Below are 115,343 nucleotides of genomic sequence, written 5' to 3'. Positions count from 1 at the left end.
AGATAAATTCCAATAAGTAGAATATAGAAATAGAGACTAGTAATAATGCATATGAATGTTGCGTTGTTGCTAGTTTTTTTACTTTCCAAGAGAGTATAAGAATTTTTATTAGCTAAGCCTAGTAATATGAAAGGGTCAGAGTAGCTATTTAGGCTGAACATTAAAAAAGAAACTGCATTGGACTGCCAGATTTTCTTCATATGCATTAGGAAAAGCACATGCACAAAAAAATCATTAAATTAGGTAGCCTTAGTGAATCTTCTACTTTTAAGAAAAATATAGAACTCTTAATTTGATATAAGGTGAATCCTTGAAATAAAACAGGATAAGCATTACTACAAACGATTACACGACTGTAAGGTAAATTAACAAACAAAATAATGAATAAATGAGATATTTTACAATATAGGGAGTTGGATATATAATTCCACTAAAGATTAATTGTGTTGCCTATAAGTTGGAGTATTTAAAGAGGCCCTCCCATGATAGGCATTTTTATAGATTAATAAGCTTTTTGAAAGCAATATTAGAAGGTTACTAATATTAACAAGAAAGTAAAGATTATTAGGGGGATATACGGTGGAGTATGTATTAGAGGCTGAAAATATATGCAAGTCTATAGGCAGTGGAGAGGAAAGAATAGATATTTTAAAAAATATAAATCTCTATATTAAAGAAAATGAGTATGTAGCTATAATGGGGCCTAGCGGAAGTGGTAAGAGTACTTTGCTTAGCATTATTTCTTGTATAGACAAACAGAGTTCAGGTAAGGTACGTATAAATGGGGTTAATATAAGAACTCTTAGCAGAAATGAATTAACTGAATTTAGAAATGAAAATATAGGGATAGTTTTTCAAGCTTTTAATCTAATCCCGGTGTTAAATGCTGAAGAAAACATAGAAACGCCACTATTCTTTTCCAAAAAGAAGATTGATGTGAAAGCAAAAGTTGATGAATTAATAGCTGTTGTTGGGTTAGAACACAGGAGAAAATCATTTCCTAAGCAGTTATCAGGTGGGGAGCAGCAGAGAATAGCTATAGCAAGAGCCTTGGCTGGAGAACCTAAAATACTATTTGCAGATGAGCCAACTGGTGCTTTGGATAGTAAGAGTAGTGGGCTAGTTTTAGATATATTTGATGAGTTTAGAAAAAAATATAATATGGCTATAGTAGTTATAACTCATGATATTAAGGTAGCTAAAAGAGCAGATAGAATAGTACATATTATAGACGGACAAATATATGAAGGAGAGCTGCTAGAATGATAACTGCAAAAATGCTTTTTAGGACATATAACTTAAAGACCTGGAGACAAAATAAGTTTCAGATTTTCTTAAGCATCTTTGCTATAGCTATTGCTGTAGCTATATTGATCTCTCTTAGGAGTATAATTTCATTTAATGGACAATACACCATTTCTAATTCTAGAAGTCTTAATGATGGTGATATAAATATAACTCTATCTAGTAATACAATAAGCGCAGATCAGTATAAACTTCTAGATAAAATGAAAGCTGAAGGCAAGCTATATTATGCTACTACCTATAAAATGCAGAACAACTTTATTCATAATGATATGAGTAGTGAGGTTGATGTGAAAATAATAGATCCTGATTATTATTCAGTTGACGAAAGAATTGGAAGATATAAAGATAAGCTTGCAAGTAAAAGTATATTAATCAACAAGACCCTTGCGGATAAGTTTAGTTTGAAAAGGGGAGATAGTATAGCTATTACACTTAAAAACTTTTCTCAAGAGGATTGTGAGTTTAAGATAGGTGATATTATTGATACCACAAATATGATGGATGAGAATGTATTTGGACTTATGATATTTAATAAAACTGATATTCCAGTTTATAAAGGATTTGATGTGAAGAAAATAGCCACCAATGTAAATATCAGCGTTAATAAGGATTATAGCATATCGGATATTGAAGGTGATCTGAAGAAAAGCTTTAAAGCTGGAGATAAGTTTTCAACCTCTGAGCAGCTTATAAAATCAACTAAAGATCTTAGAGATAGAGAAGAAAAAGCCCTAGGACTAATTGAGATGGTTGTAACCTTAATAACTGGAGCTGGAATAGGAGTTACTATATGTATTCTTACACTTAAAAGGAAAAAAGATTACGTTCTACTAGCTATCTATGGAATGAATGATAAACTGCTTAAAGATGTAATACTTTATGAAACTTTTATTATAGCCGCAATAGGCAATGTTATTGGAATAGCATTAAGTATTATGATAACTGGAGTTATTGAAAGAAGTATTTTTAGGGAGCTTGGAGTGGTTTCAATAGTATCCAGTTTGCTGCTAGCTGTTTTTGTTACCTTTATATTTACTATGCTTCAGACTTTGACTTTTACTATAATTCCTATATATATAAGCAAAAGAATTAACCTGAATTCTATCCTGCGCCAGGAAACAGAAAGACTTAAGTTAGATGAAAACCTTGCTACGCTTGGGCTAATTATGCTGATTATGCTTGTAATTAGTATATCTATTTATATAGGCTCTTTAGATCTGGGAGGAATGTATACTATTGGTTTGTTGATAGTAACAGCTATTTTTTACACCATATCTTTTGGAATAATAGGTACAATAAAAAAGCTTAAACTTACAAAAAACAAAACCTTCGTTTTAGCCTTTAGGAGTATAGAGAGACAAAATATTAAGTTTTCGGCCTGTGTTACAGCTTTGATTTTGACCTTGGTATTGTGTGGAACCATTATTAATTTATCTTACTACATCATACCTAAAGCCACTACACAATTCACTGAGGATAATGGGTATAATTTAACCTTGAATACAAGTATTGATGAAAGTAACATAGCTTATACTGAAGAAACGCTAAATAAAGAAAAAGAAGTTGTAGGATATGCAAAGGAAATTGTTACAAATGCTAAACTAGTAGACCGCAATGGCAAGCATTTGCAGGATATTGTTGAGAATAGCAGACGTTATCCAGAAGTAAAAGCAGCCCTTTTAGAAAACTACAATAATACCAAGCTCAATGCTATTGATGTAAGTAAAAACCTAATAAAGCACAAGCCTCTTATAGGACGATGGCTTGATAATAAAGATAAGAATAATAACTATATAGTTCTAGGAAATAATTTTTCCAGCGAAAAATTTATGGTAGGCGATAAAATAAGTATTGATATTCAAGGTAAAAAGCTTGATTTCACTATAATTGGAATAATGGATAAAAGCCAGTTTGGAGACGACTGGGCGACTTACGTAGACATAGCTTCCATAAAAGGTGTCACTTTAAATGAAACTAATAGTAAACTTAATTATTTAATAAAATGTAATAGTAATGATGAAAAAAACTTAAATTATTCTTTGTCCAAGAAACTAAAGGGTGTGGTGATTATAAGTGAAAAAGATAAATATAATAGTTTAACTGCTCTTTTGAAGCAGATGACTTACGCATTTATATGTATAAGCTGCATAAGTATATTTTCAGCTTTTTGCCTTGTAGCTAACATTTTAATCATGGTAAATTTCGATAGGATAAAGGAGTTTTTGATGCTTAATATATTAGGTGCAAAGATTAGAGATATAAAGAAAATAAGTATTATAGAGAGCTTGATAACCGGTGGTTTAGCAGGAGTAATAGGAATTTTATCAGCTGAAGCTTTGAATTTTATAATAACAAGGTATGTATTTGATAGTAGATATTCACCTAGTTACAAAATAGATTTAGCTATGTTTGGTGTGGCTATATTAGTGGTGTTGGCCTCATCCTTAAGCGTAATAAGCAGTATGGAGCTTGAAAAACATAGTTCTTTATTGAGAGTTGATTGAGGATGATAGCATATCTATATAGCTATTCCTACGTAGATGTTTGATTTCATTAACATTTATAATGTTAAGCTCGCTATGGAGAACATGATTTTAATAATCTGTGAAATTTATTTGTAATAATGGAAATATATTGTATGATAGTTGTAATATATTTATTGAGATATCTTTAATATAAAAGAAGTATTTATTTTGTATTAAGTTATGTATAGTATCTATATAAATATGTAAAACAAGCATTAGACTTGAATAAAATGTGTTTTTAATAAGTTTTATAACTACGTTAATAAAGAATATATTCGTAAAATTTAGGAGGAAGTATGACGAGCATTATTATACTGATTGTACTATTATTCTATGTATATATATTGATAAGAGAAATAAGAGTATTTAATAATAGGGTATTAAATAGAGCTCTTATAAGAGAGTATTGGTTTGAGTATAGAAGTGATAGAGTAGGTGATATAGTTTGGGGGATAATTGCTGGATTTTTAGTTTTTATAAAGTTTGCACTGAGGGTTTTAAAAAGTAAAACTTCATATCAAGATACAAGTACTACATTTGGATTATTTGAAAGCTTTTTTGTGCCTCAATCTTTTTATTCTTTTCAGTTTGTAGTGGCCTCAATTATGATGATTTCATTTTTATTTATGGAAGTTAAGGCCAAGCTAAGAACTAATGTGATAGGAAAAGAGGGGATACTGGCAGAGGATGGAGCCTTTGTTGAATGGCATAATATTATAGACATTAAGGAATCAGACTCTTCAAAATCTGCTTTAGATAAGATTATAGAAGTTGAGACCTATGGAATAAAGAAAAAGATAATAAAGCTTGTAGTACCAAGTACTCAATTAAAGTCTACTATTGAAACTATGAGAGCGGCTTTGGCTGAGTCTAAATAAGAAAAAGGTGGTATTTTTAAATATTTATAGGTATATACAAATATGTAACTATGAGTTGTTAGAGCTACATTCTAATCTATATAAATAATTTGAAGCTAAGATCTTGGGCTTTAGTAGCAGAATAACTTACAACACATATACTGAAATATACATTTAAGCTGTCCGCCTATAAGATATGTCAATTTTATAGATAACCTCTAGCTTTTATTACTACTTATATATCTTTAATCTAGTAAGGTTGCATATCTATTCTACAAATATCATTAACAATTTTTAAGTATGTGCCGCTTCAGTCCGAAAATATAAATTTTATTATGAAGTGGCCATCTACAGAAGCTTATGTGGATATCAAAAGGTTTTAGAAAGATAATTTTATTGACTTATTAGAATATTTTGATATATAATTACTATAATTTTATAGATTCGTATGAAGATAGCGGGATTAAAACCGTTATTGGACGAACCTCTGGAGAGACTCAAAGGAGCACCGAAGGGGAAAGCTACAAAGATGTAGTGAAACTCTCAGGTAAAAGGACAGGGGATTTTGATAATATATTTGTTTAGCTATATTTTAAGCTTATTAAGCTTTATTTTGGTTACATGAATATCAAAAGCCGTATTTCCAGAGACTAAGTTTAAACCTAGTCTCTTTTTTCATATTTTTAAGTATTTTTAAAAGAAATAAATTTAAGGGGGCATGTATGTGTTTTATAAAAGTACAAGAGGGAATGAAAATCTAGTAACTGCTTCGGAGGCTATAATTAGGGGAATAGCTGAAGATGGAGGGCTATTTGTACCAGAACTTTTTCCAAAGATAGATAAGACCTTTGATGAACTTAAAAATCTAAATTATAAGGAACTAGCTTTTTATGTATTGAGTAAGTATTTTGATGATTTTTCAGCTGAAGAGCTTAAGGCTTGCATAGAAGGTGCTTACGATGAAAAGTTTGAGGATCCGGCTATAGCGCCATTAAAGTATTCTGCAGGAGCATACTTTTTAGAGCTTTTTCATGGGAAGACCTTAGCGTTTAAAGATATGGCACTTAGTATACTTCCTTACTTGGTAAAGATTGCAGCAAAAAGACTTGATATCAATAAAGAGATAGTCATACTTACAGCTACTTCTGGTGATACCGGCAAAGCAGCTTTAGAAGGCTTTGCAAAGGTTAAAGGAACTAAGATAGTGGTATTTTACCCTAAGGAAGGGGTAAGTGAGATTCAAAAAAGACAGATGATTACACAAGAGGGAGAGAACACCTTTGTAGTAGGTATTGAGGGGAACTTTGATGATGCGCAAAACGGAGTAAAGACTATATTTGGGGATTCGGATTTCAATAAGCTTTTAGATGAGAATGGATATATGTTATCATCTGCTAATTCTATAAACATAGGAAGGCTTATACCTCAAATAGTTTATTATGTTTATGCTTATGTGACTTTACTGAAGGATGAAAAAGTTAAAGCTGGAGAGAAGATAAATGTTGTAGTACCTACTGGTAATTTTGGTAACATATTAGCGGCCTTCTATGCTAAAAATATGGGACTTCCTATAGATAAACTTATATGTGCATCTAACGAGAATAAGGTTCTTACTGATTTCATAAATACAGGAGTTTACGATAAAAATAGAGATTTTGTAATAACCAATTCTCCTTCCATGGATATATTGATATCTAGTAATCTAGAGAGATTTTTATATGAAATAAGCGGGAAAAACTCAGATTTTATAAATGAGTTAATGGAGCAGTTAAGAACTGAGGGAAGGTATGAAATAAACTCAGAGATGAAAGAAAGATTAGAGGAGCTATATGGAGGCTTTGCTACTGAAGAAGAAACCATTGAAGCTATTAAAGAAGTATATGCTTCTTCAAAATATGTTTTAGATACCCATACTGCGGTTGCGTATAACGTATTTAGGAAATATGTAAGCACCACAAAGGATGATGCAGTGACTGTGATAGCTTCAACAGCTAGCCCTTTTAAGTTCCCAAGAAGTGTGAATGAAGCGCTTAGCTTTGAAGATAGCAAGGCTTCAGATTTTGAAATGGTAGAAAAGCTTTCTAAAGAGTTTAATATAAGAATTCCAAAAGGAATTGACAATCTAGAAAGTAAACCAATAATTCATACAACTACTTGTGATAAAGAAAACATGAAAAATGTAATAGAAGAATTTTTGAAATTGTAGGTGATTAGATGGTAGAAGTTAAGGTGCCTGCTACAAGTGCAAATATAGGACCTGGTTTTGATTGCCTTGGGTTAGCAGTAAAAAAGTATAATAGATTTGTTGTGGAAGAAATAGAAGAAGGCCTTGTCTTTGAAGGTTGTGAAGAAGAGTTTAAGAATGAAGAAAATCTTATATATGTTTCTATGAAGAAGTGCTTTGATAAATTAAACTACACTCCTACAGGTTTAAGCATAAAGATTGAGGGCGATATCCCTGTATCTAGAGGCCTTGGAAGTAGTGCTGCCTGCGTAGTTGGAGGAATACTAGCTGCTAATGGATTAACCGGGGGTACTCTCAGTGAAGAGGAAGTACTAAATCTTGCTGCAGAGATGGAAGGACATCCTGACAATATTACTCCTGCACTATATGGGGGAATAACTGTTTCAGTTACAGAAGAGGATAGAACTATATATAACAAGATAAATATAAAAGAAGATTTTAAGCTTTGTGCCTTAATACCAGATTTTAAACTCTCTACTGATAGGGCTAGGGCTGTATTGCCTAAAACTATAGATTATAAGCAAGGTGTTTATAATATAGGAAGAGTAGCGCTTATGATATCGGCTTTGTCTAGTGGAAATTTGGAATTATTAAAGATTGCATGTAAGGATAAGCTACATGAAGATTATAGAGCGCAACTAATAGAGAACTTTTATGATATAAAAGATAAATGCAGTGAATTTAATGCTCTATCCGTGTTTTTAAGTGGTGCAGGTCCCGCTATAATGGTTATGCTTAGAAAAGATGATACGAGTTTTTCTAATAATATAAAAAAATATTTAGATACTTTAAGAAATAGATGGGAAGTATTAGAGTTAGATATTGATAATGAAGGATCTCAGGTTACAATTTTATAAATTAAGCAATATTCTTTAGTATAATAGTCTCTCGGAATTATGAGTGATTATTATAGTCCTATCGGGGTAGCGTACATTAAAAAGTGAATATTATCCAAAGATTTACAGAGAATGTGGAATATTAATAAAAATGCGCATAACTAATAGACATAGCTGCCGCTATGTTTTAAAATAATTATGTATTGATTAAGCGGCTTGCAAAATCAATTTTTTGAGATCTGACTCAAAAGGCAGATCCCAGGCATTGAGATGTTGTAGCATCAAGATGTTATAGAGGCGGCAGTACCACATCTTAGTAGAGCGGTGTCTGCCGCTTTCTAATAGAAAGTCTATTTTTGTCGTTTATTAGAACGTTCTACGGAAGTTCTTGAATTATATTCTACTTTCCATTCTTTACTATACCTTGGTGGGATGTTTATCAATCTTGGATTATCTTTCATTGCCAGATGCACCGTTCTCCCGTATTTGGAATCAGAACAAGGGTGTTCGCAGGAACATCCATACTTTCTACTTGTTAGAGGACAATGGAATTTGATACGGTGTTTCTTTTTTCAACACCATCACGATTCATCTTACGGCCTGCTCTGCAGACGGGAATACCATCTTTACCAATGATAAAATCATCTTTATATTTAACTTTGATGCCACGTTTCTCATTCAAGTCAATAAACGGAGTTATTCCTTCTTGCTTGAAGTATTCATAAAATGGCATGGCATCATGAGCAGAGTCGAGAATAATTTTGTCTATTTTAAAGTCATGAAGTAAACTTTTCATGCGAAAAAACGCATGGAGAAATCCATGGGAGTCATGCCTTGAGGCTGGCCCAAACAAAGGGAATACTGGAAGATCACTATCAGAATCAGATGCAACAAACATGTAGAGATCATATCCATGATAAAAACAGTCTCTTGATGAATCCCAGCCGATGTCACAGTCAGGCTGAGAAAAGAATCTATCGCAAGTACAGTCAGTAATACCTTTGGAAATACAATCACATACACGGTGTTTTCGTTCTCTTGCAGAGGTAGCGACTGGTGTGCCATCACCTGCAAGAGCTAAGTTCTCTGTATTGATCAGTCCCTTTGTATAGAAAGATTAAGAAACTCATTTTATATAAATTAAAAAGGGAACTATAAGGTTGTTCATCACTTAAAAAAGATACTCCTTGTAATTCTTTTAATAGTTGTTCTACTGTTGTCTTTTCAACTGGATCAGCTTTTAAACCTTTCTTTTAGGTTTTTTTACAGAAGTTTTTAAAGGTTGTAACTGAGATGAAAGATTGTTATTATCAGAATCCCATAAGCGGCTAAAGAAGTCATAAAAAGTACCAACACCGAGTGTCGCCTACTTCAAATCCGCTCAATATAGCATAAAGAGGGTTGATCTTAAGTTGTGCAACCCAATCAGTTACTGAAGTAACTTTAAAATCAATAGATAAAAGATATGATCTATGCATACAAGAAGGATTTCTCGGCTTCGGACCGAAAATGGAATATTTATTTTTCAGATGTATTTCAGTATATGAGAGGTCTAGGTTCCAGAAACGATCAATGATATCCCAGGTAGAACGCGCGATAGCATCCGGATTAGGATAATATTTACGAAGCATTTCAACAACAAATTTTTGATAGGCGGAATGGCCGCCAGAGTAAACAGGTAACATTAAAAATCTCCTCCAATCGAAAAATATACCTTATATTTAAGGGGCGCGTAGCGCCGCATTTTTCGATATTTTTGTCAAGTGCTTTTAACAAAAAAGTGGGGGATTTCAATAAAAAAGGAATCTTTAAGCCAGATAAATCAAGGCTTAAAGATTCCGAGAGATTATTATATAAATAGGGGGAAAGTAATGAGATGAGTGATGTAGTTGTAGCTAAGTTTGGAGGAAGCTCGCTTGCTGATAGTGAGCAATTTCAAAAGGTTAGAAATATAGTTTTTGGAAATGATAAGAGAAGATATGTGGTGCCTTCAGCACCTGGGAAAAGATTTAAGAAGGATTATAAGATAACAGATCTATTGTATCTTTGCTATGAGCATGCAAAAAATGAGATATCCTTTGAAGATGTATTTAAGCATATAGAGGAAAGATATAAGACTTTAGCTTTAGAGCTTAACGTTGATGTAGATATACAAAGTCACTTAGAAGAAATAAAGCTTAAGATAGAGGAGGGCGCTTCTGCAGACTATACAGCAAGTAGAGGTGAATATTTAAATGGTCTTATATTAGCAGCTTTTTTAAACTATGAATTTGTAGATGCTGCTGAGGTAATAAAATTTAAACACTTTGGAACTTTAGACATGGCAGCAACAGAAATAGCCGTAAGAGAGAGGCTTAAAAATATAGATAAGGCTGTTATACCAGGATTTTATGGAGCTATTGATGGTAAGATAAAGACTTTTTCTAGAGGTGGTTCTGACATTACAGGAGCTATTATTGCCAGATGCACAAACGCTGAGTTGTATGAAAACTGGACTGATGTTTCAGGATTCTTGATGGCAGATCCTAATATTGTTGCAAATCCAAAGTCTATTGAAAATGTAACTTATAAAGAACTTAGAGAGTTGTCCTATATGGGGGCAAAAGTACTTCATGAGGAGAGTATTTTCCCTGTGAGAGATGTGGGAATCCCTATAAATATAAGAAATACAAACAGACCTGAAGATAAAGGAACCTTTATAGTAGATGAACAGAGAGTTCAAGCTTATGGGGATACCATAACTGGTATAGCTGGAAAGAAGGACTTTGTTGTAATTGCCATACAAAAAATGCTTATGAATCTTGAACAAGGCTTTTGCAGAAAGCTTTTAACAATACTTGAAAGCAACGGAGTTTCTTTTGAGAACATGCCTGCAGGAATAGACTCTGTTTCTTTAGTTATAGAAGAGTGCCAGGTAGGAGATAAGCTTGAAATAATATTAGAAGAGATTAAGAGACAATGCAATCCAGATACTATAGACGTTCATCCTAACATGGCTCTTATAGCTACTGTTGGTAAAGGCATGAATAGAACTAAAGGAGTTGCTACTAAGATATTTAAGAGTCTTTCCGAAGCTGAGGTCAATGTAAGAATGATTAACCAAGGGTCTAGTGAAATAAATGTAATAATAGGTGTTGAAAATGAAGATTTTGAAAATGCGTATAGGGCTATATACAGCGCTTTTGTAAAATAGAATATATAAAAAGGGGCGAAAAATAGATATGGAGAAAGTGAGAATAGCATTATTAGGCTTAGGTAATGTAGGTAAAGGTGTTTGGAAGATATTGAACACTAATAAAGAAGCGATTATGAAGAGGGCTGGTTATGATATAGAAATCGCAAAGATATTGGTAAGAGATAAAAATAAGTATAGAGATATAGAGGTGCCTCAAGAAGTTGTAACTACAAATGCTGAGGATATTTTTAATGATGATAGCATTAAGATAATTGTAGAGGTTATGGGGGGGTTAGAACCTGCGAAAGACTATATATTAAGAGCTATAAAGAATAAAAAGCATGTAGTTACAGCTAATAAGCTATTAATTGCCACTGATGGTAAGGAAATTTTTGAAGCAGCAGAGAAAAATGAAGTTATAGTAAACTTTGAAGCAAGTGTGGCTGGTGGAATACCAGTAATTCATGGTATAAACGAGAGCTTGACTGCCAATAAGATTGAAGAAGTAATTGGAATAATAAATGGTACTACAAATTATATCCTAACTAAGATGACTTTAGAAGGAATGGATTTCGAAGATGCACTTAAAGAGGCTCAAGAAAAAGGATATGCAGAAGCTGATCCCACTTCAGATGTAGAAAGTTATGATGCTGCATATAAGCTAGCTATCTTGACAACACTAGCCTTTGAGACAAATGTAGATGTAAATAATATCTATAGAGAAGGGATAACAAGGATAACTTCAAAAGATATAGAGTATGCTAAGGAATTAGGATATGTAATTAAACTCCTTGCTATAGTTAAAGAAGTTGATGACAAACTAGAGCTTAGAGTTCATCCAACAATGATTCCATCTATTCACCCATTAGCCAATGTCAATGACTCCTTTAACGCTATATTCATAAAGGGTAACGCAGTTGGAGATCTTATGCTTTATGGTAGAGGTGCCGGTGAGTTACCAACAGGTAGTGCAGTGGTAGGAGATATAATATCTGTATTAAGAAATGACGGAGAAAGAGCTAGCGTAGTTACTAGTAGATATGCAGATAAAGAAATAACTCCAATGGACAATGTAAGTGCAAAATATTATTTAAGAATAACCGTAAAGGATATGCCAGGAGTTTTGGGAGAGATAGCTACTATCTTTGGAGAAGAGCAGGTTAGTATAGCTTCCTTTATACAAAAGGCTAGAAGAGAGGATAAAGGGCTTGTATCTATAGTTATTGTTACTCACGATACTTTAGAAGGAAGAATAAATAAGTCTTTAGAAAAGATAAATGACTTAGAGATAATTAAAAAAGTAGAGAATGTCATAAGAATAGAAAAGCTTGGGTTGAAGTAATTATTTCAATAAAGCCTCTTAGTATATTAGAGTATTTACTAAGGGGCTTTATTGCTGTATAGTAATGTATTTTATTATTAAACATAGTATATTCTTTTAAAATGTCATATGAGATGTAAAGCAATTAAAAAATATAATGGGAAGGTACTAATTTTCAGAAAGAAAAATAACAAAAAGAATATTAGATTGTAAAAGTTATGGTTGTAGAAAATAATAAATTTTGATAAAAAAATTATATATATTGACAAAAAATATTTAATATGGAATATTAATTAAAAGGATAAAAGTTTAAATGTATAATAACAGTTAAGTACTTACAATATAAGGTAAGGACCTTATGGAAAGTACTTTTTGATAATTTAATTTTGCATGGATACTCATCTTGATATAAAGATAAAATAGTGTAACTCTTAGATTATAAATAAAGAAAATAATCCATATATACTTGGAGATAAAACAAATGCAAAAATTATAAAATAAACTTTAGGAGAGATAAATGTGAACCTTTATGAAAGGCTCAAGATTAGTAGAAGTATAGTAATTAGTATATTAATGTTAACATCTATTATGGCTTTAGTATATCCAATTTTAAAAAAGAGCCAAAAGGAAACCTTACAATATAAAACTGAAAAATTTTTTAATGACATAATAAATGAACAATATGATGAGGCTTTTAAATTTGTGGATTACAAGGAAAATAGCAAGCAAGACTTAGTTGAAGCTAAGGAAAATAAGAAGATAAAATGGATTAGTAGATTGAGAAGGCAGAGGGCTAATGGAGTAAGGATAGAGGCTTGCACTAAGGTTAAAATAGATAATACAGAGTATCCAGTAGGGACTGTTAGATTGATTGTAAATAAAAAAGGAATATTAGAAGAATATATAATTGGCGTAACTTATGTAAGGATTAACGATGGTTATAAGATAAGAAATATAAGTAAAATAGATGATAGCATACAAGAGGAAATTTGTGGAAGAATAGTAGAAACTTATTAGAATTTAAAGCACCTCTGGTTTCTGATAGGATAGTTTATAAATGTGAATTTTAGTATGAGATGATACATCCATATATAAAAAATCAATTCGGGGGAAAATTACGTGAATATTCAAATATACGGAGTGAAAAAGTGTTTTGATACAAAGAAAGCAGAAAGATACTTTAAGGAAAGAAAGATAAAATTTCAATTCATAGACTTAAATGTGGTTGGATTAGGAAAACGAGAACTGGAAAGTGTTAAAAACTCTGTTGGACTTAATAACTTAATAAATAAGGATTCTAAAGAGTATGAGAAATCAAACCTTCAGCATATAATAAATAATAGCGTTAAAGAAGAAATCCTATTAAAGAACCCTAGTCTATATCGGACCCCAATAGTGAGAAATGGTAAGCAGGCTACGGTAGGATATGAACCAAAGGTATGGGATACCTGGGAGTAGATTTATAGTTTATCATTAAATTTTAGATTAACGATTAGAGAAATATATTATGGAGTTAGAATGAAATATAAATATATATTATTAGGTTAAATAGTAATCATATAAGAGAGTTTTGGATGTAAACTTAAGACTATAAGAAGGCATATTAAATTGGTTTTGGGTAATAATAGTGTAAGTAGTAATAATTATATAAAATTAATAATGTTAAAATTGCAAGGACTTACATTTGTATTATAAACTTTAGGTATATCGCTATATAAAGTTCATAGTTAAATACCACTAAAGAAGCGGGTGAGTAATTTGGATAAGGTAGAAAGAAAGGTTGGATTAGGAACCTTTTCTCCATTAATATTGATATTATCTATAATCCTATCTTTTAGTTTTGGTAACAATATTGTAATAGGTGACCTTATATTAGATTCCATAGGCCTAAAGGCTTGGTCAGATGGACATACTGGAATACACTACACCCTGTTCTATACTTTATTAATGGTTGTATTAGCTTATTATGTTGGTGACAAGTACGAGGAACATTTATGGGCTAGAGCTGGAAAGAATTCTTCTATATTTATACTTGCTCTCTTGACACTAGTAATAATACTTGGATTAGTTTATTAATAATTACTGTAGTACAAAATTATACCTTAATAATTAATAACTTGTGTCACTATTTGAATTATTAACCGTACTATAATTGAAGTGCTTTTTGTGTGGTGATTAAATTTGAAAAATGGAAGATTCAAAGCTATTATTATTTTAATGTTGATTGTAATTTCATGCAATTTACTAGGATGTAATTCAAAAGAAAAAGAAATGGATTTTATTAAGATTAAGAATATTACTATGGATAAAATAGATAAAGTAGAATTGTCTTATACTGGTGTAAGTACTAGAGTTTTATCTAAGGATGAGGTACAAGCTTTGGTTAAAATTATTAATACTTCAGGAGATGAAGTGCAGCAGTACGATGGTCCTAATCCTAAAGGGGTTACGGATACACTAGACGTGTATTTAAAGTCTAAAAACTGTTTTAGCATGTGCCCTTGTAGAGATGGATATATATTATTCTCTGGTGAAAAAAGCTATATGATTTCGCAACCTCAGTATAACGATTTTATAAAGAATATGCTTAATAGTAAAGGTAAGGTTTAACAGTAATACAAACCTTACCTTTTTTGCTATCTAGGAAAGTATATAATTTTTTAATATCTAAATCTAGCAATATCGAGGGGTTAGAGATACTATTTAGAATAAATAGTAAAAAAATAAATCATATTCGCCTGCTAGATTTTGCTCATATACATTCAGAAAGGCAGATGTGCAAAAAAGGTTACTGAAGAAAATCGCTTCAGTAACCTTTTTTATTGGCATACGGATATTTATGTCATTGTTGGGTATCTTAATTACAGAGAATTTCCTAGGAGGGATACTTTGCAATGTTAAGGTACATAAGAAAAAACATAAATACCATATTAATAATATCTCTACTTGTGGGAGCTTCATTGTTGAATGTTTCGCAATATAATGATGTTTTAACAGGAGTATATCTATTAGTCGTTGAAATGGGAATTGTATTTTGCCTTGGTATATTGAAAGCGTCGATAAATATTAAATCAGTATTAATTATATCAATAATAAACTTAGCGTTTATTAATTTTAATATAAGATCTAATGCGTACTTGTTAAATGTACTATTTTTATCATGCGTTGCTTGGTATGTATTGACAAGGCTATTAATCAAAAATAAATATATTTTTTTGATTTTGTATGTGATTGGAGTATCAGGAATATTTCTATTAGATAAGGCATGGATAGATTTAGATCTATTTGTAGTATTGTTTTATCCAATTTATCTAGTTGGCTATATGTCTAGAGAAAGCTCTACCTATGGCAATTTAAAACAAGATTTATTAATAGGGATTAGTATCCCCATAAATGCTTTTATATTAGATAAAATTTCAAGATTAGAAGATGTTTTTAGTAGCGGTAAAGGAGTTTTAGTACTTAACATCTTAACTAATGATGTCAAGACATCATTAGTAGCGCTTTTTGTATATATTTATTCAGCAATTGTAGCTATGTCTGTTGGGTATTTATTATACAGGTTATTAGGCGTGATTGTAAAAAGAGGTAAGCAAGCCAGTTCATTACACAGTAGAACTTTTAGGAAGAATGTTGTCTTAAATCTAAATACTACATTAATATTAATAACACTTATAGCTTATTCTGGAGATTGTATATTAAAGAATCAATTAATCTATGATATTGCAAAGTTTTTTGATATGAGACAATTAATAAATATGCTAGTTCTAATTGTTATAAATATGTTGTTAATCTCTTTAATAGGAGCAAATCTTGGAAGATTATTGTTTTATTTCTTTTCATGTGCATTTTTAATAGCTAATTTTATTAAATTGAAGTATTTTGATGAGCCATTTTATCCCTGGGATATATATTTGATTAAAGATGCTTATATGATTGGAGCTAGGTACATTGATTATAGGATTATGATATTTATGGCTATTGCTATAGTACTCTCTTTACTTATAATTATTAAGTTTAGAAAGAAAATCATGTTACTCTTTATGCCTAAGCCTGATTTTGTTATGATTATGCTCTCTGTTATTGTGACAGGATGTAGTATTTATTATTTAAGCTACACCAAGAGTTTAGTTGATTTAGGACTAGGTAAGTCCTGGTATATTGGAAAGCAGGATACCTTACAAAATGGGATTTTTTTAGAAAATTATTTTTTGATGAGCGACTATAAAAATTACTTAGCAGATAAGCCTGAGGAATACTCCAAGGAAAAGATAGATAATATAGTTAATAAGCTTAATAACCACAAGGAAGTAGAGGTTCTATCAGATATTGATACAAAGCCAAATGTTGTACTTATAATGAGCGAAAGTTTTTGGGATCCTACAAGGCTTAATGGAGTTAAGTTTGATAAAGATATAATGGGAAATATAAGAGCCAATGAAAAAGGAAATATATTATCTCCAGTATTTGGGGGAGGTACTGCGAATGTTGAGTTTGAGGCTTTAACTGGGCTGTCGAATTACTTTACAAGTCCAGGTGTGATGCCATACAATGTGTATCTTAGGAGAACCACTCCTAGTATAGCCACAGTTTTTGATAGAAATGATTATGAAACTATAGCAATTCATCCTAATGATGGAACCTTTTATAATAGAGATAAGGTATATAAATATTTCGGGTTTAAAAAATTTATAGACATAGAGGGGTTTGATAAAAATAATGACTGCAAAGGTACTAATGTTTCTGACGATAAATTAGTGGATAAGATATTAAAACAGCTTAATGATGGAGATAGACCTAAGTTTATCTTTGCGGTAACTATGCAAAATCACGACCCTTATTATAAGGAATACGATAAGCTAGAGGTAAACACATATTCAGATAAATTAAATGAAACTGAACTTTCTGTTATAAGTAATTATGCATCTGGTATATATGATGCAGACCAAGCTTTTGGAAGATTAATTAGTAGCTTAAAGGAATGTGGAAGACCAACACTAGTATATTATTTTGGAGATCATCTTCCAAGGTTAGGTAGTCCTGCTGGTAATTATGATGTGTACAATGCACTAAATTATTTTAAAGATAAGGAGAGAATAGAAGCGGATATTAATTCTTATACAACTCCTTTAGCAGCTTGGTCTAACTATAAATCTATATCTAATATAGAACCAATAATATCTCCAGCTCAGTTATCATTACATATACTAAAAGAATCCAAGGTTTCATATCCCGTTTATTTTAATATATTAGATGAAGTAAGAAAAACTCATCCTTATTTACAAAATCATATAAACAGTAGAAATATTCAAAATGAAGAGGCTGTAAAAGATTATAAATTAATACAATATGATCTACTGTTTGGTGATCAATATCTTAGTAAGAATTAAGTTATTGTTAAAGTTAAGTGCTAAAATTAATAGTAAAAAAAGTATATTTTTTTGTTGACAAATTTTTAAGTTCAGCATATTATTATAGTATAACCTAGAAAGTTGATAGGAAAGATAGGAATAGCGCTATGATAAGAAATAGTAGCATAAGCATAGCTATCAGAGATAAATCTCCATTGGCTGAAAGAGATTTTTAGTAAAACTTATGTGAATGCATCTTTGAGCACTGCCTCGAATTATAGTAGACGGCAGCAGGTACGCCTGTTACAGCGTTAGGGTATAGGATTATAAGTGTACCTAAATTATGAGATAACCTTATTTTCTTTTGAATAATTAGGGTTAATTAGAGTGGAATCGCGGAATATAACTTCTGCCTCTATATATTAGAGGTAGGAGTTTTTTATTTTATCTTAATATTAGAACCATTCTATTATTCTGAATTTCCTATGATAGGTATACTTTACGAAAACTTAATTTATGTACGTTCGATAATACGGGCTTCTGAGAATTATGGGGCATATATAAATTAATAGTTGAAGTTGGATACCTATAGAGTAATTCTATTATTGAATAATATTACAATTTTAATTGTCTAAATAATACTTTTATTTTGAAAGGAGAGAATATTATGAATTCTAATCAGTATTTTGATAGTATAGCAAATAAGTGGAATACTATGAGAAGTGAGTATTTTAAAGATGAGGTAAGAGATAGAATAGTATCTAAATTTGATATAAAAGGTAAGGTAGTGGCTGATTTAGGATGTGGAACTGGATTCGTATCTTTGGGCCTTGCGGAAAAATCAGCTATGGTGTTTTCTTTAGATAGATCTTACAACATGCTAAGAGAACTTAAGGGTTCTGCGAATAGTAAAGGACTAAAAAATATATATCCTATAAAGTCATCTCTTGATGATTTAGCTTTGTTTGATGATTCTATAGACGGTGTATTTATTAATATGGCTTTGCATCATATTGTTGATGCTGAAAAAGCGATTAAAGAAATGTACAGAGTATTAAAGCTAAACGGAACGGTTTTAATATCAGATGTATATCAACATGATGGTGAGTGGGCAAAGGAAGAAATGTTTGATGAATGGCTTGGTTTCTCAGAAGAGCAGATAAAACAGTGGTTAAGCAATGCTGGATTTACAGATATAAGTGTCATAGACACTGGATTACGATGTGAGGGATATTCAAGTAAAGGTGAATTTACTAATCCAGGAATATTTATGGCTACAGCAGTAAAAAGATAAATTTAAATATGAATCACTTCATTAAGGATTTTAGTGCTTATAGAATTTTATGAGGTGATTCATAAAAGATTATTTTAACGTATAGAACTTTATAGTTCAGAAGTAATTGTATATATAAATAGAATTGTAACAGATATAAACTTAAATATTAGGAGGAAAAGCATATGAATTTTGAATCATTACTTATACACGGAGGAATAGATGGAGATGAAAGAACAGGAGCGGTTAATGTACCTATATTTCAGACTTCCACATATAAGCAGCCAGGTTTTGGGGTAAATAAAGGATATGAATATTCGAGAACAGGAAATCCTACAAGAGAAGCGGTAGAAAAGTTAATTGCTGAACTAGAAAGAGGTTATGCAGGATATGCTTTTGCTTCAGGAATGGCAGCAATAACCGCAGTGGTATCTCTATTTAAGTCAGGAGATAAACTATTGATATCAAATAACCTTTATGGCGGTACCTTCAGAGTATTAGATAAGGTGTTTAAGAATTTTGATATATCCTATGGCATAGTTAATACTACAGATCTTGAAGAAGTTAGGGCGAGTATAGATGATAAAGTTAAGGCTATATTCATAGAGACACCCACTAATCCTCTTATGGATATTACTGATATACAAGCTGTTTCAAAAATAGCTAAGGAAAAGTCTATATTAACAGTTGTAGACAATACTTTTATGACACCTTATCTTCAAAGACCAATTGAGTTAGGAGCAGATATAGTAGTTCATAGTGCAACTAAATATTTAGGTGGTCATAGTGATCTAGTAGCGGGACTTGTTGTAGTAAATAATTCTGAGCTAAGTGAAAGACTTCACTTCATTCAGAATTCTACAGGCGGCGTTTTAGCTCCTTTTGATTCATTCTTATTAATAAGAGGAATAAAAACTTTAGCTGTGAGAATGGATAGACATAATAAAAATGCTGATGTTATAGCTAGATATTTAAATGGTAGAGAAGAAATAGAGAAGGTGTACTATCCAGGACTTGAAAGCCATTCTGGACATGATACTCATAAAAGGCAAGCAAGTGGCTTTGGAGGAGTAATATCCTTTGTCCTTAAAGATAGCTATGATTATAAGAAGTTTGTAGAATCTTTAGAGGTAGTAACTTTTGGAGAAAGCCTTGGTGGAGTAGAATCCCTAGTTTGCCACCCAGCATCTATGACACATGGATCTATACCTTATGAGATAAGACAAAATGTTGGAATAGTTGATAATCTAATTAGACTTTCAATAGGAATAGAAAGCGAAGAGGATCTAATTAAAGATATACAAAATGCATTAGATAAATCAAGAATATAGCAGTAGTAATTCTAGGCTATATTAAGATTGAGTATTGAAATTAATTAAGTAGTTAGTCATCTTATGCTTTAATGAGCTTATTAAGACTTATTGATGAAATTGAGAAGGTGAGAGGTATGAAATATATAGATGATATTAGGGAGTTAATAGGGAATACTCCTATTATTAAATTGAATCACTTTAACTTAAAGAAGGATGTTAATATATTTGCTAAGCTAGAATATTGGAATCCTGGTGGAAGTGTAAAAGATAGAATTGGCGAATATATGATAAAAGCTGCTGAAGATGAAGGAACACTGAAGGAAGGATATACTATAATAGAAGCAACAGCTGGCAATACTGGCTTAGGGGTTGCGCTAGCAGCAATAAACAGAGGATATAATATAATATTCGTAGTTCCAACAAAGTTTTCAGAAGAAAAACAAATGCTTATGAGGGCATTAGGTGCTAAGGTTATAAATACGCCTAGAGAGCTAGGGATGCTTGGGGCTGTAGCTAAGGCCGAGGACCTTTTGGCTACTATAGAGGATTCTATAAGTTTAAAGCAGTTTGAAAATATATATAATCCATTAGCTCATTATGAAACAACAGGGCCAGAGATATATGAGGCCTTAGAGGGCAATATAGATTATTTTGTTGCAGGAGCTGGTAGCGGGGGCACTTATACTGGTATAGCAAAATATCTTAAAGAGCAAGATAGTAGGATAAAAGGCATTTTAGCTGATCCTGAGGGCTCAACAATGGGAGGCGGCACAGCAGGATGTTATAATATAGAGGGGATAGGCAATGATTTCATCCCGAAAACTATGGATATGGATTTAGTAGATGATATAATAAAGGTTAATGATGAAGAAGCTTTTAGGTTAGTTAGAGAGCTTGCTCATAAAGAGGGAATAATAGTTGGTAGCTCGTCAGGAGCAGCATTGTCAGCGGCACTTAAGCTTGCAGAAAAGGTAGACAAGGGCAATATAGTCACTGTTTTCCCAGATAGAGGAGATAGGTATTTAAGTAAAGGAATATATGTATAGTTATTCCTTGTGTAAAAAGTAGTTGTTTTAAAAATATAAGTTTTGGTATTAAGTGATACAGATATATAATAATTTAGAGTTAGATAGAATAATGAAGTTTTAGAATTGCAGGGATTAGCTTATCTCTGCAATTTTGTAATTTCTAGGTTAACATTTTTTACCTTTATGTAAACATAATAAGAATTAAAGATGTATAATATATAGATACACGATAAAATTGATCTATAAAATGGAGTGATACTTTGAAATCTAATACAAATAGTTTGATTACAACAAAAAATATGCTAAGAGCTATCAGTATTATATATTCTTTATGGATATTTATATCGCCATACAAAAGTCCTTATTTTATGGTTTGGAATCTTTTTCTAGCATGGATCCCATTAGAGATTATTGATTTAATAATAAGAATCAATAATTCTTTTAAAGCAAAGAATGTATTTGTGATAAACTATATTCTATGGATATTATGGATTCTATTTTATCCTAATTCACCATATATGGTTACAGATTTTATTCATATTATAGGCAATAAGTATGTTTTAAGTAGGCCTATTCACCCCAATTATGCTATTACAAATAGAATAATGTTCAATGATAACTTTAAAATTTGGCTTGATTTTGTTAATATCGCTATTGGTGTATGGTTAGGATATATTGTAGGATTTATTGCGTTAAACAAGGCTCATAAAACTTTCTTTCGTAAGCTTGGTTTTGCTAAGTCTTGGCTTATTGTATTTCTTATTAATATAATAAGTGGGTACGCTATATATCTAGGACGCTTTATACGATGGAATAGTTGGGATATCATAACTAAGCCTAAAAATATATTCATAATATTATTAAATAATATAAATAGGAAAAGCTTTTATTTTACGATACTTTTTGGTGGATTTATGTTTATTCTATATTTAATACACTATGCCATTACTATTAATAATAAGCTTGTAGAGGGAGAAGATTAATTTGAAATTTGAAGATTTGTACTATATTGCTGATAAGCTTAATGCAAATGACATAAGATGGGTTATAGGATCGTCTGTATTGCTTTATTTTCATGGAATTGTAGATAAACCTAACGATATAGATATAATAATTGATGAAAAAGATATAGTTAGGGCAAAGAAGATTTTTGACGAAATAGGGATAGAAGAAAATAAAGAGAATATGGAGCCGTTTTTAACAGAGTATTTTTATACATATATAGTAAAAAATACATACGTAGATGTAATGTGCAATTTTGCATTAAGACATGATTATGGTATATATAGGTTTATACTTGATGAAGAGGCTATAGTAGAAAACAAAAAAGTAAATGATTCGGTACTTCCGCTAAGCTCTTTGGAGGACTGGTATGTACTATATCAGCTAATGCCTGGAAGAGAGAGTAAGATTAAGATGATAGAAGATTACTTGAAGGAAAATGGTGTTGAGAGTTTTGGGTTATTACAAAGGGCATTGAAGCAAGAGTTACCTGTAAAAGTAGTTGAAAGTATCAAATTGATTTATGATGTTAAAGAATAACATTATTATTTATTAGTCTTATTTCATGTTAAACTAGATTCATTAAACATTAGCAAAAACTCCACTGAATAAGTCTCATTCAGTGGAGTTTTTGCTATCTTTAAGAACAGAGGCCAGTATTAAAGAGTGAATTTGCTGGTTAAGATAGTTAGTTTTTGAGCTAGTTCAGCTTGAGAGGTAGCAGTTCGACTTACTTCCTCTATAGCTGAAGCTGTTTCTGATATACTTTCTATAATTTCTTGAGAAGAAGCATTTGTTTGTTGAGACATTGCACTTATATTCTCGATTTCTGTATTAATTTTGTTGACAATCCCTTTTATAGATGAAGAAGATTGGTGGAATTTTTTTGAGATATCAGCTACCAGTTTAGCGTCATCACCGTATTGATAACCTATATTTATCATTTCTTCATTGTTAGGTGTAACTGTATCTTCGATATATTTGAGTATATTGTTAGCGTTACTAGATAGATTCTTAAATGCTGACTCTATCTGATCTGTTATTTTAGTTATATTTTTAACTGCAGCCATAGAACTATCTGCTAGTTTTATTATTTCTCCAGCAACTACCGCAAAACCTCTTCCGGCTTCACCAGCTCTTGCTGATTCTATCATTGCATTAAGTGCTAGAAGGTTTGTCTGATCGGCTATTTGTGTTATAGTTGTTGCCATTACTTTAATTTCTGAAACTACTTTTCCTTGCTCTATGGAGCTTAAGACAGCTTCTTGATTAGAGTGGTACAAGTCTTTAGAATTATTTACTAGCTCAGTAGAATTAGCTTTAAGTTTTGATGCTCTCGCTTCTATATCCTTTGCAGAGTTATAACTATCATCTGCATTGGAGCCTAAATCTGTCACCTGTGAAGTTATCTTATCAGTAGAGTAATTTACTTCTTCTATACTTGAAGTTAGCTCCTGAACACCGCTTCCTATGTGCTGTATGCTTTCATTAATAGTGTCTACCTTTGAGGTTACTTCCTCTATGGTTGCAGATAGTTCTTCGCTTGAGGAACTTAAATTAACAGCACTATTATTTATTTCTGATATAACCTGTCTTAGTGATGAAACAGTTTCATTTAATGAATTTTCTATTACTCCGAATTCATCCATGTTTTTTACCTTCACTGTGGTTGATAAATCCCCATTTTTTAACCTTTCAGTAAAGCTTATTATAGACTTTAGTTTCTTTGATATATAAGATCTTAAGTAAGCTGAACAAATAGCAGCTAAAGTTAAAGATATTCCTAATATTATGTAAGTTGTGGTTAAGGATGAATTGTATGTACTCTTAGAATCTTCATAAGCCTGTCTAGCTTCGTTTTGATTAAATAATACTATACTTTTAATAGTGTTATCTACTGAATCTCTCTTTAATGTAACATTAGTTATTAGTTCTTTAGCTTTTGAATAGTCTCCAAGTTTCACAGCATCTAAGACTTCATCTCTAGCTTTTATATAATCATCTAACATCATTTTTAAATCTTTTAATAAAGATTTTTCTTTGCTTGAAGTTACTGACGTTTCATATTGTTGCATTATGCTGCTATTTTCCATGTTTATGGAATTGATTTCGTCATTATATCTAGTTAGATTGTAACTATTTCTTTGATCAGCTGCCAATAAGGTGTTAAGTTGAGATTCTTGAACGTTCTCTCTCAGAGTTCTTACATCTTCTATAGCTTTCATATTTACTGAATAGATGTGTTTTAAGTTATCATTAACTGACCTTAAGTTAAATATTTCACTTAATCCTATTACAAGTAATAATGAAAGAAGTACTAAAAAGATGAAAGAAATCTTGGTAGTAAGTTTGATGGAATTATTGTTCCTTTTCATACAGTAGCCCCCTTTTTAGTAAAAAAACGAATGTTATAATGAATATTTTAACATAATTATAGAAACTTTTAAATGAAATATATGGTATATATTAGGGTAATACGTTTACATTTGACAATAATTTATCTGAATAATTAAAAAAAAGAAATTGCATAATTTGTTTACAAAAAATCAAATCAATTTAGTTCAATTGAAGAAACACATGTGTACTCCAGTGGAGGACAAATAATAAAATGTGTATTTTTATGATAGAATAATAAAAATTAGCTTAAATATCAAACAATGTGTTAATGATTTTGGATTAATATTGGCAATATAATAAATATATACAAAGATGTATAGTATGTAAACAAAAATGAAGTTTTGAATAAAAACGCAAGACTAATTTTCAATTGACAGAAAATAAAGTGCTGATATAAAATAAACACCAAGATATAGAGTTTAAGTGAAGCAATAAGCAATAATTCGTAAATTTATGAGGGGGATTAAAAAATGAAAAGGAAATTAGCTGTTCTAATAAGTGCAGTATTGGCAGTGGGAACTTTCCTTACAAGCTGCCAGGTTGAAAAAGTATCAGATTCAAAGGAAAGTAGTAGCGATACAATAAAGATTGGGGTTTTTGAACCTCTTACCGGTGCGAATGCAGGTGGAGGAGAATTAGAAGTTGAAGGAATAAAACTTGCAAACAAGCTTTATCCTGAAGTCAACGGCAAAAAGATTGAACTAGTAGTAGTTGATAATAAATCAGATAAGGTAGAAGCGTCAAATGCTGCTTCAAGGCTTGTGGAGAAAGAAAAAGTAACGGCTATTATAGGAAGTTGGGGAAGTTCATTATCAATGGCCGCTGGAGATATAATAAAAAATGCTAAAATACCTACAGTTGCAACATCAGCAACGAATCCGCTGGTTACTAAGGGAAATGAGTATTACTTTAGAGTTTGTTTTATAGATCCTTTCCAAGGAACAGTAATGGCTAATTATGCTTATTCAAAGCTTAATGCTAAGAAGGTGGCAATTGTACAAGAAGTTTCTAACGATTATGCAGTTGGACTTGCAAAGTATTTTACTGACTCGTTTACAAAACTGACTGGTGATAGTAAGGCTGTATTATCCACATCGAATTATAATACTGGTGATCAAGATTTCACTGCTCAGCTAACAAATATAAAGACACAAAATCCAGATGTGATTTTTGCTCCTGGCAACTTTACTGAATCAGCTCTTTTAATAAAACAAGCTAGAGACCTAGGGATAAAGTGTCCAATAGTTGGAGGCGATACTTGGGAAACTCCGGACTTTTTAAAAATAGGTGGCAGTGCAGTTGAAGGATCAGTATTCTCTACTTTCTTTGCTACGGAAAAACCTATAACTAAAGAGTCGGAGAAGTTTTTAGATGCATATAAGAAGGAGTATAACGGAAAAGAACCGGCAGCTGTATCTGCACTTGCATATGATGCATATCTGCTATTAGTGGATGGTCTTAAGAGAACAGGATCAACCGACTCTGTTAAGTTAAGAGATGAGCTTACAAAGACTAAAGACTTTCAAGGTGCAGCTGGGGTTGTTAACTTTGATGAAGATAGAAATGCGGTAAAATCAGCAGTGATTAAGCAGGTTAAAGACGGTAAGTTCTCCTATCTAGATATAGTAGAACCAGCAAAGTAACAGAGGGGGGATTAGCTTTAAGCTGATTCTCCGTATTTTCAAGAACAGTAATCTACAATGAACAGAATAATCTACTAAAGATAGGAATTATTCAAATAGTAGATATTATGCAGGGGGAAGAAGAAAGATGAAGAAAAAAATTGCGATTATCATAAGTGCAGTGCTGACAGCGGGAGTAGTTCTTTCAGGTTGTCAGGTTGAGAAGGTATCCGATTCAAGTGCAAGCAGCAATAGCGATACTATAAAAATTGGTGTTTTTGAACCACTTACTGGAGCTAATGCCGGTGGTGGAGAATTAGAAGTGGAAGGAATAAAACTTGCAAATAAGCTTTATCCAGAAGTGAATGGAAAAAAGATTGAACTAGTAGTAGTTGATAATAAATCCGATAAAGTAGAAGCATCTAATGCTGCTTCAAGGCTTGTAGAAAAAGAAAAGGTTACAGCTATAATAGGCAGTTATGGAAGCTCTCTCTCTATGGCAGCTGGAGACATAATAAAGAATGCAAAGATACCAACAGTTGCAACTTCAGCAACAAATCCGTTAGTTACTAAGGGAAATGATTATTATTTTAGAGTTTGCTTTATAGATCCTTTCCAAGGTACTGTAATGGCTAATTATGCTTACTCAAAGCTTAATGCTAAGAAGGTGGCAATTGTACAAGAAGTTTCTAATGACTATGCAGTTGGGCTTGCAAAGTATTTTAATGATTCATTCACAAAGCTTAGTGGTGATAGCAAAGCAATAGTTTCAACATCAAACTATAATACTGGAGATCAAGATTTTAGTGCTCAATTAACTAATATAAAGTCACAAAATCCAGATGTAATCTTTGCGCCTGGTAACTTTACAGAATCAGCTCTTTTAATTAAGCAAGCAAGAGATTTAGGTATAAAGGTCCCTATAATAGGTGGAGATACTTGGGAAACACCAGATTTCTTAAAGATAGGTGGTCAAGCTGTAGAAGGAGCAGTATTTTCAACTGCCTTTGCAACAGAAAAACCAGTTACAAAGGAATCAGAAAAATTCTTAGAAGAATATAAGAAAGAATATAGTGGAAAAGATGCTTCTGCAATGTCTGCTCTTGGTTATGATTCATATCTAATACTGGTAGATGCACTTAAGAGATCAGGCTCAAATGACTCTGTTAAGTTGAGAGATGAGCTTGCTAAGACTAAAGACTTCCAAGGGGCAACTGGTGTAATCAATTTTGATGAAGATAGAAATGCAATAAAAGCAGCAATTATAAAGACTGTTAAGGCTGGTAAGTTTACTTACCTAGATACGGTAGAACCAACAAAATAAAAATTTTGAGGACCAACTTTATGTAGGTTCTCAATACTTTAAGGAGATGAAATTAAGAATGGGGACATTTTTGCAGCATTTAGCAAATGGAATATCATTAGGTAGCTTATATGCATTGATAGCTATAGGATACACTATGGTTTATGGAATATTAAGACTTATAAATTTTGCCCACGGTGACATATTTATGATGGCTGCATACTTTACCTTTTATGGAATAGCAGTTTTTGCTATGCCATGGTATGCTTCGGTATTATTAGCCATACTACTTACTATTATTCTTGGGGTTGTTATAGAAAAGGTTGCTTATAAACCTATAAGAAATGCTCCAAAGATATCTATACTTATATCTGCCATAGGAGTTTCCTTCTTCTTAGAAAACCTAGGAACTGTTTTATTTGGTGGAGTTCCTAAGGCTTTCCCCCAGGTTCCACTATTTACTGATGTTATAAAGCTTGGATCGGTTTCAATACAAAGACTTACTATTATAATTCCAGTAGCAACCGTAATTATATTATTTTTATTATTATATATTGTAAACCACACAAAAGTTGGAATGGCCATGAGAGCTGTTTCTAAGGATTATGAAATATCATCATTAATGACTATAAATATAAATAGAATAATAACCTTAACTTTTGCAATTGGTTCTGGTTTAGCAGCTATCGGAAGTATAATGTGGGGTCTTAAGTTCCCAAATATAAATCCGCTTATGGGAGTTATGCCTGGACTTAAATGTTTTATAGCTGCTGTTATAGGAGGAATAGGAAATATAACTGGTGCAGTTGTAGGTGGCTTTGTGTTAGGGGTAGGGGAGATAATGTTAGTTGCAATTTTCCCTGGACTTACTGGCTATAGAGATGCTTTTGCTTTTGTGCTTTTAATAGTTATATTGCTATTTAAGCCAACAGGAATAATGGGTGAAAGGATTTCAGAGAAGGTGTAGATGATGAAAAAGAGAAATTTAATACTTACAGCAAGTTCATTTGTTCTACTTATACTATTTTTAGTATATGCGGATAAGAACTTTGATCCATATAAAACAAGAATTTTAAATCTATGTGCTATATATGCTATTTTGGCTTTAAGTATGAACTTGATTAATGGATTTACAGGACTGTTTTCTTTGGGACATGCGGGATTTATAGCTATAGGTGCATATACCACTGCATTATTAACCATGTCACCAGCTATGAAAGCTCAGAACTTTTTTATGCAGCCTATAGCTAAGCCTTTAGCAAACTTACAAATGCCTTTCCCAGTAGCACTTATAGTAGCAGGTTTGATTTCAGCTTTTATAGCATACCTTATAGGTGCTCCAGCCTTAAGATTAAAGGGAGATTACTTGGCTATAGCAACACTTGGGTTTGCAGAAATTATAAGAGTTATAATAAATAACACTCAGTCTATAACGAATGGTGCATTAGGCTTAAAGGGAATTCCTGTTACTACTAATATATGGTGGAGCTTTGGTATATTTATAATTACTGTAATATTAATGGTATCATTTATTAATAGTAGTTTTGGAAGAGCTCTTAAAGCAATAAGAGAAGATGAGATAGCTGCTGAAAGCATGGGAATAAATCTTTTTAGAAATAAAACTTTGGCTTTTACAATAGGGGCTTTCTTTGCAGGGGTAGGTGGAGGATTGCTTTCAAATTCGTTGGGAACAATAGATCCTTCAATGTTTAAGTTTATGCTTACCTTCAATATACTGTTGATAATAGTCTTAGGTGGAATGGGAAGTATAACCGGAACTATAATAGCATCTTTCATAATAACTATAGCTGGAGAAGCTTTAAGATTTCTGGATGAAACTATAACTATAGGAGGTTATAGAATAAAAGGTGTAGCTGGTACAAGAATGGTGGTGTTTTCAGCACTTTTAATGATTGCAGTACTGTTCTTTAGTAAGGGCCTAATGGGTAATAAAGAATTTTCCTGGAATGGTCTACTGGGGCTGTTTAGAAGCAAAAAAGGAGGAAGCCAAGATGAAGTTGCTTAGTGCTGACAAAATAACAATGAAATTTGGTGGACTTACTGCCGTTAAAGACTTTAGTTTAGAGCTAAATAAGGGAGAAATAGTTGCACTGATTGGGCCTAACGGGGCAGGAAAAACCACTGCCTTCAATATGATAACTGGGGTTTATACTCCTACTGAAGGAAAGATATTTTTGAACAAAGAAAAGATATCTGGTTTGAAGCCAGATGCCATAACTAAAAAAGGGATAGCTAGAACTTTTCAAAATATAAGGCTTTTTGGGGAGCTTTCTGTATTAGATAATGTTCTTATAGCTAATCATCTTCATTTAAAGTCGATGTTTTTAGAAGGGATGTTTAAGCTACCTAGATATAGAAGAGAAGAAAAGGAAATGATTGAAAAGTCATTAGAATTGCTTAAGAGAGTAGATCTTTACGACTTGAAAGACGAGAAGGCTAGTTCTTTACCCTATGGTAAGCAAAGAAGATTAGAGATAGCTAGAGGGCTAGCAACTAATCCTGAAATAATGCTTTTAGATGAACCAGCTGCAGGCATGAACCCTAAAGAGTCAGATGAGCTTACCAGCTTTATAAATGAGATAAGAAATGAATTTGGACTAACTATATTTATGATAGAGCATCATATGCCTTTAGTTATGGGCATATCAGATAGAATATATGTGCTGGATCACGGAGTTACAATAGCTCATGGAACACCTTATGAAATTCAAAACAATTCAAAGGTTATTGAGGCTTACTTGGGGGTGAAGGAAGATGCTTAAGATAGAAGATTTAGTAGTATCTTATGGGGCTATAGAGGCTCTAAAGGGTATATCTATAAATGTAGAGCAGGGCAAGATAGTTACTTTAGTTGGAGCTAACGGAGCTGGGAAAAGTACTACTTTGAGAGCTACAGTTGGTCTAACTAAGGTTAAATCAGGAAAGATAATTTATGATGGTGTTGATATAACTAATAAAAAGACAGAGGATATACCAAAGTTAGGACTTAATTTAGTTCCCGAAGGAAGAAGGGTTTTTCCTAATCTCACAGTTCTAGAAAACATTAAATTAGGAGCTTATTTTAGGAAGGACAAAAAGGAAATAGAAAAGGATATTAAATGGATCTATGAATTATTTCCAAGATTAGAGGAAAGAAAGTGGCAGCTTGCAGGTACCCTGTCAGGAGGGGAACAGCAGATGCTTGCACTTGGTCGAGCTTTAATGGCAAGACCAAAGCTTCTTATGATGGATGAACCATCTCTAGGGCTTGCACCTATAATAGTTAAAGATATCTTCAATATAATTCAAGAGATAAGAAGACAGGGCGTTACTATACTATTAATAGAACAAAATGCAAACCTTGCTTTAAAGGCAGCTGATTATGGCTATGTACTGGAAACTGGGAAGATAATAATGGAAGGTACAGGAGAAGAGCTTCTTAAAAATGAAGATATAAAAAATGCTTATTTAGGAGAAGCTGTAAAGAAAAAAGAAATAGCTAATTAAAATAAATGAAAAAAAATTACTAATGCATAGGCATTAGTAATTTTTTTCTTAGGGAAAAGATTAATGTTAAATTTCTTAGTCTAATTTCTGTATTGTGGATGTCTAATAATTTAATTATTAAGGGATTAATTAAATAATACGAGCTTTTTGTGGCAGTTATATGGCAAAATTATGTGATATTATGTTTCGAATCTAACTGGCATATTTTTATATATAATTATAAATAATCTTAGAATAAGTAGAAAAAAACATTCATAGAATATAAATCAGTGGTAATTTTTTTTACTGTTAATGAAAGTATAAACTTTTTTGCTAGCTAAACCTAGTAATATCAAGGTTTTGGAGTAGATATTTAGGGTAAACAGTAAAAAATATTATGTCGCCATTTAAAAATGTTTAAGATTTACAATTTATAAACGGTTTCATTTGAATGTATTATAAATTTGATTCTTTAACGTTTCATTTAAACTTCCAATGAAGGTGATAAAGCCTTTTTGTAGAATATAGTAAAATATGGAAAATAATTTGATATTGGGGGCATGATTTATGAGCAAGTTAGAAAATAATTCGGAGAACCTTATTGCTGAAGAGGTAGTAGAAACAAAAGAATTAGCCCAGAAGGAAAACGGAGCAAAAAAGAAAACAGTTAGAACTAGAAAAGCAAAAACAGAAGGAGTTAGTAAGAATATAGATCCCAATACTGAAGTTGCCAGTGATGATGATAAAGCTACTAAGAAAGTATCAAGAACTAAGAGGTCAACAAAAAAGAAAGAGGACAATTTAGAAGTTACTGCACAAAAATCAAAAGTTGACAATGAGAAGAAGGCTAAGAAAACTTCAAAAAGAACAGATAAGGCTAAAGCTACTGTTATAGAAAAAGAGGTCAAGCCTACTAGGAGCAGAGCTAAAACTAAGATTGCTGAGAGTGCAGTAGGATTAGTTGAAGATATACAAAATATGGACAAGGATAATGTTAGCCAAAAAGAGATAATAGAGCACAAGAATAAAGTAAATGACTTCATTTCAGACTTTAATATCTATCTATTTCATGAAGGAAGTCATTATGATAGTTATAAGTTTATGGGCGCTCATTTAGTTAAGGAAGATGGAGTTAATGGTGTAAGGTTTACTACCTGGGCACCTAATGCAGCTTCGGTAAGTGTTACTGGAGATTTTAGCTCGTGGCAAATCAAGAGTGAAAATGAACTAGAAAGAGTTAGTGATGCTGGTTTGTGGAGTGGATTTATTCCTAATATAGGTGAAGCTATTGTATATAAATATGCAGTAAAAAGTAAAGAAGCAGATAAGGCTATATTAAAGTCTGATCCTTATGCATTTAAGTCGGAACTTAGACCTAATACAGCCTCAATAGTTACAGCAAGTTCAGAGTATTCATGGAAGGATGATTCCTGGATAGAAAATCGTAAAAAAGCTAACGTGTATCAAAGTCCAATAAATATATATGAAGTTCATCTTGGCTCTTGGAAGAGAAAAGAGGATGGAAGTTTTTATAGTTACAGTGAGCTTGCAGATATACTTCCAGGTTATGTTAGTGAACATGGATATACCCATGTAGAGTTAATGCCGGTGATGGAACATCCTTTAGATGATTCCTGGGGATACCAAATCACAGGGTATTACTCAGTAACAAGCAGATATGGAAGTCCAGATGATTTTAGAGCTTTAGTAGATGCTTTCCATAAGGAAAATATAGGTGTAATTCTAGATTGGGTACCAGGACATTTTTGCAAGGATTTGCATGGATTATATATGTTTGATGGAACTCCTACTTATGAATATAAAGAAGGCTGGAAGCAGGAAAATAAGGGATGGGGAGCAGCAAACTTTGATTTGGGCAAGTCAGAGGTTAGAAGCTTTCTTATATCTAATGCTATCTACTGGATAAAGGAATTTCACGTGGATGGCCTTAGGGTGGATGCAGTAGCTAATATGCTATATCTTGATTATGACAGAAGAAATGGAGAGTGGAGACCTAACAAATATGGTGGTCACGAAAACCTTGAAGCTATCGAATTTTTAAGGTGCCTAAACAGAGCAATATTCAAGGAAGAGAATAATGTATTAATTATTGCAGAGGAGTCTACTTCTTGGCCTATGGTCACTAAGCCAGGAGAAATAGGAGGGCTTGGATTCAACTTTAAATGGAATATGGGCTGGATGAACGATATGCTTAGGTATATTAAGATAGATCCAATATATAGAAAGTATCATCATAACTTAATAACTTTTTCTATGATGTACAACTATTCCGAGAACTTTATCTTACCAATATCTCATGATGAAGTAGTCCATGGAAAGAAGTCCTTGGTAGATAAAATGTGGGGAGATTATTGGAATAAGTTTGCTGGCCTTAGACTGTTCATATCCTATATGCTTGCTCATCCAGGTAAGAAACTACTCTTCATGGGAAGCGAATTTGGTCAGTTTATTGAATGGAGAAATCATGAAGGTTTAGAGTTTGAACTTGCAGAAAAGTTTGATATGCATAGAGATACAAAGCAATTTTTTAAAGATATAAATAGATTTTATATAGATAATGAAGCACTATGGAAATTTGACTATGATCCAAAGGGATTTGAGTGGATAGATGCCAATAATGCAACTCAGAGTATTATAGTATTTATGAGAAAGACAGACAATCCTTTGGATACATTAATTTATGTTTGTAATTTTACTTCAGTGGTCTATTACGACTTTAACATAGGGGTTCCTTATCTAGGAGATTATAAAGAGGTATTTAATACTGATAGTAAGGAATACGGAGGATCAGGACAAATAATAGATGAGGTTTTATTCTCTGAAAAAGCCTCTTGGCATAATCAAAAGTACAAATTAAAGATAAAAGTGCCTCCAATGGCAACATTAATATTAAAACCAATAAATATAATAAATGATATAGAGGAGACTTATGAGGAGGTTTATACTGAGGTTTTAAAATTTGATAAAGCTATAGATATAAGCGATGAAAAAATTGAACTCTAAGGTTTAAGCTATATCTATCATAAATTCAAGGGAGGTAAATGAGATGCTAAAAGTACTTTTCGTAGCGTCTGAAGCAGATCCGTTTATAAAGACAGGTGGGCTAGGGGATGTTATGGGAGCTCTACCAAAAGCCTTGGTAAAACAGGGAGTTGATGCGAGAGTTATAATACCTAAATATAAAAATATAAAAGACAAATTTAAGGATGAACTTTATTTTTCTAAGTGGTTTATGGTTCCAGTTGGTTGGAGAAACTCTTACTGTGGAGTTTTTCAATATCAATATGATAATGTAACCTTTTATTTTATAGACAATGAAAGATACTTCTGCAGAGATGGGTTATACGGCTACTATGATGATGGAGAGAGATTTGCATTCTTTGATAGAGCAGTGCTCAATGCTATTAAAGAGTTAGATTTTAAACCAGACATAATACATTGCAATGATTGGCAAACTGGAATGATTCCTGTGCTTTTAAAATTAGAATACAGTAAGGATATGTTTTACTCTAATATAAAAACAGTGTATTCCATTCATAACCTACTTTTTCAAGGGACTTACGATCCAGAGATTTTGCAAGAACTTTTTGGGTATGACATGGAACCATATGATAACGGTAGTTTAGAGCTATATGGTGGAGTAAGTTTTATGAAGGGAGGTATAAACTATTCTGATAGAATATCTACAGTTAGTTATACCTATGCATCAGAAATTCAAAGCGAATATTATGGGGAAAAGCTGGATGGACTTTTAAGAGTGAGGAACAATGTACTTTCAGGAATATTAAACGGCATAGATTATGAGAGGTATAATCCTGAAAATGATGAATATATATTTAAAAATTATAATTTAGATAGAATACAGGATAAGAAGATAAACAAAATAGAGCTTCAAAAACAGCTTGGGTTACCGCAGAGAGAAGATGCACCTATGATAGGTATAGTATCAAGACTTACTAATCAGAAAGGTATGGACTTGGTAGTAAATATAGCAGATAGGCTTTTGCAGCATAATGTTCAGTTAGTGGTTTTAGGAACAGGAGATAGATGGTACGAAGATCATTTTAGAAATTTACAATATAGATATCCTGATAAGGTGTCAACTAATCTAATGTTCAGTGATGAATTAGCCCATAGGATATACGCTGGAGCAGATATGTTCCTTATGCCGTCGTTATTTGAGCCTTGTGGGCTTGGACAATTGATAGCTTTAAGATATGGAACTATTCCAATAGTAAGAGAGACTGGAGGCTTAAAGGATACAGTTATTCCTTATAATAAATTCAATGGAGAAGGAAATGGCTTTAGCTTTAGAAATTATGTAAGTCATGAGTTGCTGACTACAATAGAGTACGCTATACAATCTTATTATAATAAGCAAGTTTGGGATGGGCTTATTAGACATGCAATGATTTCCGATAACAGCTGGGAAAAGGCTGCAGGAGACTATAAAGGACTTTATGATTCTTTACTATACTAAAAATATATTAATTTAAAAACTATTTTTAAAAACTCCTCTAGGCCCTTTAAGAGAAATAAAAATTTAAAATTAAAACTTTATATAATTTTATAACTAAATAAATATAAAATCATATAAATATATAGTGATAGAAATGATTTAAGAGGCAGTAGTAGCAGTTTATTATTTATTAATTTCTAGTTTAATAAATATTATTAGATTAGGATAAGGGAGGAATAGATATGTTTAACATAGACAAGGACGCCTTTAAAAAAGACTATCTTAAGAAATTTTTAGAACTTCACGGCAAGGAATTAGAGAAGGGAACTCAGCAAAATAAGTATGAAACATTAGGAAGTTTAGTTAGAGACTATGTTGCTAAAGCTTGGATAGATACAAATAAAAGATATAACGAAACAGGCGAAAAACAAGTTTATTATTTCTCCATGGAATTTTTGCTAGGAAGACTTTTGGGAGATGCGCTCTTAAATCTAGGTATCAGAGATATATGTAAGGAAGCTTTGGGTGAATTAAATATAGATCTTAGAGAGCTTGAGGAATTTGAGCATGATCAAGGACTTGGAAACGGTGGGTTAGGAAGACTTGCAGCCTGCTTTTTAGATTCTATGGCATCGCTTAATATTCCAGGACATGGCTGTGGAATTAGATATAAATATGGGTTCTTTGAGCAAAAAATAATAAATGGTGCTCAGGTTGAGGCACCAGACTATTGGCTTAGGGAAGGTAACGTATGGGAGATAAAGAAGCCGGATAAGTCTGAAATAGTTAAGTTTGGTGGGGAGGTAAGAGTAGAAGAAGTTAATGGAAGATTAACTTTTACTCATGTCAATTATGAACCAGTTTTGGCTATACCTTATGATACTCCTGTAGTAGGCTATAAGAATGATGTCGTAAACACTTTAAGACTTTGGAGTGCTGAGCCAGTATCAAATGAATTTGATTTTTCATCTTTTAGCAGAGGTGACTTTTTAAAGGCAATAGAATATAAAAATTCTGTAGAGGCTATATCCCATGTACTTTATCCTGATGATACATTTTATGAAGGAAAGATTCTAAGACTTAAGCAGCAGTACTTCTTTGTATCTGCAGGGATACAAAGCATAATAAGGTACTTTAAGGATAATGGGCATAATCTTTTGAATCTTGATGATCTGCTTGCTATTCATATTAATGATACTCACCCAACTCTAGCTATTCCTGAGCTAATGAGGATTCTTATGGATGAAGAAGGTATGTCTTGGGAAGATGCTTGGAGAATAACTACCAACACTATTTCTTATACCAATCACACAATACTTGCTGAAGCATTAGAAAAATGGCCCGTTGATATGTTTAAAAAGCTTCTGCCAAGAATATACTTGATAGTTGAAGAAATCAATAGAAGATTTTGTGAAGAACTATGGAACAAGTATATTGGACAATGGGATAAGATATCCAAGATGTCTATAATAGGTGATAACTATGTTAGAATGGCAAACCTTGCTATAGTAGGAAGCCATAGCGTAAATGGTGTTGCTAAGCTTCATACAGAAATATTGAAAAAACAAGAAATGAAAGAGTTTTACTATCTGTTTCCAAGAAAGTTTAACAATAAGACCAATGGTATAACTCATAGAAGATGGCTAATTAAGTCAAATCCAGAGCTTACAGCTTTGCTTATAGACACTATTGGAGAAAGTTGGATAAAACATCCTACAGACCTTGAAAATTTTGAAAAGTTTTCGAAAAGTACACCGGTTCTTGAGAAACTTTATGATATAAAGAATAATAACAAGAAGGCATTAGCAAAAATCATATATGATTCTAATGGAATAAAAGTAGATCCTAATTCTATATTTGATGTTCAGGTAAAGAGATTACATGCGTATAAGAGGCAAACACTTAATTGTCTAAGAATAATGGATCTTTATAACAGGCTTTTAGACAATCCGGATTTAGATATAGTTCCTAGAACCTTCATCTTTGCAGGAAAGGCAGCACCAGGCTATTATCTTGCTAAGAAAACTATAGAGCTTATAAACGCAGTAGGTGAAAAAGTAAATAATGATAAGAGAGTGAAAGATAAAATTAAAGTTGTTTACATGGAGAATTACAGAGTATCACAAGCTGAAGATATAATACCAGCTACAGATGTAAGTGAACAGATATCTACGACCACAAAAGAAGCATCTGGAACTTCTAACATGAAGTTTATGATGAATGGTGCCATAACAGTTGCTACTTTGGATGGAGCAAATGTAGAGATAAGAGATGAGGTTGGAGACGATAATATAATAATATTTGGATTGACTGAAAGGGAAGTTTTAGATTATTACTCAAAAGGCGGATATTCTTCATGTGACACCTGCAATAGTGATCCAAGACTAAGAAGAGTCACTCAAGACATAATAAATGGTTATTATTCTTCTGACAAAGATAGATTTAAAACAGTTTTTGAACATTTGTTAACCTATAATGATGAATTTTTTGTTCTAAAAGATTTTGACTCATACGTAAAAGCTCAGGATAAAGTAGATAGTATTTATAGAGATAAAAATAAATGGCAAAGTATGGCTGCAGTAAATATAGCTCATTCAGGTGTCTTTTCTTCTGATAGAACTATACAGGAATATGCAACAGGAATATGGGGATCTGGATATCTATATAAGAATTTGTAGGTTATATTGGTAGCTGATTTTAGCATTTTTACAAAGGCTTTAATCTTATAAGCTTAAAAAACTCCTCTAACTATAAGAGGAGTCTTTTAAAGATGTACCACTTAACCCCAAATATTAAAAGATTAGTTTATCAGCTGTACTTTAGGAAGGATAGTGGCATGGATAATTTTTATATATTGCATGATTCTCAAAATACTTACTATAGAAATCCATTTGGAGCAGTTAAAATAGATACCGAAATAAGCATTGTAATTGAAACACAAGGATGCCAAGAAGCATTTATAGAGCTTATTTATTTTGATGGACAGAGACAAAATATAAATATGGAGATGTTTCATAAGGAAGGTCAATATAATACATGCTTCTTTAAAACTAAATTTACTGCTAAAACAACAGGAATACTAAGCTATTATTTTATACTTAAAAGAGGTAGCCAAAGCTTGTATTATGGCAACAATAATGAAGGTTTAGGTGGTATAGGTCAGATATATTATGAAAATCCTAGATTTTATCAGATAACGGTTTATGAAGATAGTTCTGTCCCTAATTGGTATAAGGAAGGAATTATCTATCAAATCTTTGTTGATAGATTTTTTAATGGTAATGATAATGGTGTAGTAAGCAATCCAAAGAAAAATTCTTTTATATATGGAAATTGGTATGATGAGCCTATGTATATAAGAGATAATAGTGGTAAGATACTAAGATGGGATTTCTTCGGAGGTAATTTAAAAGGGATAGTAAAAAAGCTAAGCTATATAAAATCACTGGGAGTTACTACTGTTTATCTAAATCCTATATTTGAATCTCCTAGTTCTCACAAATATGATACTTCTAATTATAAGAATATAGATCCTATGTTTGGTGATGACAATATATTTAAGGAGCTTTGCGGTGAAGCGAAAAAGTTAGGGATAAGATTAATATTAGATGGTGTTTTTAGTCATACAGGTTCTGATAGTATATATTTTAATAAGCAAGGAAACTATGAAACCATAGGTGCGTATCAGTCTAGACAATCTGTATATTACCAATGGTACAGATTTAAAAATTATCCAGATGATTATGAAAGCTGGTGGGGCTTTGATAATATGCCAAATGTAGATGAATTGAATCTTTCATATATGGATTATATAGTAAATAAGGACGATTCTGTAATAGTAAAATGGATGAAGTTGGGTGCATCAGGGTGGAGGCTTGATGTAGCTGATGAACTACCAGATGATTTTATAAAAGCTATTAAGAAAAGAATAAGAGAGACTAAGGAAGATGGTGTACTTATAGGTGAAGTATGGGAAGATGCATCTAATAAAGTAAGCTACGGACAAAAGAGGGAGTACTTATATGGAAAAGAGCTTGACTCTGTTATGGGCTATCCTTTTAGAGACAATATAATTTCTTTTTTTAATAGAGATATAGGTTCTCAATGGCTTATTAAAAGATTTATGAGCTTATATGAGAATTATCCCAAGGAAAATTTTTATGCGTCAATGAATATATTAGGTACACATGATACTGAGAGAATATACACTGTATTTAACAATAGATACAATAATGATAGCATTGCTACAAGTATGGTTAAGCTAGCAGCAGCATTCCAGATGACTTTTCCAGGAGTACCTGTAATATATTATGGAGATGAAGCAGGCCTTAAAGGAGGACGAGATCCTGATAATAGAAGGGCTTATCCTTGGGGAAGAGAAAATAAGGAAATATTGAGCTGGTATAAAAGGCTTGCTAGTATTAGATCAAATAGCCTTGTACTTAAGCGAGGTGAACTTAAGTTCTTTCATACTAATGATGATGTAATATGTTTTGAAAGAACCTATAAGAATAGTTGTATCTTAGTTGCTATAAATAGAAACATAGATAGGACAATAAAGGTAGAGTTTGGAGAGATAAGAGGTCACTTCAAAAGTTTACTTAGTAATTATAAGGCAGATACACATTACTCTGCTAATGGTTCTATATCAATAGAACTTAAACCCATGGAGGTTAAACTCTTGGTGAAGTTATTTTGATTTAGGCTCTGTTAAAGTACTGTGTTCAAATTAACGGGTCAGTCATCCGATGCTTAGATGAGCTTGCGCAAAGAATTAATATGATTTTGTCATATTCCACCGATGTATCACTTCATAATGATTTTATATTTTCAAATTCTCTACTCAGAATCCAGCAGAGTTTTGAAAATAGTTTAAGGATTGAAGTGATACATCTTTGGCTAAAACTATAAACTCACTACGTTCGAACAGTACAGTTTTACTCTTTATTTAGTCATTCACTTTTTATAAATCTTAAGTATATTAAGGAGGCTATTAAAATAAAGAGTAAAAAGAAATAATATGTCGCCTGCCAGAATTTCTTCATATACGTTCAGAAAAGGCAGATGAGAAAAAAAGTCGCTTCAGCGACTTTTTTACTGTTAAGGCAATTATAAAATACTAGACATAAAGGTATACTCATCTTCACCTACACCGCCACTTAAGGGTTTAACTCCAGAGTTTACAAAGACTCCTCTAACTATAGAATAGTCACCAAACCTCTCTCTAATTCCATCTATGGCTTTATCTAAATTTTTAGATTTCTCCACTTGTTCTTCATCAAAGAAGGAAATTTGATACGCGCTATTAGACCTTAAATCAGACACGTGGACGCCTATGTGTCTTATTGGTTCACCAATCCAAAGCTTATCTAGAAGCTGGCAGCAGGTATCAAATATTTTCATTGTGGAATCTACAGGGGTAAATAACTTTATTTGTTTAGAATAACTCATAAAGCTAGTATTTTTTATATTTAAGGATACTACAGAACATAGATTTTCTGAATTTCTAAGTCTTAGAGATACAGTTTCCACTAAAGAAAGTATTATCTTATAAGCCTCCTCTTTACACTTTATATCATAAGGTATTGTTGTACTGTTTCCTAGGCTTTTCATTGTTGTATGACTCTCAGAAAGTACAGAAGAGTTTTCTATGCCGTTTGCATAATTCCAAAGAGTCTTACCAAAACTTTTAAACTCATATCTTAGTATTTCTAGGTTATAGTTTGCAAGATCTCCTATGGAGTTGATGTTTAGAGCTCTAAGTTTTGGAGCGGTAGAGCGACCTACCATGAATAAGTCTTCTACTGGTAATGGCCACATCTTTTCTTGTATTTCCTCTGGATAAAGAGTATGAACCTTGTCTGGTTTTTCGAAGTCTGATGCCATTTTGGCTAAAAGTTTATTGGTAGAGATTCCGATGTTAACAGTAAAGCCTAGAGTATCTCTGATTCTAGTTTTTATTTGTTTTGCCAATTCAATATCACTTATATTTGAGTTACTATAAGTCAAGTCAAGAAAGCACTCATCTATAGAAAATCTTTGCACAGAAGAGCTATACTCTTTTAGTATATCTACCATTGCATTACTACATCTCATATACAAGTCGTATCTTGGAGGGACTACTACTAGATCAGGACATTTCTTTAATGCAGAGTATAAGGTTTCTCCTGTAGTTATATTATATTTTTTAGCAGGTATAGACTTTGCAAGTATTATACCATGTCTATTCTTTGGATTTCCTCCTACTGCAGATGGAACTTCTCTAAGGTCTAGTTTCTCACCATGTTGAAGTCTATAACATGCATCCCAGGATAAGTAAGCAGAATTTACATCGATATGAAGTATTAGTCTTCTCTTTGTCATATACATTTCTCCCTAAAGAATATAAAACTTTGTTCGGTAATTTTTAATATATTCATATTATATCCATAATTTAATTATATAGAACATGTGTTCTGTAGTAAATAAAAAATATTTATTATTCCTTATATGAATTTTTTCCTATATAAGAGCATATTAATTTTTATGGGAGGTGATTATTATGATTAGAACTGTTGTATGTGAGAAAGAAGGGTGCAATGGAAATAGTTTTTATATAAATGCAGAGGATAACAATTTAAATATAATATGTAAGGAATGTGGAGCAACATATAGTTTTGATATAAGTTATTATGACTTTACCATGATTTCTAACTGTTCTTACTGTGACAACGATACTTTTAAGATATTTAAGGATACAGAAAAAGAAGGCATATATGCTAAATGCACTAAGTGCGGAAACCCTCCAGAGAAAGTATATATAGACACTGATGGAAATCAAGTTTCTTATAACGGTAAATTATTGAATGATATTAAGGATATGATATATAGGTTAGACCAAAGAGCATCAAATCTAGAGGATAAGATACAAGGACTTCAGGGGAGCCAAGAGCTGTTAGAAGAATCTCTTGCCTATATAACTAAGTTTATGTCAGAGTAGAAATTATTTATTCAAAAATGCCTGTATTAAATGCAGCAGGCATTTATGTTTGTAATAGATATTTTATATATAGTGCAAGCTTTATATATGAATATAAATAAAAATTTATTTAGGGCACGTTTACATCTTGAAATATAGGATTAGCGACATTGAAGGGGTAAAAAGTAATTGGTATAATAAATAAGTAATTACAAAATATGTAAAATGGTTTAGGTATAGTATTGGGTTATGAAAAACGAAGGGAGAGGTTAAAATGGTAAAAAAGGAGATTATAGCTTTAATACTTGCTGGTGGACAAGGATCGAGATTAGGGGTATTGACTAAGAAACTAGCAAAGCCAGCAGTTCCATTTGGAGGAAAATATAGAATAATAGATTTTGCTTTAAGTAATTGTGCAAATTCAGGCATATACACAGTTGGGGTATTAACACAGTATCAACCTCTTGAACTTAATTCTCATATAGGAATAGGGAGCCCTTGGGATTTAGATAGAAGAGATGGAGGAGTAGCAATACTTCCGCCTTATCAGGAAGAAAGAGGAGGAAACTGGTATAAAGGAACTGCTAACGCTATATATCAGAATATACCCTTTATAGATGGATATGAACCAGAGTATGTTTTGATTTTATCTGGTGATCACATATATAAAATGGATTATGAAAAGATGCTTGATTTCCATAAGCAGAAAGAGGCGGATGCAACAATTGCTGTTATTGACGTTTCATTAACCGAAGCCTCTAGATTTGGAATTATGAATACTAGAGAGGATTTATCAATATATGAATTTGAAGAAAAGCCAGCTAAGCCTAAAAGTACAAAGGCATCTATGGGGATATATATTTTTAACTGGAAAACTCTTAAAAAGTTTTTAAGAGAGGATGAAGCTGACAAAGGCTCTGTTAATGATTTTGGTAAAAATATAATTCCTAATATGCTTAGTGAAGGTAAAAGGTTAGTGGCATATCCATTTAAAGGCTATTGGAAGGATGTTGGTACTATAGATAGCCTTTGGGAAGCTAATATGGATTTATTAAAAGATAATAACGAACTTAATCTCTATGATGATGAGTGGAGAATTTATTCTGTAAACCCAGGAAGGCCGGCTCAATATATAGGACAAACTGCTTCAGTAAAATCTTCTTTAATTGTTGAGGGATGCATAATTCATGGGGAAGTGCAAAACTCAGTATTATTTCCAGGGGTTGTAGTAGGTAAAAATTCCGTGATAAAGGATTCTGTAATAATGCCAAATACTAAGATCGGAGAAAATGTTCTTGTGAATAAAGCTATTGTAGGTGGCGGAGTAGCAATAAGAAAAGAATGTAAGATAGGTAATGGCAAGTCAATAACAGTAATACCGGCAAAAGAAGACTTAAAAAGCGGAACTATTATAGAAGGGTAGCATAAAGGAGGCACACAATTTGAAAAATTATTTAGGTATAATTAACTTAGACGAAAATGATAGCAGAATAACAGAACTTACTAGAACAAGGCCGTTGGCTTCTATACCTTTTGCAGGAAGATATAGAATAATTGATTTTATATTGTCCAATATGACTAATTCGGGTATTGAGAATATAGGTATATTTACTAAAAATAAATCTAGATCATTAATAGATCATATAAGTAATGGTAGACCATGGGATTTGCATAGGAAGAGAAATGGGCTAAGAGTGTTTAATTTCGGAGATGATGATCCTATTTATGATGATGTTCATAATTTTGCAGACAATCTTGAATTTTTCAAGTATTCTAAGCAAGAGTATGTCATATTGGCACCATCCTATATGATATGCAATATTAATTTTAGAGAAATTATGAATTTTCATGAGAAAAGCAATAATGATATAACAGTTGTATATAAAAAGGTTAATACTGCAGATAAGTGTTTTATTGACTGTGATGTATTAAATATTAATGAATATGGTAGAGTTGAAAGTGTTGGAGAGAATATAGGTTGTGCAAAAGAGGCTAATATATGTATGGAAATGTTTCTTCTAAGAAAAGATTTATTTATAGAGCTAATATACGATAGTATACGAACCGGAAGAAATACTAAGTTAAAGAAGAGTATATATAAGAGTTTAGATAAATTAAAGGTATATTCATATGAATTTACTGGGTACTTAAGCTGCGTTAATTCGCTTCAATCATATTATAAAGCTAACATGGACTTATTGAATGTAAGAGTAAATACTGAATTATTCTATGATAATGGTCCTATATATACAAAATCAAAAGATGAAAGCCCTACAAAGTATACTAAGGAGAGTCAAGTAACAAACTCAATCATAGCTAATGGCTGCTATATAGAAGGACACATTGAGAACTGTATAATTTCAAGAAGAGTGAATATCAATAAAGGAGCCTATGTAAAGGACTGTATTATACTTCAAAATTGTATAATAGGACCTAATGCTAGACTTACCAATATTATTGCAGATAAAGGGGCTTATATACCAAAGGCACAGGATCTTAGAGGCCCTGAAAGCTTTCCATTGGTATTAGAGAAACAAAGTATATTATAAATAATAAATTTATATAAAATATGAAAATAGCTTGGATCACAAGTTTGGATCTAAGCTATTTTTAATCTGAAAAATTTTAAGTGATCACTTAAACAACGAAGCTTATAGATAATAATTTGATTTATTGTATTTTAATTGAAATTATTTAGAATTATACTATTAATATATAATTTATTTTAACAAATACGTCTGTATATAAAGCAATGTAAGTAAAAGAGGAATATATGCATATATAGATGCATAAGGAGTAGATTGATGGAAGTTTTGTTTGTAACCGCAGAAGCATATCCTTTAATGAAGGTGGGGGGGTTGGGAGACGTTTCTTATGCTCTCCCGAAGAACCTGATTGAAATTGGTGTGGATATAAGAGTAATAATGCCTAAGTATAAATTTCCGAAAAAAATAAAGAGAAAAATGAAGAAGATAGCTAACTTCACAACTTATATAGGCTGGAAGACAGTAGATTGTAATCTGTTTACTATAAAATCAGAAGGTGTACAATATTATTTTATTGATAACCCCTTTTATTTTTATAGGGCTAATGCCTATGGTTACCATGACGATCATGAGAGGTTTATATTCTTTTCAAAAGCAGTGTTAGAAGGTATAAAATATATGGGGGATTTTAAACCTGATATAGTGCATTGTAATGACTGGCATTCAGCCTTAGTAATACCTCTAAAAAGTATTTATTACCTAGGAAATACAATTTACGATAATATTAGGACTATATTTACAATTCATAACATTTTATATCAGGGGATTTACGGGAAAGACATACTATGGATGTTGGGATTGGACGAAAATAAGTACTTTACCGACACAACATTAAAATATTATGAAGGAATATCTTTTATGAAGTGGGCTATACTTACTGCCGATAGGATAACTACTGTTAGTAAGACTTACTCAGAAGAAATAAGGCAACCTGAATTAGGATATGGACTTAATTATATTTTAGAGAAAAGAAAACAATTATTGAGTGGCATACAAAATGGTATAGATTACGAGGTTTTTAATCCTGCTACAGACAAGGAGCTATATTTTAATTATGACTTGTATAACTTAGATAATAAGTATAAGAATAAACTAAAAGTTCAAGAAGAGCTTGGTTTTAAGGTTGATCAGGATATTCCGGTTATATCTATGATAACTAGACTTACAGATCAAAAAGGAGTAGGACTATTAGAAGGTATTGTGGGACAACTTATGGAGTTGGATATTCAGCTTATAATAATTGGCACTGGAGAGGATCACTACGAACAAGACTTAAAGTATTTTTCAAAGAAATATGCTAACAAGTTTAGAGCTATAATAGAATTTAATGAAACTTTGTCTAAAAGAATATATTCGGCGTCAGATATGTTTTTGATGCCGTCAAAATTTGAGCCTTGTGGGTTAAGTCAGCTCATTGCTATGAGATATGGGACGGTTCCAATTGTAAGATCTACAGGTGGGCTTAAAGATACCGTTATGGATTATAGCGAATATACTGGTGAAGGTGATGGCTTTACATTTAAAGGGTATGATGCATTAGAATTTTATAACGTAATAAAGAGAGCAGTAGATATATTTAATAGCGACAAAGTCTTATGGAAAAAGCTATGTGCTAGAATAATGAGTAAAGATAATAGCTGGAAGGTATCTTCTTATAAATATAGAAGGTTATATGAAAAACTAATTTAGAATAAGTATCTATTAAATTACCGTGTTTATATAGGTATCCTTTACGAAAACTTAATTTATGTATGTTCGATAATACCAGCTTCTGGAGATTATCGGGCATATATAAATTAATAGTTGAAGTTGGTTCCCTATAAAATAGCCTAAAATAAAAGATTAAGAAATAAATAATTATAATAATTTAAATATGTAACGTTTAGATGTTAGTTATAATATATTCCTTATTAGGTAGGATTTTATTACCTCACTAATTAATAAGGAGTTAAATATGGATAACAAAAGATTTTATCTAATATTAGTTATTACGGCTTTGATATATTTGATTATTAGTGTTTGTTTGTATAGCTATAGTGAGAAAACAAACTTTTTTGAGCAGCAGAAGATTAAAAAAGTAGCAAGAGAATATCTAAGAGTAAGCTATCCAAGTGAGGGATTTGAAATTGGAGACATTGAATATAATTATGGCAAATATAATATTGCAATATATTCTAGTTTAAATAGGTTCAAAAAGTTCCATATAATTATTGATGATGATCCAGAATTTAAGATCATTACTGACGAATATAAGGACAACACAAGTCAAGTTAATATATACGCAGATGCAGCTAATTATATTAATGAGGAACTTGAACCAGTTATAAGCAAGAGTATAGATCAGTTTTCTAGAATAGACATAAATATAGTAGATAAGAGGAGAGATTATATAGGTTCGAAAGATATCATTGATGCAATAAGGACTGGAGATAGTAATATATTGTTAGAAGTAAATATAATATGTAAAGGTAAAAATATAACTAAGAAATCATTTCTCTCGATGATACTTTTGCTGAAAGATAATACTATAGTAAACAAGTATTCAAGTAACTCATTGATGACCTTTTATTACTATCCAAAGTATGTAAAAGATGAATTAAAGCTTAATAATGTAATGTCTTACCCATACTACAGTGTTGAGGTAAGAGCAAATAGCTATTTGTGGAATTATGAGCAATTGGCATCTAGAACTGTTAATTGGAAGTGGCAATCTAAAGATATACCACTTTTGGTAGAAGTGCTATGTTTATCAATTAGTTTTTATCTCATATATAAACATTGTATGTATAATAGCTCATATAAGTTGTAATAAGAAATTAACCAATATATAATGTCTTTATATAATTTATGAATCATGGAGGAGCTAATGAAGAGGGGAACAGCTAAATTAAAGATAAGTTGGATTTTATTAATACTTTGGATGATTATTATTTTTGCTTTCTCTGCAAAAAACGGTACCGAATCTGATAAACAGAGTGAATTAGTTATATATGTTTTTAATGCACTTGGACTAAATCTAGACAGTCTGTTAGGTGATTTAGCTACATTTATAGTAAGAAAGACTGCACACTTTACAGAGTATTTGATTCTATTTAGCTTTGCATATAATTTATTAAAGAATTATACAAGTAAAAAGCTAGCGATTATTTATGGTATAATGTTAACCTTTGGATACGCTTGTACTGATGAGTTTCATCAAATTTTTGTGCCAGGAAGAACGGCAAAGTTTAGAGATGTTTTAATTGATACAAGTGGAGCATTATTTGGAAGTGTAGTGCTTTATTGCAGGAATAGATTTAAATTCAAATATAGTAACTCTGTAGTATAGCTTTTTAGGATATACAGTAGGAAAATAAGACTTACTAGTCTCCCAAGTTTCCTTTATATCCATTGGGAAAGGCAGATACGCAAAAAATCGCTAAAGTTCACTTTAGCGATTTTTTACTGTTCAGAAAAATATAAATTTTCATTCTTTAAGAACCCAACATAAAGTGTTTAGTTATAACAAAACATAATGAAAAAGCTTGTTTTTCGTAGAATAGTATATTTTTAAAGCAGTGAAGAAAATATTCTTGCAACTCCTTCTATCACCTTATTAAGCTTATCCGAGCTTTCGTATTCTTCTAAAGTAAACTCTCTGCAATTCTCAAGATCTTCTAAGAATAAGTCCTCTAGTTGCTTAGATATGTCTGAGTTATATATAACTGTATTTATTTCATAATTCAAATCAAAGCTTCTTATATCCATATTTGCTGTTCCTAGGGTGCAAATCTTTCCATCTATAACCATGGATTTGGCATGAACAAAGGAATCTTTGTTATAAAAATAAACCTTAACACCACATCTCATTAGCTCACCTAGATAAGTTCTTGAAGCTTTGTTAACGGTTATGTGATCTGCTCTCTCAGGAAAGATTATTTTTATATCTACTCCACCAAGGGCTGATATTCTTAATGCATCCATTATGCTTTCAGTAGGGACAAAATACGGAGTTGTTATATAAATACTATCAGTAGCCATAGTTATCATTTTAAGCATTCCTTGCATTATAGCTGGAAATGTAGAGTCTGGACCACTCTTTACTAATTGCATTGCTATAGGTGTTTCAATAGTTGTTGTAGGAAAGTACTGATCGAATTCCTGATCATAAAAGCTGTAATAGTTGTTTGCTTGCTGGATAGTCATAAAGTCATCCAAGAATACTGCCTGAAGACCCATAACAAAATCGCCTTTAACCATAATGTGAGTATCTCTCCAATAACCCAGCTTACTTCTGCCAAGGTATTCATCTCCTATATTTATACCTCCTAAAAAGCCTACTTTCCCATCTATTATAGCAATTTTTCTGTGGTTTCTATAATTTATTTGCGTATTTATAAGTTTTAGTATAGGGGATAGAAAATAAGAATATAGAACTACATCAATTCCAGCTGATCTAAGTTCTCTGATATAGCTTCTTTTCATCTTAGCTGCGCCAACTCTGTCGATAATAAATCTAACACGAACGCCTTCGAGGGATTTTTTTATTAGTATTTCCTTTATTTCATTACCTATAGTATCACTTTTTACTATATAGTACTCAAGATGTATATGATGTTTAGCTTTCAGTAGCTCTTCTTTTAATTTTTTAAATTTTTCAACTCCATTTTTAAAAACAAATATATCATTATTTAAAAACACTGGGGAATCACTATTATTAGCTAATAGCTCTATTAAAGGAATATAGGTTTTATCTTTAAACTCTTTAAGTGTAGGGGATATTAGATCTTGAATTTGATTTGAAAAACCTTCGTCATTTAGTTTGTGTATCTTCCAGTTTCTACCCAGAAAAACATATAAGAATAAACCTACAGGTGGCATAAGAGCTAGAACTAGAAGCCAGGCTAAGGTTTTTGCTGGTTGCTTTCTTTCTAATACTACTATAGTAATTGAAAGAATAAAATTAATTACAAAAATCATATACATCATATAGCTGGGCAGTTTCATCATATTAATAATCCTCCACACTAATACTAAGATATATTATAAACTAGTTTCTGATAGATTTGAAATTTTAATATAAATTGGGTATAGTAGCTAGCTAATATTCCATCTCTCGTATAAACACTCAGTTTTAAAATGCCTATAATCATAAATTCAATTTTAAGTACATTATATTATATACAAATAATAAACATAAGAAACAAGTTTATTTAAGAATAATAACGAATGTAAATTCATACAATATGCGTTGATATATTTACTTCAAAGTTTACTATTAAAGAATCATATTTAAATATATCTGCCTAATAAATAAAAATTATTATAATAAATAAATCATATATAAGAAAGAGGCGATTGCAAGGATATTTTATAATATATATAAGAAAAAAAGATGTGCAAACATAACTACTTTCATTGAAAAAAGATATCTCCATATACTTAACCATATAGATTATATTAAGTTTCTTCAACTCTAATAATACATATTAGTTATTATTTGGGGCATATATATGCTGAATATAGCGAAATATATTGGTAAACATATCCTGGTGTATCAATTGTAGAAATTTAGAGATATTTATAGAAAAAGTGCCTATATAGATGAATAAATATATATAAATAGCATAATATATATGCATGGATAATAATATACATGTTATTATAAAACACGTCGCTGAAACAAACGACGCAAACACAAAACACGAAAATTAGAACTGATTATAAGAAATTAAAAAAGTTTTAAAAAAGTGTTGACAAAAACATCTTAGAAATGTTAAGATGTAAAAGTCGCTGATGAGCGACAACAATAACTTGGTCTTTGAAAATTAAACAGAGTAAAATAAACAAAGTCTAAAACTAGACTTAAACCAGCAATTCTTTTGAAAAAAGACTTACTAAGTAAGTAAGCTATGATTAAACTTTAAATTGAGAGTTTGATCCTGGCTCAGGACGAACGCTGGCGGCGTGCCTAACACATGCAAGTCGAGCGGAGAAAGTTCTTCGGAACTTTCTTAGCGGCGGACGGGTGAGTAACACGTGGGTAACCTGCCTTATAGAGGGGGATAGCCTTCCGAAAGGAAGATTAATACCGCATAACATTTTCGTTTCGCATGAAATGAAAATCAAAGGAGCAATCCGCTATAAGATGGACCCGCGGCGCATTAGCTAGTTGGTGAGGTAATGGCTCACCAAGGCGACGATGCGTAGCCGACCTGAGAGGGTGATCGGCCACATTGGAACTGAGATACGGTCCAGACTCCTACGGGAGGCAGCAGTGGGGAATATTGCACAATGGGGAAACCCTGATGCGACAACGCCGCGTGAGTGATGAAGGCCTTCGGGTTGTAAAGCTCTGTCTTTGGGGACGATAATGACGGTACCCAAGGAGGAAGCCACGGCTAACTACGTGCCAGCAGCCGCGGTAATACGTAGGTGGCAAGCGTTGTCCGGATTTACTGGGCGTAAAGGGAGCGTAGGTGGATGTTTAAGTGGGATGTGAAATACCTGGGCTTAACTTGGGTGCTGCATTCCAAACTGGATATCTAGAGTGCAGGAGAGGAAAGTGGAATTCCTAGTGTAGCGGTGAAATGCGTAGAGATTAGGAAGAACACCAGTGGCGAAGGCGACTTTCTGGACTGTAACTGACACTGAGGCTCGAAAGCGTGGGGAGCAAACAGGATTAGATACCCTGGTAGTCCACGCCGTAAACGATGGATACTAGGTGTGGGGTTTCAACACCTCCGTGCCGCCGTTAACACAATAAGTATCCCGCCTGGGGAGTACGGTCGCAAGATTAAAACTCAAAGGAATTGACGGGGGCCCGCACAAGCAGCGGAGCATGTGGTTTAATTCGAAGCAACGCGAAGAACCTTACCTAGACTTGACATCTCCTGAATTACCCTTAACCGGGGAAGTCGGTACCTTTGGTATCGACAGGAAGACAGAGTGGTGCATGGTTGTCGTCAGCTCGTGTCGTGAGATGTTGGGTTAAGTCCCGCAACGAGCGCAACCCTTATTGTTAGTTGCTACCATTTAGTTGAGCACTCTAGCGAGACTGCCCGGGTTAACCGGGAGGAAGGTGGGGATGACGTCAAATCATCATGCCCCTTATGTCTAGGGCTACACACGTGCTACAATGGCAAGTACAAAGAGACGCAAGACCGTGAGGTGGAGCAAATCTCAAAAACTTGTCCCAGTTCGGATTGTAGGCTGAAACTCGCCTACATGAAGCCGGAGTTGCTAGTAATCGCGAATCAGCATGTCGCGGTGAATACGTTCCCGGGCCTTGTACACACCGCCCGTCACACCATGAGAGTTGGCAATACCCGAAGTCTGTGAGCTAACCCGTAAGGGAGGCAGCAGCCGAAGGTAGGGTCAGCGATTGGGGTGAAGTCGTAACAAGGTAGCCGTAGGAGAACCTGCGGCTGGATCACCTCCTTTCTATGGAGAAATTATTAAGTACTGATGTATTTCAGACTTAATATACACGAATTCTGGTTGTTATTTACTCTGTTTAATTTTGAGATACCAAGTATCTCAGATTGTTCTTTGAAAATTGCACATAAGTTAAAGTAAAGATATTTACTAATCTTTGTAATAAATTATTGATAAGAATGCACGCTAGTATTCAAATCAATAACTGGTTTGTTCAAAACCAAATTATGAAATGTACTTTTCTAAGTGCAGAACCATAATTTGCGAAGCAAATTAGGAATGGCATTAGAACCAAGCAGTACAAGGAACCGACGAACGGAGCCGCGGAGCTTACTTAGGTAAGTGAGCAGTGTAGTGAGGAAGGTGACGAAGTAATGCGCCGGTTATAATGACATGACATGGTTAAGCTAGAAAGGGCGCATGGTGAATGCCTTGGCATCAAGAGCCGAAGAAGGACGTGACAAGCTGCGATAAGCTTTGGGTAGGCGCAAATAGCCTGTGATCCAAAGATCTCCGAATGAGGAAACTCACGTAGGTAACCCTACGTATCTTATAGTGAATACATAGCTATAGGAAGGTAAACCTAGGGAACTGAAACATCTAAGTACCTAGAGGAAGAGAAAGAAAAATCGATTCCGTCAGTAGCGGCGAGCGAAATCGGAAGAGCCCAAACCAAAGATTTATCTTTGGGGTTGCGGACAGAACATAAATGTGGTGGCTATTGTAATTGAAGATATCTGGAAAGATACACCGTAGAAGGTAATAGTCCTGTAAGTGAAACAAGAAGACCATAGTTCTGCTCCAGAGTACCACGAGACACGTGAAACCTTGTGGGAAGCAGGGAGGACCACCTCCCAAGGCTAAATACTACTTGATGACCGATAGTGAAGAAGTACCGTGAGGGAAAGGTGAAAAGAACCCCGGGAGGGGAGTGAAATAGAACCTGAAACCGTGTGCCTACAACCGATCAGAGCACCATATGTGTGTGATGATGTGCTTTTTGTAGAACGAGCCAACGAGTTACGGTATGTAGCGAGGTTAAGTACTTAAGGTACGGAGCCGAAGGGAAACCGAGTCTGAATAGGGCGAATAGTTGCATGCCGTAGACCCGAAACCGGGTGACCTATCCATGGCCAGGTTGAAGCGAAGGTAAAACTTCGTGGAGGACCGAACCACGTTGGTGTTGAAAAACCATGGGATGAGCTGTGGATAGCGGAGAAATTCCAATCGAACTCGGAGATAGCTGGTTCTCCCCGAAATAGCTTTAGGGCTAGCGTCGGATATGACTAATGGAGGTAGAGCACTGAATGGGCTAGGGGGCATATCGCTTACTGAACCTTATCAAACTCCGAATGCCATATAGTATTAGTCCGGCAGTCAGACTGCGAATGATAAGATCCGTAGTCAAAAGGGAAACAGCCCAGATCGTCAGCTAAGGTCCCAAAGTATAAGTTAAGTGGAAAAGGATGTGGGATTTCTAAGACAACTAGGATGTTGGCTTAGAAGCGTACCACTCATTAAAAGAGTGCGTAATAGCTCACTAGTCGAGAGATCCTGCGCCGAAGATGTTCGGGGCTCAAACTTATCACCGAAGCTACGGCTAGTAGATTTAATCTACTGGGGTAGGGGAGCGTCGTAATCGGGCTGAAGTCGTACCGTAAGGAGCGGTGGACTGATTACGAGTGAGTATGTTGGCATTAGTAGCGAGAACTAGGTGAGAATCCTAGTGGCCGAAAACCTAAGGTTTCCTCAGGAAGGCTCGTCCGCTGAGGGTTAGTCGGGACCTAAGCCGAGGCCGAAAGGCGTAGGTGATGGACAATCGGTTGATATTCCGATACCATTGCAAATCGTTATTACCGATGGAGTGACGCAGGAAGATAGAGTGTGCTAGCTATTGGATGCTAGTCTAAGCACTTAGACATGCAAGTAGGCAAATCCGCTTGCTAAGTTAAGGTGTGATGGGGAAGGCCCTTGTGGCTGAAGTACTTGATTCTACGCTGCCAAGAAAAGCTTCTAGGGAGAAATGTAGTGCCCGTACCGCAAACCGACACAGGTAGGTGAGGAGAGAATCCTAAGGCCGGCGGAAGAATTACAGTTAAGGAACTCGGCAAATTGACCCCGTAACTTCGGGAGAAGGGGTGCCTACGAGAGTAGGTCGCAGAGAATAGGCCCAAGCAACTGTTTAGCAAAAACACAGGTCTCTGCTAAAGCGAAAGCTGATGTATAGGGGCTGACGCCTGCCCGGTGCTGGAAGGTTAAGGGGAATCGTTAGCGGTAACGCGAAGCGGTGAACTTAAGCCCCAGTAAACGGCGGCCGTAACTATAACGGTCCTAAGGTAGCGAAATTCCTTGTCAGGTAAGTTCTGACCCGCACGAATGGCGTAATGACTTGGGCACTGTCTCAACTGTAAATCCGGCGAAGTTGTAGTGCAAGTGAAGATGCTTGCTACCCGCGATTGGACGGAAAGACCCCGTAGAGCTTTACTGTAGCTTAGCATTGAGTTTCGGTATTGTCTGTACAGGATAGGTGGGAGACTGGGAAACATCCTCGTTAGGGGATGTGGAGTCGACCTTGGGATACCACCCTGACAGTACTGGGATTCTAACCGGGCACCATGAAGCTGGTGACGGGACATTGTTAGGTGGGCAGTTTGACTGGGGCGGTCGCCTCCAAAAAGTAACGGAGGCGCCCAAAGGTTCCCCTCAGAACGGTCGGAAATCGTTCGTAGAGTGCAAAGGCAGAAGGGAGCCTGACTGCGACACTTACAAGTGGAGCAGGGACGAAAGTCGGGCTTAGTGATCCGGTGGTACCTCGTGGGAGGGCCATCGCTCAACGGATAAAAGCTACCTCGGGGATAACAGGCTGATCTCCCCAAGAGTCCACATCGACGGGGAGGTTTGGCACCTCGATGTCGGCTCGTCGCATCCTGGGGCTGAAGTAGGTCCCAAGGGTTGGGCTGTTCGCCCATTAAAGCGGCACGCGAGCTGGGTTCAGAACGTCGTGAGACAGTTCGGTCCCTATCCGTCGCGGGCGTAGGAAATTTGAGAGGAGCTGTCCTTAGTACGAGAGGACCGGGATGGACTGACCTCTGGTGCACCAGTTGTTCCGCCAGGAGCATAGCTGGGTAGCTACGTCGGGAAGGGATAAACGCTGAAGGCATCTAAGCGTGAAGCCCACCTCAAGATTAGATTTCCCATAGCGTAAGCTAGTAAGATCCCTCGAAGAACACGAGGTTGATAGGTCGGAGGTGTAAGCATGGTAACATGTTCAGCTGACCGATACTAATAGATCGAGGGCTTGACCAAAACAAATATTACAAAGTAAACTTAAGTGCAATTTTGAAAGAATAATCTTTCAAAATCTAGTGATGATGCGTCTAAGGGTTACACCCGTACCCATACCGAACACGAAGGTTAAGACTTAGACGGCTGATGGTACTGCATGGGCGACTGTGTGGGAGAGTAAGTGGTCGCTAGGTTTGTATCTCTTAAGAGATACAATATTCCGCGATAGCTCAATGGTGGAGCACTCGGCTGTTAACCGATAGGTTGGAGGTTCGAGCCCTCTTCGCGGAGCCATTTGTACATAACGTCAGTTTATACTGGCGTTTTTTTGTTGTTAAAAAATATAAAATAAATTATTTACATTTATAGATTATTATATAAAAATATGCACATAGTAAACTAACAGTATGTTGATAATAAAGCTTATTAATATAGAAATTGTGGATAATTAAAATATTTTCCAATATATTTAAGCTTAATACTAATGCATTAGCTTAATAATCTAAGAATGTTATATAAGTAAACGATTTGTTTAGGTTTATAAACATACCATAACATTGACGTTAAGGTTATACTATATTAGAATTATAACGGAGGCGATAGCATGGATCAAAAATACTATCAGATAGACGAAGTTTCAAAGATAACTGGATTAACCAAAAGAACCATAAGGTACTATGAAGATATGGAGTTATTTATACCGTCTTCAAGAACTGATTCAGGTTATAGACTTTATAGTGATGAAGACATAAGTACTATAAATGAGATAAAAGATCTTAGAGCCAAATTAGGTTTAACTATAATAGAAGTTAAGCAAATATTAGGTTTGAGAAAGAATCTTAATAAGATTTGGAATAATGAAGTTACTGATCCTCTGTATATAAATGAAGCCTTGAATAAGCTTAGTTCATTAATAGAAACTATAGATGAGAGAGAGAAGGTATTAAGAAGAGTAAAAGATAATTGTAGCAAGAGTCTGGAAAAATTAAATGCACTATTAGACAGGAAAGAGGAATAGGAATGAAAAAGGATAATTATAAATGGATAGCGCTATCATGTACTACAATTGGTGCGTTGTTATCTGTTATGAGTGGTAGTACTCTTATGATAGCACTACCGATTATTATGAAAGATGTAAATGCAGGAATGGGCATAGTTACTTGGATTCTTATGGGGTATATGCTAGTTCTCACTATACTGGTACCTTCAATAGGAAGAGTCGCAGATATGGTAGGGAGAAAGAAATTGTATGTTAGCGGTTTTGCCGTATTTACAGTAGCATCCCTTTTATGTGGACTATCGCAAAATGGAGTAATGCTTCTTGTGTTTAGGTTAATACAAGGAGTAGGTGGTTCTTTAATGGTAGCCAATAGTACAGCAATAGTAACAGACGCCTTTCCTAAAAAGGAATTAGGAAGAGCTTTAGGAATAAACAGTATGATTATAAGCGTTGCCAGTGTTATAGGACCTATACTAGGTGGATTTCTAGTTAACTTCGGATGGAGAAGTATATTTTATATAAATATTCCTATAGGTATCGTTGGAACCTTGTGGGCTGCAGTTCAGCTAAAAGAGGTTTCTAATTTACCAGAAAAGCAAAGATTTGATTTCAAGGGAACTATAGTATTTACTTTAGGAATGTTATCCTTATTAATAGCGTTAACCCTAGGTAGTTTTTCAGGTTGGTTAAATGTTAATGTAATAGTACTTATAGTTGCTGCAATAATATTGATAGCTCTATTTGTAAATATAGAGAGTAAAATAAAATATCCTATGTTGGATATGAGATTATTTAAAAATAGAATATTAGCATTTGCATATGCTAGTAACTTCTTTAATGGAATAGCTAGAGGAGCTGTAACATTTTTGCTAGTTTTCTACTTCCAAGGTATAAAGGGAATAGATCCGATAATAGCAGGTATGTTACTTACACCACTTGCCATATCTATGATGTTAATTTCGCCTATAAGTGGAATATTGTCAGATAAGTATGGATCAAGAACTTTGAGTTCTGTTGGACTAGGGATATCAGCTCTAGGATTGCTTGGATTTATGTTTATAAAAGAGAATTCCTCTATGACTTCTCTTGTAATATCTATGCTCGTAATGGGATTAGGCTCAGGATTGTTCTTCTCTCCTAATACAAATTCTATAATGGGATCAGTACCTGCAGATAAAAGAGGTGTTGCAGCTGGAGTTAGAACCATGTTAAACAATGCTGGAACTGTTTTAAGTATAGCGCTTTCGATGGCTATAATAGCATCTAGCGTATCTCCTGAAGCTATGCAAGCACTTTTTGTAGGTACACAAGTAGGTGCAGAAGGTATTGCAATAGGTAAGTTTATAGGTGGATTAAGACTGGCATTTACAATATCCTTCATATTCAGTGTAATAGCTGCAATTTTATCCTACTTAAGAGGACCAGAAGTAGAGTGGGAAGAAAATGTTGAAGAGTCAGCGGCATAAACCTGTATATTAATTTAAAAGATTAGGCTCTGTTAAAGTACTGTGTTGAAATTAAGTGGTCAGTCATCCGATGCTTAGATGAGCTTGCGCAAAGAATTAATATGATTTTGTCATATTCCATGGCTAAAACTGTAAACTCACTACGTTCGAACAGTACAGTTTCTTAACGCCACTCCATCTGAAAAAATCATTTAATTCTAATTGCTCGCTCATATAGCATCTCCTTCTTAACCACTTAATTTCAACAGTATCCTTAAACATAGCCAAAAATTAAAAAATAGGCTGTTAATTATATTTATAATTGGCAGCCTATTCTTATTCTATAAAAATAGTTGGTTTATTTATTAGTTAAGTTATTCATTTGTTTAGCTAAGTCTCTTAAATATTCTGAGCTAGCAGCTATTTCTTCGCCAACAGCAGCATTTTGATTTAAGGAGTCGGATACTAATTTGAATTTATTTATAGTCTCTTCTGTTAACTTAGTAATGCTGGAATTAAATTCAACCACGTTTTCAGTTTCTGTAATCATAGATGAAGTTAAACTACTAATACTACTTATATTTTCATTAGAAATTCTAAGTTTGTTTACCATAGTTGATACATTGTCAACAGCTGTAGTAAGAATAGTATTACCACTAGATATTTGTGAATTGTTTTCTGTCATAAGAGATTCAACTTCTTTTATTTTCTCTTTAAATTCACTTAAGATAGCGCCTATATCAGTTAATGAATGTCTGCTATCTTCAGCAAGAGTTCTAACCTCTTCAGCGACTACAGCAAATCCTTTGCCTAGCTCCCCAGCTCTTGCTGCTTCGATTGATGCGTTTAGAGCTAATAAATTAGTCTGTTCTGAAATATCACTTATAATACCTATGATATTATCTATTTCAGCTGACTTTTGTTCTAATACTTTGGAAGCTTCGAATGTATTATTTATTCTTATACTTATATTATTAATTATTTTTAATGCTTCATTTAAGGAAGTGTTATTTTGAGTTGATAAAGCAATAATCTCATCTGAGAATCTTTTTGTATTTTCAACTCTATCAGCTGCATTCTTATTTATATTAAGTAAATTAGTTAGAATAGTTTTATTTCTTTCTGATTTATCTAACATGTCATTAGAATCATTATTTATCTCATTGCTTGTAACAGCAATATACTGTAGTGACTTCGCTTCCTGTTCAACAGCAGTTGAAAGGGTTGTACTTGAATTTAAAAGCATCTCTGAAAATTCACTTAGCTGTGAAAACAACTTTGAGATGTGATCATTTTTTTCTTTTAGAATTCTTTCATTTTCAGCTATGTCTTTAAATAGCTTAGAGGCAAAGTATGTAAAGATATATATTGCAAAAGATGTAAGAGATATGACAATTATTCTAATAAGTATTTCTCTTAAAAATACTTTTTCATCAGGTAAAAGCTTTGAATCATTTAAAAATATATAAACCTGAGATAATAGACTAAGTGCAATTGATACTAGAGTTAATCTACTATCAAATAATAAAGCACTAAGAAGTATAAGGTAAAACACAATTATCCATAATTCTTTAGATGGAACCATTCTTGTAAGGTAAAGGTAGTTAATATAACATATAACCACTAATGCACCTTTTAGAAACCTTAGACCTTTATTCCAGGATTTTTCATCCTTCAGTGCATATTTATAACCAAGTCTAAATATGATAACCTCAATAAAAGTCAGAGCTAATAGCACAAACAGTGAAGTCCAACTTATTTCTGAGTATAAGTTCAGAGCTTTCATAGACATAAACACTATACCTGCTAATAAGGCACTAATAGAATAGATAACTAATACAAATTTTAAAGTTTTTTTCTGAAAGTCAATAATACTGTTTGATAAAGCTTCCATTTTTATCCCCCTGTTTAAAATTAAATTACCACTTGTATATTAGAGAAGCCATAGTGTATCCTGCTGCTACAGAACAAAAGACAAGTATATCATTCGTTTTAAAATCATTTATGGATAGCATGTCATCTAAAGCTATAATAGGACTTGCGCATCCAGTATAGCCATACTTATCGCCGTTGAAGATAGCTTTGGACCTATCAACTCCAAGCTTTGCCAAGGTCTCATAAAGATCATGCTTAGAAAATTGGGATATGAAGTAATGACTAACATCCTTAGGTTTAAGGTTATGATCGCCCAAGTGAATAGTCATAAGCTTGGACCACTCATCTGAAAGAAAACTAAAATCAAAAGGATCCCATCTCAACCTTCTATCATAATTTGAAGTTTTCTCATCAGTTATTTTGGATAAACCACAATTAGGAAATCTTATATTTTTATTATAACTGTCATCTGTAAAGACTCTAGATCCTAAGAAGCCTCTTTCTTTTTCTTCCTCTACAACCTCAAGTATTATAGCAGCAGCTCCATCAGATATACCTTGGTAAGTAACTAAATCATCTTCACGTGAAAATGGAGTCATGTTCATAGAACCAACTACAAGGATTCTTTTATATTTAGTGTCTGTTTTCAAATACCTTGAAGCAATATCTATTGCTGTCAGCATTCCTATGCAGTCATTATTCATATCAAATACATTGGTAACATTCTTGGCTTCAAGACTATTCTTTATAATTAGTGCACAGCAAGGTGTAAGGTACTCTGGGGTATCTGATACAGATATTATAGCGTCTATATCTAAAGCACTAAGATTAGCTTTTAATAAAGCATTCTTAGCAGCCTCTACTGACATAGTTATACTTGTTTCTTCTTCAAAAGCTAAGGTTCTTCTATTCCTACCCATCTTCTCCATCATTCCAATAGCATGAGCGTCAGTACCGAATTTCTTATAGTGCTCTATATAGTAATCATTATATAGAACCTTTTCTGGATGATAACTTCCTACTCCCATAATTATTACATTTTTGACCATATTATCTCCTCCATATTATATATAGATAAATAAAAAGAATGAACAAGCAAAAAAGGTTCATCCTTAATATAAACTTAGCAACCTGGCAATCATAAAATAAATTTTAAGACCCATAGCTTTGCGTCCTTATCTTTCGATAAGTTTGCCTTTATTTAAGTATAAACAGATAATATTAAATTCAATTTAAATAGAAAGTTTAATTAAATAATAACTATTTTACCAAACTTTGATATGACTGTACACTATAATATGAATAAATTGCAGAAAAATAACAAAAAGTTAAAAAAGTACACGAATAATAAGGGCAAATATAAAAGTATCTATTAGATGCAATAAGAAGGAATAGAATATAACATTTAGGATATGATGTAAATATAGTCAGTTTATGAAAAAATAAATTTTCAGAATTTTCAAAAATAAAGAAGGATAAGAATTTATTATAGAGAATATTATTTAATATAATAATATAAAATTTAATGAATACATTTATTATATATACTATTCTGTGTGAAGATTAAAAATCTAAGTGAGCGGCTTTTTTAAGTTCTTTATAAAGAAAGATGTACACTTCAATACCAAAACTGATTTTAAAGCTTCTATATACCATTATAGTAGGTTTAAAAAAGGTAAATTTCATTAATAAGGTGTACACCTATGTATCCATATCTGTTCTTTTATATTTATCGTCAATACATTTTATCTCTAGGATTTGTAGACTTATTCAAGCAATCTTTAGCTGATTAATATTTTTCACTTAATTTGCAGCTATAACCTCAAAATACAACTTATACTTCCAAAGGCTTGTAACTGCGATGTCAGTAGAAATATTAACTATAGCTTCTTAAAATATATGGCTAAAGTCTAAATTTTTATGGAAGGTAGGTGAATGTCTTAACTTTATCTAAATTTATAGAGTTAAGATGAAATGTATGAAAGACTATAAAACCAATAATCTAAGAAATGTAGGTATAATTGGGCACAGTTCATCTGGAAAGACTGCGCTGTCTGAAGCCTTGTTATATTGTACTAAAACCATAGATAGATTAGGTAAGATAGAAGAGGGAACAACAGTAAGTGATTATGATGTGGAAGAAAAGAAAAGAGGAATATCCTTATCAACATCAGTTATTCCTTTAGAATACAATGATAAAAAGATTAATTTAGTTGATATGCCAGGGTATTTTGATTTTATAGGAGAAGAAATACAGGGAATAAGAGCTGTTGATGTAGCAATGATAGTGGTTTGCGGTGCTGCAGGTATTCAGGTAGGTACGGAAAAAGCTTGGGAATATTGTAATAAGGCTAAGTTACCGAGATCATTTTTTATAAATAAGTTAGATAGAGAAAATTCAAATTATGATCAAGTTCTTATGAAACTTAAAGATAAATTTGGGATTACAGTTGTACCTATACAATACCCCATAGGTAAGGAAAGCGATTTTAGCGGCGTAATCGATATAATTAAGAGAAAAGCGCATATTTATGATAAGAAGTCTAAAAGGGTAGAGATAACAGATATCCCTATAGAGTTATTGGATAAGGTTGAAGAATGCAAACAGATGATAATGGAGGCAGTGGCTGAAACTGATGAAGAACTTTTAGATAAGTATTTTAGTGAGGGAGAATTAAGTGATGAGGAAGTTTACAAGGGTCTAATTAAAGGCTGCACCACTGGCGAGATAGCACCAGTTATGTGTGGAAGCTCCTTAGAAGTAATGGGCATGGATCTACTTATTGAAGATATCATAGAATGCTTTCCTTCTCCTGATAAAATAACAGTAAGTAGTTTGCAAAATTTAAACGATAACAATTATGAAAAAGTTAGAATTACCGATAACGCGCCTTTTTCGGCATTTATATTTAAAACCATAGCTGATCCTTTTGTAGGTAAACTTTCCATATTTAGAGTTTTAACAGGTAAGGCTTTGTCAGACTCAACAGTATATAATTCATCTAAAGAAAAAATAGAGAAGATGAGCAATTTATACTTTTTAAGAGGAAAGAATCAGTTAACTACAAAAGAAGTTATTGCAGGGGATATAGGTGCTGTGGCAAAGCTTCAATACACTGCTACAGGGGATACTCTTTGCGATAGTAATTATAAGGTCATATATGAGCCTATGATATTTCCAGAGCCAGTTATGTCTATGGCAGTGCTTCCAAAGAGTAAGGGTGACGAGGATAAGATATCTTCAGCTCTAGGAAAGCTCTTGGAAGAAGATCCAACCTTTAAGATATCAAGAGATATGGAAAATGCTGAAACTATAATTTCTGGAGTAGGTGAAACTCATTTAGAAGTAATTGCTTCTAAGTTAAAGAATAAGTTTGGAGCAGAAGTAGTACTTCAAAGCCCTAAGGTTCCATATAGAGAAACTATAAAGGGTATAGCAGATGTGCAAGGAAAGCATAAAAAACAATCTGGTGGGCATGGGCAGTACGGAGATGTAAAGATTAAGTTTGAACCTAGAAGTGATTATAATGATGAACTGCAATTTGTAGATCAAGTTGTTGGAGGAGTTGTACCAAGGAATTATATTCTAGCGGTAGAAAAAGGTTTAAGGGAATGCATACAACATGGTGTATTAGCTAGATACCCGGTTATAAGACTAAAAGCAACCCTACATGATGGAAGTTATCATCCTGTAGATTCTTCTGAAATGGCATTTAAGATAGCTGCGTCATTAGCTTATAAGAAAGGTATGGAGATAGCAAAACCAATACTGTTAGAACCAATAATGCACTTAGAAGTTATGGTTCCTGGTGAATATATGGGAGATGTTATAGGAGATATAAATAAGAAAAGAGGAAGAGTTCTTGGTATGGAGCCAGTAGAAGGAATGGAAATGGTAACCGCTGAAGTTCCTATGTCTGAGATGTTTAAATACGCTACTGATCTTCGTTCGTTATCACAAGCAAGAGGTAGTTTTAGAGCTACCTTTGAAAGATATGAAGAAGTTCCTCCTGTAGAAGTTGAAAAGATAATAGAAAATGCCAGGAAGCTAAAAGACATTAAGAACGAAGCTTTGTAAGAATATAATATAATCACTTAAAAAATTGCTAATGAAAGCCGTTAGCAATTTTTTATTCTATATAAATTTGTAAAAGTCCATTCTTTATTTATGTAATGAGGAATATTAATTCTATTTTTATCTATACTAATAGTAAAAACTTATATCTAGGGGGTCAAAGATGTCAGACTATAGAATGGATATCAGAGGAAGTATTGGACTTAGCGATTACAGCAATATTTATGATTATATCGGAGTTGTGGATAATAAGGATAACTTCACCATAACAGTTGACAATGAGGGAAATGACAGCATAAGAGTTATATGTAAGATGTTATCTGATAATGATTTTTATATAAAAGATCAGGGATATGATGAACAAGGAAGATATTATATAAATGCATTTAAGAGCGAACAGCAATAGAAATAATAGAATATTTTTCGGTATAATATCTTCAATATTTACAATAATGTAATTTAAATTTAGGAAAAAGTTATAAATATTATTAGCAAATTAAATATAGAATATAATTAATTGTATATATGCTATAATAAGGTTGTAAATTCATAAAAAAGGTATGTTTTATTTTAGGATGTGGGGGGAAAATAATGAGTAACTATGTTATAGGTATAGACCTAGGTGGAACAAAGATAAGTACAGCTTTGTCAGACTTTGATGGAAACGTTATAAGCCAATCAATAATCGCAACTGATGCCCATGAGGGTGAAATAGCAGTACTTGGAAGAATAATTAAGACTGTAGAAGATGTAATCGAAAATGGTAATGTAACCATTGAAAAAGTAAAGGCCATCGGTATAGGTTCTCCTGGGCCATTAAACGCAAAAACTGGTATTATAATAACTACACCAAATCTTCCATTTAAGAACTTTGATTTAGTATCACCTATTAGAGAAAAGTTTCAAGTTCCAGTATATCTAGATAATGATGCAAATGTTGCAGCTATAGGTGAGTTTATGTTTGGAGCTGGAAAAGGAACTGAAAATATGGTTTACTTCACAGTTAGTACTGGCGTAGGCGGAGGAGCTGTCCTAAATGGTAAGATATATAGAGGAAATACAAGTAATGCTCTTGAAATAGGACATGCTACAGTAGCTCCAGATGGACCAAGATGTAATTGTGGAAACATAGGATGTCTAGAAGCTGTTTCTTCAGGAACTGCTATAGGAAAAAGAGGTAAAGAGGCTTTAGAAAGTAAAGTTGAAACTTCTCTTAGAAAGTACAAAACTGTAACTTCAGCTGAAGTTTTTGCAGAAGCAGCTGCCGGAGATCAAGTAGCTAAGGATATAATAGATACAGCATTAAACTACCTTGGTATAGGTGTAGCTAATGCTATATCCATATTTGATCCTGAGATGATCATTATAGGTGGAGGAGTATCAAAGGCTGGAAAGATTGTTTTTGATAAGGTTCAAGAAGTTGTAAATATAAGATGCTTTAAGAACATGGCTGAAGCATGCAAGATAGTTCCTGCAGGTCTTGGAACAGATGCTGGAGTTATAGGTGCAGTAGCATTGGCTATAATGGAAAGCAAGTAGAAGTTAAAAACATAAAAAAATCGCATTTAGAAGTTAGTCTATGTTAAAGTTCAATATTGAAATTAAGTGGTCAGTCATCCGATGCTTTAATGAGCTTGCGCTAATTGCTCGCTCATATAGCATCTCCTGCTTAACTACTTAATTTTAAAAAATTAGTAAACATAGCCAAAAGTTAAAACCATGCAGTATAGGTAAGAGTGACCTATATGCATGGTTTTTATTTTTTAATAATATTGCTTTAGTAATTTAGTTTAAAAATACTATGAATATTTGGATAAGAAAGTACATAAATTAATGAATGTAGAGAGGGACAAAGTTCTACTAAAGAAAAGAAGGAGTGATAAACTATGCCAAAGGATAGTCAGATGGACAACAAGTTAACTAGAAAACTTAAGTCAAATTGGGATACAGCACTAACTGATGAAGAACCTAAGAATAGTAATAGAAATAGAAAAAGATTATCTGTAAAACAAGGCACTGGGCAATAAATTCTTTTTTCTCATACATAGCTTACTTTGAATATTTCTAAAATAATTACTTAACAAAAACTTTTATCAGTTTTTATTTGTATCCCTTCTCACAAATAAAAACTGTCTGATTCTCTATGTAAGCATTGAGAAAAGGAATTTTTCAAATACTGCTCATCGTAATTATATTTACGATGAGCAGCTTTATTTATTTCTATGGGAATTTATATTTAGCAGGGGCCTGGTATATCTGATGTACTAGCTCCATACTAGGTGTATTTTTAAAGCATTCTAGATTCTTAGAGGAACACTAGAAAGTATAAAATTTACTATGAATTGGTACATAGATATACTTAGTTCTGTATGATAACTAAGTATTATAGTATAATATTTATATAAAGAGTTCCTATATCGAAACTTGATTTATACCTGTGCTAAAACCCAGGCTTTTGGAGATTTTAGGGCACTTATAAATTAATAGTTGAGTTAGGAACTCTATACATAAGATACAATAATAAGATTATTTGGAGGTAGCAATGAGGGGGCAATTATTCAAAAATAATAAGTTTATAGAGAGCTTACAGGAAAAAATCTTAGTTCTTGATGGGGCGATGGGAACAATGATACAGTCTTATAAGCTTAAGGAAGAAGACTTTAGAGGAACCTTATTTAAAGATGCAGCTATTGAGCAAAAAGGCAATAATGATATACTGGTTTTGACACAACCGGAGATAATAAAGAGTATACACAAAGCTTATTTGGAAGCTGGCGCAGATGTAATAGAAACAAATACTTTTAATAGTAATATCATATCTCAAGAAGATTACGGACAACAAGAATTAGTATACGATCTTAATTATAGTGGGGCAAAGATCGCAAGAGAAGTAGCTGACAGTTTATCAACTGAGACAAGTCTAAAGTTCGTGGCAGGTTCTATAGGACCAACAAATAAGACCTTATCAATGTCGCCAGATGTTGAAAATCCATCTTTTAGAAGTGTTACCTTTGAGCAGGTAGTTGAGTCTTATAAAGTTCAGATAGAAGGCCTAATGGATGGAGGAGTAGATGTACTTCTCATAGAGACTATATTTGATCATTTAAATGCTAGAGCTGCCTTAGTTGCTGCAGAGTCAGTATTTAGTGAAAAGAATAAGCAAGTTCCCATAATGCTTTCAGGTACTATAAATGATAGGGGCGGCAGACTTTTATCAGGCCAGACCTTAGAAGCTTTTACTGCCTCTATGAGAAGCGATTATGTTATATCCATAGGCCTTAACTGCTCCTTTGGAGCAAAAGAGCTTATACCATTTGTAAAAGAATTAGCTAAGAAGGAAGCTTTATATGTATCTTTATACCCAAATGCCGGATTGCCTAATATACTTGGAGAGTATGATGAAACTCCAGAAATAACTTGCAGTTATTTAAAGGAGCTATTTGAGGATAAGTGCTTAAATATAGTTGGCGGCTGCTGTGGAACAACTCCAGAGCATATAAAGGCAATAAGTTCTTTAGCTAAGCGATATAGTCCAAGGATATTACCTATAGTAGATAAGGTTAGTACTTACGCAGGGCTAGAACTATTAGAGGCAAGAGAAGAAAATAACTTTATTAATATAGGTGAAAGGTTAAATGTTGCTGGATCAGCTAAATTTGCTAGATTAATAAGAGAGAAAAGGTATGATGAAGCACTAGTTATAGCTAGAGAGCAAGTAGAAAATGGAGCACAAGTCCTGGACATAAACTTTGATGACGGGTTGCTTGATGGAAAAGAAGAAATGTCACACTTTCTAAGACTTCTAGCAGCTGAACCAGAGATTGCTTGCAAACCGGTGATGATAGATTCTTCTAGGTGGGAAGTTATAACTGAAGGGCTAAAGTCTATCGGTGGAAAGTGTATAGTAAACTCCATATCACTAAAAGAAGGTGAAGAGGAGTTTATAAGAAGGGCTTCTATAATAAAGAACTTTGGTGCCGCAGCTGTTATAATGGCCTTTGACGAAAAAGGTCAGGCGGATAATTTTGATAGAAAGATTCAGATATGCAAAAGAGCCTATGACATATTAACGGAGAAGGTAGGCTTTCCAGCTGAGGATATAATATTTGACCCTAATATACTAGCTATAGCAACGGGTATTGATGAGCATGATAACTACGCCTTAGATTTTATAAATGCTACAAAGTGGATTAAGGAAAATCTACCTTATACCAAGGTTTCAGGAGGAGTATCAAACTTAAGCTTTTCCTTTAGAGGAAACAACTTTGTAAGAGAGATGATGCATTCCGTATTCTTATATCATGCAATAAAAGCAGGTATGGACATGGGAATAGTTAATCCTGGAATGATAAGAATCTATGATGATATACCTAAGGATGCGTTAGAATTAGTAGAAGATGTGGTGCTTAATAAAAGAAACGGAGCTAAGGAAGAGCTGTTAGAGTTTGCTGATAAGCATAGAAACAGTGAAGAGAAGCAGGATGAGAAGATAAAACTTTGGAGAAGTGATGCGGTAGAAAAAAGATTAAGTTATTCCATAGTAAAAGGAATCAGTGAATATCTTGAAGAGGACTTAGAAGAAGCAAGGTCTATCAGCCAGAAAGCACTTAATATTATTGAAGGACCACTTATGGACGGCATGAAGATAGTTGGAGATTTATTCGGAGACGGAAAGATGTTTTTGCCACAGGTGGTGAAATCAGCTAGAGTTATGAAAAAAGCTGTGGAGATATTACTTCCATATATAAGGCAAGACAACTCTGAAGCACAAAGCAAGGCTGGAAAGATACTGCTAGCTACGGTAAAAGGCGATGTTCACGATATAGGTAAGAATATAGTTGGGGTAGTATTAGGTTGTAATAACTTCGAAATAATAGATTTAGGGGTTATGGTTCCTTGTGAAGAGATACTGAGAGTGGCTAAGGAAGAAAAGGTTGACGCTATAGGGCTAAGCGGTCTTATTACTCCTTCTCTTGAAGAGATGGCTCATGTAGCAGAAGAGATGGAAAAGCAAGGTTTTGATATACCCTTATTAATTGGTGGAGCTACAACTTCTAAGATCCATACTGCTTTAAAGATAGCGCCTAACTATAGTAACGGTGTTATATATGGAGGAGATGCTTCAAAGACAGTAGAAATTATGAAAGAGCTTATGAAGGATAAGGCAACCTATTTGGAGAATATAAATAATGAGTACAAAGATATAAGGGATAACTACAAACAATTAGTCACTACAGAAAATATACCTTTAGAGGAAGCTAGAAATAATAAGTTCAGAATTAATTGGGATAAAGAAACAATAGATGTTCCAGAATTCCTAGGAGTAAAAGAAGTTAGCTACACAGTTAAGGAATTAAGAGAATATATAGATTGGACTTTCTTCTTCATTGCTTGGGAGATGAAGAAAACTTATCCTGAAATACTTGAGGATAAGTTATATGGAGAAGAAGCCAAGAAGCTATTTGAAGAAGCTAACAATATGCTTGATGAGCTGGAAGAAAACAATAAGATATATCCTAGAGGAGTATTTGGCATATTTAAGTGCAACGCCATAGGAGATGATGTTGTTTTATATGATGAAGCTGGTAAAGAAGTTGAAACTTTTAATTTCCTTCGCCAGCAAAAGAAGCTTAAGGAAGAAAGGTATATGTGCTTATCAGACTTTATAGCTCCAAAGGAAAGTGGCAAAACTGACTATATAGGAAGCTTTTTAGTCACTGCTGGTACTGAAGTCTATAAGTATGAAGAGGAACTTAAAAAGGATGGAGAAGATTTTAAGGCCATAATGCTTAAACTATTATGTGATAGGTTAGCAGAAGCAGCAGCAGAAAAACTTCATGAAGACATAAGAAAAGTTTATTGGGGTTATGATAAGCAGGAGAACATTACTAAAAAGGAACTATTCCAAGCTAAGTATAGAGGGATAAGACCAGCCTTTGGATATCCTTCATTAAAGGATCAAAAGCAGATTGAAAAAGCTTTCAAGATTTTAAAAGCCACTGATAGAACAGGGGCTAAGCTAACTGAAAGCTATATGATGGATCCAGTTGCTTCTGTATGCGGATTGTATTTTGGATCGAAGCATTCAAAGTACTTTGATTCATTTAAGTTTTCAAAGGATCAAATAGTGGATTACTGTAGCAGAATTAATGAACCAATAAATTCAGTGGAAAAGAGGTTAAATAACTACTTGCATGGAAAGTATAGTGAGTAAACTACTTTTTAAAAATAACTTGTAACTAAAAAGCTTATATAAAAGAAAGAAGGAGAAACATGAGAGCAGAAATAATTTCCGTAGGAACAGAACTGTTATTAGGTGATATAGTAAATACCAATGCTCAGTTTTTAGCTAAGGAACTAGCTGCTGTTGGCATAGATGTGTATCATCAAACTGTGGTTGGAGACAATGAGGAAAGGATGCTTAAAGCCTTTAGCGATGCTTTTGAAAACTGTGATTTGATAGTTGCTACAGGAGGCCTTGGGCCAACTCCTGATGATTTAACCAAGGAAACTGCTGCTAAGTTCTTTGGTCAGGAATTAGTTGTCCATGAGGAATCTTGGAAGTCTATAGAGGCTTACTTCAATAAAAACGGAAGAGCAATGGAAGGAAGTAATGCTAAGCAGGCTTATTTCCCAAAGGATGCGGTAGTTCTTCCTAATCCTAATGGTACAGCGCCAGGAGCTGTATTAAAAAAAGATAATAAGATGATAGTAGTTCTTCCAGGACCACCTAAAGAAATGAAGCCTATGTTTATGAACCATGTGATACCTTATCTTAAGCAATATACTGACACTGTGTTAGTATCTAAGGTTTTAAGAATCTTTGGCATAGGAGAAGGTTTTATGGCTGAAGAAATCGCGGACATAATAAATGGGCAGACCAATCCAACAGTAGCTCCTTATGCTAAGGAAATAGATGTAACTCTTAGAATAACCGCTAAGGCTAAAGACGAAGAAGAAGCTAAAAACTTAATAAAGCCTGTTGAAGACAAGATAAGAGAAAAACTTGGAGATAATATATATGGTGAGGGTGAAACTACCTTAGAGCATGTAGTAGCAGAGCTTCTTGTTAGAAATAAGCTTACTATAGCTACAGCAGAATCCTGTACAGGAGGGCTTGTGGCAGCAAACCTAATAAATTATCCAGGTATATCTGAAGTGTTTTTAGAAGGTGCAGTAACTTATTCTAATGAAAGTAAGATGAAAAGGCTAGGAGTTAAAGAAGAGACCTTAGATAAGTATGGAGCTGTAAGTGAAGAGACTGCCAGAGAAATGGCTGAAGGCATAGCTAAAGCTGCAGGTACAAAAGTTGGTATATCTACAACAGGAATAGCAGGTCCTGGCGGTGGTACAGATGACAAACCTGTAGGATTAGTATATATGGGTATATATATAGATGGGAATACTTTAGTAAGAAAGTTTAATTTCCAAGGGTCAAGAGAAAAGGTTAGACAAAGGGCCATGATGAATGCTCTAGATTGGCTTAGAAGAGAATTACTTAACAGAAACTATGTTTAAGTAATATAAGTTTACGAAAATATCTATATAGGGAACCAACTTCAACTATTAATTTATACATGCCACAAAATCCCCAGAAGCCTGGATTTTATAACAAGTATAAATTAAGTTTTCATATAGGTTCCCTATAGGTATCCAATTTCAACTATTAATTAATGCATGCCCTATAATCCAAAAAAAACGCTATTATAGAACATGTATAAATAAAGTTTTCGTAAAGGATACCTATGATATCATTTTCTTATATTGTACCGATAAACAAAATAAAAATTCCTCTTTAAGCTAGGAGAACCATCACTAAAAGAGGAATTTTCTATATTAAATAAAATGGGGGAGAGGCAATTTAATATAAAAGTTATCTACACTAATAATTGTCTCCCGAAACTAAAAAAATATACATACCCCAAAAATAAATATAAAGTATTTAGGTATATAAATTAAATGGTAAGGAGAGATTTATGAAACCAGTATTTAAATCAAATTTGTATTTCTTTATAGTTTTACTAGTATCTATGGTAGGTCCATATATTGTAAGAAGGCCGCTTATGGCTTTAGGATTTAATTACGGAGAGTTGTTAATGACTGTCCATGCGTTATTCTTCCTTGTGCCTGCTGTTATATATGTTGTGATAACAAAGGCTTCAGTAAAAGAAACCTTTAGATTTAATAAGATTAGTGGTAAGGAAATCGGGTATGCAATACTAATAGCAATTTTATCTCAACCGGTTATGACGCTTTTTTCTCTTATAACATCATTTTTCTTTGACAACGATGTTGCGAAGGCTATGAATGTGATGAGAGATTTACCTTACTGGATGATGCTTTTAGTTGTAGCAGTTACACCAGCTATAACAGAGGAAATAACCATGAGAGGTATAGTACTATCAGGATATAATAATAAAAGCAAGCTAAAAGCTTCGTTAATGATAGGATTATTATTTGGAATATTCCACTTGAATGGACAGCAATTCCTTTATGCAGCTGCCTTAGGTGCACTTTTTGCATACATGGTTAGAGTGACTAACAGTATATTTGTATCTATGATATGCCACTTTACTGTAAATGGTATTCAGGTTACAATGCAAGCTTTACTTGCGCCTTTTACAAAACTTGCAGCAGCAAATCAACAAAATTACTCATTAAGACAATTACCTTTAAATCAAAAGATAAATACAGTGCTTACCTTTGGCTTTATTGCACTGATATTTGCAGCTTTAGTTTCTATATGTATTAAGAAGCTAAAAGAGGCAGCAGAGCAAAGAGGTGTTGTGGACAGCTATGAATTAGCTTTAGCAGGAGATGGTAGAACAGCAGGATTTGATGGAGACATAGCTTTAGAAAAAGATAATATCATAAACATACCATTCATAGCTACAGTAATTATTTATTTAGTATATATGATATTTATTGCATAGAAATTTATACAAATATTCCATTGGTAAAATAAAATACTGATATTAATGATTTAAATCATGTACAAAAATGGGTAAGCCCTAACTTGTGCATGATTTTTTGCTTTTTAGTAAAGTATAAGACTTCTTGCTATGTAAGCCCAGTAATCTCTAGTCTTTGGAGCAATTGATTAGGAAAGTATTAAATCCCTTTAGTGATTTTTATCTATAGTTCTTTTACAAGTTTTATTTAAATATGATAAGTTATGTGGTAAAATAATCAAGTGTTTATGAGAATGATTATTAATATATACAGGAGGCTTATATCGATGAAACATAAATATAAAATAATTACTATTTTATTTACCATAGTATTAACTATTTCCCTTACAGCTTGCAGCAGTAAAAAGGAACAAAAGATTTTAGATGTATTTAACTGGGGAGAGAACATAGATGAAGGACTTATAAAGGAGTTCGAGAATAAGTATGACATAAAGATAAACTATAATACCTATGATACAAATGAATTTATGTATCAAGCGGTAAAGTCAGGAAAAACAAACTATGATATAGTGGTTCCTTCGGACTATATGGTTGAAAAGATGATAAAGGAAAACCTGTTAGAAAAACTAGACTTTAACAACATACCTAACATGGATAAGATTGACTCAGACTATTTGAATAGATCTTTTGATCCTGGCAACAAATATTCTGTGCCTTATATGTCTGGAACCATAGGAATAATATATAATACAAACTTAGTCAAGGAACCAGTAGATTCTTGGAATATTCTTTGGGACACAAAGTATAAAGGAGAAATATTTATGCTTGATGCTCAAAGAGATGCCTTAGGGGTATCCTTGAAGAGGCTTGGATATTCTTTAAACACAACAGATAAAAGTGAAATAAACAAAGCAAAGGAAGAGCTTATAAAACAAAAGCCCTTAGTAAGAGCATATGTGGATGATGAAGTAAAGGACCGAATGGTAGCAGGTGAAGGTAAACTGGCAGTAATTTGGTCAGGAGAAGGCTTGAACCTTCAAGATAAATACCCATATCTAAAGTATATAGTACCTAAGGAAGGCGCTAACTTCTGGGTTGATTCTTTAGCAGTGCCAAAAGGAGCAAAACATAAAAAAGAAGCAGAAATGTTTATAAACTTCTTATGTGAAAAAGATCCTTCTCTAAGAAATGCCGCAGAAGTTGGCTATACAACTCCTCAAAAGGAAGCAAGAGAGGCACAAGACGACAAGATCAAGAATAATAAAAATGCATATCTGCCTAAGGAAGTGCTAGATAAGTGCGAAAATTACAGAGATCTAGGTGAACAACTAAAGCTATACGATGAGGCATGGTTAGAGGTTAAGTCTGCAAAATAGTATTCTATTCATAAGTTGTACTCTTCAGCTTAAAGTTTGGCTCTGTTCAAGTACCGGGGTGAAATTAAGCGGTCAGTCATCTGATGCTTAGATGAGCTTGCGCTAATTGCTCACTCATAGAGCATCTCCTTCATGACCACTTAATTTCAACAATATTATTAAACATAGCCTAAAGTTTATATCTTCAAAGCATCAGTTCACAAATGTGAGGAGACTTTAAAACAGTTTTCGTATTAAAAGTGCATCCTTAATAAATCATTTTCAAATAAAAACAATATAATTAAAAGACCTTCTACATAAGCGTAAGTTTAAGTAGAAGGTCTTTTTACTATAATAGTAAGAATTTCTTTTGACAACAAGCTGTTTGATACCTTAAAATATTGATGGTATTATAAAAAATTATATTTAAGAAGTACAGGATGTTATACCTTTATTTAAAGGGACTGAATTAGGTATTATTAATGAAGGCAATTAAAGAATATACAATTAATATTATAAATTATTTATAATGACTCAAAGTCTTAATAAATATGCTGAATTAAATATAACATTAAGTATTTTTAACATTATAAGAATTTAAAAGTATATAATTATGTGATTAAATAAATATAACAATTTAAAAAGTTAAGAAGTTAAGAATTTATTGGAAACATGCGGGTTTAAACGAGAATATATAAGGAAGAGGAGAATAATAATGAGTATACTTACAGTTAAGAATCTAAGCCACGGTTTTGGTGATAGAGCTATATTTGAAGATGTATCCTTTAGACTACTTAAGGGAGAGCATATAGGTTTTATCGGTGCCAATGGTGAAGGTAAATCAACGTTTATGAATATAATAACTGGAAAGCTTATGCCTGATGAAGGAAAGGTTGAGTGGAGCAACAGAGTGAGAGTTGGTTATATGGATCAGCACGCAGTACTTCAGAGCGGACAAACAATAAGAGATATTTTAAGAGGAGCTTTTCAATATTTGTTTGATGCAGAAGCTGAAATGAATGAACTCTATGGAAAAATGGGAGAGGTTAGCGAAGACGAACTTAATGCAATGTTGGAAAGAACAGCAGTAATTCAGGATATGCTGGATAATAATGGATTTTATGTTATTGATGCTAAGGTTGAAGAAACGGCTAAGGGGTTAGGTCTTTTAGATGTTGGGCTAGATAAAGATGTTACCAATTTAAGTGGAGGACAAAGAACAAAGGTATTACTTGCTAAGCTTCTTTTAGAAACTCCAGATATATTACTTTTAGACGAGCCTACTAACTATTTAGATGAAGCTCATATTGAATGGCTTAAAAGATTTTTAAATTCCTATGAAAATGCTTTTATACTAATATCTCACGATATTCCATTTTTAAACTCGGTAATCAATCTAATATATCATGTAGAAAATAGGCAGCTTAACAGATATGTTGGTAATTACGAGGAGTTTGAAAGAATATATGAGGCAAAGAAAAAACAATTAGAGCAAGCTTACGAAAGACAACAGGCTGAAATAGCGAGATTAGAGGATTTTGTTGCTAGAAATAAGGCTAATGTAGCCACTGCAAACATGGCTAAATCTAGACAGAAGAAACTTGATAAAATTGATAGAATTGAATTGAGTCAAGAGAAACCAAAACCAACCTTTAACTTTAAGACAGCAAGAGCTTCTGGAAAAGTAATTTTTGAAACAAAAGACTTAGTTATTGGTTATGACCACCCACTTACAAAGCCTCTTAATCTTTATATGGAAAGAGGTCAAAAAATTGCTTTAGTTGGGTCTAATGGATTAGGAAAAACTACTCTTCTTAAGAGTTTAATGGGGCAAATCAAGCCTATAAGTGGAGAAGTTGCTCTTGGAGACTATCAGTATATTGGATACTTCGAGCAAGAAAGCAGAGAAGGAAATACGAATACTTGCATCGAAGAATTTTGGCAGGAGTTCCCTGGATATACTCAATATGAAGTACGTGCTGCTCTTGCAAAGTGCGGATTAACTACAAAGCACATAGAAAGCATGGTAATGGTACTTTCAGGGGGAGAAGCTGCTAAGGTTAGATTAGCTAAACTAATAAATAATGAAACTAATATATTGATACTGGATGAGCCTACAAACCACTTAGATGTAGATGCAAAGGATGAGCTTAAGAGGGCTTTAAAAGAATATAAAGGAACTATATTATTAGTTTGCCACGAACCTGAGTTTTATCATGATGTAGTGACTGAAATTTGGAATTGTGAGGAATGGACAACTAAAATAGTATAGTTAAGGAGCATCCCTAGATTTGTGTAAATCAAATCTAGGGATGCTCTTTTTGGGTTATATGTAGTTTTTGATTAGGTACTTATACAAAGACTACTTTGGGAGATACTGCATTAATTTTTAGAGAAGCTGAGATTCAAGGTAATCTTGGTAGACAAAAATATGAGCATAAAGAAAATAATGATAAAAGCTATAGCAAGGATAAAAGATGTAATGGCTTTGGATAAAGTAAATTTATAGATAAATATATGTAAGATAAGAATAAATCCCAGATATGCTTTTGCTGAACAGCTGAAACTTTCTAGTATAACCAATTAATTTTAATGCAAATATATTTTTAAATTTTAAAATAAAAGTGTATTTAAGCAAATTTATAGTTTATTTCTAAGGAACATTTGATATAATATAAATAATAAGAGGCTTAGTGCTGTAACACTAAGCCAATCCTAGAACGTTTTTTAGTTTTAGGGCTATTATATTTTAGTTAAATAAACTAAGCTAAGAAAAAGTTCTACTTCTTGCTGGATGGAGAACTTTTTTCTTTTGTCGTAAATTTTACTTTAAGACCTTTAATACTAAAGTTAATTTCAAAATCACAAGATTTTGAAGTTGGTTTTAATCCTATAATCATAACTAACATAATTATAATAGTTATTAGAAATAAACAACTAATTAGTATCATATCCAATACCACCCCCTTAAGCTATGATGAAAATTCACCAATAGCCCAAGGCGGAAACGTACAACCACCGTAGCCATCCACTTCTACGGTTACGAATTTTTACCTGCATAGTATAGCATGATTCTTATGTTAAGTGCAGTAATATATAAAGAATAAAATATAGATTATGTAATATAAAAAACTAAGTAAAATTAAAAAGTGAATATGCAAGGTTAAGACTTAGGGGAAATATACCTCATCTTATTATATAATTATTGGATAAGGTAAAGGAAAGAGATAAAAGAATTTGCTATGTTGATAAAACAATAGAAAATGGATGGAGAAAAATGTATGATAGAATGTCAGCTATGTGAAGAGTACTTCGATGAAGAGGATATGGCAGAATGTCCAGAATGTTTAAAGGAAATGTGTGAAAGTTGCTATGAAATGCATGCTCCTATTTGTTTTTATGTTTCAGAGCATGATAATAGTGATATTGATAATTAGTAAATATTATTTACTAACGTAAAAATAATTATCACTAGAAAACCTTATGTAAGGAATGGATAACTAAAATTCTTTAGTACTTTTATATGCAAATATGAAAGTATAAAATTATAGGAAACAATAGCTAAACAGCACTGATATTATTAAAATGTTAGTGCTGTTTTTTAGTATAAATGTATATATTATCAAAAGACTGTGCTATAGTGTATCTTGGAAGTATTTGAAGGAGTTGTTGCCAATGAATAAGATATTGAGATTTAAGAATTTATATAAGACTACTTCCAATTTAGCAGATTAAAGATATTTTGATTTATAGTTAAAATGAATACTTGAGTATGCCTTCATAATATGCGACTAGCTATATTGGAGTAGTTAATGAACTATTTCAGTGGATATTTATGTCCAGATTTTTATTTTATGGAGGCAAGGTAAAAATGAATTGTAAATTAAATATAAGAAGCAACACTTTAGAAGGAAAATATGAAGGTTGTGTGTTGGAAACGGAAAGATTGAGTTTACTACCATTGCAGTCACACCAGCTTAAACTATCATTAGACAATTATGCAAAAATGCAATATGATCTAGGATTAAGAGTAACTGATACTGAACTAGATGAGGAAATGCAATATGCCATGCAGGTAAGATTAAAGAAGGTACTAGAAGATCCTAAAAATTATCTATGGCTAACTAACTGGGCTGTTATACTAAAAGAGGCAAAAGAAATAGTTGGATTTATTATGCTTAAGGGGTATCCTAATAAGTTTGGTGAAGTAATCGTTGGATACGGTATTACTGAAAGATATAGAAAAAATGGATATGCTTCTGAAGCATTAAAGGCAATAGCACAATGGGTATTTAAAAACCCACAAGCAAAGTGTGTTATTGCAGATACGGAAAAAGGTAACATACCCTCACATAAAGTCTTAGAAAGTGCTGGTGCAGTGAAGTATAAAGAAAATGATGAAATAGTATGGTGGAGAATAGATAGAAGTTCAATATAAACTGAATATATTATGTGATTTTTATTGGACAACTAAAATCTTACAGTTAAGCTCATTAGGTGTTAAATATAATTAATGGCACAAAAACCATGAATAATATTGGTAACTATTATCCATGGTTTTTATATTCAAAAGGATTTGCTTGGTATATAACTACAGTAACATAATGTTATTAGAATACTAAGAAATTCGCTGTTAAACATGGAAGCAAAACGAATATTTAAGGAAAGATGAGTAACATAAAATATTAAAAGGATTGGAACCATAACTGCAATTAAGGTATAATAAGCTTTAAGAATAGGCTCGGAATAAAATATAGGAAGAGGTGCTTTAAATGTCTAACTTGAATTACTATGATGATAATATTACTGTAGAATGGGTGAACGGCATAAAATACATGAGTCCATCACCGCACCCAAATCATGGGGTAGTTTATAAGAAAATATTTATTAGAATAGCAAATTATTTGGATGGCAAAGAGTGTGAACTTTTTCCTGACAAAACTGACTTATACTTATCAAATCCTGAAGAACCAATAAATATAAGCGAATTGAAAAGGCCAATTGTTCCTGATTTATTTATAGTATGCGACAATAAATTTGAACTAGTAAATAATAATATTGTAGCCATTCCTGATTTTGTTTGTGAAATAGTTAGCCCAAGTTCAATAAAAATGGACAATGAAATAAAGAAAGAACTATATTTAAGCAAAGGTGTTAAGGAATATTGGATAATCAATTATTTAGATAAGACAATTAAGGTTAATTTTGATGGAAAGGAAAGTGTTTTTTCTTTTGAAGATGAAGTAAAAGTTAATATATTTGATGACCTTTCTATATGCCTAAAAGATGTAAAATTGTTTGAAGTATAAAGTTCTCCTGTTGAAGATTGGATTTTTGAATGTGAAAATTATAGTTAGATAAATTTATAGTTTATTTTTAAGTTAGGTTTGATATAATATAAATAAGAAAAGGCTTAGTGCTGTAACACTAAGCCAATCCTAGAACGTTTTTTAGTTTTAGGGCTATTGGATTTATCTAAAAGCTAATATAGAAATTAGTGCTTGCGTTTGGTGGACGGAGCACTTTTTTCCTTTGTCTTAAATTTAATTTTAAGACTTTTAATACTGATATCTAATTCAAAATCGCAGAATTTTGAATTAGGATTTAAAGCAATAATTATCAGTAAATTTATAATTATTGTAAGTAAAGTCATAAATGCAATTAGTATCATATCCAATACCATCCCCTTAAGCTATGATGAAAATTCACCAATAGCCCAAGGTGGAGAAAACGTACAACCACCGCAGCCATCCACATCTACGGTTACAAGTTTTACTTGGATAGTATAGCATAAGTTTTTATCAAGTACAGTAACATATGAAATATAGAATAAAGTTAAAAGGAGAAGTTTTAATAACTATCTCCTTTTTAATTACATACAAAAGAGTACAATTGATATATAATTGTATTGGTTCATATATGGCTTCTTAAGAAGAATATGTGAAAGAGAATAGCAAGAAGATTTGAATTAAGTCTTCAAGAGGGTTAATTAGAGGAGGACACTTTATGAAAATTTCAAAGAAGGATGCGCTAATATGGTTTGAATTTTTTTCAATGTTACCAGAAGATGAGGAACCAATGACAAAGCAACAAGAAATCATTTACGCAACCTTTGCACAGATTGAAGCTGCGATTGATCATAGAAATGATATGTTAATGTCAGAAATTAAGAATTTAAAAACTTTATCTAATAGAACTTTTTATGTAGGTAGTGATGTTAAATTTCCAAATGGCTGCCGTTCTTGTTTAATGGGAACTGGCTTGAGTGCAATTAGGAAAACTAACAAATGTAATATAGAGTGTAAGTTTTGCTACAACTATGGGGAACTAGACTTTATTCCTCCGATTGGAGAAGGTATGTGGCAAATTGGAGAAACAAAGTTTTATGAGAAGGATATTGATTTACTTCTTTCCATACACAAGAAGCCTACAGGCATTTCCTACGTTTATTTAGAACCGTTCATGGAAATAGAAAAATACTACTCAGTAGTAAAGAAGTTTAGTGATGCTAAGATTCATCAGCATTTATACACAAATGGGATTTTAGCTACAGAAGAGACTTTGAAAGCTTTAGGAGAAGCTGGTCTTGATGAGATACGTTTTAACCTAGGTGCATCTAAGTGTTCTGACAAAGTTATTGAGAATATTAAAATAGCAAAGAAATATATTAAAAAAGTAGGCATAGAAACTCCAATGACGCCTGAGTTCTTTGAAGCTTTCTTTAATAAAAAGCAAGCAATCTTAGATACAGAGCTGGACTTCATCAATTGTGCAGAATTACATTTAAATGAGAATAACATAGACAATTATTATGGAGAGAACATGTATATTTCAAGACATGGCTACATATCTCCAACTTGGAGTAGAGAATTAACTTTGAAATTTATGAAAATAGCTGATGAAGAAAACTGGGATTTGGCAGTTCATGATTGCTCAAACCATACAAAGTTTGCTAGAGATTTAAACCTAAGCAGCAAAGAAGGTAAGTGGTTCGGAGCAAGTAGTTATGGCTGTGAGTTCTCAAAGATTCCATATGAAGTATTTTTACCAATACTCCGTGATGAAAACTTTAAGTTCTTAATTGAAGAAGAATTACCTAGCGGATACAGACCAGGTGAGCTAGTATTTTAAATAGCCTAATAATTTTGCTTCACATTTGTTTTAAGAAAAATGCCGCTAGGGACCTACTAGGTTCCAGCGGCTTTGTTTTTTATAATAAAGGGAACACTTCATAATAAAATTTATATTTTCAAATGATCATCTCAACCCAAAAAGGAGTTCTGAAAATAGGTTTTGGATTGAAGTGGTTGGTATTTATATATAATGTATTTTTAAGGAAATAGGCGGTATAATTAAAAGCGAAAAAGAAATTGTATTTTTATAGATGTATAAGTTTATTTAGTCAAGGAGCTGATAGTAAAATGGCTATAAATAAAAGAAAAAGAAAGTTAATCACAGGCTATGTTTTAGGGGTATTGTGTATTTTAGTTATAGTTTTGGCTTATATGAAAACAGGGGATTCAAGCAGACTTATACAAGTATTTGCACCTATTATGATTATGACTATTTCAACCATCTATTATAAAAAGAATATTATTTAGTATACTAGCTCCTAGAGGTCTTATAAAATGCATTTTTGTGTACTGTCAGATAGGGGATATTGCAATGCGACTCAAGTAAGCTATTATAGAGTAAATTTTAATTTTTATCTTTTAACTGCTCCAACTCTGAAATGAAAAGATCTTTATCTAACCCAGTAGTAATTGAACTATTTAGCACAGCTTTTGATGTAGAGTTTTTATTTTGCCTTTTAGATACCCTGGTTTCTATATCATTGCTTAAGGCTTGGTTATCTTTTAAAGCTTTATTAGAAATCTTATTTGAATCTATTTTGAACAAGCCTTCAAAGCCATTTGTAACACTTCTTTTACCAGCAATGTCTTTGGAAAATATCACATATTCATCATTGGGTTTTACAATGGGTATGCCAGAAAAGCTTAGTTGTACTTTCTTAGGCTTTACAGGGCTGATGTTTACAAAATCTTTTTTACCATTTGGATCTACATCATGCTTTAAATATTCATCATAATCAACAATCCCTCCCATAGATATGATATATCCTCCATCGTAAGAACCTTTATAAATTTCACTAACTTCTACAGTGAACCTTGTATATATAAGTGCACCATTTCCACAAAAGTAATAAGCAGATTTAATTTTTCCAAGGGTAACTAGGTCAGAATCATTAAATAAATCACTAAGGTTTTTAGAGGCTTTTGCCCAATCTGAAAGGGTAGATATCTTTAAAGTATCATTGGTACTTTCAGTGGGAGGGAGTGATTTGTCACTGGATAGCTTAATACTTTCATTATTAGAGTTTGGGGTTATCGTTTGATTGTTGTTGCAGCTTGTAAGTACAGAGAAAATAGAAAGTGCAATTATGATGTACATAGGATTCCTTTTCATAGAGACAGAACTCCTTCTCAATATATTAAATACTATTTCATAAATGAATACGATAAAATTTTTGAAAAAGTTTATTATATTTAAAAATGTCATAAAAGATGAAAAGCTTAATTCTTTATAGGTAAGCACTGAGGTGAGTTAATCAGCTTTTACTATTGTTTTCATAGTATTATAAATAAAGTATTGAGGAATATATTAATGATATGGCACAATAAAATATTTACTTTGGGAGTAAATGGATATGAGTGAGAAGCAAGATCCTTCTGTATCAAATCAACAGCAGAAGGAGAAAAAAGAGAACAATAAAGGAGTTAAGCATAGCAAGAAGGTACACAAAAAGGATTGATAAAAAGCTAATAAAGATAGAGAACAAAACACAGAAATGTTATAGAAATATACTAATTTCTGTGTTTTTATTTTACTTATGTTAAAGTTCCATGATTATATAAAGAAAGATTATGCCATCTACCAGATTTGTCGCATAGAAGAATTTTATTATGTAAAATATTTGCAATTAACTAACTGAACCATATATAATTAAAACCATAATCGATGGCTCTAATAACCTATAGTAGTACTAATATACAACTGTTATGGCTGTATTAAGCTTTCTAAATATGTTTTACTAATAAATAAGGATGGTAAGTAAAATATGACTAATAAAATATTAACTATGAAATTGATAGATAAAAGATATGGAGTTTGTAGGCTAGAAAGAGATGAAGCAATTCCTATATGGGCGCAGAAAGGCGACTTTTTCTCTATAACAAGAACTTATGAGGAACTGTCAATTGTCTGTGATGAAGCTAATATACCTGATGAGGTTAAGTGTGAAAAGGATTGGAGAGTGCTAAAAATAGAAGGCCCTCTAGATTTTTCTCTTATAGGAATACTTGCTTCAATCAGTACAATTTTAGCACAACAAAGTATAAGTATATTTGCCATATCAACCTATGACACAGATTATATACTTGTTAAGAATAAAGATATAGATAAATCGGTAGAAACACTTATTGCCAAAAACTATGAAATATTAGGTTAAGTAATGGGAGAAACATATGTATACAGAATTAGACTATAAAGACTTTAATACTGTAACTAATCTTGAAATTGATTCTTGGATAGCTTATTATTAAGGATAAATTCTCACCACTTTGAAATAATAAAATTATGATATTGGATTAAGTTTAGACTATGTGTAGCAGGTGCTTTAATAGTGCTAAATCTAAAGTATATTTTCATAAATTATTAAAAGGAAGTGGTTTAATGAAAGTAGAGGCGTATTTTGATAGTATAAAAACTGCAAGAGAAACAGTTGATAAACTTAGAAATGAAGGATTTAAAGGTGCTTTTGTTGATATTAATGAGCACAATAATAATATATATTCACAAAGGGGCCTTGTGGGGTCTGATGAAATCCCAACCTTATCTTCAGCTGTACTAGGTGATGATGATAATAATTCACCTATAGCAGCAGCAAGTCCAATGGCAAGCGGTATGGCTGGCTTCGAAGAGATTGCTAACATAAACTGTAAGGTAGTTGTTGAGGCTAACGATGGCGAGGTTGAAGGTGCAAAGAGTATAATAAAAGATATGGGAGGAACCACAGAAAACTATAATACTGGAAGAATCCCAGAAGGGCTTGATAAGATAAATGAAGATTATCTTATTCTAAAAAATTTAGATGATTAAATTATTGAGGAGATAGTGGAATTTAAGCTATCTTCATTTTTGCCATTAAGGACAGTAAAAAGGTTATTATCTAAACGTAGTAATATAAAGGCTTTAGAGTTGATGTTTATGTTAAACAGTAAAAAATAAAATTATGTCGCCTGACAGAATTTCTTCACATATGTTCAGAAAAGGCAGCTGCACATAAAAAGTAAGATTTTATGTTATTTATGTTTAATATTGACAATATCGATACGCGATAATATAATTGGCTTATGAATATCGTGTATCGATATTAAGGAGTGAAAGATGGCAAGAGAACAATTTCAAAATCTAACAGAGCCTATGTACTATATACTTATGTCTTTGCTCAAGGAGCAATGTGGGGTAGATATAATGGAGGCTGTTTATAAGATATCTAATGGAAGAGTTAGAGTGGGGCCAGGAACCTTATATGCTCTTCTTGGAAAGTTTGAAAAAGAAAAAATGATAATAGAAACTGAGGTTCAAGGTAGAAAAAGAAGTTATATTATAACTGAAAAGGGTAAGGAAATTCTACTGGAAGAACGTAGACGATTAATTACTATGGTTGAGGATTGGGATGATTATATGGAGGATAAGCTTTGATGAGTATAAATACTAAGATCACATTATTTATTTTCTTCCCACATGAATGTGAGGCGGTGGAAGAATATCTGGAAGGTATGGCAGTTAGGGGGTGGCTACTAAAATCTATAAGCGGCAATATATTTAGCTTTAAGAGAATAGAACCTAGAAAATTAAAGTATTCTGTAGACGTGCTGCATAAAATTTCTGAGTTTGATCATAAGGATACAAATGTAGCTCTAGAATATAGAGATTACTGTATTGCAGCAGGCTGGAAATATATATGTCAAAAAGGAAAGGTTCAAGTATTCTACTCTGAAGAAGGAGCAGACACAGTACCAATATACACTGAAGGCAGTGAAAAGTTCAAATCTATTTTAAAAGCATCCATAAATTTTGTTATTGCTCAATTATTGGCTATGTTTATTTTTATATTTAATATTTATATACAGTTATTTGATAATGTAGATACAGCACTTTCTAATAGCTACACTCTAGTATTTATAGCAGTAATGGTTACTTTTGGAATAGTCACTAGTATGGAGTTAATTGATTTCTTTTTCTGGTTAGTTAAAAATATACGTTATTTGAAGCAGAATAAAAACATAAAATATAGTAATTTTAAGAGGATACGAATTAAAAATCTAGTAAAAGGCTTAGCTGCGCTTTTACTTATATTTTCATTAGCTTTAGAAGGTGGGAAGACCGTAGGGCAAGGGGTTTCTCTTGTTGGATTAATGTTTATCCCTATAATTATCTCTATTGTATTAGCTATTATAATAAATAAGAAGCACTACTCAAGAACTACTAATATTATTTTATATGTTGGTGGCTTTATAATAGGCATATTGCTCTTAGTTCATGTAATAGGAAATGATTTGATTAGTCATTTAGATAGTAATAATTTGAATAAAGCCTCTGACAAAGTAACCCTATCGTTAATTGATTTTGGGTATAAGGATAAATCCCCATATAGTTCTTTCAAAAAAAGTATCATAGCTGAAAAGCTAGAATATTCAAATAGTGATGGAGAAAATGACTTAATGTATACAGTCTTTAAAAGTCGATATCCTGTAGCAATTAAGCTTGATGAAAGCATGATACTTGAGAGATTAAGAAGGAATAACTTAGGAGTGAATCTATATAAAAGTAAACTGCCTAATAATATAACGGTATATCATGATGATAAAAAGAGAAATTATATTTTAGTTTCTGAAAATAAGATTGTTAATATAACAAAAGGCTTTAACAATATAAGTGAAGATGAAATCTTAGCTTCTTTTTATAATAAGTTCTTTATTTAAAACAATATTAATAAGGCTCGTTGAAAGTTGGACAGAGTTCAATCAACTTTTAACGAGCTTTTTTACTTTATACTACTAATATTGTATATAACTAATATAAAAAGAACTTAAATCTACAATAATGCTATATTTTTTTGCAAGTATAGTTATATAATGTAAATAATGGCTATAAATATAAAATTTTAGCCTAACTAAGTATCAAAAGGAGGAATTCTGATTGAGCAATGATAGATTTAAAACATTGTATCAAAAAGGTGTTGTAACTCGGCATGTAGTAATTGTAGATTCTGAGACTGGTGTAAACTATTTGTTCGTATGTGAAGCTTCAGCTGGTGGACTCACTGTATTATTGGATAAAGACGGGAAGCCTTTAGTTACACCAGTAGAAAAGTAAAATATATAAATCAGGTGAAATAGGTAGAGAAGATTTAATAATAAAGGAGAAATAAATATAACCATCCTACATTATTCTAGATTATAAATGTAGGATGGCTATATTATTAAGATCTTTTTGATTAGCAAATCTTATAAAACTTTAACAGCACATTCTCTGGAAGTCTGGTAGCATAGCAAACAAATATATGATCCATCATCCATTTGTATTTTTCAGTATAAGTTTCAAAGATTGGTATAGTTCTGAAGTAGTAGGCATTAGGATCTACGAACTTTCCTGATTTTACTGCATCTACATACTCAGGTGGTACGGTACGAACTCCATTGTTTTCTATATATATAGTAGCTCCATCCTCTAGTTCTATAGCATATCTAGCAGAAAGTTCACACTTCCCATCTGGGCGAATTATTTGACTATCTATTCCTCCAGGTAAAACCTTACCTTTGAAGCCATTTCCACTTACTTCTCCAGATAAAATAGGAATTAATTGTCGTCTTCCTACCACTTCATCTTGTCCAACTACAATAGGTTTATCTACTGCTATTGTAATGCTGAATACTTCTTCATATTCCATTTCCTTAATTTCAACTGTGTTCATATAGTCACGTCCTTTATATTTAATATATTAATCTCATTTATAGGTTATTAGTTAACTTAATTCTGCTATTTAAATTATACATTTTTTAAAAACAAGAATACAGTAAATTAGTTCTTCACATAAAAAGGAATAATAGTAAAATGGTAAGCTTTCTGTTTTTATTGGGTTTTATAATTTAATAAGAGTGAAAATTTATTGTTGTGCTGGATAATTATATTATGTGTAGATTAAACTTTTTATAAAAAATATGTTTTCTCTGTATCAGTTAATAAATTTAGGTTAGTTTTTTAAATTGCAATATGAATATTTAAAATGCATTACTAAGTTTAATCTACTAGTAATGCATTTTTAGTTAATAAGACCAAAAGTAATATACTTTTCTGTTAGTCGACAATTTTAGAAAAGGTAATTTTGAGATGTAAGAAAAAGTGAGAATAAATACATAATATGGTATAATTGTTAGGTAATTATGTTAGGAGGCTACATATGGGAATATTTAATAGAAAGAAGAAGCAAGAAGCTAATGAGAGTAGCGAGAAGCAAGAGCAGAATAAGGCAGTATTGACTCTATACTCTGTTACATTGGATAGTTCTATAATTTATGATACAGCAAAAGAAGAATTCGGTAGTGTAATTAAGTCAATAGAAGGCATAGATAATGGGTTAGAGTTTATCTTCAAGGATGAAACGAAAATTCAATTTTACTTAAGTGATGAAATTGACTATATAAATAGACAAACTAGTGGTATGGCTAACTTTTTCTCAAAGGCTCCGTTAGAAAATAAAGAAGTACTTGAGAAAGCTTTACTACAAATACGTATGTTTACTTGTATTACTGGAGTTACTTTTGAACTTAACGAGGATGAGCAAAGGACAAATTATATTATAAACACTATCTATAAGATAGCGGATAAAACTCAAAGTCTCATTCTTTACCCTAGTATGGAGCTTTATACCTCTGATGGAAAGCTGCTTATATCCATGAGCGGGCATACAGATTTTGATGATTACTATCCTATAGCACCGGCTGATTTATTGAAAAGGGATGTAGAAGTAAGTGCTAAGGATGAAGCTAGATATGAGGAGATTATTGATGAGTGTGATAAAAAGGGTATACCACATACTAGCTATATGTTAGGGACTCAGATTATGGAAGAAGAAGTAATTGTGCCAAGTGCAATGGATATAGCAAAAAGAGCAGTAAGTGTATTTGGCTGTGCTTTATGGGCGGAATGCTTGCTTATGGAAGGTGGATCTATGGAGCTCGCTAAGTCTGAATTTGAAGCGATGAATGAAAGATATTCATTTGCAGAATGTCTTTCAGACAAAGAGAAAGCTTATATAGGTGATGATAACCCAGATAGAATTCAATCAATACAATTTTCCTGGCAGTATGAAAGATGTGCGGTTTTATTATGGGCTCTTGGATTTATAGAACTAAAATATCCTACTGAAATATGCAATGTTCGTGAGATTGCAAACTTATTAAGAAACTACAATTCCTTTGAAGAGCTTGTGGCAGCCTCAAGGTTAAGAAGTAATGAGGAACTTTTGGACATGCATACTAGAATACTATACTACAATTGGGCCTGTGTAGAAGCAAGAGTAAATAATCAACAGATGCCAGCAGGGCTAGATGGTGGAGTAGTACAAGAACAGCATTTTGCATTAAACTGGCTCATAAGTGCCAATGGACAGTGTGGATGGGATGATATTTGTCCTAATACATAGTGGGAAGTACTGGGAATTGATATTTTAATACATTTGTATATAATAATAATTGAGATATAAAAACACAGTTTCTGTTGGTAGTCAGAACCTGTACTTCTTTAGTAAGTGCAGCAGTAACCTGCCCTCCTGGGGTTGTCCGTTATCTTTTAATAAATTTACAGGAGGATTTAATTATGGAATCTATAATTAAATTAACAGTTCTTTTTAATGAACCATTTTGGGTTGGTATTTTTGAATATGCAGAAGGTCTTGAACTTAAGGTATGCAAGGTTACCTTTGGCTCAGAGCCTAGAGACCAAGAGGTTCATGAATTTATATTGAAAAATTTCTATAAGTTGAGATTTAGCAATCCGGTTAAACTAGAAGAGAAAGCTATCGTTCTAAAAAAGCAGAATCCTAAGAGGCTTCAAAGAAGCGTTAGAAAAGAAACCGGTGTTAAGGAAATTGGCACAAAGGCTCAGCTAGCAATGAAGCTACAGCATGAAGAGCTAAAGCTTGAACGAAAAATCAAGACCAAGGAACAAAGACTTCAAGAAGAAGAGAGAAAATTCAATATAAGACAGAAGAAAAAACTTGAAAAGCATAGAGGACATTAATAAAGTACTTTATGGTTTCAATGAATTACAAAAGAAGTTTAACCTTATGGTTAGATAAATAAGTATTAGAAATTCTTATGGTGGTAGCTGATTAGAATAATAGCGACCACCATATTTATTATGTCTATTATCTGTTCATTACTTCCTGTGAATTACTGAATATAAGTGAAAAATCAGTTTTCCTCATCCAGCCCTTTGAGTTAAAATTAGTACTCAGGGGTAATGAAACGAAATACCATATTTGATTGTTTACTTCTGCTTCTTCAAGAATACGGACTTGTAGTTTTTCATTTATTTTGTTTATAACAGGTCCTTTTTCTATAGGGGCAAGCATTAGAAAAACTCCTTCTAAGGTTACTCCGTTAGAGGCTGTAGTGTTTAAATATCTAACTGAAATATTACTAAGGCTAGCAGCTTGTGCATTATATTTTTCTCTTAATGCTTTATGCTGATTGGATAGTAATAGATACTGTTGCCTAGAAAAGCTTAGTTTTCTATTAAAATATAAGTACATAACGGCAAGAGCTAATATTAATATTAGAATTATAACTAGTTTCAAAGACTCCACTCCCATAAAAGCAATATTAATAGAGTATATTAATAGAGTCTTTGAAAAATGATGAATTTCACTTATAAGGAGTTTATATATCTAAACTTAATATATAGTTGTTCTAATTGGCACATATTTAAATATCCACTACTGAACTCAATACTTTACCTATAGAGTCATGTATTACTAAGTTGGCTTTGCTGTCAGCAGAGGTTGAACTTTTATTTATAAGTACAAGGTTTTTTCCTCTAAAGTAATTAATGAGACCTGCAGCGGGATAAACCACTAAGGAAGTTCCTCCGATAATCAAGGTGTCTGCAGCTGCTATAGCCTTAACAGCACCATTGATAATAGCTTCGTCTAGACCTTCTTCATACAGAACTACATCTGGTTTAACTGATCCACCACACTTAGTGCAGATTGGAACCTCTTCCGCTTCTAGAATGAATTTTTCATCATAAAAGGCATGACACTTAGTACAATAGTTTCTAAGAACTGATCCATGAAGTTCAAAGACGTTTTTAGAACCTGCAGCTTGGTGCAAACCATCGATATTTTGAGTTACTATGGCTTTAAGCTTTCCCATCTGTTCAAGCTTAGCTAAAGCAAGATGTCCAGCGTTAGGCTTAGCCTCTGGATATATAAGCTTATCTTTGTAGAACTCAAAAAATTCTTTAGGGTATCTAATATAAAATGAATGTGACACTAATTGTTCTGGAGTAAAAGTCATATTAAGCTTTTTATTAAAAAGTCCAGTAGAGCTTCTAAAGTCAGGTATACCAGACTCCGTACTCATTCCTGCTCCACCAAAGAATACGATATTATCGGAGTTATCTATGATTTCTTTTAATTTATCTAAACTCATCAAAATCACCTCAGTAAAATTATACCACAACTGTTGAAGTAATATTATTATATCTGCTATTATAAGCAAGTATCTATTCTACTTAACATATTTTACAGGAGATAAAATTACAATATTGTAGCCTTTCATGTCTAATTATGTGATAAAATATATAGGGTAATAATTATCTGCCATAATTTCATTATATATTATCATAACAGGCAGGAGTATAAAAAAACACTAATGAAATTCAGGTTAACGATTTTAAGTAAATTTAAGAATAGAAACAAGATAATATTAAAATTAATAAAGATGCTGCACTTCGATTAGAAAATATAAATTTTAAAATGAAGTAGTACATCTATACAGTAGAATAGTTTCGGGGGGAATAGTCGTTGCTTTGGAAAAAGGTTATAATAATGGGAACGTTAGCAGCCTGTATAATAACAGGATCACTTTTTTATTACGGTAAAAGTGTACAAGCTAAAAAGAATAAAGATGAGTTCAATACTCTAAAGGAAAAGTACATAAGTGAGCAGATTGATTATAAGACGTTAAATAGTGGAATAAGCGCTTTGGAAAAGTCAGGATATAAAGCTGATGACAGTGAGAAAAAAAGCTTAGAAGCTATAGAAGAACAGAGAAATGAGCTTAAAAAGATAGATGAGAAGTTTGCAGGGAAAAACTATAATGGAGTACTTTCTTCTATCACCAATCTGGAAGATAAAGCGGCTGACAATAGTATAAAGAGTAAAATTAAAGAACTTAAGGTGGCAATAAATGATGCTATATCTGATGATATCAACCAAGACATTAGTGATCAAAAGTTTCAGGATGGTTTAAACATATTAGAGCAAAATAAGCAGTACTTAGATAAAAATTTTTTAGATTCCAACCAAAAACTAATTGAAGATGCTAAGAATAAAAAGCAGCAGGAGGAAGATAAGAGAAAAAAAGCTGAGGAAGACGTGAAAAAGCAGTTAGGTCCAGCTGTAGCAGCTTATCTCGATGGGTATACACCTAACCCTGCAAAGGAAAGTGCTGTAAGTGGTTACTCAAGCAGGTCTAGTTTCCTTGTTTGGGTTGATCTTAGCAATCAGAAGACAAATGTTTTCGTTGGAAGTAAAGGAAATTGGAAGCTTATAAGAGAGCTCGATTGTTCTACTGGGGCACCTGGCAGCGATACTCCAAAGGGTATATATAAGGTATCAGGCCGTGGGGACTGGTTCTATAATGCAAGTATAAAAGAAGGTGCAAAGAACTGGGTACAGTTTTTTGGCAATTATTTATTTCACTCTTTCCCAATGGATAAAAATAAAAACATAACAGATCATACTTTGGGAAAACCAGTATCTCATGGATGTGTTAGATTAAGTTTAGAGAACTCTAAATGGATTTTTAATAATATACCAAACGGTACTACTGTATACATAAATTAGTTTTTTTAACTTAATTGATTACATATTATTTTAGCAAATATTTTTTAGTGCTACTAAAGCATAGGATACTTAATAATTTAATGTAAGCAAAGCACTTTACAGCGCCTATAAGTTGAATATATATAAATCTATTATTGAACTTCATTAAGTTCGATAATAGATTTTTTGTTTTTCTAGGTAATGAATTTGGTATAAGTTATAGGGAACCTATATGAAAACTTAATTTATACTTGTTATAAAATCCCGGCTTCTGGGGATTTTGTGGCATGTATAAATTAATAGTTGAAGTTGGATACCTATATATCGATTAAATATATAAAGCAGGCTTAATAAAAGTTGTGTTAATTAAGCTAGATAGCGTGATGCCTTGATAATATTAAGAAATTTGTAAGAAAGTTGTAATAAAAAAAGCTGAATTACTATGGTATAATTGAGACAAATTTTAACTTGTAATGGCATTATAACTATTTATAAGAAAGTAGGGGGAATATGAGAAAAAATATAGGTAGGTTGTTTATTCTTGTACTTGCGTTGACGTTAGTGATTCAAGGGTTATTGCTAAAGGGAGCAAATGTTAAGGCGGATACTAAGAAAAACATATCAGTAAAAACTACAGTTGGGTTCAATGATAAGTACAAAATAGGCTACTTTACAACCATGAATATGGACATAAAAAATGACTATAAAGATATTCAAGGGACGGTTGAAATAAGGGTTCCAACCTCTCAAAACAAATATAACGTATACACAAAAAACTTAAGTATGCAAAAAGGTTCGGAAAAGGTAATAGCTATAGATGTACCTGTAAAGCAGGCATTTTTAAAATATCAAATAGTAGTAAAAGACGGTAAGGATGAAGTCTTTACTGATGAGGTTAAGGTTGGAAATACTACAAACCAAACAGTGAAGTTTTTAGGGATATTAAGTGACGACTTTGACAGCTTAACTTATTTTAACAAGGTTCCGGCTGCTAAAGGAATTACTTTCTCTACAGAACAAATTAAACTTGATGAAAAGAATTTTCCTGAAAACATACAAGTGCTTCAAGCCTTTGATGTAATATTAATAAATAATTTTGATACGTCCAAGCTTTCAAAGGAAGCTTATGATAACTTAAAAAAGTGGGTTAAATTAGGTGGTACCTTAGTAATCGGTACAGGAACTAATTACAATAAGACCTTAGGAATATTTAAAGATGACTTTATAAAAGGAAAACCTGGACAGTTAACTAATATAAATACAAGTCAAATATATAGTATTGCTACTAATGGAGATAATAAAAATTCAGTATCCTTAGAAGCTCTAGACATAAGTTTGGAAAACGGCGCTCCAAATATACAGGAAGGAAGCTTTAAGCTACTTCAAACAATTAAGATAGGTTCAGGAAGTGTGGGGGTTGCAGCTTTTGATTTCGGGCTTAAGCCTTTTACAGGATGGGCTAACAATAGTGCCTTTGATGAAAAGGTCCTTGATATGGTAAATGAGGATTTTTCTAAGAATTACAGAGATATGGCGTACATGGATCAATATTTCTCAATTGATCAGCTGGTAAGAGATTTAAATAATAGAGATGTTAATATCAATAATTTTGTTATAGCACTACTTATCTATATAGTTTTAGTTGCACCAGTAAGTTATATAATCCTTAAAAAGATGGATAAAAGAGAATTTATGTGGATTACAGTTCCATGTATTTCTTTGGTATTTGGTATCATAATCTACTTTTTAGGAAGCGGATCAAGGCTAGCAGATGTAACTACTAATAACGCAAATATTATTACAGTAGACTATTCTGGAGCGGCTAATAAAAATACTTATTCAGGTATTTTTACTCCTAAAAAGATGATTGTTGAGGCCTCAGGTAAGAATGGAGAAAGATTAGATCCAATAGATAATCCAAATTACGGTGGAGATCAATCAAATGTTCAGTTAAATGAAATAGATACAATCATAAAAGAAGATAAGGGAACTTTAGAATTTAGAAATAAAAGTGTTCTTACACCTAAAGTGTTAAAAATGCCTTCAAGCAATGTAAATATAGGAAAAGTAGAAACTGACATAGTTGTAGATGGTTCAGATATAAAAGGAACTGTAAAAAATAGTACTTCTTATAATTTTGATTACTGTTTTATAATTACTCCACACCAATTCTATAAGGTAGGGCCAGTGAAAAAAGGCGATAGTATAAGCATACCATCCAAAACTGGTACTTATGGTGGAAATATAGATGAGTTAGTTTACAATACCTCACTGATTGGAAGGCCGAACAATGGCAGACAGAGTGCAGAGGATTCTTGTAACACACAATTGCTGAGAGCAGCCTTTTCTGAGAGTCAAAAGTTCTCAGGTAATGTAACTGGTATAACAGTAATAGGCATTTCCAAGGATACAGTATCTAAGCCACTTTTAGTAAATGGAAAAGATACCTTGGTTAAGGACAGAACAGTAATAAAAGCACCAGTAAAAATTAATTTTAAAAATGGAGATAATATTACTTACCCTGCAGGATATGTAGATTCACAGATAGTTGGAAACGTAGATAAATATGATGATTATAACCAGATGTTCTTTGGACCAGCAACTCCAGAAGTGGTTTATATGATTGATAAATCTATGGTAGTAACAGACATAGATCTGAATCTTAGTACTGTTAATGGTAAAGGCAGTTCTAATGTTACTAGAGAAATATATAACTATAAGGAAGATAAGTATGAAACTCTATCCAAGGATAAGCTTAGTGGGGATGACATCGGAAAATATGTTAATAAAAATAATGAAATGAAGCTAAGGTTTAACCTAAACAATTCACAACAGTGTGAAAGACCTGCAATATCAGTGAAGGGAAAGGTGAAATAATGCTAGACATAAAGAATCTTTACAAGACATATGGTAACTTCCAAGCTGTAAGGGGGCTAAATCTAGAGATACCTAAGGGTGAGATCTTTGGATTTGTGGGACCTAATGGAGCAGGTAAAACAACTACAATGAGGATAATATGTGGTCTTTTAGATGCCACCTCCGGTAAGGTATTTGTAGATGGTGTAGATGCCCTTAAGGATACTAGAATACTTAAGAGCAAAATAGGCTATATGCCAGATTTCTTTGGAGTATATGATGATCTTAAGGTTACAGAATACTTGGAATTTTATGCTTCTATATATAATATAAAGGGAGAAAAAAGTAAGAAGGTTTGCATGGATCTATTAGAGTTAGTAGATCTTGTGGATAAAAAGGATTTTTATGTGGATAGTTTATCTAGAGGTATGAAGCAAAGACTTTGTCTTGCTAGAAGCTTAGTTCATAATCCAGATTTACTGATTCTTGATGAACCTGCATCAGGTATGGATCCTAGGGCAAGAATAGAGATGAAGGAAATATTGAGGACATTAAAGGGCATGGGAAAGACCATATTAGTTAGTTCACATATACTTCCTGAGTTAGCTGAACTATGTACATCTATAGGCATAATAGAGAGAGGCCAAGTAGTTGTTAGTGGAACCGTAGAAGAAATAATGAAAAAAATATATCATACTCAAACTATTAGGATAAAGGTTATTGAAAAAGCTGAAGAGGCCCTAAGGATATTAAAAGAATATCCTGACTTGGAAAATATAAATCCTGTTGGCAACAACCTAATAGAAGCCTCCTTTAAAGGGGATGAAAAGTATATGAGCGAACTTTTGGCAAGACTTATAAATAGCAAAATTCCTGTAGTATCTTTTAATCAACTTGATGGAAATCTTGAGGATATTTTTATGAAAGTAACTGCAACTGTGGAGGATTAGTAATGAAGATGAGTATTAATAAAAGCAATCTTAGAATAAATCCAGTGTTACTTAAAGAACTAAGAGTGAAGATGAGAGGTTGGAAAGCCCCTATACTAATAGGTATATATAATCTGGTATTAGTCCTTCTAACAGTGCTTTTCCTAAAAGTACTTATAGGACAGAGATCCATGAATGCTGAAAATATATTTACTACCTATTGTCTTATGGCGGTTGCTCAGTTTGGACTTATCAGTCTAATAGCTCCGGCATTGACAGCAGGTGCTATATCTGGAGAGAGAGAAAAGCAGACTTTAGACATATTACTTTCAACAACTTTGAAGCATAGATCAATCATACTAGGTAAGTTAGCTGCATCCCTAAGTCATATAGTACTTTTAGTTTTAAGCTCTATACCAGTATTTTCAATAATATTTATGTTTGGTGGCATAGGTATGAGCGAGCTTCTTCAGACATTTTTATTCTATATAGTTCTAGCAATAACCTTAGGAAGCATAGGACTTTTCTTTTCAACCTTTATTAAGAAGAGTACTGCAGCAAATGTATTGTCTTATGCTACTATAGTATTTTTATTTATAGGAACAATTATAATTACAGTATTTTATATTCAATTAGTTATACAGCCAAAGTTAGTAAGTACATCCTATAACAAAACCTTTTGGCTTATGTACTTGAATCCGGCAGCATCCTTTGTTTCACTTTTGGTAAACCAATTTGGTGAAAGTGGTCAATCTATTTTTCCAGGACTATATATATCTGGAGGTAGTTCACCTATTTGGATCATTAATATAGTAGTAGACTTGGTGCTCTCAGGTGTGCTTCTTACAGCTTGCGCATATAAATTAAATCCTGTAAGAAAAAAGTTTTCCATAGACAAAAAATATGATGAGCTTCATGTTGATGAAGAAAAGGCAGAAAATCAGAAATAAGTATAGGAGTGAATGCATTGGAAAGTCCATATAAAGAACTTATAGCTAGGTTAAAAAAGGTAAAGGCAAGGATTTTTTTGAGGAATTTCTTCAAGAATATATGCATTGGATTCATTGCATCAACAGTGCTTAGTATTGCTGTAGCTCTAATATCAAGATTTACTCCTATATACGGGGTATACTTTATATGGTTTCCTTGGCTATATACTTTAGGCTTTTTTACGGCTTTAGTTGTAACTATAATATTAGCTCCTAAGCTTTTAGAAGTAAGTAAGATAGTGGATAACTTTGGGTTAGAACAAAGAGTTTCTACTGCTATGGAGTTAATGGAACAGGATAATGTATATAAAAGTATTCAAGCAGAGGATGCTTTGGATAAATTCAATAAACTTGACTATAAAAATCATATAAAGCTTATTCCAGCTAAAAAGCTTGCTCTCATATTATTAGCCGTAGTTATAGTATTATCTTCAACCTTCTTGCTTCCAGACACGCTTAAAGATGAAGCAAACAGGCTTCATGCATTAAATGGAGAGAAAAAGGAAGAAGTAAAGAAGGTAGAGCAAGCTAAAAAAGAGATAAACGAAAATAAGAAGCTTACAGAGCAGCAAAAAAAGGAACTTTTATCTAAGGTCGATGAACTTAAAAAAGATATAGCTTTAGCTAAAACCAACAAAGAAATAGATAAAGCTAAAGAAAAATTAGCGAAAAAACTAGATATAGATAAAAATAAGCAATTAGATAGGGACTTAGAAAAGTTAGCTGAAGGGTTAAAGCAAAATGAAGCTACTAAAAAGTTGTCTGAAGCCATTAAAGAAAATGACCAAAAGAAGCTGGATAGTGAGTTAGATAAACTAAAAAAGGATGCTAAGAGTATGGATAGTAAGCAAAAAGAAGCTTTGAAGAATAGCTTATCAAATACTTCTTCCTCTATGAGTAGTGGAGATATGAAGAGCAGTTTAGATGAACTTTCTGATGCACTATCCTCAGGAGATGAAGCCGCTATAAATAAATCCATTGACTCAGTAAAAGGCTCTTTGAGCAAAGCTAATGGAGAGAAAAATAAGAATCAGGCTTTAGCTTCCCTACAAAAGCAATTAGATCAAGAGCAGCAATTGGCTGAGGCCAATGATCAAAATGATCAGGATCAGGCAAATGGTTCTGGTAACGGTAGTGGACAGGGAGCAGGTCAAGGAAGTGGGCAGGGACAAGGTCAAGGTTCTGGATCGGGTCAGGGAAATGGATCAGGTTCTGGTGGAAGACTCGCAGGCAATGGAACCTCAAATGGTTCGAATACGGTTAGTCCATACTCTAATGGAAGTGGTATAGGAAATAAGCAACCAGGAAGTTCTAAAGAAAAAGAATATGAAAAAGTATTTACACCAAGTAGACTTGGGGGAGAAGGTAAGACTTCATCTCTTAATGGAAAGAGTGGAAACAGCGGAAGTAGCGAAAGTGAAATTACAGACAAGGCTAATGCAACCTTAGGAGAGTTAAAACCTTATGATCAAGTGGTAGGAGAATATAGTAAAGAAGCTATGGACAATATGGAGAACTACCAGATTCCAGATGGAATGACTGAAATAATAAAAGGCTACTTTTCTTCATTGCAGCAGTAGGTGATACATCTAAAGCTATATCACCTCAATCAGAAAGATATTTTTAAATTTGCCTCTGGTTTCTGAGAGGGGAATCTAAAAATATAAATTTTAGTATGAAGTGATACACCTATTACAATGCGCGCTGATATAGGCTTTATAAAATATTAGGTTTATAATTGGGAATTCTAGATATTCGTAAGAAAAGATTTGAAAATCGTGAGGAGAAGAATATGAGTATAAATGAGGAAAGCGTTAGAAGTATAATAACTAGAATTGAAGAGGTGGAAAGTGAGATAGGAAAGGCCATAATAGGTCAAAAGGATATAGTAAGACAAGTACTAATAGCAATATTTACTGGTGGTAATGTACTTCTAGAAGGATCTCCTGGACTTGGAAAGACTCAGCTTGTAAAGACCTTGTCAAAAGTCTTAGATCTACCTTTTTCAAGAATTCAGTTTACACCAGATCTTATGCCTGCAGATGTAGTAGGTACCAATATCATAATAAAAGATGATAAGGGGCAAAGTGCTTTTCAATTTCAAAAGGGTCCTATATTCTCTAATTTAGTTTTGGCAGATGAAATAAATAGAGCAACTCCGAAGACTCAGTCTGCTCTTCTTGAAGCAATGCAAGAGCATACCGTTACAGTTGGAAGTTCAACCTATAATCTCTCTGAGCCTTTCATGGTTCTAGCTACTCAAAATCCAATAGAAAATGAAGGTACTTATCCACTTCCTGAAGCACAGTTAGATAGATTCCTTTTTAAGCTTAATGTACCTTTTCCAAACCTTGAAGAGCTTAAAAGTATAATAGGTGTAACTATAAACAATGAAGCTAAGGAATTAAATAAGGTTATGGATGGGGAAGAAATATTAGAGATAAGGAAGCTCTTAAAGGAAATACCTATTTCTAAAGCTGTTGAAGAATACGCCCTTAAGATTATTCTTGCAACTCACCCTGACTATGAAGCTGCGCCAGAGATATCGAAAAAGTATATAAGATATGGAGCTAGTCCAAGAGCTGCTCAGGCTATAATATCAACCTCTAGAGTAAAAGCTGTTATGGAGGGAAGATTTAATGTATCTTTTGAGGACGTAAAGTATGTAGCTTACCCATCCTTAAGACATCGTTTCTTTATGAATTTTGATGCAGTAGCAGATGGAGTGACAGCAGAAGATATTATTTCACAAATATTAGAAAGCCAATTAGATTAAGGATGTGTTTACATGAGTAATAAGGTATTTGACGGAGAGTTCTTTAAAAACCTTGAAAACATATCTTTAAAGGCTAGAATGACTATAAATAACGGGGCTGCTGGTGGACGAAGGTCAAAAGCAAAAGGAAGTTCCGTTGAGTTTTCTGACTTTAGAGAATACACACCGGGAGATGACTTTAGAAGGATAGATTGGAACGCCTATGGCAGATTTGAAAAGTTATTCTTAAAGTTATTTATGGAAGAGAGAGAAGCTTATATTAATATATTTTTAGATTGTAGTAAGTCAATGATTGCTGGGGATGGCAGCAAAGCTATGATGGCTCAAAGGTTATCGGCAGTATTTACTTATATGGCCTTGAATAACCTTGATAGAGTATGTATAAATACTATGACAAGTAAGGGAATAACGCCTTCATCATCTTTTATGGGGAAAGGTACCTTCCAGCAAGCCTTAAGTTTCATAGAAAATGCAAATTTTAATGGAAGTACTAATCTTTGGGATAGCATAAAAAAGAAACAATTAAAGTCAAGGGCTGTATCCATAGTAATATCTGACTTCTTTACTGAAGGATCTATAGAAGGGTTAATAAAATATCTTGCCTTTAACAAACAGCAGATAGTATTTATCCAAGTACTCACTAAAGACGAGATAAGTCCAGAGATAGATGGACAAGTTAGGCTTGTTGATAGTGAGACTAAGGAAGAAATAAATATAACTATTACGCCTAAGATGATGAAAGCATATGAAGTTAAGCTTAAAGCATTAACTAATGGTATGAAAGAGCAGTTGAAAAGATATGGAGGAAGTTTTGTTCAAGTATCCTCTGAAGAAGAACTTCAAAAGGTTATATTTGAAAAACTAAGCAAGGAGGGAATCATATGAAGCTTTATTCACCAATGTCTTTATGGTTCCTTCTTCTTATACCTCTATTAATTCTTATGTATATATTGAAGCAGAAGTATGAGGAAAAGGAAGTTCCTAGTCTTTTTTTATGGCAGCAAGTTTTGGCAGAAACAGAGGCTTCTACGCCTTTTGAGAAATTTAAAAATAACTTATTGTTCTTTTTACAGCTTTTAATACTTCTATTATGTATTTTTGCTTTGGCTAATCCCTTTGTAAAGCTAGGAAATAAAAACTTTCAAAATGTTATTATTGTCATGGATAACAGCGGAAGTATGAGTGCTTTAGGAGATAAGAATAGTAGATTGGAAGAGGCAGAGAAGAAAGCTGAGGATATGGTCAAATCACTATCTCCTGATAGTAGAATAACTTTAATTTCTTCCGCTAAAAGCAGCAAAGTAGAGGTAAGTAGCTCTACTGATAAGAAGGACGTAATAAGCAAGATAAAGACTATAAAACAGAGTAATAGTGCCGGGGATATAAATGACACTTATTCTCTTGTAAAGTCTATAAGCAATAGTTATGACAGCTATAAGGTTGTTTACTATACAGATTCAGATGTGAATTTAAAAGATCTGAATGGTGAGGTTGTTAGCCTTTCTATACCTAGAGAAAATGTAAGTTTAGATTATATGTCTCAGGCTAAAGATAAGGATTATTTAAATGTGATGGTCAGGGTTACTAATCATGGAAATGACACTACTTCTGAGCTTCTTCTATATGGAGAAGAGAAGCTTTTAGATATAAAAAATGTAGATATAAAAGCTGGGGAAACTAAAACTGTATATTTTGATAAGGTTCAAACTAAGGATAGATTTTTAAAGTGTGAACTGTCACAGAAGGATGGACTTGATACGGATAATGATATTTACTCCATAGTTAAGCAAAAGAATGGTGCAAAAGTGCTTTTGTCTTCCAGTCAAAATGTATTCTTGGAAAAAGCTCTTTCTACAATAAAGGATGTTGAATTGTTCAAGACTAACCCAGGAGAAGCAATAGAAGGAGATTACGATTTATATATATTTGATGGCAAGCTTCCAAGTACATTACCTAAGAAGGGAAATATACTTATTATCAACCCAGATCGTAGTAATGAGTATTTTAATCTTTCTTCTGAAAAAGATGGAGGAAAAGCAGAAATCTTATCTCATGTGGTGACTAAATATATGGATAAGAGTAGTTTTGTGGTTTCTAAGGTTAAAAATATAGAGGTTCCGTCCTGGGGATCAGTTATTATGAAAGCTGGTGGAAGTAATGCTGCCTTTTGTGGGGAAGTTAAAGGTCAAAAAGTCAGTGCATTAGCTTTTGATCTACACAATAGTGATATGCCTTTGACTCCTGAGTTTCCTATATTTATAAATAATCTTATGTCTTACTTATTAGATAGAGATACAGTATCAGGAACTCAGTATTACACTGGAGATAATATAGAGATAGTACCTCAACCTGAAGCTGAGAAGATATGGATAAGTACACCGGATAATGAAAAGGTTGAGCTTGGTACTAAGTATCCTTTAAAGCCTTTTGATGGGGCAGACAAACCTGGCATTTACGAAGTCCACCAGAAGATAGGCAAGAACGAACAAACTAAGTTAATTGCAGTGAATTTCCCAACCTCAGAAAGTGATACTTTTAAGAAAATTGCTTCAAAGAGCGTTGGAAAAAGTAGTAGTGAAATTTCTAAAAGTGGAATGAGCTTGTCAAACGTTTTACTAGCTTTAGCTGTAATTATTTTATTGATAGAATGGTACGCTTATGTGAGAATTCATGGTAAATAATATAGCTACAGAGAGTGAGGAGGTTGATCATGGGGTTTAATTTTGTAAGGCCATATCTTCTAGTTTTTATTCCAGTGTTGATAGGGATAATATTATTCTTATCCAGATATGCTGTAAGACTAAATAAGTCAAAGAAGAAAAGGGCGGTAATATTAAGGTGCATTGTTGTAGTGTTGATATTGCTCTCCATGAGTGGCACAAGTTTTTATTGGAAGCTTAATACTAACACTACTATATTCTTGATTGATAACTCGGATTCGGTAGCTTCGAATAGAAGTGATTTTGAAGCCTTTGTAAAAGATGCAATAAAAGAAAAGAGTGGAAGAGACCAGGTTGGGGTGCTTTCCTTTGGTGGAAATACACAAGTTGAGAACTTTATATCCAAGGATTCAACCTTCTCTAAGATTGACGGAAAAGTTGATAGCAACTACACAAATATAGAAGGAGCAGTAACCTCTGCAATCTCTCTTTTTCCTGATAACTCTAATAAGAGAATAGTGCTTCTTTCTGATGGAGATGAAAATGAGGGTAACCTAAGCAAGATAATGCCTTCCTTAAAGCAGCAAGGCATAGACTTTCAATACTATAAGAAACAACAGGATACTTCAGAGGAGGTAGCTGTGCAAAGTATCTCTGTTCCAGAAAAGTTAGTATTAGATGAAGAATTTAATGTCAATGTTAATATACAGAGCACTGCAGATACTGATGCAAAGCTATCTCTTTTCAATGGTAGAGAAAAGGTTGGAGAGCAAAAGGTTCACCTTACAAAGGGCACCAATAAGTATGTATTTAAGGATAAAGCTACTAGTGGAGGATTTAAAGGCTATAAAGTAACCGTTGAAGCAGACAAGGATAAGGAATTAAAAAATAATGAAGCATCTGCTTTTACTATGGTTACTTCAAAGCCTAAGATTCTTATCATAGAGGGTGGAGAGAATGAGGGTAGTGAGCTTACAAAAATGCTGCAGGCCTCATCCTTAGACTATACTGTGGTTAGCGCTAAGGGAGCACCTAGAAGTCTTCAAGAAATGACTACATATAAAAGTATAATTACTTGTAATGTATCAGCAGATGACTTAAATGAAGGGTTTATGAACTCCTTAGATAGCTATGTAAAAGATTTTGGTGGAGGATTTATTGCAACAGGCGGGGATAATTCTTTTGCTTTAGGTGGTTACTCAAAAACCTCTTTAGAAAAGGTGCTTCCAGTATATATGGATATGAGGGGGAAGAAGGAAATCCCTAAGATGTCCATTATGCTTATAATAGATAAGTCTGGAAGTATGACTGAAGGTGTGGCAGGAGTAAGCAAGATAGATATGGCAAAGGAAGCTGCCATAAGAAGTTTGGATTCTTTGAGAACGGGAAAAGATGAGATAGGTGTTTTAGCCTTTGATGATCAATACAGTTGGGCGGTTAAACGAAGCATTATAAGTGATCCAAAGAAAACCGAAGACGATATTGGCAGCATAAGAGCTGGTGGTGGAACTAGTATAATTCCAGCACTTGAGGCAGGATATAATTCATTAAAGGCAAGTGATGCTAAAATAAAGCATATTATACTGCTTACAGATGGGCAAGCCGAGAACAGTGGATATGATAGTTTATTAGGTAGTATAAAAAAAGATAACATAACAGTTTCTACAGTAGCGGTAGGTAAGGATGCAGATAAGAACTTACTTAAGTCAATAGCAGATACTTGTGGTGGAAGAGCTTATGTTACTGATGAGTATACCAATATACCTAGAATATTCTCTAAAGAGACCTTCATGGCTGCCAGGATGTATCTAAATAATAGAGAGTTTACGCCTAAGGTAAATACAGATCATAGCATAATTAGTGGTATAGATGACGGTGGACTTCCATTCCTACTAGGTTATGTGGGGGCGTCTCAAAAAGAAACAGCAAGAATGATACTAAAAAGTGATGAGGATGATCCTATACTTACAGCTTGGCAATATGGGCTTGGAAAAGCAGTTGCTTGGAATTCAGATATTTCTGGTAAGTGGAGCGCTAACTATATAGGATGGCCTAAAGACATAAAACTATGGCAAAATATAATCAATTTCACTATTGAAAACTACAATAATGAAGATTTGTCCATGGAAGTAACTAATGATGGAAATAGTACAAAGGTCGTACTTAAGGATAAGAAGAATCAAGGAGAGGTTGATTCAACTGCAACTATAGTCAGTCCTGATGGAGAAAGTAAGGATGTAAAGTTATATCCTACAGCACCAGGAGAGTATACAGGCAATTTTCAAACAAAAGAGGATGGCGTGTATATGATAAGTGGTAAGCAGAGCAAAAATGGAGAAACTATAAGCTCTGTAAACTCTGGATATGCAAGGCAGTATTCTCCTGAATATAAAATAAAAGAGAGTACAGACAAGATAGATAAACTCATATCTGAAAATGGAGGGAAATTTATAAAGTCTCCAAAGGACGTATTTGCTAATGATATCTTAAGAAAGAAGGGCCAACGAGATTTAAGTGCTCTTTTATTGGCACTAGCATTGATAATACTAATGCTGGATATAGCATTTAGACGTCTAAATTTGAAGTTTAGTAAGATTAAGCTTTTAAAGGAAACATTATTTAAATCTTTAGAGCAATACAAGGTATCAAATGAGAAGAAAAAAGAATCGAAAATTAAAGGTAAGAAAGATAAATTGCAGAGCAAAAGTAATGCAGAGAATATGATGAATACAGAGGAAATTAAGAAAGATAATATCAAGGGAAATTACAAAAACGAGTTTGGTAGTTTTGAGAATTCAGCTAATAAACAAGATAACAAAGAAATAAAGATTCAAAAACAGGAAGTAAAGGAGGAAGGTTCAAATATGTTGGACACTTCAGAACTTCTTAAGAAAAAGAAATTTAAAAAGTAGGAATCGTTAAAGCTGATTAATTTAAATTAAGTGTTTAATTATGGTTCCTTTGATGGACTTACTAAAAGAATAATATGTTAAGAAACTGTCATATGAAAAATTGTATGACAGTTTTATACTTTGTAGACAGCTTAAAACTTTTGTTAGCTAAACCTAGCAGTATCAAGAGGTTAGCATTTAAGGAAAACTAGGCGATAAGCCGGTAGTAATTATATTTAAAAAAATTATACAGCATATAAAGTGGTAGATAAGTATACATATAATACTTAAGTGTTGATAGAATTTAAATAACAAAAAAGAAAGTTTTATAAGGATATTGTTATTATGTTGACAATCAATGGCGAAATGTGTATAATTCTTAAATGTAAGCTATGGCTCGATAGCTCAGTCGGTAGAGCAGAGGACTGAAAATCCTCGTGTCGCTGGTTCGATTCCTGCTCGAGCCACCAAAAATCCTAATAACGTATGTTATTAGGATTTTTTTGTTAGGTAAATTATACTTTTTATTAGCTAAACCTAGCAATATCAACGCTTTAGAGTAGTTATTTAAGGTAAACGGTAAAAATAAAATTATGCCTCCTGCCAGTATTTCTCTAATATGCATTAGGAAAGATAGCGATGTAAAAAGTTCAATGAAAAGTGTTTATTAAGCGAAGTTTTTACTTTTCTATAAAATCTTAATAATACCTTAAGCTTTCCGAAAGAAATTCTTAATAAATCACCTTTATAATTATAATTAAGAGATAAGGCTTTTACCTATATCATAATTTATGAAGGAGTTGTTGTTATGTTTGAAAAGATTAGCTTAAGTGACAAGGAGAATGAGATACTTGCTAAAGGAATAGCTGCTGGAGTAGGACTTGGAATAGTAGTTGGTTTACTTTTAAATTACGTTATTCTAGGATTTGCAGCTGGAGGAGTAGTTGGAATACTTTGTTCATTAACATATTCGTTTTATATGAGAATAAAGAGCAGGAATTCAGTTACAATAAAGAACGGTTATAGAAAATAATCATAACAACATTAGGTAAAGGCAAAAGTGTACGTATATAAATTCAATGATAATATAACCTGCTAAGTTTTTCTAACTAAGAATAAGAAAAGGCGGTGCACAAAAAAATCACTAAAGCAATTGCTCAATGTCATTAAGTTAAGGAAAGGCTTGCATCACAAATATGTGCTGTGGGTCTTTTTTATTTTTTTTAATTATCACTTGACAGCATTTCAAAAATATGTGGCCGCTTTCACTACCAATTGTTTTAAAGGTAGTGAAAGCGGCCCTTGTAATTAGAGAGAAATTTCAATTACGAGGAGAATACATATGAATACTAAGTCACAAGAATTGAGATCCACTTTATTTGAACTTATTCAAGAGCTTCGCGATAATCCTAAAGAGAATATTAGGAATCCCGACAAGGATTTCCTTAGAAATCGAAAACTTCCCTTTGATAAAATAATTTTTTCTTTGCTAGGAATGGAAGGAAATACTTTAAGTAATGAGCTTTTAAATCAATGGGGATGCTCTATTGACACAGCTACATCGGCGGCCTTTGTTCAACAAAGGGCAAAGATCTTGACTACGGCATTTGAAAAATTATTTCATAACTTCGTTAACAAAACAACAACTGATTATCTATTTAAAGGCTATCGCCTTTTGGCTGTCGATGGATCTGACATACATATTCCAACAAATAAAAACGATTTGGATTCCTTATATGAATTTAAAGACTCTAGGAAACCGTACAACCTTTTGCATTTAAATGCATTATACGATCTTAATCAACATACCTACGAGGACGTAATTGTGCTGAGAAGAAAGCTTTCCAATGAATGTAAGGCATTAACAGACATGGTAGACAGATCTACTATTAAAACTCCAGCAATTATCCTTGCGGATCGAGGGTATGAATCTTATAACAATATGGCACACATTCAACAAAAAGGATGGAAATTCCTAATAAGAATAAAAGATTTTCATGGTCATGCATCAGGTATTTTACATGGATTTGAACTTCCATCTGCTGATGAATTTGATGTTGATATTGATTTAAACCTTACTAGAAAACAAACTAATAAAGTGAAAGAATTGCTTAAGGATAAAAACCATTATAGACTAATTGGGAAAAATAAGACATTTGACTATCTCCCAGAGACAAATAGAAAAAGTGATCCTACAGTAATGTACAAACTACCGTTTCGGATTGTACGATTTAAAATTACTGATGATACTTATGAGGTTGTTGTTACAAACCTAGATAGAACGAAATTTTCACCTCAAACACTAAAAGAACTCTATTTCAAGCGTTGGGGAATTGAAACATCATTCCGTGATTTGAAATATACTATTGGATTGCTACATTTTCATTCAAAAAAGGTGGAGTACATACTTCAGGAAATATATGCAAGGCTAATTATGTACAACTTTTCTGAAATAATTACACAACACGTAATCATAAAGAAAAGGAACAGGAAATACGACTACAAAGTCAACTTTTCTGTTGCAGCGCATATATGCCGACAGTTTTTCCTTGGTAAAGTTACTCCACCTAATATAGAAGCTTTGATTGCTAGGCACATAACACCGATTCGACCTGGTCGTTCGCGACCTAGAAATATGTCTGAAAAAACATCCGTAAGCTTCATGTATAGAGTAGCATAATAATGATTAATTTAATAGTTTTTTTTAGCGGGATATATGCCTGCTTTATTTGCATGCAATTTTTAAAATTATTTTCTTCATTTCGGTTGAACATTTACAGCTAACTCTGAAAAAAGAAGCTATCACTTTATGTAATAGCTTCTTGAATTCTCTTAACTTAATGCCATTGAGCAATTGCTTTAGTGATTTTTTACTATATAAAGAATTATAAAGTTTTTTCTAGCTAAGCCTATAATTATATATTTTCTATTTGCCAATCAATAGGAGCTTTACCTATAGAGTTAAGAAAGTTATTTGTCTTTGAGAAAGGTTTACTGCCAAAGAAACCTCTCGAAGCAGATAATGGGCTTGGATGAACTGATTTAATTATGTAATGCCAATGGTTTGTTATAAGCTTTTCTTTTGATATAGCATTGTTTCCCCAAAGGATGAATACCACAGGATCTTTCCTATCGTTTAGTAATGATATTATTTTATCGGTAAATACTTCCCATCCTATGCTTTTATGTGAATTTGCCTGACTAGCTACAACTGTTAAAGAAGTATTAAGAAGTAGCACACCTTGGTCTGCCCATTTTTTTAAATATCCGTTGTTTGGAATATAGCAACCCAAGTCATCTTGTAGTTCTTTATACATATTTAGTAGAGAAGGAGGTATCTTAACTCCTGGTTTTACAGAAAAACTCAAACCGTGAGCTTGATTTGGACCATGGTACGGGTCTTGACCAAGTATTACAACTTTTACATCTTTATAAGCTGTATAGTGTAAAGCGTTGAATATATCGTACTGATCAGGAAATATTGTCTTATTTCTATATTCTGTTATCAGAAATTTACGTAGCTTTATATAGTAATCTTTTTCGAATTCATCCTTAAGTAAGTCATTCCAGTCATTATTAAAGTTTGCTGACATTTTACCACCTCTTTATATAAATTGCTATTCTTATGTGAACAATCTTTGGATTATGATTTTTATATAATATATAAGTTCTAATAAGGTTTCTACATTCTAACGCATAGCCTGTCTATTGTTGCTGTAGGAACCTTATTTATTGTTCTAATGAAATTTTGTATTGAATCCTTAACACGATTCACACTCTTAAAGAACACATTATTCACTACAGATGATTTTAACCATCCCCATAACCCCTCAATTAGATTTAGTTCTGGACTATATGGTGGTAAAAACATTAATTCAAGTCTATCCTTCATTTCTTCCAAAAACGGTTGTATCAACTTAGCATGATGAATCCTAGCATTGTCAAGAACAATCACTATTTTACCCTTCGGGTATTGCGAAAGCACCTTCTTTAAAAACTCAAGAAATACTACAGCATCATATTTATCATGTTCTTCACAATAGACATGACCGGTTTCATAATCTAATATTCCTATTAATTTTACGCCTGCATTCTTTCCATAAGTAGGTATCTTTCGTTGTTGACCTTTTACAAACCATGTCTTTTGAATAGCCTGATAATCTCTTATCATTGATTCATCTTGAAATAATATAGTATCAACTAAGCCATCAAGGTGTTTTTTTTAGAGTTTCAAAATCCCTTTTAAAAACTTCTTGTTTTTCCTTATCAGCCTTTTTCAGTACGTATGTTGGTCTTGTATAACTCAAATTTAGCCTATGAAGTATAACTGCCATGTCGCTATGTTTTATAATAATTTTAAAGTTAAGCATAACCCATTGACATATTAACTTAATTGTCCAGTTTTTTATTGCTTCAAAGCCTACTTCGTCAGGCGTGTTATTTGTTATTACATAAATAAGTTCTTGTTCTTGCTCAGGGCTTAATTTTCTAGGGGCACCAGATGGTTTCTTCATAGCAAGACCTTCTAACCCATTGACTTTATACTTTTTAATATAGCTACCAACAGCATGCTCTTCTAACCCTTCCATTTCTGCAATTACTTTATTCTGAAAGCCTTGAAAATGCTTTAAAACTACAGAGTATCGTTTATACATTCTTATATTTTTAGTTTTTTTCATTGCCGCTTGTAATTCCAATATTGCTTTATTATTATATTCAACTGTATTCTTCATCACATTATTCATTTGAATCACCTCACAAAATAAATATATATTTATTTTGTGTATTCTTAGCAAATAGTATAAACGGAAATTAAATGGTAATGAATTTTATTAAATAGAACTTATATATAATATTTTATTATAATATCTATACTATAGATATACCACTTCAAAGTAAAATATATAAATTAAGAAAAATATAAGTAATAGTTAAAATAAATTCGTATACTTTTTTGCTCATAGAATTGGAATATCTGTTGTGCTGAATAGGCAGACTACTTCAACCCTTAGACTCAAAATAAGGCTTTCCATGAACCTACGAAGCTTTATTTTGGCAGATTTCGTTGTGAAGTAGTATGCCTATATATCAATTTTTTATAAATTAAATAAAAATAATAAATTATAGCTAAACTAACAACTGTATTTATAATAAATGAAAAAAATATCATATTTGTTGGTACCAATATGATATTATATTAATTTTCATTAAAAATTAATAGTTGAAGTACATTTTATAATAAATATATAATTTAAGTGATATATATATAATTTCGTTAAGGGGGCAATTGAAATGGCAATTAAACCAAGGAAAGTGGCTATTGTCGGAACAGGACTTGTAGGTTCAAGTTGTGCATTTAGTTTAGTAAACCAGGGAGTATGCGAAGAAGTACTAATGATTGACTTAAATGAAGAAAAAGCATTAGGCGAAGCAATGGATTTGACTCATGCAGTTGAATACCTCCCAAAAAGAACTAAGATTTATCAAGGTGGATACGATCAATGTGGGGATGCAGATGTGGTAATAATAACAGCAGGTGCACCACCTAAGATAGGTCAAAGCAGAATAGATACATTAGATATCAGTGCTAAAATATGTAATAGTATTGTTCAACCAATAATGAAATCTGGATTTGATGGCTTTTTTATAATAGTTTCTAATCCTGTAGACGTAATAACCTATCATGTTTGGAAAATATCAGGTCTTCCAAGAAATAAGGTTATGGGAACAGGAACATCAGTAGATAGTGCTAGATTGAAGACTCTTATATCAGAATACTTAGATGTGGATCCAAGATCAGTACAAGGATATGCTATGGGAGAGCATGGAGATGCTCAGATGATACCATGGTCACATGTTTACGTTGGAGGAAAACCATTCTTAAAAATAATGGAACAAAATCCTGATACCTATGGAAAGTTGAATTTAGATGAAATTGAATATAGGGTTTCTCAAGAAGGTTGGGCTGTTTTCAATAGAAAAGGTGGAAGTACCTATTATGGTATATCATCTGCAGCAGTAGGAATCATAAAATCAATATTGTTTGATGAACACAGTATTATTCCAGTATCTGCTATATTAGATGGAGAGTACGGTGAGTACAACGTAGCATCAGGAGTACCAGCAATAATAAATGCTGAAGGTGTAAAAGATATATTAGAGATAGAAATGACAGAAAAAGAAAAAGAAAAGTTCAAGAAGGCAAATGAGTCTTTAAGAGGTTATATAGCAAGATTAGGACATTAAAACAGTAAGGGATTTTGCTAGAAGCATAAAATCATGAAAAAATAGAAGTCGTGTATAAATAAGGTAGTTTAGGTTCCTTATTATGCATGACTTTTATTTTTTTGCTTTGTTAAAGTGCTGTGTTGAAAATAAATAGACAGTTAACTGGTGCTTTAATGGGCTATCTCGTATAGCATCTCCTTAATGATTGCTTAATTTCAATAATACTTTTAAACGTAGCCTGTTCCTTAAAATATATAAAATAGCGTTTGAATTCGACAAAAAAGTGGCTTAACTATATTTTGTGTCTTCATTAATGATAATATTTAAAGCAAACATTACCAGGTGTATCAGTATGAGGAAGTTTAAGTTAAATCAAGAAAAATGCAATATATAGCATGATAAAGTTGCTTTATAAAATAATTAGTATATTTACGATTAATGAGGGCATGATATTATAAAACACGTCGCTGAAACAAACGACAAAAACACAAAACACAAAAATTAGAACTGATTATAAGAAATTAAAAAAGTTTAAAAAAAAGTGTTGACAAAAACATCTTAGAAATGTTAAGATGTAAAAGTCGCTGATGAGCGACAACAGCAAACTTGGTCTTTGAAAATTAAACAGAGTAAAATAAACAAAGTCTAAAACTAGACTTAAACCAGCAATTCTTTTGAAAAAAGACTTACTAAGTAAGTAAGCTATGATTAAACTTTAAATTGAGAGTTTGATCCTGGCTCAGGACGAACGCTGGCGGCGTGCCTAACACATGCAAGTCGAGCGGAGAAAGTTCTTCGGAGCTTTCTTAGCGGCGGACGGGTGAGTAACACGTGGGTAACCTGCCTTATAGAGGGGGATAGCCTTCCGAAAGGAAGATTAATACCGCATAATATTTTCGTTTCGCATGAAATGAAAATCAAAGGAGCAATCCGCTATAAGATGGACCCGCGGCGCATTAGCTAGTTGGTGAGGTAATGGCTCACCAAGGCGACGATGCGTAGCCGACCTGAGAGGGTGATCGGCCACATTGGAACTGAGATACGGTCCAGACTCCTACGGGAGGCAGCAGTGGGGAATATTGCACAATGGGGGAAACCCTGATGCAGCAACGCCGCGTGAGTGATGAAGGCCTTCGGGTTGTAAAGCTCTGTCTTTGGGGACGATAATGACGGTACCCAAGGAGGAAGCCACGGCTAACTACGTGCCAGCAGCCGCGGTAATACGTAGGTGGCAAGCGTTGTCCGGATTTACTGGGCGTAAAGGGAGCGTAGGTGGATGTTTAAGTGGGATGTGAAATACCTGGGCTTAACTTGGGTGCTGCATTCCAAACTGGATATCTAGAGTGCAGGAGAGGAAAGTGGAATTCCTAGTGTAGCGGTGAAATGCGTAGAGATTAGGAAGAACACCAGTGGCGAAGGCGACTTTCTGGACTGTAACTGACACTGAGGCTCGAAAGCGTGGGGAGCAAACAGGATTAGATACCCTGGTAGTCCACGCCGTAAACGATGGATACTAGGTGTGGGGGTTTCAACACCTCCGTGCCGCCGTTAACACAATAAGTATCCCGCCTGGGGAGTACGGTCGCAAGATTAAAACTCAAAGGAATTGACGGGGGCCCGCACAAGCAGCGGAGCATGTGGTTTAATTCGAAGCAACGCGAAGAACCTTACCTAGACTTGACATCTCCTGAATTACCCTTAACCGGGGAAGTCGGTACCTTTGGTATCGACAGGAAGACAGGTGGTGCATGGTTGTCGTCAGCTCGTGTCGTGAGATGTTGGGTTAAGTCCCGCAACGAGCGCAACCCTTATTGTTAGTTGCTACCATTTAGTTGAGCACTCTAGCGAGACTGCCCGGGTTAACCGGGAGGAAGGTGGGGATGACGTCAAATCATCATGCCCCTTATGTCTAGGGCTACACACGTGCTACAATGGCAAGTACAAAGAGACGCAAGACCGTGAGGTGGAGCAAACCTCAAAAACTTGTCCCAGTTCGGATTGTAGGCTGAAACTCGCCTACATGAAGCCGGAGTTGCTAGTAATCGCGAATCAGCATGTCGCGGTGAATACGTTCCCGGGCCTTGTACACACCGCCCGTCACACCATGAGAGTTGGCAATACCCGAAGTCTGTGAGCTAACCCGTAAGGGAGGCAGCAGCCGAAGGTAGGGTCAGCGATTGGGGTGAAGTCGTAACAAGGTAGCCGTAGGAGAACCTGCGGCTGGATCACCTCCTTTCTATGGAGAAATTATTAAGCACTGATGCATTTCAGGCTTAATATACACGAATTCTGGTTGTTATTTACTCTGTTTAATTTTGAGATACCAAGTATCTCAGATTGTTCTTTGAAAATTGCACATAAGTTAAAGTAAAGATATTTACTAATCTTTGTAATAAATTATTGATAAGAATGCACGCTAGTATTCAAATCAATAACTGGTTTGTTCAAAACCAAATTATGAAATGTACTTTTCTAAGTGCAGAACCATAATTTGCGAAGCAAATTAGGAATGGCATTAGAACCAAGCAGTACAAGGAACCGACGAACGGAGCCGCGGAGCTTACTTCGGTAAGTGAGCAGTGTAGTGAGGAAGGTGACGAAGTAATGCGCCGGTTATAATGACATGACATGGTTAAGCTAGAAAGGGCGCATGGTGAATGCCTTGGCATCAAGAGCCGAAGAAGGACGTGACAAGCTGCGATAAGCTTTGGGTAGGCGCAAATAGCCTGTGATCCAAAGATCTCCGAATGAGGAAACTCACGTAGGTAACCCTACGTATCTTATAGTGAATACATAGCTATAGGAGGGTAAACCTAGGGAACTGAAACATCTAAGTACCTAGAGGAAGAGAAAGAAAAATCGATTCCGTCAGTAGCGGCGAGCGAAATCGGAAGAGCCCAAACCAAAGATTTATCTTTGGGGTTGCGGACAGAACATAAATGTGGTGGCTATTGTAATTGAAGATATCTGGAAAGATACACCGTAGAAGGTAATAGTCCTGTAAGTGAAACAAGAAGACCATAGTTCTGCTCCAGAGTACCACGAGACACGTGAAACCTTGTGGGAAGCAGGGAGGACCACCTCCAAGGCTAAATACTACTTGATGACCGATAGTGAAGAAGTACCGTGAGGGAAAGGTGAAAAGAACCCCGGGAGGGGAGTGAAATAGAACCTGAAACCGTGTGCCTACAACCGATCAGAGCACCATATGTGTGTGATGATGTGCTTTTTGTAGAACGAGCCAACGAGTTACGGTATGTAGCGAGGTTAAGTACTTAAGGTACGGAGCCGAAGGGAAACCGAGTCTGAATAGGGCGAATAGTTGTATGCCGTAGACCCGAAACCGGGTGACCTATCCATGGCCAGGTTGAAGCGAAGGTAAAACTTCGTGGAGGACCGAACCACGTTGGTGTTGAAAAACCATGGGATGAGCTGTGGATAGCGGAG

The 115,343-nt window shown here is 33.1% G+C and carries 85 protein-coding genes, 2 tRNA genes, 5 rRNA genes, 2 riboswitches and 1 other annotated feature (2 of these 95 cut by a window edge); of the genes, 78 read left to right on the top strand and 14 right to left on the bottom strand.

Annotation, left to right across the window (positions count from 1 at the left end; translation table 11 throughout):
• From C1I91_RS27605 to thrB, 6 genes are all read left to right on the top strand, one after another.
• Nucleotides 1-20, top strand: the end of a protein-coding gene (locus C1I91_RS27605; RefSeq protein WP_128215803.1) for an ABC-F family ATP-binding cassette domain-containing protein. 1,888 nt of this gene lie to the left of the window's left edge; only the last 20 of its 1,908 coding nucleotides appear in the window; its start codon lies off the left edge, out of view; it ends in the stop codon at nucleotides 18-20.
• A gap of 559 nt (nucleotides 21-579) precedes the next feature.
• Nucleotides 580-1,266, top strand: a complete 687-nt coding sequence (locus tag C1I91_RS27600) for an ABC transporter ATP-binding protein (protein ID WP_128215802.1) — start codon at nucleotides 580-582, stop codon at nucleotides 1,264-1,266.
• The gene (locus C1I91_RS27595) at nucleotides 1,263-3,812 is read left to right on the top strand and encodes an FtsX-like permease family protein (RefSeq protein ID WP_128215801.1); all 2,550 of its coding nucleotides are present in this window, start codon (nucleotides 1,263-1,265) and stop codon (nucleotides 3,810-3,812) included. Before C1I91_RS27600 ends, C1I91_RS27595 begins: the two co-directional genes overlap by 4 nt.
• A 317-nt stretch (nucleotides 3,813-4,129) precedes the next feature.
• A complete protein-coding gene (locus tag C1I91_RS27590; protein ID WP_128215800.1) occupies nucleotides 4,130-4,711 on the top strand; it encodes a hypothetical protein in 582 nt (193 codons plus the stop codon).
• Between the two features lie 456 nt (nucleotides 4,712-5,167).
• A riboswitch (glycine riboswitch) is annotated at nucleotides 5,168-5,259 on the top strand.
• A gap of 155 nt (nucleotides 5,260-5,414) precedes the next feature.
• Nucleotides 5,415-6,896 carry a threonine synthase gene (gene thrC / locus C1I91_RS27585; protein WP_128215799.1) on the top strand — a complete coding sequence of 494 codons (1,482 nt, stop codon included), beginning with the start codon at nucleotides 5,415-5,417 and terminating at the stop codon, nucleotides 6,894-6,896.
• An 8-nt stretch (nucleotides 6,897-6,904) separates the two neighbouring features.
• The gene (gene thrB / locus C1I91_RS27580) at nucleotides 6,905-7,792 is read left to right on the top strand and encodes a homoserine kinase (protein ID WP_128215798.1); all 888 of its coding nucleotides are present in this window, start codon (nucleotides 6,905-6,907) and stop codon (nucleotides 7,790-7,792) included.
• Between the two features lie 514 nt (nucleotides 7,793-8,306).
• On the opposite strand, the gene C1I91_RS29315 is transcribed toward thrB, so the two are convergent.
• Nucleotides 8,307-8,669, bottom strand: coding sequence for a hypothetical protein (locus C1I91_RS29315; RefSeq protein WP_238475899.1), 363 nt, complete (start codon nucleotides 8,667-8,669; stop codon nucleotides 8,307-8,309).
• Nucleotides 8,670-9,108: 439 nt separating this feature from the next.
• Nucleotides 9,109-9,402, bottom strand: coding sequence for a hypothetical protein (locus C1I91_RS29310; protein WP_238475898.1), 294 nt, complete (start codon nucleotides 9,400-9,402; stop codon nucleotides 9,109-9,111).
• 245 nt (nucleotides 9,403-9,647) lie between these two features.
• Between C1I91_RS29310 and C1I91_RS27565 the strand changes: the two genes are divergently transcribed.
• The 12 genes from C1I91_RS27565 to C1I91_RS27510 all read left to right on the top strand — a co-directional run bounded on the left by C1I91_RS27565 (nucleotide 9,648) and on the right by C1I91_RS27510 (nucleotide 22,774).
• Nucleotides 9,648-10,964, top strand: coding sequence for an aspartate kinase (locus C1I91_RS27565; RefSeq protein WP_128215797.1), 1,317 nt, complete (start codon nucleotides 9,648-9,650; stop codon nucleotides 10,962-10,964).
• A gap of 28 nt (nucleotides 10,965-10,992) precedes the next feature.
• Nucleotides 10,993-12,288, top strand: a complete 1,296-nt coding sequence (locus C1I91_RS27560) for a homoserine dehydrogenase (RefSeq protein ID WP_128215796.1) — start codon at nucleotides 10,993-10,995, stop codon at nucleotides 12,286-12,288.
• A 498-nt stretch (nucleotides 12,289-12,786) separates the two neighbouring features.
• Complete coding sequence (locus C1I91_RS27555; protein ID WP_128215795.1) at nucleotides 12,787-13,284, top strand: hypothetical protein; 498 nt, start codon at nucleotides 12,787-12,789, stop codon at nucleotides 13,282-13,284.
• A gap of 102 nt (nucleotides 13,285-13,386) precedes the next feature.
• Nucleotides 13,387-13,725 carry an arsenate reductase family protein gene (locus C1I91_RS27550; RefSeq protein ID WP_128215794.1) on the top strand — a complete coding sequence of 113 codons (339 nt, stop codon included), beginning with the start codon at nucleotides 13,387-13,389 and terminating at the stop codon, nucleotides 13,723-13,725.
• A 300-nt stretch (nucleotides 13,726-14,025) separates the two neighbouring features.
• Nucleotides 14,026-14,343 (top strand): hypothetical protein, encoded by a 318-nt coding sequence (locus tag C1I91_RS27545; RefSeq protein WP_128215793.1) that lies wholly within the window; start codon nucleotides 14,026-14,028, stop codon nucleotides 14,341-14,343.
• A 105-nt stretch (nucleotides 14,344-14,448) separates the two neighbouring features.
• Nucleotides 14,449-14,877, top strand: a complete 429-nt coding sequence (locus C1I91_RS27540; RefSeq protein ID WP_128215792.1) for a hypothetical protein — start codon at nucleotides 14,449-14,451, stop codon at nucleotides 14,875-14,877.
• A 284-nt stretch (nucleotides 14,878-15,161) separates the two neighbouring features.
• Complete coding sequence (locus tag C1I91_RS27535; RefSeq protein WP_128215791.1) at nucleotides 15,162-17,657, top strand: LTA synthase family protein; 2,496 nt, start codon at nucleotides 15,162-15,164, stop codon at nucleotides 17,655-17,657.
• Nucleotides 17,658-17,776: 119 nt separating this feature from the next.
• Nucleotides 17,777-18,038, top strand: a binding site (T-box leader).
• Between the two features lie 247 nt (nucleotides 18,039-18,285).
• Nucleotides 18,286-18,912, top strand: a complete 627-nt coding sequence (locus C1I91_RS27530) for a class I SAM-dependent methyltransferase (RefSeq protein WP_128215790.1) — start codon at nucleotides 18,286-18,288, stop codon at nucleotides 18,910-18,912.
• Nucleotides 18,913-19,076: 164 nt separating this feature from the next.
• Nucleotides 19,077-20,222, top strand: a complete 1,146-nt coding sequence (locus C1I91_RS27525; RefSeq protein ID WP_128215789.1) for a trans-sulfuration enzyme family protein — start codon at nucleotides 19,077-19,079, stop codon at nucleotides 20,220-20,222.
• A gap of 116 nt (nucleotides 20,223-20,338) precedes the next feature.
• Nucleotides 20,339-21,250 (top strand): PLP-dependent cysteine synthase family protein, encoded by a 912-nt coding sequence (locus tag C1I91_RS27520; protein WP_128215788.1) that lies wholly within the window; start codon nucleotides 20,339-20,341, stop codon nucleotides 21,248-21,250.
• A 281-nt stretch (nucleotides 21,251-21,531) separates the two neighbouring features.
• Complete coding sequence (locus C1I91_RS27515) at nucleotides 21,532-22,215, top strand: DUF1361 domain-containing protein (RefSeq protein WP_338032631.1); 684 nt, start codon at nucleotides 21,532-21,534, stop codon at nucleotides 22,213-22,215.
• 1 nt (nucleotide 22,216) lies between these two features.
• Nucleotides 22,217-22,774, top strand: a complete 558-nt coding sequence (locus C1I91_RS27510; RefSeq protein WP_164880688.1) for a nucleotidyltransferase — start codon at nucleotides 22,217-22,219, stop codon at nucleotides 22,772-22,774.
• A gap of 119 nt (nucleotides 22,775-22,893) precedes the next feature.
• Here the strand turns inward: C1I91_RS27510 and C1I91_RS27505 are convergent, their stop codons facing one another.
• Entirely contained in the window at nucleotides 22,894-24,609 is a 1,716-nt protein-coding gene (locus tag C1I91_RS27505; RefSeq protein ID WP_128215785.1) for a methyl-accepting chemotaxis protein, read from the bottom strand.
• Nucleotides 24,610-25,101: 492 nt separating this feature from the next.
• On the opposite strand from C1I91_RS27505, the gene C1I91_RS27500 reads away from it, so the two are divergent.
• The 10 genes from C1I91_RS27500 to C1I91_RS27460 all read left to right on the top strand — a co-directional run bounded on the left by C1I91_RS27500 (nucleotide 25,102) and on the right by C1I91_RS27460 (nucleotide 40,221).
• Nucleotides 25,102-26,274 carry an ABC transporter substrate-binding protein gene (locus tag C1I91_RS27500; protein WP_128215784.1) on the top strand — a complete coding sequence of 391 codons (1,173 nt, stop codon included), beginning with the start codon at nucleotides 25,102-25,104 and terminating at the stop codon, nucleotides 26,272-26,274.
• Nucleotides 26,275-26,401: 127 nt separating this feature from the next.
• Entirely contained in the window at nucleotides 26,402-27,577 is a 1,176-nt protein-coding gene (locus C1I91_RS27495; RefSeq protein WP_128215783.1) for an ABC transporter substrate-binding protein, read from the top strand.
• A gap of 58 nt (nucleotides 27,578-27,635) precedes the next feature.
• Complete coding sequence (locus tag C1I91_RS28655) at nucleotides 27,636-28,523, top strand: branched-chain amino acid ABC transporter permease (protein WP_238475897.1); 888 nt, start codon at nucleotides 27,636-27,638, stop codon at nucleotides 28,521-28,523.
• 3 nt (nucleotides 28,524-28,526) lie between these two features.
• Nucleotides 28,527-29,582, top strand: coding sequence for a branched-chain amino acid ABC transporter permease (locus tag C1I91_RS28650; RefSeq protein ID WP_205694261.1), 1,056 nt, complete (start codon nucleotides 28,527-28,529; stop codon nucleotides 29,580-29,582).
• Nucleotides 29,569-30,339, top strand: a complete 771-nt coding sequence (locus C1I91_RS27485) for an ABC transporter ATP-binding protein (RefSeq protein WP_128215782.1) — start codon at nucleotides 29,569-29,571, stop codon at nucleotides 30,337-30,339. The genes C1I91_RS28650 and C1I91_RS27485 overlap by 14 nt, the downstream gene beginning before the upstream one ends.
• A complete protein-coding gene (locus C1I91_RS27480; protein WP_128215781.1) occupies nucleotides 30,332-31,063 on the top strand; it encodes an ABC transporter ATP-binding protein in 732 nt (243 codons plus the stop codon). Before C1I91_RS27485 ends, C1I91_RS27480 begins: the two co-directional genes overlap by 8 nt.
• A gap of 957 nt (nucleotides 31,064-32,020) precedes the next feature.
• Complete coding sequence (gene glgB / locus C1I91_RS27475) at nucleotides 32,021-34,066, top strand: 1,4-alpha-glucan branching protein GlgB (RefSeq protein ID WP_420808492.1); 2,046 nt, start codon at nucleotides 32,021-32,023, stop codon at nucleotides 34,064-34,066.
• A gap of 43 nt (nucleotides 34,067-34,109) precedes the next feature.
• Nucleotides 34,110-35,543 carry a glycogen synthase GlgA gene (glgA, locus tag C1I91_RS27470; protein WP_128215779.1) on the top strand — a complete coding sequence of 478 codons (1,434 nt, stop codon included), beginning with the start codon at nucleotides 34,110-34,112 and terminating at the stop codon, nucleotides 35,541-35,543.
• 221 nt (nucleotides 35,544-35,764) lie between these two features.
• Complete coding sequence (locus C1I91_RS27465; protein ID WP_128215778.1) at nucleotides 35,765-38,200, top strand: glycogen/starch/alpha-glucan phosphorylase; 2,436 nt, start codon at nucleotides 35,765-35,767, stop codon at nucleotides 38,198-38,200.
• 158 nt (nucleotides 38,201-38,358) lie between these two features.
• Complete coding sequence (locus C1I91_RS27460; protein ID WP_128215777.1) at nucleotides 38,359-40,221, top strand: glycoside hydrolase family 13 protein; 1,863 nt, start codon at nucleotides 38,359-38,361, stop codon at nucleotides 40,219-40,221.
• 410 nt (nucleotides 40,222-40,631) lie between these two features.
• On the opposite strand, the gene C1I91_RS27455 is transcribed toward C1I91_RS27460, so the two are convergent.
• The gene (locus tag C1I91_RS27455) at nucleotides 40,632-41,885 is read right to left on the bottom strand and encodes a Y-family DNA polymerase (RefSeq protein ID WP_338032588.1); all 1,254 of its coding nucleotides are present in this window, start codon (nucleotides 41,883-41,885) and stop codon (nucleotides 40,632-40,634) included.
• Between the two features lie 178 nt (nucleotides 41,886-42,063).
• Between C1I91_RS27455 and C1I91_RS27450 the strand changes: the two genes are divergently transcribed.
• The 6 genes from C1I91_RS27450 (at nucleotide 42,064) to C1I91_RS27425 (ending at nucleotide 48,354) form a co-directional block, all read left to right on the top strand.
• On the top strand, nucleotides 42,064-42,501 hold the full coding sequence (locus C1I91_RS27450) for a hypothetical protein (protein WP_128215775.1): 438 nt from the start codon (nucleotides 42,064-42,066) through the stop codon (nucleotides 42,499-42,501).
• 253 nt (nucleotides 42,502-42,754) lie between these two features.
• Nucleotides 42,755-43,903, top strand: coding sequence for a glucose-1-phosphate adenylyltransferase (locus tag C1I91_RS27445; RefSeq protein ID WP_128215774.1), 1,149 nt, complete (start codon nucleotides 42,755-42,757; stop codon nucleotides 43,901-43,903).
• A gap of 19 nt (nucleotides 43,904-43,922) precedes the next feature.
• Nucleotides 43,923-45,029, top strand: a complete 1,107-nt coding sequence (gene glgD, locus C1I91_RS27440) for a glucose-1-phosphate adenylyltransferase subunit GlgD (protein WP_128215773.1) — start codon at nucleotides 43,923-43,925, stop codon at nucleotides 45,027-45,029.
• Nucleotides 45,030-45,284: 255 nt separating this feature from the next.
• A complete protein-coding gene (locus tag C1I91_RS27435; protein ID WP_205694260.1) occupies nucleotides 45,285-46,715 on the top strand; it encodes a glycogen synthase in 1,431 nt (476 codons plus the stop codon).
• Nucleotides 46,716-46,980: 265 nt separating this feature from the next.
• Nucleotides 46,981-47,835, top strand: coding sequence for a hypothetical protein (locus C1I91_RS27430; protein ID WP_128215771.1), 855 nt, complete (start codon nucleotides 46,981-46,983; stop codon nucleotides 47,833-47,835).
• Nucleotides 47,836-47,892: 57 nt separating this feature from the next.
• Nucleotides 47,893-48,354, top strand: a complete 462-nt coding sequence (locus C1I91_RS27425) for a VanZ family protein (protein WP_128215770.1) — start codon at nucleotides 47,893-47,895, stop codon at nucleotides 48,352-48,354.
• A gap of 221 nt (nucleotides 48,355-48,575) precedes the next feature.
• On the opposite strand, the gene cls is transcribed toward C1I91_RS27425, so the two are convergent.
• Nucleotides 48,576-50,015, bottom strand: coding sequence for a cardiolipin synthase (cls, locus tag C1I91_RS27420; RefSeq protein WP_420808446.1), 1,440 nt, complete (start codon nucleotides 50,013-50,015; stop codon nucleotides 48,576-48,578).
• Nucleotides 50,016-50,929: 914 nt separating this feature from the next.
• Between cls and C1I91_RS27415 the strand changes: the two genes are divergently transcribed.
• From C1I91_RS27415 to C1I91_RS27390, 6 genes are all read left to right on the top strand, one after another.
• Nucleotides 50,930-52,448 (top strand): 16S ribosomal RNA (locus tag C1I91_RS27415).
• 394 nt (nucleotides 52,449-52,842) lie between these two features.
• Nucleotides 52,843-55,748, top strand: a 23S ribosomal RNA gene (locus C1I91_RS27410).
• Nucleotides 55,749-55,803: 55 nt separating this feature from the next.
• Nucleotides 55,804-55,921, top strand: a 5S ribosomal RNA gene (gene rrf / locus C1I91_RS27405).
• Together the 16S, 23S and 5S rRNA genes with 1 tRNA gene alongside form the textbook arrangement of a ribosomal RNA operon.
• Nucleotides 55,922-55,946: 25 nt before the next feature.
• A tRNA-Asn gene (locus C1I91_RS27400) sits at nucleotides 55,947-56,021 on the top strand.
• A gap of 310 nt (nucleotides 56,022-56,331) precedes the next feature.
• Nucleotides 56,332-56,745, top strand: a complete 414-nt coding sequence (locus C1I91_RS27395; RefSeq protein ID WP_128215769.1) for a helix-turn-helix domain-containing protein — start codon at nucleotides 56,332-56,334, stop codon at nucleotides 56,743-56,745.
• Nucleotides 56,746-56,747: 2 nt separating this feature from the next.
• On the top strand, nucleotides 56,748-58,193 hold the full coding sequence (locus tag C1I91_RS27390; RefSeq protein ID WP_128215768.1) for an MFS transporter: 1,446 nt from the start codon (nucleotides 56,748-56,750) through the stop codon (nucleotides 58,191-58,193).
• A 337-nt stretch (nucleotides 58,194-58,530) separates the two neighbouring features.
• Here the strand turns inward: C1I91_RS27390 and C1I91_RS27385 are convergent, their stop codons facing one another.
• Both C1I91_RS27385 and C1I91_RS27380 read right to left on the bottom strand, forming a co-directional pair.
• Nucleotides 58,531-60,066, bottom strand: a complete 1,536-nt coding sequence (locus C1I91_RS27385) for a methyl-accepting chemotaxis protein (RefSeq protein WP_128215767.1) — start codon at nucleotides 60,064-60,066, stop codon at nucleotides 58,531-58,533.
• A gap of 25 nt (nucleotides 60,067-60,091) precedes the next feature.
• Nucleotides 60,092-61,096 carry a ketoacyl-ACP synthase III gene (locus tag C1I91_RS27380; protein ID WP_128215766.1) on the bottom strand — a complete coding sequence of 335 codons (1,005 nt, stop codon included), beginning with the start codon at nucleotides 61,094-61,096 and terminating at the stop codon, nucleotides 60,092-60,094.
• Nucleotides 61,097-61,169: 73 nt separating this feature from the next.
• Nucleotides 61,170-61,253, bottom strand: a riboswitch (cyclic di-GMP riboswitch).
• 772 nt (nucleotides 61,254-62,025) lie between these two features.
• On the opposite strand from C1I91_RS27380, the gene fusA reads away from it, so the two are divergent.
• The 10 genes from fusA (at nucleotide 62,026) to C1I91_RS29525 (ending at nucleotide 76,885) form a co-directional block, all read left to right on the top strand.
• On the top strand, nucleotides 62,026-64,125 hold the full coding sequence (gene fusA, locus C1I91_RS27375) for an elongation factor G (protein ID WP_128215765.1): 2,100 nt from the start codon (nucleotides 62,026-62,028) through the stop codon (nucleotides 64,123-64,125).
• A gap of 160 nt (nucleotides 64,126-64,285) precedes the next feature.
• Nucleotides 64,286-64,528, top strand: coding sequence for a hypothetical protein (locus tag C1I91_RS27370; protein ID WP_128215764.1), 243 nt, complete (start codon nucleotides 64,286-64,288; stop codon nucleotides 64,526-64,528).
• A 185-nt stretch (nucleotides 64,529-64,713) separates the two neighbouring features.
• Nucleotides 64,714-65,661 (top strand): ROK family protein, encoded by a 948-nt coding sequence (locus tag C1I91_RS27365; protein WP_128215763.1) that lies wholly within the window; start codon nucleotides 64,714-64,716, stop codon nucleotides 65,659-65,661.
• A 347-nt stretch (nucleotides 65,662-66,008) separates the two neighbouring features.
• Entirely contained in the window at nucleotides 66,009-66,149 is a 141-nt protein-coding gene (locus tag C1I91_RS28480) for a hypothetical protein (protein ID WP_164880687.1), read from the top strand.
• Nucleotides 66,150-66,664: 515 nt separating this feature from the next.
• Entirely contained in the window at nucleotides 66,665-70,336 is a 3,672-nt protein-coding gene (gene metH / locus C1I91_RS27360) for a methionine synthase (RefSeq protein WP_128215762.1), read from the top strand.
• 59 nt (nucleotides 70,337-70,395) lie between these two features.
• Nucleotides 70,396-71,640 carry a competence/damage-inducible protein A gene (locus tag C1I91_RS27355; protein WP_128215761.1) on the top strand — a complete coding sequence of 415 codons (1,245 nt, stop codon included), beginning with the start codon at nucleotides 70,396-70,398 and terminating at the stop codon, nucleotides 71,638-71,640.
• Nucleotides 71,641-72,098: 458 nt separating this feature from the next.
• On the top strand, nucleotides 72,099-73,055 hold the full coding sequence (locus tag C1I91_RS27350; RefSeq protein WP_128215760.1) for a CPBP family intramembrane glutamic endopeptidase: 957 nt from the start codon (nucleotides 72,099-72,101) through the stop codon (nucleotides 73,053-73,055).
• Between the two features lie 305 nt (nucleotides 73,056-73,360).
• Nucleotides 73,361-74,410 (top strand): ABC transporter substrate-binding protein, encoded by a 1,050-nt coding sequence (locus tag C1I91_RS27345; protein ID WP_128215759.1) that lies wholly within the window; start codon nucleotides 73,361-73,363, stop codon nucleotides 74,408-74,410.
• 694 nt (nucleotides 74,411-75,104) lie between these two features.
• Nucleotides 75,105-76,661 carry an ABC-F family ATP-binding cassette domain-containing protein gene (locus tag C1I91_RS27340; RefSeq protein WP_128215758.1) on the top strand — a complete coding sequence of 519 codons (1,557 nt, stop codon included), beginning with the start codon at nucleotides 75,105-75,107 and terminating at the stop codon, nucleotides 76,659-76,661.
• A gap of 95 nt (nucleotides 76,662-76,756) precedes the next feature.
• Entirely contained in the window at nucleotides 76,757-76,885 is a 129-nt protein-coding gene (locus C1I91_RS29525) for a hypothetical protein (RefSeq protein ID WP_275051642.1), read from the top strand.
• Nucleotides 76,886-77,169: 284 nt separating this feature from the next.
• Here the strand turns inward: C1I91_RS29525 and C1I91_RS28475 are convergent, their stop codons facing one another.
• Nucleotides 77,170-77,340, bottom strand: a complete 171-nt coding sequence (locus tag C1I91_RS28475) for a hypothetical protein (protein WP_164880686.1) — start codon at nucleotides 77,338-77,340, stop codon at nucleotides 77,170-77,172.
• 330 nt (nucleotides 77,341-77,670) lie between these two features.
• On the opposite strand from C1I91_RS28475, the gene C1I91_RS28470 reads away from it, so the two are divergent.
• The 6 genes from C1I91_RS28470 (at nucleotide 77,671) to C1I91_RS27315 (ending at nucleotide 81,990) form a co-directional block, all read left to right on the top strand.
• Nucleotides 77,671-77,826 (top strand): hypothetical protein, encoded by a 156-nt coding sequence (locus C1I91_RS28470; protein ID WP_164880685.1) that lies wholly within the window; start codon nucleotides 77,671-77,673, stop codon nucleotides 77,824-77,826.
• A gap of 434 nt (nucleotides 77,827-78,260) precedes the next feature.
• The gene (locus C1I91_RS27335) at nucleotides 78,261-78,827 is read left to right on the top strand and encodes a GNAT family N-acetyltransferase (RefSeq protein WP_128215757.1); all 567 of its coding nucleotides are present in this window, start codon (nucleotides 78,261-78,263) and stop codon (nucleotides 78,825-78,827) included.
• A gap of 334 nt (nucleotides 78,828-79,161) precedes the next feature.
• Nucleotides 79,162-79,698 (top strand): Uma2 family endonuclease, encoded by a 537-nt coding sequence (locus C1I91_RS27330; RefSeq protein WP_128215756.1) that lies wholly within the window; start codon nucleotides 79,162-79,164, stop codon nucleotides 79,696-79,698.
• Between the two features lie 201 nt (nucleotides 79,699-79,899).
• The gene (locus C1I91_RS28465; protein ID WP_164880684.1) at nucleotides 79,900-80,178 is read left to right on the top strand and encodes a hypothetical protein; all 279 of its coding nucleotides are present in this window, start codon (nucleotides 79,900-79,902) and stop codon (nucleotides 80,176-80,178) included.
• Nucleotides 80,179-80,395: 217 nt separating this feature from the next.
• Nucleotides 80,396-81,520 (top strand): radical SAM protein, encoded by a 1,125-nt coding sequence (locus tag C1I91_RS27320; RefSeq protein WP_128215754.1) that lies wholly within the window; start codon nucleotides 80,396-80,398, stop codon nucleotides 81,518-81,520.
• A gap of 290 nt (nucleotides 81,521-81,810) precedes the next feature.
• Nucleotides 81,811-81,990: a hypothetical protein gene (locus tag C1I91_RS27315; protein ID WP_128215753.1), complete on the top strand. Its 180-nt coding sequence runs from the start codon at nucleotides 81,811-81,813 to the stop codon at nucleotides 81,988-81,990.
• A gap of 97 nt (nucleotides 81,991-82,087) precedes the next feature.
• Here C1I91_RS27315 and C1I91_RS27310 read toward each other — a convergent pair whose 3' ends face one another.
• A complete protein-coding gene (locus tag C1I91_RS27310) occupies nucleotides 82,088-82,855 on the bottom strand; it encodes a hypothetical protein (protein WP_128215752.1) in 768 nt (255 codons plus the stop codon).
• A 652-nt stretch (nucleotides 82,856-83,507) separates the two neighbouring features.
• Between C1I91_RS27310 and C1I91_RS27305 the strand changes: the two genes are divergently transcribed.
• From C1I91_RS27305 to C1I91_RS28460, 5 genes are all read left to right on the top strand, one after another.
• Nucleotides 83,508-83,897, top strand: coding sequence for an ACT domain-containing protein (locus tag C1I91_RS27305; protein ID WP_128215751.1), 390 nt, complete (start codon nucleotides 83,508-83,510; stop codon nucleotides 83,895-83,897).
• 224 nt (nucleotides 83,898-84,121) lie between these two features.
• Nucleotides 84,122-84,547, top strand: coding sequence for a hypothetical protein (locus tag C1I91_RS27300; RefSeq protein WP_128215750.1), 426 nt, complete (start codon nucleotides 84,122-84,124; stop codon nucleotides 84,545-84,547).
• Between the two features lie 288 nt (nucleotides 84,548-84,835).
• Nucleotides 84,836-85,153 (top strand): PadR family transcriptional regulator, encoded by a 318-nt coding sequence (locus C1I91_RS27295; RefSeq protein WP_128215749.1) that lies wholly within the window; start codon nucleotides 84,836-84,838, stop codon nucleotides 85,151-85,153.
• Nucleotides 85,153-86,436: a DUF2812 domain-containing protein gene (locus C1I91_RS27290; RefSeq protein ID WP_238476070.1), complete on the top strand. Its 1,284-nt coding sequence runs from the start codon at nucleotides 85,153-85,155 to the stop codon at nucleotides 86,434-86,436. The genes C1I91_RS27295 and C1I91_RS27290 overlap by 1 nt, the downstream gene beginning before the upstream one ends.
• Before the next feature lie 217 nt (nucleotides 86,437-86,653).
• The gene (locus C1I91_RS28460) at nucleotides 86,654-86,830 is read left to right on the top strand and encodes a DUF6440 family protein (protein ID WP_164880683.1); all 177 of its coding nucleotides are present in this window, start codon (nucleotides 86,654-86,656) and stop codon (nucleotides 86,828-86,830) included.
• Between the two features lie 121 nt (nucleotides 86,831-86,951).
• Here C1I91_RS28460 and C1I91_RS27285 read toward each other — a convergent pair whose 3' ends face one another.
• Nucleotides 86,952-87,428, bottom strand: coding sequence for a DUF3237 domain-containing protein (locus tag C1I91_RS27285; RefSeq protein ID WP_128215747.1), 477 nt, complete (start codon nucleotides 87,426-87,428; stop codon nucleotides 86,952-86,954).
• Between the two features lie 486 nt (nucleotides 87,429-87,914).
• Here C1I91_RS27285 and C1I91_RS27280 point away from each other — a divergent pair, with 486 nt between their 5' ends.
• Nucleotides 87,915-89,159: a DUF4272 domain-containing protein gene (locus tag C1I91_RS27280; protein ID WP_128215746.1), complete on the top strand. Its 1,245-nt coding sequence runs from the start codon at nucleotides 87,915-87,917 to the stop codon at nucleotides 89,157-89,159.
• A 173-nt stretch (nucleotides 89,160-89,332) separates the two neighbouring features.
• Complete coding sequence (locus C1I91_RS27275; protein WP_128215745.1) at nucleotides 89,333-89,755, top strand: YjdF family protein; 423 nt, start codon at nucleotides 89,333-89,335, stop codon at nucleotides 89,753-89,755.
• Between the two features lie 127 nt (nucleotides 89,756-89,882).
• On the opposite strand, the gene C1I91_RS27270 is transcribed toward C1I91_RS27275, so the two are convergent.
• Both C1I91_RS27270 and C1I91_RS27265 read right to left on the bottom strand, forming a co-directional pair.
• Nucleotides 89,883-90,314 carry a hypothetical protein gene (locus C1I91_RS27270; protein WP_128215744.1) on the bottom strand — a complete coding sequence of 144 codons (432 nt, stop codon included), beginning with the start codon at nucleotides 90,312-90,314 and terminating at the stop codon, nucleotides 89,883-89,885.
• A gap of 127 nt (nucleotides 90,315-90,441) precedes the next feature.
• A complete protein-coding gene (locus C1I91_RS27265; RefSeq protein ID WP_420808445.1) occupies nucleotides 90,442-91,170 on the bottom strand; it encodes an NAD-dependent protein deacylase in 729 nt (242 codons plus the stop codon).
• Between the two features lie 374 nt (nucleotides 91,171-91,544).
• Between C1I91_RS27265 and C1I91_RS27260 the strand changes: the two genes are divergently transcribed.
• The 12 genes from C1I91_RS27260 (at nucleotide 91,545) to C1I91_RS27205 (ending at nucleotide 108,348) form a co-directional block, all read left to right on the top strand.
• Nucleotides 91,545-92,588, top strand: coding sequence for a L,D-transpeptidase (locus C1I91_RS27260; RefSeq protein WP_128215743.1), 1,044 nt, complete (start codon nucleotides 91,545-91,547; stop codon nucleotides 92,586-92,588).
• Between the two features lie 489 nt (nucleotides 92,589-93,077).
• The gene (locus tag C1I91_RS27255) at nucleotides 93,078-95,444 is read left to right on the top strand and encodes a hypothetical protein (protein WP_128215742.1); all 2,367 of its coding nucleotides are present in this window, start codon (nucleotides 93,078-93,080) and stop codon (nucleotides 95,442-95,444) included.
• On the top strand, nucleotides 95,444-96,373 hold the full coding sequence (locus tag C1I91_RS27250; protein ID WP_128215741.1) for an ABC transporter ATP-binding protein: 930 nt from the start codon (nucleotides 95,444-95,446) through the stop codon (nucleotides 96,371-96,373). Before C1I91_RS27255 ends, C1I91_RS27250 begins: the two co-directional genes overlap by 1 nt.
• Nucleotides 96,374-96,375: 2 nt before the next feature.
• Nucleotides 96,376-97,302 carry an ABC transporter permease gene (locus C1I91_RS27245; protein ID WP_128215740.1) on the top strand — a complete coding sequence of 309 codons (927 nt, stop codon included), beginning with the start codon at nucleotides 96,376-96,378 and terminating at the stop codon, nucleotides 97,300-97,302.
• A 17-nt stretch (nucleotides 97,303-97,319) separates the two neighbouring features.
• Nucleotides 97,320-98,921: a hypothetical protein gene (locus C1I91_RS27240; protein WP_128215739.1), complete on the top strand. Its 1,602-nt coding sequence runs from the start codon at nucleotides 97,320-97,322 to the stop codon at nucleotides 98,919-98,921.
• A gap of 212 nt (nucleotides 98,922-99,133) precedes the next feature.
• The gene (locus C1I91_RS27235; protein ID WP_128215738.1) at nucleotides 99,134-100,117 is read left to right on the top strand and encodes an AAA family ATPase; all 984 of its coding nucleotides are present in this window, start codon (nucleotides 99,134-99,136) and stop codon (nucleotides 100,115-100,117) included.
• Nucleotides 100,118-100,129: 12 nt separating this feature from the next.
• Nucleotides 100,130-101,002 carry a DUF58 domain-containing protein gene (locus C1I91_RS27230; protein ID WP_128215737.1) on the top strand — a complete coding sequence of 291 codons (873 nt, stop codon included), beginning with the start codon at nucleotides 100,130-100,132 and terminating at the stop codon, nucleotides 101,000-101,002.
• Nucleotides 100,999-102,798 (top strand): vWA domain-containing protein, encoded by a 1,800-nt coding sequence (locus C1I91_RS27225; RefSeq protein ID WP_128215736.1) that lies wholly within the window; start codon nucleotides 100,999-101,001, stop codon nucleotides 102,796-102,798. Before C1I91_RS27230 ends, C1I91_RS27225 begins: the two co-directional genes overlap by 4 nt.
• 29 nt (nucleotides 102,799-102,827) lie before the next feature.
• Entirely contained in the window at nucleotides 102,828-105,689 is a 2,862-nt protein-coding gene (locus C1I91_RS27220) for a VWA domain-containing protein (protein WP_128215735.1), read from the top strand.
• Between the two features lie 373 nt (nucleotides 105,690-106,062).
• Nucleotides 106,063-106,138 (top strand) — tRNA-Phe (locus C1I91_RS27215).
• A gap of 338 nt (nucleotides 106,139-106,476) precedes the next feature.
• Complete coding sequence (locus C1I91_RS27210; RefSeq protein ID WP_128215734.1) at nucleotides 106,477-106,701, top strand: hypothetical protein; 225 nt, start codon at nucleotides 106,477-106,479, stop codon at nucleotides 106,699-106,701.
• A 309-nt stretch (nucleotides 106,702-107,010) separates the two neighbouring features.
• Complete coding sequence (locus tag C1I91_RS27205) at nucleotides 107,011-108,348, top strand: IS4 family transposase (protein WP_128215168.1); 1,338 nt, start codon at nucleotides 107,011-107,013, stop codon at nucleotides 108,346-108,348.
• 235 nt (nucleotides 108,349-108,583) lie between these two features.
• Here C1I91_RS27205 and C1I91_RS27200 read toward each other — a convergent pair whose 3' ends face one another.
• The gene (locus C1I91_RS27200) at nucleotides 108,584-109,261 is read right to left on the bottom strand and encodes a uracil-DNA glycosylase (RefSeq protein WP_128215733.1); all 678 of its coding nucleotides are present in this window, start codon (nucleotides 109,259-109,261) and stop codon (nucleotides 108,584-108,586) included.
• Nucleotides 109,262-109,350: 89 nt separating this feature from the next.
• A protein-coding gene (locus C1I91_RS27195; RefSeq protein ID WP_128216120.1) for an IS630 family transposase occupies nucleotides 109,351-110,401 on the bottom strand; the annotation gives its coding sequence in 2 pieces (ribosomal slippage) (nucleotides 109,351-109,881 and nucleotides 109,883-110,401; 1,050 coding nt in all).
• 559 nt (nucleotides 110,402-110,960) lie between these two features.
• Here C1I91_RS27195 and C1I91_RS27190 point away from each other — a divergent pair.
• From C1I91_RS27190 to C1I91_RS27180, 3 genes are all read left to right on the top strand, one after another.
• Nucleotides 110,961-111,914 (top strand): L-lactate dehydrogenase, encoded by a 954-nt coding sequence (locus C1I91_RS27190; protein ID WP_128215732.1) that lies wholly within the window; start codon nucleotides 110,961-110,963, stop codon nucleotides 111,912-111,914.
• Nucleotides 111,915-112,612: 698 nt separating this feature from the next.
• A 16S ribosomal RNA gene (locus C1I91_RS27185) occupies nucleotides 112,613-114,132 on the top strand.
• A 394-nt stretch (nucleotides 114,133-114,526) separates the two neighbouring features.
• Nucleotides 114,527-115,343 (top strand): 23S ribosomal RNA (locus C1I91_RS27180); it runs 2,088 nt beyond the window's last position.

It is taken from the genome of Clostridium manihotivorum (assembly GCF_004015185.1).
Taxonomy (GTDB): Bacteria; Bacillota; Clostridia; order Clostridiales; family Clostridiaceae; genus Clostridium_AR; species Clostridium_AR manihotivorum.
Note: the sequence above shows the minus strand (reverse complement) of the source record. Positions and strands in the feature narration are given on the sequence as shown.

Excerpts from the sequence above, each read along its gene's own strand:
- C1I91_RS27315 (WP_128215753.1), top strand. The coding sequence starts at position 81,811 with ATGGCTATAAATAAAAGAAAAAGAAAGTTAATCACAGGCTATGTTTTA.
- C1I91_RS27220 (WP_128215735.1), top strand. The coding sequence starts at position 102,828 with ATGGGGTTTAATTTTGTAAGGCCATATCTTCTAGTTTTTATTCCAGTG.
- C1I91_RS27530 (WP_128215790.1), top strand. The coding sequence starts at position 18,286 with ATGAATTCTAATCAGTATTTTGATAGTATAGCAAATAAGTGGAATACT.
- C1I91_RS27190 (WP_128215732.1), top strand. The coding sequence starts at position 110,961 with ATGGCAATTAAACCAAGGAAAGTGGCTATTGTCGGAACAGGACTTGTA.
- cls (WP_420808446.1), bottom strand. The coding sequence starts at position 50,015 with ATGATGAAACTGCCCAGCTATATGATGTATATGATTTTTGTAATTAAT.
- C1I91_RS27535 (WP_128215791.1), top strand. The coding sequence starts at position 15,162 with ATGTTAAGGTACATAAGAAAAAACATAAATACCATATTAATAATATCT.
- C1I91_RS27365 (WP_128215763.1), top strand. The coding sequence starts at position 64,714 with ATGAGTAACTATGTTATAGGTATAGACCTAGGTGGAACAAAGATAAGT.
- C1I91_RS27435 (WP_205694260.1), top strand. The coding sequence starts at position 45,285 with ATGGAAGTTTTGTTTGTAACCGCAGAAGCATATCCTTTAATGAAGGTG.
- C1I91_RS27430 (WP_128215771.1), top strand. The coding sequence starts at position 46,981 with ATGGATAACAAAAGATTTTATCTAATATTAGTTATTACGGCTTTGATA.
- C1I91_RS28475 (WP_164880686.1), bottom strand. The coding sequence starts at position 77,340 with ATGATACTAATTAGTTGTTTATTTCTAATAACTATTATAATTATGTTA.
- C1I91_RS27340 (WP_128215758.1), top strand. The coding sequence starts at position 75,105 with ATGAGTATACTTACAGTTAAGAATCTAAGCCACGGTTTTGGTGATAGA.
- C1I91_RS28655 (WP_238475897.1), top strand. The coding sequence starts at position 27,636 with ATGGGGACATTTTTGCAGCATTTAGCAAATGGAATATCATTAGGTAGC.
- C1I91_RS27255 (WP_128215742.1), top strand. The coding sequence starts at position 93,078 with ATGAGAAAAAATATAGGTAGGTTGTTTATTCTTGTACTTGCGTTGACG.
- C1I91_RS27295 (WP_128215749.1), top strand. The coding sequence starts at position 84,836 with ATGGCAAGAGAACAATTTCAAAATCTAACAGAGCCTATGTACTATATA.
- C1I91_RS27560 (WP_128215796.1), top strand. The coding sequence starts at position 10,993 with ATGGAGAAAGTGAGAATAGCATTATTAGGCTTAGGTAATGTAGGTAAA.
- C1I91_RS27590 (WP_128215800.1), top strand. The coding sequence starts at position 4,130 with ATGACGAGCATTATTATACTGATTGTACTATTATTCTATGTATATATA.
- fusA (WP_128215765.1), top strand. The coding sequence starts at position 62,026 with ATGAAAGACTATAAAACCAATAATCTAAGAAATGTAGGTATAATTGGG.
- C1I91_RS28650 (WP_205694261.1), top strand. The coding sequence starts at position 28,527 with ATGAAAAAGAGAAATTTAATACTTACAGCAAGTTCATTTGTTCTACTT.
- C1I91_RS27450 (WP_128215775.1), top strand. The coding sequence starts at position 42,064 with ATGATTAGAACTGTTGTATGTGAGAAAGAAGGGTGCAATGGAAATAGT.
- thrB (WP_128215798.1), top strand. The coding sequence starts at position 6,905 with ATGGTAGAAGTTAAGGTGCCTGCTACAAGTGCAAATATAGGACCTGGT.
- C1I91_RS27245 (WP_128215740.1), top strand. The coding sequence starts at position 96,376 with ATGAAGATGAGTATTAATAAAAGCAATCTTAGAATAAATCCAGTGTTA.
- C1I91_RS27290 (WP_238476070.1), top strand. The coding sequence starts at position 85,153 with ATGAGTATAAATACTAAGATCACATTATTTATTTTCTTCCCACATGAA.
- C1I91_RS27200 (WP_128215733.1), bottom strand. The coding sequence starts at position 109,261 with ATGTCAGCAAACTTTAATAATGACTGGAATGACTTACTTAAGGATGAA.
- C1I91_RS27265 (WP_420808445.1), bottom strand. The coding sequence starts at position 91,170 with ATGAGTTTAGATAAATTAAAAGAAATCATAGATAACTCCGATAATATC.
- C1I91_RS27280 (WP_128215746.1), top strand. The coding sequence starts at position 87,915 with ATGGGAATATTTAATAGAAAGAAGAAGCAAGAAGCTAATGAGAGTAGC.
- metH (WP_128215762.1), top strand. The coding sequence starts at position 66,665 with ATGAGGGGGCAATTATTCAAAAATAATAAGTTTATAGAGAGCTTACAG.
- C1I91_RS27385 (WP_128215767.1), bottom strand. The coding sequence starts at position 60,066 with ATGGAAGCTTTATCAAACAGTATTATTGACTTTCAGAAAAAAACTTTA.
- C1I91_RS27345 (WP_128215759.1), top strand. The coding sequence starts at position 73,361 with ATGAAACATAAATATAAAATAATTACTATTTTATTTACCATAGTATTA.
- C1I91_RS27335 (WP_128215757.1), top strand. The coding sequence starts at position 78,261 with ATGAATTGTAAATTAAATATAAGAAGCAACACTTTAGAAGGAAAATAT.
- C1I91_RS27515 (WP_338032631.1), top strand. The coding sequence starts at position 21,532 with ATGCTAAGAGCTATCAGTATTATATATTCTTTATGGATATTTATATCG.
- C1I91_RS27235 (WP_128215738.1), top strand. The coding sequence starts at position 99,134 with ATGAGTATAAATGAGGAAAGCGTTAGAAGTATAATAACTAGAATTGAA.
- C1I91_RS28480 (WP_164880687.1), top strand. The coding sequence starts at position 66,009 with ATGCCAAAGGATAGTCAGATGGACAACAAGTTAACTAGAAAACTTAAG.
- C1I91_RS27500 (WP_128215784.1), top strand. The coding sequence starts at position 25,102 with ATGAAAAGGAAATTAGCTGTTCTAATAAGTGCAGTATTGGCAGTGGGA.
- C1I91_RS27445 (WP_128215774.1), top strand. The coding sequence starts at position 42,755 with ATGGTAAAAAAGGAGATTATAGCTTTAATACTTGCTGGTGGACAAGGA.
- C1I91_RS27310 (WP_128215752.1), bottom strand. The coding sequence starts at position 82,855 with ATGAAAAGGAATCCTATGTACATCATAATTGCACTTTCTATTTTCTCT.
- glgA (WP_128215779.1), top strand. The coding sequence starts at position 34,110 with ATGCTAAAAGTACTTTTCGTAGCGTCTGAAGCAGATCCGTTTATAAAG.
- C1I91_RS27305 (WP_128215751.1), top strand. The coding sequence starts at position 83,508 with ATGACTAATAAAATATTAACTATGAAATTGATAGATAAAAGATATGGA.
- C1I91_RS27495 (WP_128215783.1), top strand. The coding sequence starts at position 26,402 with ATGAAGAAAAAAATTGCGATTATCATAAGTGCAGTGCTGACAGCGGGA.
- C1I91_RS27395 (WP_128215769.1), top strand. The coding sequence starts at position 56,332 with ATGGATCAAAAATACTATCAGATAGACGAAGTTTCAAAGATAACTGGA.
- C1I91_RS27250 (WP_128215741.1), top strand. The coding sequence starts at position 95,444 with ATGCTAGACATAAAGAATCTTTACAAGACATATGGTAACTTCCAAGCT.
- C1I91_RS27425 (WP_128215770.1), top strand. The coding sequence starts at position 47,893 with ATGAAGAGGGGAACAGCTAAATTAAAGATAAGTTGGATTTTATTAATA.
- C1I91_RS27320 (WP_128215754.1), top strand. The coding sequence starts at position 80,396 with ATGAAAATTTCAAAGAAGGATGCGCTAATATGGTTTGAATTTTTTTCA.
- C1I91_RS27355 (WP_128215761.1), top strand. The coding sequence starts at position 70,396 with ATGAGAGCAGAAATAATTTCCGTAGGAACAGAACTGTTATTAGGTGAT.
- C1I91_RS29315 (WP_238475899.1), bottom strand. The coding sequence starts at position 8,669 with ATGTTTGTTGCATCTGATTCTGATAGTGATCTTCCAGTATTCCCTTTG.
- C1I91_RS27225 (WP_128215736.1), top strand. The coding sequence starts at position 100,999 with ATGAAGCTTTATTCACCAATGTCTTTATGGTTCCTTCTTCTTATACCT.
- C1I91_RS27205 (WP_128215168.1), top strand. The coding sequence starts at position 107,011 with ATGAATACTAAGTCACAAGAATTGAGATCCACTTTATTTGAACTTATT.
- C1I91_RS27455 (WP_338032588.1), bottom strand. The coding sequence starts at position 41,885 with ATGACAAAGAGAAGACTAATACTTCATATCGATGTAAATTCTGCTTAC.
- C1I91_RS27330 (WP_128215756.1), top strand. The coding sequence starts at position 79,162 with ATGTCTAACTTGAATTACTATGATGATAATATTACTGTAGAATGGGTG.
- C1I91_RS27565 (WP_128215797.1), top strand. The coding sequence starts at position 9,648 with ATGAGTGATGTAGTTGTAGCTAAGTTTGGAGGAAGCTCGCTTGCTGAT.
- C1I91_RS27300 (WP_128215750.1), top strand. The coding sequence starts at position 84,122 with ATGAAAGTAGAGGCGTATTTTGATAGTATAAAAACTGCAAGAGAAACA.
- C1I91_RS27285 (WP_128215747.1), bottom strand. The coding sequence starts at position 87,428 with ATGAACACAGTTGAAATTAAGGAAATGGAATATGAAGAAGTATTCAGC.
- glgB (WP_420808492.1), top strand. The coding sequence starts at position 32,021 with ATGGACAAGGATAATGTTAGCCAAAAAGAGATAATAGAGCACAAGAAT.
- C1I91_RS27505 (WP_128215785.1), bottom strand. The coding sequence starts at position 24,609 with ATGAAAAGGAACAATAATTCCATCAAACTTACTACCAAGATTTCTTTC.
- C1I91_RS27275 (WP_128215745.1), top strand. The coding sequence starts at position 89,333 with ATGGAATCTATAATTAAATTAACAGTTCTTTTTAATGAACCATTTTGG.
- C1I91_RS28470 (WP_164880685.1), top strand. The coding sequence starts at position 77,671 with ATGATAGAATGTCAGCTATGTGAAGAGTACTTCGATGAAGAGGATATG.
- C1I91_RS27390 (WP_128215768.1), top strand. The coding sequence starts at position 56,748 with ATGAAAAAGGATAATTATAAATGGATAGCGCTATCATGTACTACAATT.
- C1I91_RS27350 (WP_128215760.1), top strand. The coding sequence starts at position 72,099 with ATGAAACCAGTATTTAAATCAAATTTGTATTTCTTTATAGTTTTACTA.
- C1I91_RS29310 (WP_238475898.1), bottom strand. The coding sequence starts at position 9,402 with ATGCTTCGTAAATATTATCCTAATCCGGATGCTATCGCGCGTTCTACC.
- C1I91_RS27460 (WP_128215777.1), top strand. The coding sequence starts at position 38,359 with ATGGATAATTTTTATATATTGCATGATTCTCAAAATACTTACTATAGA.
- C1I91_RS27380 (WP_128215766.1), bottom strand. The coding sequence starts at position 61,096 with ATGGTCAAAAATGTAATAATTATGGGAGTAGGAAGTTATCATCCAGAA.
- C1I91_RS27485 (WP_128215782.1), top strand. The coding sequence starts at position 29,569 with ATGAAGTTGCTTAGTGCTGACAAAATAACAATGAAATTTGGTGGACTT.
- C1I91_RS27210 (WP_128215734.1), top strand. The coding sequence starts at position 106,477 with ATGTTTGAAAAGATTAGCTTAAGTGACAAGGAGAATGAGATACTTGCT.
- C1I91_RS27480 (WP_128215781.1), top strand. The coding sequence starts at position 30,332 with ATGCTTAAGATAGAAGATTTAGTAGTATCTTATGGGGCTATAGAGGCT.
- C1I91_RS27370 (WP_128215764.1), top strand. The coding sequence starts at position 64,286 with ATGTCAGACTATAGAATGGATATCAGAGGAAGTATTGGACTTAGCGAT.
- C1I91_RS27230 (WP_128215737.1), top strand. The coding sequence starts at position 100,130 with ATGAGTAATAAGGTATTTGACGGAGAGTTCTTTAAAAACCTTGAAAAC.
- C1I91_RS27520 (WP_128215788.1), top strand. The coding sequence starts at position 20,339 with ATGAAATATATAGATGATATTAGGGAGTTAATAGGGAATACTCCTATT.
- C1I91_RS27525 (WP_128215789.1), top strand. The coding sequence starts at position 19,077 with ATGAATTTTGAATCATTACTTATACACGGAGGAATAGATGGAGATGAA.
- C1I91_RS27465 (WP_128215778.1), top strand. The coding sequence starts at position 35,765 with ATGTTTAACATAGACAAGGACGCCTTTAAAAAAGACTATCTTAAGAAA.
- C1I91_RS27595 (WP_128215801.1), top strand. The coding sequence starts at position 1,263 with ATGATAACTGCAAAAATGCTTTTTAGGACATATAACTTAAAGACCTGG.